This window comes from Pseudomonas entomophila (assembly GCF_013523125.1).
Taxonomy (GTDB): Bacteria; Pseudomonadota; Gammaproteobacteria; order Pseudomonadales; family Pseudomonadaceae; genus Aquipseudomonas; species Aquipseudomonas entomophila_B.
Genome location: NZ_JAAMQJ010000002.1, coordinates 1 through 113,339 on the forward strand (window position 1 = coordinate 1; position 113,339 = coordinate 113,339).

Annotated in this window: 107 protein-coding genes and 2 pseudogenes (1 of these 109 running past the window's edge); 66 read left to right on the forward strand and 43 right to left on the reverse strand. The window is 64.2% G+C overall.

Annotation, left to right across the window (positions count from 1 at the left end):
- Positions 1 to 238 (forward strand): annotated as a pseudogene (locus G7007_RS21975) (hypothetical protein); the annotation flags it as partial.
- Positions 239 to 270: 32 nt separating this feature from the next.
- Here the strand turns inward: G7007_RS21975 and G7007_RS01300 are convergent.
- Positions 271 to 1,491, reverse strand: a complete 1,221-nt coding sequence (locus G7007_RS01300; protein ID WP_181098685.1) for a CaiB/BaiF CoA transferase family protein — start codon at positions 1,489 to 1,491, stop codon at positions 271 to 273.
- A gap of 22 nt (positions 1,492 to 1,513) precedes the next feature.
- On the reverse strand, positions 1,514 to 2,695 hold the full coding sequence (locus tag G7007_RS01305) for an acyl-CoA dehydrogenase (protein ID WP_181098686.1): 1,182 nt from the start codon (positions 2,693 to 2,695) through the stop codon (positions 1,514 to 1,516).
- 156 nt (positions 2,696 to 2,851) lie between these two features.
- Between G7007_RS01305 and G7007_RS01310 the strand changes: the two genes are divergently transcribed.
- From G7007_RS01310 to G7007_RS01355, 10 genes are all read left to right on the forward strand, one after another.
- Positions 2,852 to 3,757, forward strand: coding sequence for a LysR family transcriptional regulator (locus G7007_RS01310; protein WP_181098687.1), 906 nt, complete (start codon positions 2,852 to 2,854; stop codon positions 3,755 to 3,757).
- 249 nt (positions 3,758 to 4,006) lie between these two features.
- A complete protein-coding gene (locus G7007_RS01315; RefSeq protein WP_181098688.1) occupies positions 4,007 to 5,128 on the forward strand; it encodes a Re/Si-specific NAD(P)(+) transhydrogenase subunit alpha in 1,122 nt (373 codons plus the stop codon).
- Positions 5,129 to 5,140: 12 nt separating this feature from the next.
- Positions 5,141 to 5,461 carry an NAD(P) transhydrogenase subunit alpha gene (locus tag G7007_RS01320; protein WP_060395440.1) on the forward strand — a complete coding sequence of 107 codons (321 nt, stop codon included), beginning with the start codon at positions 5,141 to 5,143 and terminating at the stop codon, positions 5,459 to 5,461.
- Positions 5,458 to 6,894 (forward strand): NAD(P)(+) transhydrogenase (Re/Si-specific) subunit beta, encoded by a 1,437-nt coding sequence (locus G7007_RS01325; RefSeq protein WP_181098689.1) that lies wholly within the window; start codon positions 5,458 to 5,460, stop codon positions 6,892 to 6,894. Before G7007_RS01320 ends, G7007_RS01325 begins: the two co-directional genes overlap by 4 nt.
- Positions 6,895 to 7,053: 159 nt before the next feature.
- Positions 7,054 to 8,547 carry an acetyl-CoA hydrolase/transferase family protein gene (locus G7007_RS01330; RefSeq protein ID WP_181098690.1) on the forward strand — a complete coding sequence of 498 codons (1,494 nt, stop codon included), beginning with the start codon at positions 7,054 to 7,056 and terminating at the stop codon, positions 8,545 to 8,547.
- A gap of 363 nt (positions 8,548 to 8,910) precedes the next feature.
- Positions 8,911 to 9,126, forward strand: coding sequence for a DUF1127 domain-containing protein (locus G7007_RS01335; RefSeq protein WP_060395443.1), 216 nt, complete (start codon positions 8,911 to 8,913; stop codon positions 9,124 to 9,126).
- A 270-nt stretch (positions 9,127 to 9,396) separates the two neighbouring features.
- The gene (locus G7007_RS01340) at positions 9,397 to 9,714 is read left to right on the forward strand and encodes a DUF2388 domain-containing protein (protein ID WP_181098691.1); all 318 of its coding nucleotides are present in this window, start codon (positions 9,397 to 9,399) and stop codon (positions 9,712 to 9,714) included.
- Positions 9,715 to 9,782: 68 nt separating this feature from the next.
- On the forward strand, positions 9,783 to 10,076 hold the full coding sequence (locus G7007_RS01345) for a DUF2388 domain-containing protein (RefSeq protein ID WP_181098692.1): 294 nt from the start codon (positions 9,783 to 9,785) through the stop codon (positions 10,074 to 10,076).
- Between the two features lie 37 nt (positions 10,077 to 10,113).
- Positions 10,114 to 10,434 carry a DUF2388 domain-containing protein gene (locus G7007_RS01350; protein WP_181098693.1) on the forward strand — a complete coding sequence of 107 codons (321 nt, stop codon included), beginning with the start codon at positions 10,114 to 10,116 and terminating at the stop codon, positions 10,432 to 10,434.
- Positions 10,431 to 12,389, forward strand: a complete 1,959-nt coding sequence (locus G7007_RS01355; protein ID WP_181098694.1) for a DUF7844 domain-containing protein — start codon at positions 10,431 to 10,433, stop codon at positions 12,387 to 12,389. Before G7007_RS01350 ends, G7007_RS01355 begins: the two co-directional genes overlap by 4 nt.
- A gap of 477 nt (positions 12,390 to 12,866) precedes the next feature.
- Here the strand turns inward: G7007_RS01355 and G7007_RS01360 are convergent, their stop codons facing one another.
- Positions 12,867 to 13,319 carry a GFA family protein gene (locus G7007_RS01360; RefSeq protein WP_181098695.1) on the reverse strand — a complete coding sequence of 151 codons (453 nt, stop codon included), beginning with the start codon at positions 13,317 to 13,319 and terminating at the stop codon, positions 12,867 to 12,869.
- A gap of 266 nt (positions 13,320 to 13,585) precedes the next feature.
- Between G7007_RS01360 and G7007_RS01365 the strand changes: the two genes are divergently transcribed.
- The 5 genes and pseudogenes from G7007_RS01365 to G7007_RS01385 all read left to right on the forward strand — a co-directional run.
- Complete coding sequence (locus G7007_RS01365) at positions 13,586 to 14,893, forward strand: CitMHS family transporter (RefSeq protein ID WP_181098696.1); 1,308 nt, start codon at positions 13,586 to 13,588, stop codon at positions 14,891 to 14,893.
- Positions 14,894 to 14,960: 67 nt separating this feature from the next.
- Positions 14,961 to 15,728 carry a TerC family protein gene (locus G7007_RS01370; protein ID WP_181098697.1) on the forward strand — a complete coding sequence of 256 codons (768 nt, stop codon included), beginning with the start codon at positions 14,961 to 14,963 and terminating at the stop codon, positions 15,726 to 15,728.
- 173 nt (positions 15,729 to 15,901) lie between these two features.
- Positions 15,902 to 17,560 carry a Na/Pi cotransporter family protein gene (locus G7007_RS01375; RefSeq protein ID WP_181098698.1) on the forward strand — a complete coding sequence of 553 codons (1,659 nt, stop codon included), beginning with the start codon at positions 15,902 to 15,904 and terminating at the stop codon, positions 17,558 to 17,560.
- A gap of 37 nt (positions 17,561 to 17,597) precedes the next feature.
- Positions 17,598 to 19,019 carry a M16 family metallopeptidase gene (locus G7007_RS01380; protein ID WP_181098699.1) on the forward strand — a complete coding sequence of 474 codons (1,422 nt, stop codon included), beginning with the start codon at positions 17,598 to 17,600 and terminating at the stop codon, positions 19,017 to 19,019.
- A gap of 43 nt (positions 19,020 to 19,062) precedes the next feature.
- A pseudogene (locus G7007_RS01385) lies at positions 19,063 to 20,079 on the forward strand (DUF5924 family protein); the annotation flags it as partial.
- A 51-nt stretch (positions 20,080 to 20,130) separates the two neighbouring features.
- Here the strand turns inward: G7007_RS01385 and G7007_RS01390 are convergent.
- The 6 genes from G7007_RS01390 to G7007_RS01415 form a co-directional block, all read right to left on the reverse strand.
- Entirely contained in the window at positions 20,131 to 21,360 is a 1,230-nt protein-coding gene (locus tag G7007_RS01390) for a nucleoside recognition domain-containing protein (RefSeq protein WP_181098700.1), read from the reverse strand.
- Between the two features lie 139 nt (positions 21,361 to 21,499).
- Positions 21,500 to 22,834, reverse strand: coding sequence for a glutamate/aspartate:proton symporter GltP (gene gltP / locus G7007_RS01395; RefSeq protein ID WP_181098701.1), 1,335 nt, complete (start codon positions 22,832 to 22,834; stop codon positions 21,500 to 21,502).
- Positions 22,835 to 23,538: 704 nt separating this feature from the next.
- On the reverse strand, positions 23,539 to 24,009 hold the full coding sequence (locus G7007_RS01400) for an inhibitor of vertebrate lysozyme family protein (protein WP_181098702.1): 471 nt from the start codon (positions 24,007 to 24,009) through the stop codon (positions 23,539 to 23,541).
- Positions 24,010 to 24,014: 5 nt separating this feature from the next.
- On the reverse strand, positions 24,015 to 24,176 hold the full coding sequence (locus tag G7007_RS01405; RefSeq protein WP_023532363.1) for a DUF1328 domain-containing protein: 162 nt from the start codon (positions 24,174 to 24,176) through the stop codon (positions 24,015 to 24,017).
- Between the two features lie 42 nt (positions 24,177 to 24,218).
- Positions 24,219 to 24,503 carry a hypothetical protein gene (locus G7007_RS01410; RefSeq protein ID WP_181098703.1) on the reverse strand — a complete coding sequence of 95 codons (285 nt, stop codon included), beginning with the start codon at positions 24,501 to 24,503 and terminating at the stop codon, positions 24,219 to 24,221.
- Between the two features lie 174 nt (positions 24,504 to 24,677).
- Positions 24,678 to 25,469, reverse strand: coding sequence for a BON domain-containing protein (locus tag G7007_RS01415; protein ID WP_181098872.1), 792 nt, complete (start codon positions 25,467 to 25,469; stop codon positions 24,678 to 24,680).
- Positions 25,470 to 25,716: 247 nt separating this feature from the next.
- On the opposite strand from G7007_RS01415, the gene algB reads away from it, so the two are divergent.
- Together algB and G7007_RS01425 are read left to right on the forward strand one after the other, a co-directional pair.
- A complete protein-coding gene (gene algB / locus G7007_RS01420) occupies positions 25,717 to 27,063 on the forward strand; it encodes a sigma-54-dependent response regulator transcription factor AlgB (RefSeq protein ID WP_181098704.1) in 1,347 nt (448 codons plus the stop codon).
- Positions 27,060 to 28,838, forward strand: coding sequence for an ATP-binding protein (locus tag G7007_RS01425; RefSeq protein ID WP_181098705.1), 1,779 nt, complete (start codon positions 27,060 to 27,062; stop codon positions 28,836 to 28,838). The genes algB and G7007_RS01425 overlap by 4 nt, the downstream gene beginning before the upstream one ends.
- Positions 28,839 to 28,856: 18 nt before the next feature.
- Here G7007_RS01425 and G7007_RS01430 read toward each other — a convergent pair whose 3' ends face one another.
- From G7007_RS01430 to G7007_RS01455, 6 genes are all read right to left on the reverse strand, one after another.
- Complete coding sequence (locus tag G7007_RS01430; RefSeq protein WP_181098706.1) at positions 28,857 to 30,464, reverse strand: EAL domain-containing protein; 1,608 nt, start codon at positions 30,462 to 30,464, stop codon at positions 28,857 to 28,859.
- Between the two features lie 69 nt (positions 30,465 to 30,533).
- Positions 30,534 to 31,310, reverse strand: coding sequence for an N-acetylmuramoyl-L-alanine amidase (locus tag G7007_RS01435; RefSeq protein ID WP_181098707.1), 777 nt, complete (start codon positions 31,308 to 31,310; stop codon positions 30,534 to 30,536).
- Between the two features lie 112 nt (positions 31,311 to 31,422).
- The gene (locus G7007_RS01440) at positions 31,423 to 33,351 is read right to left on the reverse strand and encodes a GGDEF domain-containing protein (RefSeq protein ID WP_181098708.1); all 1,929 of its coding nucleotides are present in this window, start codon (positions 33,349 to 33,351) and stop codon (positions 31,423 to 31,425) included.
- A gap of 29 nt (positions 33,352 to 33,380) precedes the next feature.
- A complete protein-coding gene (locus G7007_RS01445) occupies positions 33,381 to 34,235 on the reverse strand; it encodes an endonuclease/exonuclease/phosphatase family protein (protein ID WP_181098709.1) in 855 nt (284 codons plus the stop codon).
- Positions 34,236 to 34,246: 11 nt separating this feature from the next.
- On the reverse strand, positions 34,247 to 34,879 hold the full coding sequence (gene dsbA, locus G7007_RS01450; protein ID WP_181098710.1) for a thiol:disulfide interchange protein DsbA: 633 nt from the start codon (positions 34,877 to 34,879) through the stop codon (positions 34,247 to 34,249).
- A 216-nt stretch (positions 34,880 to 35,095) separates the two neighbouring features.
- Positions 35,096 to 35,746, reverse strand: a complete 651-nt coding sequence (locus G7007_RS01455; protein WP_181098711.1) for a c-type cytochrome — start codon at positions 35,744 to 35,746, stop codon at positions 35,096 to 35,098.
- A 224-nt stretch (positions 35,747 to 35,970) separates the two neighbouring features.
- On the opposite strand from G7007_RS01455, the gene yihA reads away from it, so the two are divergent.
- On the forward strand, positions 35,971 to 36,606 hold the full coding sequence (yihA, locus tag G7007_RS01460) for a ribosome biogenesis GTP-binding protein YihA/YsxC (RefSeq protein ID WP_181098712.1): 636 nt from the start codon (positions 35,971 to 35,973) through the stop codon (positions 36,604 to 36,606).
- A gap of 328 nt (positions 36,607 to 36,934) precedes the next feature.
- Here yihA and polA read toward each other — a convergent pair whose 3' ends face one another.
- Positions 36,935 to 39,700, reverse strand: coding sequence for a DNA polymerase I (polA, locus tag G7007_RS01465; RefSeq protein ID WP_181098713.1), 2,766 nt, complete (start codon positions 39,698 to 39,700; stop codon positions 36,935 to 36,937).
- Between the two features lie 75 nt (positions 39,701 to 39,775).
- Here polA and G7007_RS01470 point away from each other — a divergent pair, with 75 nt between their 5' ends.
- Both G7007_RS01470 and G7007_RS01475 read left to right on the forward strand, forming a co-directional pair.
- Positions 39,776 to 40,063, forward strand: a complete 288-nt coding sequence (locus tag G7007_RS01470) for a DUF2782 domain-containing protein (RefSeq protein WP_181098714.1) — start codon at positions 39,776 to 39,778, stop codon at positions 40,061 to 40,063.
- Positions 40,064 to 40,129: 66 nt separating this feature from the next.
- Entirely contained in the window at positions 40,130 to 41,080 is a 951-nt protein-coding gene (locus G7007_RS01475; RefSeq protein WP_181098715.1) for a homoserine kinase, read from the forward strand.
- A 426-nt stretch (positions 41,081 to 41,506) separates the two neighbouring features.
- On the opposite strand, the gene znuA is transcribed toward G7007_RS01475, so the two are convergent.
- On the reverse strand, positions 41,507 to 42,457 hold the full coding sequence (gene znuA, locus G7007_RS01480) for a zinc ABC transporter substrate-binding protein ZnuA (protein ID WP_181098716.1): 951 nt from the start codon (positions 42,455 to 42,457) through the stop codon (positions 41,507 to 41,509).
- A 67-nt stretch (positions 42,458 to 42,524) separates the two neighbouring features.
- Here znuA and G7007_RS01485 point away from each other — a divergent pair, with 67 nt between their 5' ends.
- From G7007_RS01485 to G7007_RS01500, 4 genes are all read left to right on the forward strand, one after another.
- Entirely contained in the window at positions 42,525 to 43,010 is a 486-nt protein-coding gene (locus tag G7007_RS01485) for a Fur family transcriptional regulator (protein ID WP_181098717.1), read from the forward strand.
- Positions 43,007 to 43,780, forward strand: coding sequence for a zinc ABC transporter ATP-binding protein ZnuC (gene znuC / locus G7007_RS01490; protein WP_181098718.1), 774 nt, complete (start codon positions 43,007 to 43,009; stop codon positions 43,778 to 43,780). Before G7007_RS01485 ends, znuC begins: the two co-directional genes overlap by 4 nt.
- The gene (znuB, locus tag G7007_RS01495) at positions 43,773 to 44,555 is read left to right on the forward strand and encodes a zinc ABC transporter permease subunit ZnuB (protein ID WP_181098719.1); all 783 of its coding nucleotides are present in this window, start codon (positions 43,773 to 43,775) and stop codon (positions 44,553 to 44,555) included. The genes znuC and znuB overlap by 8 nt, the downstream gene beginning before the upstream one ends.
- 124 nt (positions 44,556 to 44,679) lie before the next feature.
- Positions 44,680 to 45,393, forward strand: coding sequence for a PA5502 family lipoprotein (locus tag G7007_RS01500; RefSeq protein ID WP_181098720.1), 714 nt, complete (start codon positions 44,680 to 44,682; stop codon positions 45,391 to 45,393).
- A 557-nt stretch (positions 45,394 to 45,950) separates the two neighbouring features.
- On the opposite strand, the gene katE is transcribed toward G7007_RS01500, so the two are convergent.
- Positions 45,951 to 48,095, reverse strand: coding sequence for a catalase HPII (katE, locus tag G7007_RS01505; RefSeq protein ID WP_181098721.1), 2,145 nt, complete (start codon positions 48,093 to 48,095; stop codon positions 45,951 to 45,953).
- A 223-nt stretch (positions 48,096 to 48,318) separates the two neighbouring features.
- Between katE and G7007_RS01510 the strand changes: the two genes are divergently transcribed.
- From G7007_RS01510 to G7007_RS01520, 3 genes are read left to right on the forward strand one after another with little or no spacing between them, the layout of a single operon-like run.
- On the forward strand, positions 48,319 to 49,326 hold the full coding sequence (locus G7007_RS01510; protein ID WP_181098722.1) for a methionine ABC transporter ATP-binding protein: 1,008 nt from the start codon (positions 48,319 to 48,321) through the stop codon (positions 49,324 to 49,326).
- On the forward strand, positions 49,326 to 49,997 hold the full coding sequence (locus G7007_RS01515) for a methionine ABC transporter permease (RefSeq protein WP_181098723.1): 672 nt from the start codon (positions 49,326 to 49,328) through the stop codon (positions 49,995 to 49,997). The genes G7007_RS01510 and G7007_RS01515 overlap by 1 nt, the downstream gene beginning before the upstream one ends.
- Before the next feature lie 49 nt (positions 49,998 to 50,046).
- Positions 50,047 to 50,817 carry a MetQ/NlpA family ABC transporter substrate-binding protein gene (locus G7007_RS01520; RefSeq protein WP_181098724.1) on the forward strand — a complete coding sequence of 257 codons (771 nt, stop codon included), beginning with the start codon at positions 50,047 to 50,049 and terminating at the stop codon, positions 50,815 to 50,817.
- Positions 50,818 to 50,895: 78 nt separating this feature from the next.
- Here G7007_RS01520 and G7007_RS01525 read toward each other — a convergent pair whose 3' ends face one another.
- Entirely contained in the window at positions 50,896 to 51,528 is a 633-nt protein-coding gene (locus G7007_RS01525) for an SCO family protein (protein WP_181098725.1), read from the reverse strand.
- Positions 51,529 to 51,782: 254 nt separating this feature from the next.
- Here G7007_RS01525 and G7007_RS01530 point away from each other — a divergent pair, with 254 nt between their 5' ends.
- The gene (locus G7007_RS01530) at positions 51,783 to 52,430 is read left to right on the forward strand and encodes a hypothetical protein (RefSeq protein ID WP_181098726.1); all 648 of its coding nucleotides are present in this window, start codon (positions 51,783 to 51,785) and stop codon (positions 52,428 to 52,430) included.
- Positions 52,431 to 52,547: 117 nt separating this feature from the next.
- Positions 52,548 to 53,633: a hypothetical protein gene (locus tag G7007_RS01535; RefSeq protein ID WP_181098727.1), complete on the forward strand. Its 1,086-nt coding sequence runs from the start codon at positions 52,548 to 52,550 to the stop codon at positions 53,631 to 53,633.
- Positions 53,634 to 53,702: 69 nt separating this feature from the next.
- Here G7007_RS01535 and G7007_RS01540 read toward each other — a convergent pair whose 3' ends face one another.
- The 5 genes from G7007_RS01540 to prlC form a co-directional block, all read right to left on the reverse strand.
- Positions 53,703 to 55,223, reverse strand: coding sequence for a SulP family inorganic anion transporter (locus G7007_RS01540; protein WP_258198432.1), 1,521 nt, complete (start codon positions 55,221 to 55,223; stop codon positions 53,703 to 53,705).
- Positions 55,224 to 55,411: 188 nt separating this feature from the next.
- Positions 55,412 to 56,131: a carbonic anhydrase gene (locus tag G7007_RS01545; protein ID WP_060395481.1), complete on the reverse strand. Its 720-nt coding sequence runs from the start codon at positions 56,129 to 56,131 to the stop codon at positions 55,412 to 55,414.
- A gap of 390 nt (positions 56,132 to 56,521) precedes the next feature.
- Entirely contained in the window at positions 56,522 to 58,516 is a 1,995-nt protein-coding gene (locus G7007_RS01550) for a M3 family metallopeptidase (protein WP_181098729.1), read from the reverse strand.
- A gap of 122 nt (positions 58,517 to 58,638) precedes the next feature.
- Positions 58,639 to 58,905: a YheV family putative zinc ribbon protein gene (locus G7007_RS01555; RefSeq protein ID WP_219858893.1), complete on the reverse strand. Its 267-nt coding sequence runs from the start codon at positions 58,903 to 58,905 to the stop codon at positions 58,639 to 58,641.
- A gap of 17 nt (positions 58,906 to 58,922) precedes the next feature.
- Positions 58,923 to 60,974 (reverse strand): oligopeptidase A, encoded by a 2,052-nt coding sequence (gene prlC / locus G7007_RS01560; protein ID WP_181098730.1) that lies wholly within the window; start codon positions 60,972 to 60,974, stop codon positions 58,923 to 58,925.
- A 101-nt stretch (positions 60,975 to 61,075) separates the two neighbouring features.
- Here prlC and G7007_RS01565 point away from each other — a divergent pair, with 101 nt between their 5' ends.
- Positions 61,076 to 61,621, forward strand: a complete 546-nt coding sequence (locus G7007_RS01565) for a gamma carbonic anhydrase family protein (RefSeq protein WP_181098731.1) — start codon at positions 61,076 to 61,078, stop codon at positions 61,619 to 61,621.
- Between the two features lie 19 nt (positions 61,622 to 61,640).
- The gene (locus G7007_RS01570) at positions 61,641 to 62,300 is read left to right on the forward strand and encodes an HAD family hydrolase (RefSeq protein ID WP_181098732.1); all 660 of its coding nucleotides are present in this window, start codon (positions 61,641 to 61,643) and stop codon (positions 62,298 to 62,300) included.
- A 22-nt stretch (positions 62,301 to 62,322) separates the two neighbouring features.
- Here the strand turns inward: G7007_RS01570 and G7007_RS01575 are convergent, their stop codons facing one another.
- Positions 62,323 to 63,417 (reverse strand): aminopeptidase, encoded by a 1,095-nt coding sequence (locus G7007_RS01575; protein ID WP_181098733.1) that lies wholly within the window; start codon positions 63,415 to 63,417, stop codon positions 62,323 to 62,325.
- Between the two features lie 66 nt (positions 63,418 to 63,483).
- On the opposite strand from G7007_RS01575, the gene G7007_RS01580 reads away from it, so the two are divergent.
- The gene (locus G7007_RS01580) at positions 63,484 to 63,897 is read left to right on the forward strand and encodes a PA0061/PA0062 family lipoprotein (protein WP_181098734.1); all 414 of its coding nucleotides are present in this window, start codon (positions 63,484 to 63,486) and stop codon (positions 63,895 to 63,897) included.
- A 50-nt stretch (positions 63,898 to 63,947) separates the two neighbouring features.
- On the forward strand, positions 63,948 to 64,361 hold the full coding sequence (locus G7007_RS01585; protein WP_181098874.1) for a PA0061/PA0062 family lipoprotein: 414 nt from the start codon (positions 63,948 to 63,950) through the stop codon (positions 64,359 to 64,361).
- A 13-nt stretch (positions 64,362 to 64,374) separates the two neighbouring features.
- Here G7007_RS01585 and G7007_RS01590 read toward each other — a convergent pair whose 3' ends face one another.
- Together G7007_RS01590 and G7007_RS01595 are read right to left on the reverse strand one after the other, a co-directional pair.
- A complete protein-coding gene (locus G7007_RS01590) occupies positions 64,375 to 64,608 on the reverse strand; it encodes a DUF1161 domain-containing protein (RefSeq protein WP_181098735.1) in 234 nt (77 codons plus the stop codon).
- Positions 64,609 to 64,678: 70 nt separating this feature from the next.
- A complete protein-coding gene (locus tag G7007_RS01595) occupies positions 64,679 to 65,104 on the reverse strand; it encodes an OsmC family protein (RefSeq protein ID WP_181098736.1) in 426 nt (141 codons plus the stop codon).
- A gap of 152 nt (positions 65,105 to 65,256) precedes the next feature.
- On the opposite strand from G7007_RS01595, the gene G7007_RS01600 reads away from it, so the two are divergent.
- Positions 65,257 to 66,261: an LLM class flavin-dependent oxidoreductase gene (locus G7007_RS01600; RefSeq protein WP_181098875.1), complete on the forward strand. Its 1,005-nt coding sequence runs from the start codon at positions 65,257 to 65,259 to the stop codon at positions 66,259 to 66,261.
- A 189-nt stretch (positions 66,262 to 66,450) separates the two neighbouring features.
- Here G7007_RS01600 and G7007_RS01605 read toward each other — a convergent pair whose 3' ends face one another.
- Both G7007_RS01605 and G7007_RS01610 read right to left on the reverse strand, forming a co-directional pair.
- A complete protein-coding gene (locus tag G7007_RS01605) occupies positions 66,451 to 66,675 on the reverse strand; it encodes a DUF1161 domain-containing protein (protein WP_181098737.1) in 225 nt (74 codons plus the stop codon).
- 92 nt (positions 66,676 to 66,767) lie between these two features.
- Complete coding sequence (locus tag G7007_RS01610) at positions 66,768 to 66,983, reverse strand: dodecin (RefSeq protein WP_060395491.1); 216 nt, start codon at positions 66,981 to 66,983, stop codon at positions 66,768 to 66,770.
- A 152-nt stretch (positions 66,984 to 67,135) separates the two neighbouring features.
- On the opposite strand from G7007_RS01610, the gene G7007_RS01615 reads away from it, so the two are divergent.
- Entirely contained in the window at positions 67,136 to 67,459 is a 324-nt protein-coding gene (locus tag G7007_RS01615; RefSeq protein WP_181098738.1) for a DUF883 family protein, read from the forward strand.
- Here G7007_RS01615 and G7007_RS01620 read toward each other — a convergent pair.
- Positions 67,456 to 68,352, reverse strand: coding sequence for a LysR family transcriptional regulator (locus tag G7007_RS01620; protein WP_181098739.1), 897 nt, complete (start codon positions 68,350 to 68,352; stop codon positions 67,456 to 67,458). The genes G7007_RS01615 and G7007_RS01620 overlap by 4 nt on opposite strands.
- A gap of 106 nt (positions 68,353 to 68,458) precedes the next feature.
- On the opposite strand from G7007_RS01620, the gene trpB reads away from it, so the two are divergent.
- Positions 68,459 to 69,676, forward strand: a complete 1,218-nt coding sequence (gene trpB, locus G7007_RS01625; RefSeq protein ID WP_181098740.1) for a tryptophan synthase subunit beta — start codon at positions 68,459 to 68,461, stop codon at positions 69,674 to 69,676.
- Complete coding sequence (gene trpA / locus G7007_RS01630; RefSeq protein ID WP_181098741.1) at positions 69,673 to 70,479, forward strand: tryptophan synthase subunit alpha; 807 nt, start codon at positions 69,673 to 69,675, stop codon at positions 70,477 to 70,479. Before trpB ends, trpA begins: the two co-directional genes overlap by 4 nt.
- Before the next feature lie 69 nt (positions 70,480 to 70,548).
- Here trpA and G7007_RS01635 read toward each other — a convergent pair whose 3' ends face one another.
- Positions 70,549 to 70,881 carry a DOPA 4,5-dioxygenase family protein gene (locus G7007_RS01635; protein WP_181098742.1) on the reverse strand — a complete coding sequence of 111 codons (333 nt, stop codon included), beginning with the start codon at positions 70,879 to 70,881 and terminating at the stop codon, positions 70,549 to 70,551.
- A 255-nt stretch (positions 70,882 to 71,136) separates the two neighbouring features.
- On the opposite strand from G7007_RS01635, the gene G7007_RS01640 reads away from it, so the two are divergent.
- Positions 71,137 to 72,708: a SulP family inorganic anion transporter gene (locus G7007_RS01640; protein ID WP_181098743.1), complete on the forward strand. Its 1,572-nt coding sequence runs from the start codon at positions 71,137 to 71,139 to the stop codon at positions 72,706 to 72,708.
- A gap of 10 nt (positions 72,709 to 72,718) precedes the next feature.
- Here G7007_RS01640 and aroE read toward each other — a convergent pair whose 3' ends face one another.
- On the reverse strand, positions 72,719 to 73,543 hold the full coding sequence (gene aroE / locus G7007_RS01645; RefSeq protein WP_181098744.1) for a shikimate dehydrogenase: 825 nt from the start codon (positions 73,541 to 73,543) through the stop codon (positions 72,719 to 72,721).
- A gap of 26 nt (positions 73,544 to 73,569) precedes the next feature.
- Entirely contained in the window at positions 73,570 to 74,481 is a 912-nt protein-coding gene (gene hemF / locus G7007_RS01650) for an oxygen-dependent coproporphyrinogen oxidase (protein WP_181098745.1), read from the reverse strand.
- 133 nt (positions 74,482 to 74,614) lie between these two features.
- Here hemF and G7007_RS01655 point away from each other — a divergent pair, with 133 nt between their 5' ends.
- Complete coding sequence (locus G7007_RS01655) at positions 74,615 to 75,598, forward strand: NADPH:quinone reductase (protein ID WP_181098746.1); 984 nt, start codon at positions 74,615 to 74,617, stop codon at positions 75,596 to 75,598.
- A gap of 65 nt (positions 75,599 to 75,663) precedes the next feature.
- Here G7007_RS01655 and G7007_RS01660 read toward each other — a convergent pair whose 3' ends face one another.
- Together G7007_RS01660 and dprA are read right to left on the reverse strand one after the other, a co-directional pair.
- On the reverse strand, positions 75,664 to 76,221 hold the full coding sequence (locus tag G7007_RS01660) for an L-threonylcarbamoyladenylate synthase (protein ID WP_181098747.1): 558 nt from the start codon (positions 76,219 to 76,221) through the stop codon (positions 75,664 to 75,666).
- A gap of 36 nt (positions 76,222 to 76,257) precedes the next feature.
- The gene (dprA, locus tag G7007_RS01665) at positions 76,258 to 77,367 is read right to left on the reverse strand and encodes a DNA-processing protein DprA (RefSeq protein ID WP_181098748.1); all 1,110 of its coding nucleotides are present in this window, start codon (positions 77,365 to 77,367) and stop codon (positions 76,258 to 76,260) included.
- A gap of 205 nt (positions 77,368 to 77,572) precedes the next feature.
- On the opposite strand from dprA, the gene def reads away from it, so the two are divergent.
- Genes def through G7007_RS01690 form a run of 5 tightly spaced genes read left to right on the forward strand, consistent with a single transcriptional unit; the run spans position 77,573 to position 82,131 of the window.
- Positions 77,573 to 78,079: a peptide deformylase gene (gene def, locus G7007_RS01670; RefSeq protein ID WP_181098749.1), complete on the forward strand. Its 507-nt coding sequence runs from the start codon at positions 77,573 to 77,575 to the stop codon at positions 78,077 to 78,079.
- Positions 78,080 to 78,139: 60 nt separating this feature from the next.
- Positions 78,140 to 79,072, forward strand: a complete 933-nt coding sequence (fmt, locus tag G7007_RS01675; RefSeq protein ID WP_181098750.1) for a methionyl-tRNA formyltransferase — start codon at positions 78,140 to 78,142, stop codon at positions 79,070 to 79,072.
- Positions 79,069 to 80,388, forward strand: coding sequence for a 16S rRNA (cytosine(967)-C(5))-methyltransferase RsmB (gene rsmB / locus G7007_RS01680; protein ID WP_181098751.1), 1,320 nt, complete (start codon positions 79,069 to 79,071; stop codon positions 80,386 to 80,388). The genes fmt and rsmB overlap by 4 nt, the downstream gene beginning before the upstream one ends.
- A 13-nt stretch (positions 80,389 to 80,401) precedes the next feature.
- On the forward strand, positions 80,402 to 81,775 hold the full coding sequence (trkA, locus tag G7007_RS01685) for a Trk system potassium transporter TrkA (RefSeq protein WP_181098752.1): 1,374 nt from the start codon (positions 80,402 to 80,404) through the stop codon (positions 81,773 to 81,775).
- A gap of 8 nt (positions 81,776 to 81,783) precedes the next feature.
- Positions 81,784 to 82,131: a tetratricopeptide repeat protein gene (locus G7007_RS01690; RefSeq protein WP_181098753.1), complete on the forward strand. Its 348-nt coding sequence runs from the start codon at positions 81,784 to 81,786 to the stop codon at positions 82,129 to 82,131.
- A 51-nt stretch (positions 82,132 to 82,182) separates the two neighbouring features.
- On the opposite strand, the gene G7007_RS01695 is transcribed toward G7007_RS01690, so the two are convergent.
- Together G7007_RS01695 and G7007_RS01700 are read right to left on the reverse strand one after the other, a co-directional pair.
- Complete coding sequence (locus G7007_RS01695; protein WP_181098754.1) at positions 82,183 to 83,070, reverse strand: lysophospholipid acyltransferase; 888 nt, start codon at positions 83,068 to 83,070, stop codon at positions 82,183 to 82,185.
- Between the two features lie 11 nt (positions 83,071 to 83,081).
- A complete protein-coding gene (locus G7007_RS01700; RefSeq protein ID WP_181098755.1) occupies positions 83,082 to 83,663 on the reverse strand; it encodes a DNA-3-methyladenine glycosylase I in 582 nt (193 codons plus the stop codon).
- An 82-nt stretch (positions 83,664 to 83,745) separates the two neighbouring features.
- Between G7007_RS01700 and glyQ the strand changes: the two genes are divergently transcribed.
- The 4 genes from glyQ to G7007_RS01720 are packed head-to-tail and all read left to right on the forward strand — an operon-like array spanning position 83,746 to position 88,118.
- A complete protein-coding gene (gene glyQ / locus G7007_RS01705; RefSeq protein ID WP_181098756.1) occupies positions 83,746 to 84,693 on the forward strand; it encodes a glycine--tRNA ligase subunit alpha in 948 nt (315 codons plus the stop codon).
- Complete coding sequence (gene glyS, locus G7007_RS01710; protein WP_181098757.1) at positions 84,690 to 86,744, forward strand: glycine--tRNA ligase subunit beta; 2,055 nt, start codon at positions 84,690 to 84,692, stop codon at positions 86,742 to 86,744. The genes glyQ and glyS overlap by 4 nt, the downstream gene beginning before the upstream one ends.
- Positions 86,745 to 86,747: 3 nt before the next feature.
- Positions 86,748 to 87,278: a D-glycero-beta-D-manno-heptose 1,7-bisphosphate 7-phosphatase gene (gene gmhB / locus G7007_RS01715; protein WP_181098758.1), complete on the forward strand. Its 531-nt coding sequence runs from the start codon at positions 86,748 to 86,750 to the stop codon at positions 87,276 to 87,278.
- A gap of 57 nt (positions 87,279 to 87,335) precedes the next feature.
- Entirely contained in the window at positions 87,336 to 88,118 is a 783-nt protein-coding gene (locus G7007_RS01720) for a lysophospholipid acyltransferase family protein (RefSeq protein WP_181098759.1), read from the forward strand.
- A 272-nt stretch (positions 88,119 to 88,390) separates the two neighbouring features.
- Here the strand turns inward: G7007_RS01720 and G7007_RS01725 are convergent, their stop codons facing one another.
- Positions 88,391 to 90,010: an MFS transporter gene (locus G7007_RS01725; protein WP_181098760.1), complete on the reverse strand. Its 1,620-nt coding sequence runs from the start codon at positions 90,008 to 90,010 to the stop codon at positions 88,391 to 88,393.
- 94 nt (positions 90,011 to 90,104) lie between these two features.
- The gene (locus G7007_RS01730) at positions 90,105 to 91,751 is read right to left on the reverse strand and encodes a GMC family oxidoreductase (RefSeq protein ID WP_181098761.1); all 1,647 of its coding nucleotides are present in this window, start codon (positions 91,749 to 91,751) and stop codon (positions 90,105 to 90,107) included.
- A 139-nt stretch (positions 91,752 to 91,890) separates the two neighbouring features.
- Here G7007_RS01730 and G7007_RS01735 point away from each other — a divergent pair, with 139 nt between their 5' ends.
- Positions 91,891 to 92,778: a LysR family transcriptional regulator gene (locus tag G7007_RS01735; protein WP_181098762.1), complete on the forward strand. Its 888-nt coding sequence runs from the start codon at positions 91,891 to 91,893 to the stop codon at positions 92,776 to 92,778.
- 60 nt (positions 92,779 to 92,838) lie between these two features.
- On the opposite strand, the gene gyrB is transcribed toward G7007_RS01735, so the two are convergent.
- The 4 genes from gyrB to dnaA are packed head-to-tail and all read right to left on the reverse strand — an operon-like array spanning position 92,839 to position 99,051.
- Entirely contained in the window at positions 92,839 to 95,259 is a 2,421-nt protein-coding gene (gene gyrB, locus G7007_RS01740) for a DNA topoisomerase (ATP-hydrolyzing) subunit B (protein WP_181098763.1), read from the reverse strand.
- A gap of 4 nt (positions 95,260 to 95,263) precedes the next feature.
- The gene (gene recF, locus G7007_RS01745; RefSeq protein ID WP_181098764.1) at positions 95,264 to 96,367 is read right to left on the reverse strand and encodes a DNA replication/repair protein RecF; all 1,104 of its coding nucleotides are present in this window, start codon (positions 96,365 to 96,367) and stop codon (positions 95,264 to 95,266) included.
- 14 nt (positions 96,368 to 96,381) lie between these two features.
- Positions 96,382 to 97,485, reverse strand: coding sequence for a DNA polymerase III subunit beta (dnaN, locus tag G7007_RS01750; RefSeq protein WP_181098765.1), 1,104 nt, complete (start codon positions 97,483 to 97,485; stop codon positions 96,382 to 96,384).
- A 39-nt stretch (positions 97,486 to 97,524) separates the two neighbouring features.
- The gene (dnaA, locus tag G7007_RS01755; protein WP_181098766.1) at positions 97,525 to 99,051 is read right to left on the reverse strand and encodes a chromosomal replication initiator protein DnaA; all 1,527 of its coding nucleotides are present in this window, start codon (positions 99,049 to 99,051) and stop codon (positions 97,525 to 97,527) included.
- Between the two features lie 593 nt (positions 99,052 to 99,644).
- Here dnaA and rpmH point away from each other — a divergent pair.
- From rpmH to atpG, 16 genes are all read left to right on the forward strand, one after another.
- Complete coding sequence (rpmH, locus tag G7007_RS01760; RefSeq protein WP_003253163.1) at positions 99,645 to 99,779, forward strand: 50S ribosomal protein L34; 135 nt, start codon at positions 99,645 to 99,647, stop codon at positions 99,777 to 99,779.
- A 13-nt stretch (positions 99,780 to 99,792) separates the two neighbouring features.
- Positions 99,793 to 100,197 carry a ribonuclease P protein component gene (gene rnpA, locus G7007_RS01765; protein WP_085987488.1) on the forward strand — a complete coding sequence of 135 codons (405 nt, stop codon included), beginning with the start codon at positions 99,793 to 99,795 and terminating at the stop codon, positions 100,195 to 100,197.
- Complete coding sequence (gene yidD / locus G7007_RS01770; protein ID WP_181098767.1) at positions 100,190 to 100,435, forward strand: membrane protein insertion efficiency factor YidD; 246 nt, start codon at positions 100,190 to 100,192, stop codon at positions 100,433 to 100,435. Before rnpA ends, yidD begins: the two co-directional genes overlap by 8 nt.
- A 2-nt stretch (positions 100,436 to 100,437) precedes the next feature.
- A complete protein-coding gene (yidC, locus tag G7007_RS01775; protein ID WP_181098768.1) occupies positions 100,438 to 102,114 on the forward strand; it encodes a membrane protein insertase YidC in 1,677 nt (558 codons plus the stop codon).
- Positions 102,115 to 102,198: 84 nt separating this feature from the next.
- Complete coding sequence (mnmE, locus tag G7007_RS01780) at positions 102,199 to 103,569, forward strand: tRNA uridine-5-carboxymethylaminomethyl(34) synthesis GTPase MnmE (protein ID WP_181098769.1); 1,371 nt, start codon at positions 102,199 to 102,201, stop codon at positions 103,567 to 103,569.
- A 510-nt stretch (positions 103,570 to 104,079) separates the two neighbouring features.
- Complete coding sequence (gene mnmG / locus G7007_RS01785) at positions 104,080 to 105,972, forward strand: tRNA uridine-5-carboxymethylaminomethyl(34) synthesis enzyme MnmG (RefSeq protein ID WP_181098770.1); 1,893 nt, start codon at positions 104,080 to 104,082, stop codon at positions 105,970 to 105,972.
- Positions 105,969 to 106,619 carry a 16S rRNA (guanine(527)-N(7))-methyltransferase RsmG gene (rsmG, locus tag G7007_RS01790; protein WP_181098771.1) on the forward strand — a complete coding sequence of 217 codons (651 nt, stop codon included), beginning with the start codon at positions 105,969 to 105,971 and terminating at the stop codon, positions 106,617 to 106,619. Before mnmG ends, rsmG begins: the two co-directional genes overlap by 4 nt.
- An 18-nt stretch (positions 106,620 to 106,637) precedes the next feature.
- Complete coding sequence (locus G7007_RS01795) at positions 106,638 to 107,429, forward strand: ParA family protein (RefSeq protein WP_181098772.1); 792 nt, start codon at positions 106,638 to 106,640, stop codon at positions 107,427 to 107,429.
- A 9-nt stretch (positions 107,430 to 107,438) separates the two neighbouring features.
- Positions 107,439 to 108,311 carry a ParB/RepB/Spo0J family partition protein gene (locus G7007_RS01800; RefSeq protein ID WP_181098773.1) on the forward strand — a complete coding sequence of 291 codons (873 nt, stop codon included), beginning with the start codon at positions 107,439 to 107,441 and terminating at the stop codon, positions 108,309 to 108,311.
- A 148-nt stretch (positions 108,312 to 108,459) separates the two neighbouring features.
- Positions 108,460 to 108,876: a F0F1 ATP synthase subunit I gene (locus G7007_RS01805; RefSeq protein ID WP_181098774.1), complete on the forward strand. Its 417-nt coding sequence runs from the start codon at positions 108,460 to 108,462 to the stop codon at positions 108,874 to 108,876.
- A gap of 7 nt (positions 108,877 to 108,883) precedes the next feature.
- On the forward strand, positions 108,884 to 109,753 hold the full coding sequence (gene atpB, locus G7007_RS01810; protein ID WP_144938138.1) for a F0F1 ATP synthase subunit A: 870 nt from the start codon (positions 108,884 to 108,886) through the stop codon (positions 109,751 to 109,753).
- 145 nt (positions 109,754 to 109,898) lie between these two features.
- Positions 109,899 to 110,156, forward strand: a complete 258-nt coding sequence (gene atpE, locus G7007_RS01815) for a F0F1 ATP synthase subunit C (protein ID WP_003097235.1) — start codon at positions 109,899 to 109,901, stop codon at positions 110,154 to 110,156.
- A gap of 58 nt (positions 110,157 to 110,214) precedes the next feature.
- Positions 110,215 to 110,685, forward strand: a complete 471-nt coding sequence (locus G7007_RS01820; RefSeq protein WP_060395531.1) for a F0F1 ATP synthase subunit B — start codon at positions 110,215 to 110,217, stop codon at positions 110,683 to 110,685.
- Positions 110,686 to 110,697: 12 nt separating this feature from the next.
- Positions 110,698 to 111,234, forward strand: a complete 537-nt coding sequence (locus G7007_RS01825) for a F0F1 ATP synthase subunit delta (protein ID WP_181098775.1) — start codon at positions 110,698 to 110,700, stop codon at positions 111,232 to 111,234.
- 21 nt (positions 111,235 to 111,255) lie between these two features.
- The gene (atpA, locus tag G7007_RS01830) at positions 111,256 to 112,800 is read left to right on the forward strand and encodes a F0F1 ATP synthase subunit alpha (protein WP_181098776.1); all 1,545 of its coding nucleotides are present in this window, start codon (positions 111,256 to 111,258) and stop codon (positions 112,798 to 112,800) included.
- Positions 112,801 to 112,847: 47 nt separating this feature from the next.
- Positions 112,848 to 113,339, forward strand: the 5' portion of a protein-coding gene (atpG, locus tag G7007_RS01835) for a F0F1 ATP synthase subunit gamma (protein WP_181098777.1). Its footprint extends 369 nt past the window's final position; the window shows 492 of its 861 coding nt (coding positions 1-492); the start codon lies at positions 112,848 to 112,850; its stop codon lies off the right edge, out of view.

Consider the following 113,339-nt stretch of genomic DNA (forward strand, 5'->3'; position numbering starts at 1 on the left):
TAACAACTTCAACCACTTGACTCGCTGCGATCTCTCGAAGCGGGAGGCGAATCATACAGCGTTACAACCTGCTGTCAACCACCTTTTTCACCGCTTCCGGTCGAAACCGAAGCCCTTCCAGCGCTATTTCGATTCACACAACCTGTTGATTAACAAGGCGTTTATCGTTCCGACTGCGCTGGAAGTGGTGCGCATTATAAGGGGATCTGAAACCCCGTCAACCCTTTATTTCAAATAAAGTTCAAATACTTACGCGACCTTCTGAGTGCCTCAGATTACCTGCGCTTCGCGCAGGGCAGCCACCTGGGTGTCATCCAGGCCCAATATGCCTTTCAAGACCGTCGCCGTGTGCTCTCCTAATAAGGGAGGCGCGTGACGATACTCCACGGGCGTAGCAGACAAGCGCAACGGACTGGCCACTTGAGGCACGTGACCTGCCAGCGCATGGGGCAGTTCGAAGGCCAGGCCCCGGGCGATCACCTGGGGATCCTGGAAGGTCTGCGCGACATCGTTGACCGGGCCACACGGCACCCCCACCGCCTCCAGTTCACTGACCCACTGCGCCGTGGTCTTGAACACCGTGGCTTGCCGTATCAGCGGGATGAGCTCGGCCCGGTGCAGCACCCGCGCGCGATTGCTGGCAAAGCGTGGATCCTGCGCCCACTGCGGCTGTCCGGCCACTTCGGCGAAGCGCTGGAACTGGGCATCGTTACCCACAGTGAGAATGATGTCGCCATCGGCGGTAGGGAAATCCTGATAAGGCACGATGTTCGGATGGGCATTGCCCAGCCGCTTGGGCGCTATCCCCGTGGTCAGGTAGTTCATCGCCTGATTGGCCAGACAGGCGACCTGGACATCCAGCAGCGCCATGTCGATACGCTGCCCGACACCTGCACGCTCCCGATGGGCGAGCGCGGCCAGGATCGCCACGCTGGCATAGAGCCCTGTGAGGATATCGGTCAGCGCCACGCCGACCTTGACCGGCCCTGCACCGGCTTCAGGCTCCGGCTTGCCGGTCAGGCTCATCAGCCCGCCCAGCCCCTGCACCATGAAGTCATAGCCGGCACGTCCGGCATAGGGTCCCGTCTGACCGAAGCCCGTGATCGAGCAGTACACCAGGCGCGGGTTGAGCGCCGAGAGGCTTTCATAGTCCAGGCCGTACGCCGCCAGCCCGCCCAGCTTGAAGTTCTCGATGACCACGTCCGAGGCTGCGGCCAACTCCCGCACCAGGCGCTGGCCTTCCGGTTGAGTGAAATCGATGGTCACCGATTGCTTGTTGCGATTGGCCGCCAGGTAATAAGCCGCCTCACTCGTGTCATGACCATTGGCATCCTTCAGAAAGGGCGGCCCCCAGGCCCGGGTATCATCGCCGCTACCCGGCCGCTCGACCTTGATGACCTCGGCACCCAGGTCGGCCAGGATCTGGCCCGACCACGGCCCGGCCAGCACGCGCGACAGGTCCAGCACACGCAGATGCGACAGCGCGCCCATGCTCGCCCCCTTTCTCTCTCTATTAATAGAACGCCTGGATACCCGTCTGGGCCCGCCCCAGAATCAGCGCATGGACGTCATGGGTCCCTTCATAGGTATTGACGACCTCGAGGTTGACCAGATGCCGCGCCACGCCGAACTCGTCGGAGATGCCATTGCCGCCGAGCATGTCCCGGGCCAGGCGCGCGATCTCCAGCGCCTTGCCACAGGAGTTGCGCTTGAGCAGGGAGGTGATCTCCACCGCCGCACTGCCTTCATCCTTCATCCGCCCCAGGCGCAAGCAGCCCTGCAGCCCCAGGGTGATCTCGGTCTGCATGTCCGCCAGCTTCTTCTGCACCAGCTGGTTGGCCGCCAATGGCCGGCCGAACTGCTTGCGGTCGAGGGTGTATTGGCGCGCCGTGTGCCAGCACGCTTCGGCCGCACCCAGCGCGCCCCAGGAGATTCCGTAGCGCGCCGAGTTCAGGCAGGTGAAAGGCCCTTTCAAGCCACGCACCTCGGGGAAGAGGTTGTCCTCGGGCACGAAGACGTTGTCCATGACGATCTCGCCGGTGATCGAGGCGCGCAGCCCGACTTTGCCGTGAATGGCCGGCGCACTGAGCCCTTCCCAGCCTTTTTCGAGCACGAACCCGCGGATATCGCCGTCATCGTCCTTGGCCCAGACCACGAACACATCGGCGATCGGACTGTTGGTGATCCACATCTTGCTGCCGGAGAGCCGGAACCCACCCTCGACGCGCCGGGCACGGGTCAGCATGCCGGCCGGGTCGGACCCATGGTCAGGCTCGGTCAGGCCAAAGCAGCCGATCCATTCGCCACTGGCCAGCTTCGGCAGGTAACGCTGCTTCTGCGCTTCACTGCCGAACGCATGAATAGGCACCATGACCAGCGAGGACTGCACGCTCATCATCGAGCGATAGCCCGAATCGATCCGCTCCACCTCGCGCGCGATCAAGCCATAGCAGACATAGTTCAGGCCGCTGCCGCCATATTGCTCGGGGATGGTCGCCCCCAGCAGCCCGACCTCGCCCATTTCGCGGAAGATCGCAGGGTCGGTGCGCTCGTGCCGGAAGGCCTCCAGCACACGTGGCGCCAGCTTGTCCTGGGCGAACGCCGCCGCGCTGTCGCGCACCATGCGCTCTTCTTCGGTGAGTTGCTGGTCGAGCAACAGCGGGTCGCTCCAGTGGAACTGCGCCTTCGTCGTCATGAACACCTACCTTACGGCCATTCAAGGGGATCGGTGTTCAGCCTAGGCAGGGCCCGCGTTGAGAGCAAACGAGGATTGCGCACGCAGCTGTGCAATAACCTCACTCTATAGAGACGTTTGAACAAGGCTTCCGAGCCTGCGAAGTGAGATTTTCGTATGCGACGCAAGATTCCAAGCACCACGGCCTTGATCTGCTTCGAAGCAGCCGCCCGGCACCAGAGCTTCACCCGCGCCGCCGAAGAGCTGGCCCTGACCCAAGGCGCTGTCTGCCGCCAGATAGGTGGCCTGGAAACCTTCCTCAATGTCGAACTGTTCCACCGTACCCAGCGCGGTGTTCGACTGACCGAGGCAGGCTTGTCCTACAGCCGCCGGATCGCTGCCCAATTGGACGCGGTGGAACGGGATACCTTGTCGGTGATGCGCCAGCAGGGGGCCAACGTCATCGAGCTGGCCGTCGTCCCGACCTTCGGCACGCAATGGCTGCTGCCACGGCTGAAGGACTTCCAGCAGCGGTTTCCCGAGGTGACCGTCAACCTGACCAATCGCACCCGGCCTTTTCTGTTCGCCGATACGACCTTCGACGCCGCGATCTATTTCGGCGAGGGCGAGTGGCCTGGCACCCAGGTCGATCGATTGATGGGGGAGGGCCCGGTCCCGGTCTGCTGTCCCTCGCTGCTCGAAGGTCACCGCACGCTGAGCGCCCGCCAGATCGGCGAGCTGCCGCTCCTGCAGCAGACCACACGCCCCTATGCTTGGCGACAGTGGTTCGACAGCCAACAGGTGAGCGTGGCCCTCGACATGACAGGCCCACGCTATGAGCTATTCTCGATGCTGGCCCAGGCGGCCATGCACGCCATGGGCATCGCGCTGATCCCACCCTTCCTGATCCAGCACGAGCTCGAGGAAGGCCGACTGGTGATTGCCAATCCGCATGCCCTGGCCAGCACCAAGGCGTATTACCTGGTCGTGCCCGAGCGCAAGACCGAGTCGGCGTCCCTGCGCGCGTTTCAGGCCTGGCTGATCGAACAGGCGCGGTGCTATACGGCAGGCGGAGAAGCCTAGTAAACAATTTTAAACACTCGTTGGAAGCACACGGAATCACCTAAAGGTACGTTGTCACTCGTCATACAACCACATAAAGTCCCCGTTTCCCGGGCGCTTTCGATCATTTGCGACGCCCACGTTTGCAATCGCGCACCACCCCTCGTACTGGCGATTTTTTCTTTTACTCTGCGTAACACCCGGCCTTCCCGGGTGGCCCAATCGTGACTGCGATACACAATTACAAAGGCTCAGCGCAGGAGAGAGGACGTGCACATTGGTGTTCCGTTGGAGACGCAAGCAGGCGAAGCGCGGGTTGCCGCCACGCCGGAAACCATCAAGAAGCTGGCCGCTCAGGGCCATCGGATCACCGTCCAGCGCGGGGCCGGCCTCAGGGCCAGCGTGCCAGACAGTGCCTACGAAGCGGCCGGGGCGACGTTGGGCAGTGCTGCGGACGCCCTGGGTGCCGAACTGGTCCTCAAGGTCGCCGCTCCGGACCCTGAAGAGTTGAAGCAGATCCAGCCCGGCGCGGTGCTGGTCGGCATGCTCAACCCGTTCGACGCCGCGCGGATCGCTCAATTCGCCGCCCACGGCATCACCGCCTTCGCCTTGGAAGCCGCGCCCCGAACGTCCAGGGCACAGAGCCTCGACGTGCTGTCTTCCCAAGCCAACATCGCCGGCTACAAGGCGGTCTTGCTAGCGGCCTCCCATTACGCGCGCTTCATGCCCATGCTGATGACGGCAGCAGGCACCGTGAAAGCGGCGCGTGTGCTGATCCTGGGCGCGGGCGTGGCCGGTCTGCAGGCGATCGCCACCGCCAAGCGTCTGGGCGCGGTGATCGAGGCCTCGGACGTGCGGCCGGCGGTCAAGGAGCAAATCGAATCGCTGGGCGCCAAATTCATCGACGTCCCTTACGAGACCGATGAGGAGCGCGCCTGCGCCGAGGGCGTCGGCGGTTACGCACGCCCCATGCCTGCCAGCTGGATGCAGCGTCAGGCCCTGGCCGTGCACGAGCGCGCCAAGCAGGCCGATATCGTCATCACCACGGCGCTGATCCCGGGCCGCAAGGCACCGACGCTGATCAGCGCCGAGACGGTCGCGCAGATGAAGCCAGGCTCGGTGATCGTCGACCTGGCCGCTGCCCAGGGGGGCAATTGCCCATTGACGGTGGCCGACCAGGTGGTGGTGGAGCAGGGCGTGATCATCGTCGGGCCGACCAATCTGCCGGCTCAGGTCGCGGCCGACGCCTCGGCCTTGTACGCCCGCAACCTGCTGGACTTCCTCAAGCTGGTCTGCACGCCGCAGGCCACGCTTTCGATCGACCTTGAAGACGACATCGTCGCCGCCTGCCTGATGTGCCGTGATGGCAGCATCAGCCGCGCCGCTGCCTGAGGAGCCCGACCCATGCAAGACATGCTGATTTCAGACGGGTTGTACAACCTGATCATCTTCGTGCTGGCGATCTACGTGGGTTACCACGTGGTGTGGAACGTCACGCCCGCCCTGCACACGCCTCTGATGGCCGTGACCAACGCCATCTCGGCCATCGTGATCGTCGGCGCCATGCTGGCCGCGGCCCTCACGGTGACGCCGGCCGGCAAGGTGATGGGCACGCTGGCCGTGGCCCTGGCCGCGGTCAACGTGTTCGGCGGCTTCCTGGTGACGCGGCGCATGCTGGAGATGTTCAAGAAGAAAGCCAAGACCGAGGAGCGCAAGCAACCATGAGCATGAACCTGGTAACACTGCTCTACCTGATCGCCTCGATCTGCTTCATCCAGGCACTCAAGGGCCTGTCGCACCCGACCACCTCGCGGCGCGGCAACCTGTTCGGCATGGTCGGCATGGGCTTGGCCATCCTCACCACGGTCGGGCTGGTCTACAAGCTCGGCGCGCAGATGGGCTCGGTCGGCATCGGCTACGTGGTCCTGGGCCTGCTGGTGGGCGGCACGGCCGGCTCGGTCATGGCCAAGCGCGTGGAAATGACCAAGATGCCCGAACTGGTTGCTTTCATGCACAGCATGATCGGCCTGGCGGCCGTGTTCATCGCCATCGCGGCAGTCCTCGAGCCGCAGTCGCTGGGCATCGTCGCCGGCATCGCAGACCCGATTCCCACGGGCAACCGTCTCGAACTGTTCCTCGGTGCGGCCATTGGCGCCATCACCTTCTCCGGTTCGGTGATCGCCTTTGGCAAGCTGTCGGGCAAATACCGCTTCCGCCTGTTCCAGGGTACGCCGGTGCAGTTCGTCGGCCAGCACACGCTCAACCTGATCCTGGGCCTGATCACGGTGGCCCTGGGCCTGCTGTTCACCTTCACCGGTCACTACAGCGCATTCACGCTGATGCTGGCCCTGGCGTTCGTCATGGGTGTGCTGATCATCATCCCGATCGGCGGCGCCGACATGCCGGTCGTGGTGTCGATGCTCAACAGCTACTCGGGCTGGGCCGCTGCCGGGATCGGCTTCTCGCTGAACAACGCCATGTTGATCATCGCCGGTTCGCTGGTGGGCTCCAGCGGGGCGATCCTGTCCTACATCATGTGCAAGGCCATGAACCGCTCGTTCTTCAACGTCATCCTCGGCGGCTTTGGGGGCGACGTCGAAAGCGGGGGCCCTGCTGGCGCCCAGGAACAGCGCCCGACCCGCTCCGGCTCCGCCGACGACGCGACCTTCCTGCTCAGCAACGCCGACAGCGTGATCATCGTCCCAGGTTACGGCCTGGCCGTGGCACGCGCCCAGCACGCCTTGAAGGAACTGACCGAAAAACTGACCCACCAGGGGGTCACGGTCAAGTACGCGATCCACCCGGTGGCCGGTCGCATGCCGGGGCACATGAACGTGCTGCTGGCCGAAGCCGAGGTGCCGTACGACCAGGTGTTCGAGATGGAAGATATCAACGCCGAGTTCGGCCAGGCCGACGTGGTCCTGGTACTGGGGGCCAACGATGTGGTCAACCCGGCAGCCAAGAACGACCCCAAGTCGCCGATCGCTGGCATGCCGATCCTGGAAGCGTTCAAGGCCAAGACCATCATCGTCAACAAGCGCTCGATGGCCAGCGGCTATGCCGGCCTGGACAACGAGCTGTTCTACCTGGACAAGACCATGATGGTGTTCGGCGACGCCAAGAAGGTGCTGGAGGACATGGTCAAGGCCGTGGAGTGAGCCCCAGGACGAATGCCGTACCCATTGCGCTGCTGCGTGTCAGGACCTGTCCAGGCACACGGGGACGTACGGGCGGCGGCATTCGACCTTGGTCGCGGGACGGGGCAGGGCGAAATCACTAGACTGCGCATCTAGCTTGAGCAGCCCGAGATAACAACCATGTACCGTGATCGTATCCGCTTGCCCTCCCTGCATGACAAGGTCATGAGCGCGGCCGACGCCGCCAGCCTGATCCAGAACGGCATGACCGTCGGCATGAGCGGCTTCACCCGCGCCGGCGAAGCCAAGGCCGTGCCGCGCGCCCTGGCCGAACGGGCGCGTCAGTCGCCGTTGAAGATCAGCCTGATGACCGGCGCCAGCCTGGGCAACGACCTGGACAAACAACTGACCGAGGCCGGTGTGCTGGCCCGGCGCATGCCCTTCCAGGTGGACAGCACGTTGCGCAGGGCCATCAACGATGGTCAGGTGATGTTCATCGACCAGCACTTGTCCGAGACCGTGGAGCAGTTGCGCAACCAGCAGCTCACCCTGCCGGACATCGCGGTCATCGAAGCCGTGGCGATCACCGAACAGGGGCACATCGTGCCGACCACCTCGGTGGGCAACTCGGCCAGCTTCGCCATCTTCGCCAAGCAGGTCATCGTCGAGATCAACCTGTCGCACAACGCCAACCTCGAAGGCCTGCACGACATCTACATTCCGACGTACCGGCCGACCCGCACCCCAATCCCGCTGGTGAAGGTCGACGACCGCATCGGCAGCACGGCGATCGCCATCGATCCGGCCAAGATCGTCGGTATCGTGGTCAGCGACCAGCCCGACTCGCCGTCGACGGTGCTGCCACCGGACAGCGACACCCAGGCCATCGCCGATCACCTGATCGACTTCTTCAAGCGTGAAGTGCAGGGCGGTCGCATGACCAACCGCCTGGGCCCCCTGCAGGCAGGCATCGGCAGCATCGCCAATGCGGTGATGTGCGGCTTGATCGACTCGCCGTTCGAAGACCTGACGATGTACTCCGAGGTCCTGCAGGACTCCACCTTCGACCTGATCGACGCCGGCAAGCTGAGTTTCGCCTCGGGCAGCTCGATCACCCTGTCCGAACGCCGCAATGCCGATGTCTTCGGCAACCTCGAGCGCTACAAGGACAAGCTGGTGCTGCGCCCGCAGGAGATCTCCAACCACCCGGAAGTGGTGCGCCGGCTCGGCATCATCGGCATCAACACGGCGCTGGAGTTCGACCTGTATGGCAACGTCAACTCCACCCACGTCTGCGGCACCCGGATGATGAACGGCATCGGCGGCTCCGGCGACTTCGCCCGCAACGCCCACCTGGCGATCTTCGTCACCAAGTCGATCGCCAAGGGCGGCGCGATTTCCAGCGTGGTGCCGATGGTCAGCCACGTGGACCACACCGAGCACGACGTGGACATCCTGGTGACCGAGCAGGGCCTGGCCGACTTGCGTGGGCTGGCGCCACGGGAGCGGGCGCGGGCAATCATCGACAACTGTGTGCACCCGGACTACCGCGCGGCCTTGAACGACTACTTCGAGCGCGCCTGCGCGCGGGGCGGGCATACGCCCCACCTGCTTCGCGAAGCACTGGCCTGGCATGACAACCTGGAGATCACGGGTCGCATGCTGGCGGTATGAGGCCGCCTCGAGGCCTGGCCGAACGTCGCTCGACAGCGATGGGCCAGGCTTCGTCGTCTCTGTCGAAGCGCCCATGCCGCACCTGAAGGGCAACACCCAACTGTGCTGAATAAAACTGTCCTACTGTTACGGTAATTCTGCGGCTTTCCAGCCAAAATCCCGATTTTCTCACCAGGTAAGCACCTTTATGGTGCAGACCAGTACAGTTGTGCAAATTACCGGTGCAACAGTCGCCATCAACAGTTAACTGAGGCGCCGCAATACCCCCTAACTGTACCTACAGTAATGGACGCGAGAGGAGGATCATTGGCATCAGTTGAAATCACTTACTCGATGCCGCCACAAGCGGAAGGATGACTCATCATGGAACGTACCCTCAGTTCCGGCCTGGTTTTCGAAACCAACACCCAAGAATCCAAAGCGTCGCTGCCCCTGCGCGTCGCCTCCAACCTGCTGCTGTGGCAGCGTCGCGTTTCCAGCCGCCGTCAATTGGCTCGACTGGACGCCCGCCTGCTGGCCGATGCCGGTATCAGCGAAGCCCAGCGCCAGCAAGAGCTGAGCAAGCCATTCTGGCGCTAAGCAGGTCGCTGGTCCGCCCAGCGTCTTTAAAGAAACCCGTCGTGGACACCACGGCGGGTTTTTTTTGGTCTTGGAAAAAAGCGCGCCGGTACCTGACCGTAACAGTTCTCACAGAATTATTTTCCACTGGTACAGTTGCATGGGCCACTTGCGCCTATCGGCTCAGCTCCCGTGATAGTCTTGCTCTACTTTGGCTACCGAAATCGCGGCGATTGTCCTACAGTCCGCTTTAGACGTTCATCCTCTGCCTTACTTTTTAGGAGTTGCTCCATGCTTCGTCTTTCTCTGCTCGGCGGCGTTGCGCTCTTGACCCTGGCCGGCGTGGCCCAGGCCTCCAGCTTCGTCGTCACGACCGATTCGCTGGTACGAGGCATTGCCGCCTCGACCGACGCCACTTCCGATGCCTCGTCTTCGTTGCGTGACGACAAGATCGTCGAAGCCGCACGTGACGATGCCGCCAGCTTCGTGGGCAGCCAGGGTGCTATCCGCGGTGCCAAGCTGGAAAGCGCGTTCGCTTACCTGCGCCAGCAGGCCCCCACGCTGCAGGCCAGTGACGCCCAGCTGGCACAGGCCATTCTGGCCCATTGAAGTCTGTAACACCGTCGCGCACCCAGCGCGACGTCCTGCTCCCGTTCGAGATCCGTGTGAAACGTTCCATGCGTCAGGTTCTACCCTTTCTGCTGCTCTGCATCTGCATCGACAGCGCCTATGCCTTCGATACCACGACCCAAGGCCTGGTGATTTCAGGCTATGCGACGAGCCAGGTCACCACCGGGCCCTTCGACAGCAAGCTGGTGCGCCAGGCGCGCGACGATGCCGCCGTGTTCGTGGCGACCGACGGCCAGGTAGAGGGTGTGCGCCTGCGTGCTGCGCTCGACCACCTGCGCCGTGCACTGCCTGCGCAGACCCACGATGACCTTGAACTGGCGCGGGCAATTCTCGTCCAATGACCATTCCTCGATGCCCTGTCCTTTCCGGAGATGCTCCATGCGTAAACCGCTGATCGCCGCCGCTCTCGGCTTCCTGCTCCTGGCCGACGTGGCCCATGCCCAGACCCTGGTGGCCACCAGCAACATCATCGTGCGTGCCTTCGGCCGTTCGATCGACTTCACCTCGGACACCACCACCTCGATCCGCGATTCCAAGGTCGTGCGCGAAGCCCGTGACGATGCGGCCAGCTTCGTCGCCAGCCGCGGCGACATTCGCGGTGCCCAGCTCGAAGCCGCCTTCACGACCCTGCGTCAGCGCGTGCCTGAAGCGCGCGAGGCCAGCGACCAGGTCCTGGCCGAAGCCATCCTGTCCCTGTGAGGCGGCTGCGTGCCTGGCTGCTCGGCTGCGCCCTGACGCTGCTCGGCACGCCTGTCCTGGCTGACCTGCAACTGCAGGTGCAGGCACAGGACCTCGACGCCCCACAACGCCAGGCGACCCAGGCCCTGCTCGACGAAGCGCTGGCGAAGCTGCCGCCGTCGTTCAGGCAGCGCCTGGACCGCACGGTCCAGGTCAGCTGGACCTCGGGCATGCGCCACGATGCCTACGGGCAAGCTACGCCGAATGCCACGCTGACCCTCAACGCCCGGCTGCTGCCAGGCCTGGTCGATGGCAGCGCCGCCACGACGCCCACGGGCCGTACCCATGGCACGGTACGTCAAGAATTGCTGGCGACGGTCCTGCACGAGCTGACCCACGTCTATGACCGGGCACGTCTGTGGCCCGAGGCCGAGCGCCGCGTGATCAACCGCTGCCGACGCCAGCACGAAACCCTTGGTGCCGTCGGCCTGCCTCAGGCATGCCGCGGCCAGACCGAACGCCGCTTCACCCTGAGCGACGACCCGCGCCTGCTCGACCTGGCAGGCTGGCCGCAATACGTGGGCCGGCGTGGCGAACGCGAGCGGCACAACGGCCAGGTCGCCCGCAGCCCGGACAGCTACGAGCTGGACAGCCCCAAGGAATTCATCGCGGTCAACCTGGAGTACTTCCTGCTCGACCCGAGCTACGGCTGCCGACGCCCGGCCATGAATGCCTACCTTACCGAGCGTTTTGGCTGGGCGCCGGTGCAGTCGGCCTGTCCCAAGGGCCTGCCGTTCCTCAACGCCGGCAACGACTTCGCCCGCGAGCCCCTGGGCGAAATCGACCCGGAGCGCGTCTATGCCGTCGACTACCTGCTCGCCGAGGCCAACCAGAACTGGGTCAGCCGCTGGGGGCACAGCATGTTGCGCCTGGTCATCTGCGCCCCGGGGCGGCCCCGTGGGCCGGATTGTCGTCTCGACCTGGACCAGCACCTGGTGCTGTCCTACCGGGCCTTCGTCAACGATGTGCAGCTGTCGAGCTGGGACGGACTCACCGGCGCATACCCCTCGCGTCTGTTCGTGCTGCCCTTGGGCCAGGTCATCGACGAGTACACCAAGACCGAACTGCGCAGCCTGGCCTCGGTACCGCTCACGCTGGACCGTCCTGCGCTGGAGAACCTGATCCGCCAGGCCGCCGAGATGCACTGGAGCTACGACGGCAGCTACTACTTCATCTCCAACAACTGCGCGGTCGAGACGCTCAAGTTGCTGCGCAGCGGAACCGGCGACCCGCGTCTCAACGACCTGGACAGCATCATGCCCAACGGGCTGCTCGAGGTGCTCGAGAGCCGTGGACTGGCCGACACCCACGTGCTTGATGACTCGCGCGAGGCGCTGCGTCTGGGGTATCGGTTCGATTCGTACCGCGACCGTTATCAGGCGATGTTCAAGGTGCTCAAGCAGCAGCTGCCGGTGCCTCAGCCCACGGTCGAAGACTGGCTGGCGCTGGAGCCCGAGGCGCGTCGGCCCTGGTTCGCGCAAGCGGATCTGCGCACCAGCGCGGCGCTGCTGCTGCTGGAGCAGGCCAGCCTGCGTCGTCAGCTGTTGCTGGCCCAGGACGAGGTCAAGCAACGCTACCTCACTGCCCAGGCGCTCCAGGACGGCACCATCGACAAGGCCAACGCAGCCTTGCAGCAGATTCTCGCCAACAGCGGCTTCCTCAGCCGTCCGGCCGAGCTGCTGCCGAACACCGGCTACGGATTGCCCCAGGACGACGAACGCAGTGCCTTGCAGACGGTGAGCCGTGACCGCCAGGCCCAGTTGAACCGACTCAGCACTCACCTGGACCAGGAAATCCGCGCCCTGCTTGAACCGGCACGAGCCGCCGCCATCGTGGCCGTGGAAGGGAACGTGAAGCAGATCGGTGAACACCTGCGAGGGCTGCACAAGGCGGCAGGGGGGCTGGAGCTACCTTGACGGAGCGACGTCTGGCTCATGTCTCTGCTTCAAGGCATCGCTAGGAGAGGTCGCTCGGTGGATCCAGTGGAATTTCCCAAACGACTGCAGCCGATGTGCTCCGGCAGGCTGCATGGATCCTGTGGGAGATTCCATGGTTTGTGCCAAATGCGAATGTGGGCCCTGGCGGGCCCAATCGCGGCACAGGGGCCACCCGTAGCCACACCGCGATGAAGCAAAGTATTGCGGTCCTGTGGGAGCTGGCTTGCCAGCGATAGGGCCTGTGCATCCATCCCAGCATCAGCAGACCAGTTCCTGACCTGCAGTCCATGCGGTGAGGCTGCTGCCGCCATCGCGGGCAAGCCCCTCAAAGGGTTTGGGGGGAGACTCCACCGGGGCATCCGACCGACCGGGGCTGGATCTGCAGAGTCCATGACCGTCAGAAAGGCGTGCCACAGTCACCCCTGATTCGCCCACCCCATCCAGCCTCGACCCGACCTACTCGATGCGCCCCAGGTTCTCGGCCACATGGTCTTCCACCACGTCACTCCCGAGCGTCTCTCCCTGCTCGCCGGGCAGGTGTTCATCCAGGTGCAGCCACGACAGGCGGCTGTCGACCCAGACATGCCCCCGCGGCCTGACCTGCTCCGGCTTATCCAGCGTACCGACCGTCACATCCACGATATCCGGGCAACGCTGGGTCAGCAGCGCCACCTGCGCGCCGCACTCGCCACAGAAACACCGGACGCAGCTCGACGGCGCCGTATAGCGGCGCGGCGTGCCCTGCCGCCAGTGGAAACCCGAGCGCGGCACGGTCAGCCAGGTCAGCACGGGCGCTCCACTGGTCCTGCGGCAGATCGAGCAATGGCAATGGGCGACGTCCGACAGATCGCCCTCGACCCGATAGCGCAGTGCGCCGCAATGGCACCCACCTTCCAGCACAGTCGACATACGTCCTCCGGTCAGCTTTCGTGAAGCGAAAGCTCGGTGAAAGCTTTCGGCAATAGGATTAGGACACCACCGGCACAAGACCGGTCGGCCAGCAGCCAGGAAAAAATCCTGACGCGGCTCAAATCAACAACAACAATGGTGATTCCGATGTCCTTCAGTGCCCGCCTGCACCCTGCATTTCCTCCGCGCCTCCTCGCACAGCGCCAACCCCGCTGATCCGCCCCGAATCGTCCTGACTTTCGTCGCGCCACGCCTGGAGTACCGCCATGCTGACCTTCCTCGGCTTTGCCATGGTCATCACCTTCATGTACCTGATCATGACCAAGCGCCTGTCGGCCTTGATCGCGCTGATCCTGGTACCGATCCTGTTCGCCCTGTTCGGTGGTTTCTCCGCCGACATCGGGCCGATGATGCTGCAAGGCATCAGCAAGCTGGCGCCCACGGGCGTGATGCTGATGTTCGCCATCCTGTATTTCGCCCTGATGATCGACTCCGGCCTGTTCGACCCGGCCGTGCGCAAGATCCTCAAGCTGGTCAAGGGTGACCCGCTCAAGGTCTCGGTCGGCACCGCCGTACTGGCCCTGGTGGTCTCGCTGGACGGCGACGGCGCCACCACCTACATGATCTGCTGCGCGGCCATGCTGCCGATGTACAGCCGCCTGGGCATGAGCCCACGGATCATGGCCGGCCTGATCATCCTGGCTGGGGGCGTGATGAACATGACGCCCTGGGGCGGGCCGACCGCCCGCGCCGCCAGCGCCCTGCACGTCGACCCCTCCGACATCTTCGTGCCGATGATTCCAGCCATGGCCTTCGGCGTGCTGGCGATCCTGGGTATCGCCTACGTCTACGGCAAGCGCGAACGCGCTCGCCTGGGCGAGCTGAGCCTGCCGACCGACGACACCGACCACAGCCAGATCAGCGTGTCGCAGTTCCCGGAAGCCCGGCGGCCCAAGCTGCTGTGGTTCAACGCTGCCCTGACGCTGGTGCTGATGGTGGCGCTGATCGCCGGTCTGCTGCCGCTGCCGGTGCTGTTCATGATCGCCTTCAGCATCGCCATGATCGTCAACTACCCGTGCCTGCAACAGCAGAAGGACCGGATCGCCGCCCATGCCGGCAGTGTCCTGGCGGTCACTGGCCTGATCTTCGCCGCCGGGATCTTCACCGGCATCCTGTCGGGGACCGGCATGGTCGACGCCATGTCCAAGAGTCTGCTGGCGGTCATCCCGGACGCCCTCGGCCCGTACCTGGCAGTGATCACCGCGATCGTCAGCATGCCGTTCACCTTCTTCATGTCCAACGATGCGTTCTACTACGGCGTGTTGCCGGTGCTCTCCGAAGCTGCCGCGCACTACGGCATCACGCCGGTGGAAATGGCCCGTGCCTCGATCGTCGGCCAGCCGGTCCACCTGCTCAGCCCTCTGGTGCCCTCCACCTACCTGCTGGTGGCCCTGGCCGGCATCGAGTTCGGCGATCACCAGCGCTTCACCCTCAAGTGGGCAGTGCTGGTCTGCCTGTGCATAATGTTCGCCGCGCTGCTGATGGGGATTTTCCCGCTGTTCAGCAGTCTGTAGTACAACGACCTCACACCGCACGCCCCGTCCTTTCGGGGCGTCGCCATCATCACCCGAAGGAATTGACATGGAATGGCTGACCAGCCCAGAAATCTGGGTTGCCTTTTTCACGCTGACCGCGCTCGAGATCGTGCTCGGGATCGACAACATCATCATGATCTCGATCCTGGTCAGCCGCATGCCCAAGCACATGCAGCCCCGCACGCGCCTCTTCGGCCTGGCCCTGGCCATGGTCACGCGCATCCTGCTGCTGCTCTCGATCACCTGGGTCATGCGCCTGACCGCCGACCTGTTCGTGGTCCTGGGCCAGGGCATTTCCGGACGTGACCTGATCCTGTTTTTCGGTGGCCTGTTCCTGTTGTGGAAAAGCTCCCAGGAAATCTTCCACGGCCTGGAAGGCGAAGAGGAAGCCTCGGAAGAACCCAAGGGCAGCGGCGGCAAGTTCTTCTACACCATCGTGCAGATCGCCATCATCGACATCGTGTTCTCCTTGGATTCGGTGATCACGGCGGTGGGCATGGTCTCCCACGTGCCGGTGATGATCGCCGCGATCATCGTCGCCGTGCTGGTGATGATGCTCTGCGCCGGCACCATCGCCGACTTCATCGACAAGCATCCCTCGCTGAAGATGCTGGCATTGTCGTTCCTGATCGTCGTGGGTACGGTGCTGATCGCCGAAGCTTTCGACGTGCACGTGCCCAAGGGCTACGTTTACTTCGCCATGGCTTTCTCCCTGGCCGTGGAGGCCATCAACATTCGCATGCGCACCTCGCTCGCGCGCAAGAAGGGTGAGGCCGCCGAAGCAGTCAAGCTCAAGGACACCGCCGGCCATTGAGGCCAGCAGGTGCTCGTCGAACAAGGCCGCCTCGTGCGGCCTTGTTCTTTTCTAGGCCGTCCTTCGCCTCGATCGGGCCTGCGCGCTGGCGACCTGGCCCGGCAGCGACTACAGCTTAACCAGTACCACGCATTCGCCGGCCGCTGGGTCGGGCGTCATTGGGGGACCTGGCCATGCTGACCTTGCTCGACGTGTTGTCCGCCGTCACCCTTCTGGTCTGGGGCACGCACATCGTGCGCACGGGCATCCTGCGGGTCTACGGCTCGAGCCTGCGCCGCGTACTGGGTCAGAACATGAACCGGCGACCCCTGGCCTTCCTGGCCGGCATCGGCGTGACGGCCCTGGTGCAGAGCAGCAACGCCACGGCGATGCTGGTCACCTCGTTCGTCGGTCAAGGCCTGATGACGATGACGCCGGCCCTGGCGATCATGCTCGGTGCCGATGTCGGCACGGCGCTGATGGCCAGGGTGCTGACCTTCGATCTGTCGTGGCTCTCGCCGCTGCTGATCTTTCTGGGGGTGATTTTCTTCCTGTCGCGCAAGCAGACCCAGGCCGGGCAGCTGGGGCGCGTGAGCATCGGCCTGGGCCTGATCATCCTGGCGCTGCAACTGATCGTCCAGGCCGCGACGCCCATCACCCAGTCGCAAGGCGTGCAAGTGCTGTTCGCCTCGCTGACCGGCGACCTCCTGCTGGACGCGCTGGTCGGCGCGCTGTTCGCGCTGGTGTCGTACTCCAGCCTGGCGGCGGTCCTGCTGACCGCCACCCTGGCCGGTGCCGACCTGATCGGCCTGCCCGTGGCCATCGGCCTGGTGATCGGCGCCAACATCGGCAGCGGCCTGCTGGCCTTTCTCACGGCCACCTTGCAGAACGCCGCAGGCCGCCGGGTCGCGCTCGGCAGCCTGCTGTACAAGCTGATCGGCCTGTTGCTGGTGATCCCCGTGCTGCATCCGCTGGTGGACTGGATGCAGACCCTGAAGCTGCGTCCGCAGGAGCTGGTGATCGGCTTTCACCTGCTCTACAACACCCTGCGCTGCGTCCTGCTGCTGCCCACGGTCGGGCTGATGGCCACGCTGTGCGAAGCCTGGCTGCCCGACCGCCGCGAGCCGGTCAGCGCCGCGCAGCCACGCCACCTGGATCCGACGGCGTTGGCCACCCCCAGCCTGGCCCTGGCCAACGCGGTACGCGAGACCCTGCGCCTGGGCGACCTGATCGACAGCCTGCTCGACGTTCTCCGCCACGCCTTGCAGGGCAACGGCACTGTGCTGCCACGGCAGGTACGCCAGCTCAGCGAGGAAGTCGACGTGCTGTACAACGCCATCAAGCACTACCTGGCCAGGATGCCGCGCGAGGACCTGCCCGAGCAGGACAGCCGACGGTGGGCCGAAGTGATCGAGCTGGCCATCAACCTCAAGCTGGCCAGCGACCTGATCGAACGCATGCTGCGCAAGATCCAGCAGCAGAAGACCGCCCAGCGCCGTGCCTTTTCCGACGTCGGCCTGGAAGAGCTGACCACGTTGCAACAGCCTCTGCAGGCCAACCTGCGTCTGGGCCTGTCGGTGCTGCTCAGCGCCGACCCCGACGGCGCCCGGCAACTGTTGCGTGAAAAGCGTCGGTTCCGGGCACAGGAACGGCGCCTGGCGCATGCGCACGTCAGCCGTTTGCAACGCCGCGTCGTGCAGAGCATCGAGACCAGTTCGCTGCACCTGGAGCTGATCGCCGACATGAAGCGGTTGAACTCTTTGTTTTGCAGCAGTGCCTATGTGGTACTGGGTGGCTCGGACACGGGCGGGCTGATGCTCGACACCGTGCCGGATGAAACCCGCCTGCCCTGAACGCGTCCTGGACGCAGACTGGCCTGGAAGCTTACCCATGCGTTGCCTGATGTTCGTCGTACTGTTGTTTTGCGCGCTCCCCGGTTTTGCCCTCGACCGCTCACGCGTGGAAGGCTACCTGCTGCCCAATGGCCTGCAGGTCCTGCTCAAGCCGGGTTACGAACGTGACCACGTGTCGATTCGCCTGGTGGTGGGCGTCGGGCTGGACGATTTCGGCTGCGACCAGCGAGAGCTGCCGCACCTGCTCGAGCATTTGCTGTTCAGTGGCCTGGACGGGCAGGACGAGGGTGGGCTGGAGGCCCGCATGCAGGCCCTGGGCGGCGAATGGAATGCCTTCACCAGCAGCGCCGACACCACCTTCGTCATCGAAGCGCCCGCCCGCAACCAGCGCAAGGTCCTGGACCTGCTGCTGGAGATCATTCGCGATACCCGCTTCGACGAGAAAGACCTGGCGACCGCCAAGCAGATCATCGAGCGCGAGGACGGCGGCCACTACGGACACCTCCAGCGCTGGCTGGACCGTCAGGACATCGGTCACCCCGCCAGCGACCAACTGGCCACCGAACTGGGCCTTAAATGCAGTGAGCGCTCCGACGTGCAGGCCATGACCCTGAAACAGGTCGAGGACCTGCGCAACCGCTGGTACGCCGCCAACAACATGAGCCTGATCGTGGTCGGTGGCCTGGACAAGCTGCTGCCGGCCTACCTGGAGCGCACCTACGGTGAACTGCCGGCCACCGAGCCGGAAGACCGCCGCGCACTGGACAGCATCACCGAACAGGCCGAGCCGCGCCGCGAGCTGGTACGTGGCTGGGTCGGCGACAACGTCAAGCTGCACTGGCTGTTCATCGAGCCGGTGCTGGACACCGCCCATGACCAGACGTTGGAGCTGGTGGCGCGCTACCTCGACTGGGCCTTGTACGACCAACTGCGGCTCAAGCAGGGCCTGTCCTACGGTCCATCGGTAAAACGCCAGAGCTTCGGCGACAGCGGAATGCTCAGCCTCAATGCGGACCTCGAACGGGGCGATGTAGATCAGGCTGTCGAGGCCTTGCAAGGCCTGTTCGAGCGTCTGCGCAGCGAAGGTCTCGACCCGAAGACCTTCGCACGTATCCAGCAAGCCGCCATCGCCCGGGAAAGCTGGACGACCCAGGGCAACCCGGCGCTGGCCGACTATTACTGGGGCGCACTCAACGCCTATGCCGACGGCCGCGTGGCCGATCCGGCCAGCACCCTGCGTGACGTCACCCTGGAGGACGCCAACGCAGCGCTCAAGGCCCTGCTGAAAGAGCCAGGCTACGTGCGCATCGAAGCGCCGCTGCTGGGCGATGATGGCCTGTATGGCGTGCTGGCCCTGCTGGTCGTGCTGGCGCTGGCCCTGGTCTGGCTACGTCGACGGCGTCGCCGGCGCCAGCGCGCGCCCCAGGCCCGGCCCAGTGGCGCTACACGGCGGCGTTGAATCGACGGTATGCTGTGCGAGGTTTCCCATGCAGTCCTCATCGATGTCACTTCTCTCTCGCTGGCTGCACCGCCTGATCGAGCTGCTCAAGCGCTATCCGGGCGTCATGGCCCTGGGTGGCTTCCTGTCCGGCATCGGCAGCTTCATCCTGGTCGACCGCCAGGCCAGCCTGGCCAGCTGGATCGCCGTGGTGATGCTGGTCAGCTGGGTCTGGCTGATGCTCGAGAACACCCTGACCCGGCTGTTCGCGCGGACCTTCAAGCGCGAGATCCCGCAGCCGCTGCTGCGCTACGCCACCCAGATGATCCACCAGGAAAGCCTGTTCTTCGTCCTGCCGTTCTTCTTCGTCACCACCACCTGGAACAGCGGCCAGCTGGTGTTCACCGGCCTGTTGGCGGCGGCCGGCCTGGTCTCGATCATCGACCCGCTCTACTACAAGTGGCTGGCGCCACGACGCTGGCTGTTCATGGCGCTGCACACGCTGACACTGTTCGCGGCCCTGCTGACGGCGCTGCCGATCATCCTGCACCTGACCACCGCCGAGAGTTTCAAGCTGGCGCTGGGCGCCGCCATGCTGCTGTCCTTCCCGAGCCTGGCCAGCAGCTTCCCGATCACCGGCTGGCGCCGCGCGCTGGCGGTGCTGGGGCTGACCCTGGCAGTCGGCGCCGGGGGCTGGCTGCTGCGCTCCTGGGTTCCGCCCGCGACCTTGTGGATGACCGAGGTGGCCGTCAGCACCCAGGTGCAGGGCCGCGAGCCGGGCGACTCGCTCAAGGAAGTCAACGTGGACCAGCTGCGACGCAATGGGCTGTATGCCTACACCGCGATCAATGCCCCACGGGGGCTCGACGAGCGCATCTACCATGTCTGGCAGTTCAACGGCCAGGAGGTCGATCGCATCGCCCTGGACATCCACGGCGGGCGCAAGGAGGGCTACCGGGCCTGGACCCACAAGCAGAACTTCCCGCCGGACCCCACCGGGCGCTGGCAGGTGAGGGTGCTGACCGAGGACGGCCAGGTCATCGGCGTGCTGCGCTTCAAGGTCACTCAAGGGGTTCAGGCACGTGACGCGCGTCATCGCCGCCATGCCCCCTGTGCGCTCCAGGGCGCCGTCTCAGGCGAAGAACCAGTAGCAGACCAGGATCGCCGCCACCACCCCGGAGAATTCGGCCAGCAGCGCACACCCGACGGCGTGTCGGACGCGCTGGATGCCCACCGCGCCAAAGTACACGGCCAGCACGTAGAACGTGGTCTCGGTGCTGCCCTGGATGGTCGCCGCCACTAGGGCCGGGAAACTGTCCACGCCCTTGGCCTGCATGGTCTCGATCAGCAGGGCCCGGGCAGCACTGCCGGAGAAAGGCTTGACCAGGGCCGTGGGCAGGCCGTCGACGAAGCGTGTGTCCAGCCCCATCCACAGCACGGCGTGGCGAATGCCATCCAGGGCCAGGTCCAGGGCGCCCGAGGCGCGCAGCACGCCGACGGCGCAGAGCATCGCCACCAGATACGGCAACAGGCTCTTGGCGACGTCGAAACCTTCCTTGGCCCCTTCCACGAACGCTTCGTACACCTTCACTCGCCGCAGCGCGCCAATGATCAAGAACAGCATGATCACACCGAACAACGTCAGGTTGCCGAGGATGGACGACAGGCTGGCCAGCGCCGCGGTCGACAGCGTGGCCAAGACAGCCATGAACCCGCCCAGCAACAAGGCGCCGGGCACCAGGTAGGCCAGCACCACCGGATCCCACAGCCGCAGCCGCTGCATCACGGCGACCGACAGCAGGCCCACCACGGTGGAAACGCTGGTGGCCAGCAGGATCGGCAGGAACACCAGCGTCGGGTCCGGCGCGCCTTGCTGGGCGCGGTACATGAAGATAGTGACCGGCAACAGGGTCAGCGACGAAGCATTGAGCACCAGGAACAGGATCTGCGCGTTACTGGCGGTGGTCGTGCTGGGGTTGAGTTCCTGCAGCGCACGCATGGCCTTCAGCCCGATGGGCGTGGCGGCGTTGTCCAGGCCCAGGCCGTTGGCGGCGAAGTTCAGGGTGATCAGCCCCAGGGCCGGGTGGCCGGGTGGCACCTCCGGCATGAGCCGGGCGAACAGCGGGCCGAGCACCTTGGCCAGCCATTCGACGATTCCGGCCTGCTCGGCGATCTTCAGAAACCCCAGCCACAAGGTCAGGGTGCCGAACATCAGCACCATGACGTCCACCGACAGCTTGGCCATGGCGAAGATGCTTTCGACCATCGCTGCAAAGATGGCAGGGTTGCCAGCGAACAGCCACTGGGCCATGGCCGAGACGGCCGCCACCAGGAAAAAGCCAAGCCAGAGGCCATTGAGCATGCGTGCCACCCTTTGTGAAATGCGGGCGATGATAACGCATTGCGGCGCTGGGCTTCAGTGAGGGAAGGTGACGGCCTGACGAGAGACAGCGTGGGTCAGGCCTGGAGACGGCTCACCCGCAGGCGAGCCGTGGGGGTGCTCAACGATTGACAGGGTTACCGACCGCAGCCGACGACGCCTGCTTGTTGAGGTGCGGCAGGGCATTCCAGTAGGCCTCGCCCTTGGCCGCGTCGTACATGCCTTCCCAACGTGCGATCACCAGCGCCGCCAGGGCGTTGCCGACCACGTTCAGCGCCGTGCGGGCCATGTCCATGATCCGGTCGACACCGGCGATGAAGGCCAGGCCCTCCAGGGGGATGCCGACGCTGCCCAGGGTGGCCAGCAAGACCACGAAGGAGACGCCCGGCACACCGGCGATGCCCTTGGAGGTGACCATCAGCGTCAGCACCAGCAGCAATTGCTGGCTGATCGACAGGTCGATGCCGTACAGCTGCGCGATGAACAGGGCCGCGATGCTCTGGTACAGGGTCGAGCCATCGAGGTTGAACGAGTAGCCGGTCGGCACCACGAAGCTGCAAATGGACTTCGGCGCACCGTAGGCCTCCATCTTCTCGATTACCCGCGGCAGGACCGTTTCCGAGCTCGAGGTGGAGTAGGCCAGGATCAGCTCGTCCTTCATGATGCGCATGATCTTCAGGATCGAGAAGCCGAACAGGCGGGCGATCAGGCCCAGTACCATGAAGGCGAAGAAGGCGATGGCGAAGTACACCAGCAGCACCAGCTTGGCCAAGGGCAGCAGCGAAGAGAAGCCGAAGTTGGCCACCGTCACGGCGATCAGGGCGAACACACCGATCGGCGCGTAGTTCATGATCATGTGGGTGACCTTGAACATGGTTTCCGAGACGCCCTGGAACGTGCGTACCAGCGGCTCGCGCAGGTCCGCCTGCAGGCTCGACAGCCCGAGACCGAACAGCACCGAGAAGAAGATGATCGGCAGCATCTCACCGCGCATCAGCGCCGCGAAGATGTTCGACGGGATCAGGTTGAGCAGGGTTTCGACGAAGGCATGCTCGTGCTGCACTTCGGCTGCGGTCGCCTGGTACTTGGAAATGTCCACGGTACCCAAGGTACTCATGTCGATCCCGGCACCTGGATGGAACAGGTTGGCCAGAAGCAGACCGACGACGATGGCGATGGTGGTCACGATCTCGAAGTACAGGATGGTCTTCAGGCCGATGCTGCCCAGTTTCTTGGCATCACCGACGCCTGCGATGCCCACGATCAGCGAGGAGATCACGATCGGCACGACGATCATCTTGATCAAGCGGATGAAGATGTCACCCGCCGGTTGAAGCACGTTGCTGATCCACCATGCCTTTTCTGCACTGAAATGGTTCAGCAAGGCACCGACGGCCACGCCGAGGATCAGGCCGATGAGAATCTGCCAAGCGAGGCTTAGTTTTGCCTTCTTCATGTCTCCACCTTCTTGTTTGCACATCATGGATATCTGGCTGAAAGCCGCCTCTTAGAGCGGTTCCTGCGCAAAATCGCTACGTCCCGAGACGGTACATCCGCTGAGCGGTCGGCAGACCTGACACGGGTACCGGGAGCAAGGCCCGGTGAAAAAGTCGGCAACTATTGCGATGACAGGCACCCCCGTCTAATGCCGTAAACGAGTGGCCCATGCCGAATCGGCATGAAGAGAAGGCGGTTTCGACGTGACTTCAGCGGGGGGCAAAACGTGTGTTCGGGTTGCCGAACAGGGCTACAGCGCCATTTCCGGCAGGTGCGCAGGCGTCTTCACCACAACGCGATCGATTTGTTCGACAATCCGAATGCACAGGGACGCGCGACCGAGAACCTGCAGGACAGAGGAAAAAAATGGATATACGGCAGGCGTGGAAGAAGAGACGTGGCTCATGTCGAAGGAGCGCTTCGGAAGCCAGGTCGACCGACGTCACGCAGTCTGCGTCGATCGACCCGATGCTTCCGATGCCACTTCACCTGACCCGGCCCCTGACAGGAGGTACTCCCTGTACCTCTAGGCCGCTTCGACACCCATGGTCAAAGCAGCCCGGCCCCTTGGTCATGCGCTGGGCCCTCATCGAGCCAGCGCACCATAGAAGCTGCAATCCAGAAAAGGTTCAGCTTCCGTTGATAACCGTACGCAACCGGTGGTCAGTACCAGGCCGGATCGCGTTTCAACTGCTCTTGAAGCAGTTTTTTCATGCCATCGTCCGGTTCGCCCAACCACGTGTACGTGGCATGACGCGTCGGCGACTTGTCCTGCGGCAACCCTTCGGGGACCTCGACCAGCATTCCGTAGGCCTCTTCCTTGTCCCAGCTGAACGCCACGATCAGCCGCTTGTAGGTGCAGTTGCCTTCAGACTCGCACACGGGGCCGACCAGGTACTTGTCACCGTCCTCGGTCACAGCCGACATCTGCTGAGGCGAACTACCGCTCAGGTTGATGACCCAATCAGGCAGGCGCTCCTGCTGGCGAACCACCTTGCCCCAGGTTTCGCGGTACTCCTGGTCCGAGCCAAGCAGCTGGTTGGCCCGGACCTGGCCATCATTGGCCGCCATGACCGCGCTGCTGCTGCCCAGGACGAGGGCGGCAGCCAGAGCTCGGCAAAGCAATGCCTTCATTACGACTATCTCCTGCCACGGCCGAAGAAGAACGACGCCACGAACAGCACCAGGAACACGATGAAGAGAATCTTCGCGATACCGGTAGCGGCGCCAGCGATACCACCGAAGCCCAGAACGGCAGCGACAATGGCGATGATCAGGAAGGTAATGGCCCAGCTCAGCATGGTGTTTCTCCTTTTTACTCTTTGTTGAATCCTGAGGCCGGGTCAGAAGACCCAACTGTCTTGGTGAACGACGCTATCGGTGGTTGCAGAAGACGCTTGCGAGACGGGCAGGTGTTCCGGTGCGCTGACCGGCATGCTTGCCCGGGTGGCCTGGATGTGCGCGATCAGTGCGGTTTGTGCCGCCACCTGATCGGCCATGCGGGCCGACTGCCAGGTGTGGTACAGCTGCCCGATCAACAGGGTGACCATCAACGCGAACGTGACCAGCAATACCTGGCGCAGGGGCAGGGTGTGGGTCGTGTCGCGGTGGGTGGTCTGGCCGTTCATGCCGTTACTCCTGTTGTTCGTATTCTGCGGGTCGTGCAAATAACAGTGCAGTCAGCATGCCAGTCTTAATCCGCTAAAAAATTCCTTTAAAAACAATGAGTTATGTAAAAAGACCATGGCCGTGTAGGACGTATCCTGCACGATCCCTGAAATAGTTCCGTGCGATTTGCACGATCACCCCTCGACCTTGGTCGCGACCTTGAGCAGGTCGGGGTCCACGCCCCTTACGCCCAGGATCTGCCGGGCGATCTCGACGGCAATCGACTTCTGCTGTGCACTCACCACCTCGCCGGACAGACGTACCATGCCCTCTGCGCTGGTCACCTTGATCTTCAGCACGTCCAGGTTGCGACTGAAGCGATAGCTTTCCTGGATCTTGTCGACGATCCACTCATCGTTCGGCTGAGTGGACGAGGTGGCCTCGACAGGGGTAGTACGGGCCTGAACCATGGCCATACTGTCCAGGCTGATCAGATTGTTCACCAGGTACACACCTTCGGTGCTGCGCGCCAGGACACCGGCCAGTTCCTTGGCGTCTGCGTTATCGACCTTGCCACGCAGGGTCACGACGCCCTCCTGGGTCTGCACGTCGACGGCGGCCTGCCGGGTCAAGGTGCTCCAGGCCAGCCGCGAGCGGACGATGGCAGCCAGCGTTGCGTCTTCCAGGCGCTGCGCGTAGGCCTTGAGCTCCAGCGGCTGCTCGACCAGTTGAGGGTTCACGCGCAACTGGTTGTCCACCTGTTCGATACCCCGCGTCGCCTGCGCCACGTCCTGCGCCAGCAGACGCTGCACGTCATTTTCCACTTCGCCCGTCAGGACGGCGGCCTGGCCCTCCACCTGGGCGTCGATGGCAAAGGTATTGAGGACGCGGTTGAGGGACAACGCCGTCTGCACGGCCCCCTCCAATCGCGCCTCCTGGGTGGTCTCGGCCTGGGCCGCAGGAAGCAGACAGGCTTGGCCCAGCATGCAGAGGCCTATCCAGGCAGCGTTTCGGTGAGCGGTGAACATATCCATCTCCTGTCGGGCATTAAAAAAGGCGGCTCGCAACGACCATGCCAGCCCTTATTTGTAGGAAAAACTCTACAATTCAATGAGTTAATGGCTGCGACATAAAGCAGCTAGCGTGCATTCGGCAAAATCAATCAGAATTGACCATGCAACTTGCCCGATTTTTCCGACACTAACCGAGATAATTCCCAAAGGAGCGTAGGAAATGGATTCAGCCCAAGACAGTCAGGGCCGTATTCTGCTTGTGGACGATGAGTCAGCCATCCTGCGGACCTTCCGTTATTGCCTGGAAGATGAGGGCTATAGCGTCGCAACGGCCAACAGTGCCGCTCAGGCCGATACGCTGCTGCAACGACAGGTGTTCGACCTGTGCTTCCTGGATTTGCGTCTGGGAGAAGACAACGGTCTGGACGTGCTTGCCCAGATGCGTATCCAGGCACCCTGGATGCGGGTGGTGATCGTCACCGCGCATTCGGCCATCGACACCGCGGTGGATGCGATCCAGGCCGGTGCGGCCGACTACCTGGTCAAACCGTGCAGCCCGGACCAGCTGCGGCTGGCCACCGCCAAGCAATTGGAAGTCCGCCAGCTGTCGGCGCGGCTGGAGGCTCTTGAGGGTGAGGTCCGCAAGCCCAAGGACGGCCTGGACTCCCATAGCCCGGCCATGATGGCGGTGCTCGAGACCGCACGCCAGGTGGCCACCACCGATGCCAACATTCTCATTCTGGGCGAATCGGGCACCGGCAAGGGCGAGCTGGCACGGGCCATCCACGGCTGGAGCAAACGGGCACGCAAGGCCTGCGTCACCATCAACTGCCCGTCCTTGACCGCCGAGCTGATGGAAAGCGAACTGTTCGGCCATAGTCGCGGTGCCTTCACCGGCGCCAGCGAGAGCACGCTGGGTCGGGTGAACCAGGCCGACGGTGGCACCCTGTTCCTCGACGAGATCGGCGACTTCCCGCTGACGCTGCAGCCCAAGCTGCTGCGCTTCATTCAGGACAAGGAGTACGAGCGGGTCGGCGACCCGGTGACACGCCGTGCCGATGTGCGGATCCTGGCAGCGACCAACCTGAACCTCGAGGAAATGGTCCGCGAAGGCAAGTTCCGTGAGGATCTGCTGTACCGCTTGAACGTCATTACCTTGCACTTGCCGCCCCTGCGCGAGCGCAGCGAGGACATCCTGACCCTGGCCGATCGTTTCCTGGCACGCTTCGTCAAGGAATACTCGCGCCCGGCCCGCGGCTTCAGTGAGGAGGCCCGCGCGGCCCTGCTCAACTACCGTTGGCCCGGCAACATCCGTGAGCTGCGTAACGTGATCGAACGCGCCAGCATCATCTGCGGCCAGGAGCGGGTGGAGATCACCCACCTGGGCATGGGCGAACAGCCTGCCGGGAACGCACCGCGCGTCGGTGCCTCGATGAGCCTGGACGAACTGGAACGGGCCCATATCGGCGCCGTGCTGGCGACCAGCGACACGCTGGAGCAAGCGGCCCGTACCTTGGGCATCGATGCCTCCACCCTGTACCGCAAACGCAAGCAGTACCACCTATGAAATGGGCGATGAAGCTGCGCACACGGCTCTTTCTCAGTATTTCCGCGCTGGTCAGCGTGGCGCTGCTGGGCTTGCTGCTCGGGCTGGTGAGTGTCATCCAGATGGCCTCGGTGCAGCAGGAGCAGGTGCGCGTCACCACGCAGTCGCTGGCACTGGGCTTGAAGTTGCGACAGAACCTGGGTGACCAGCTGGCCTTGATCCTGAAGGCCGACTCCGACCGCGAGCGCCTGCTGAGCCTGCAGAACGAATTCCAGAGCGTGCTGGACGACGGCGCCGACCTGGACAGCGCCAAGGCCGGCTTCGGCAAGACACGGGCGATCTACCAGCGCTTCCTGCAAGCGTACCGCGAGTCCGCGCAACCGTGGCGCGACATGAGTCCCGAAGCGCCGCTGGGTGCAGCGTTCAATGCCATCCGCACCGACCTGATCGATGCTCATCAGCGTGCCCTGGCGCACATCGGCCAAAGCGGCGAGCAGGCGCGCGACCGTGCGCTGCTGGTCGGCGGCCTCTTGGGCATCATGGGGCTGACCGTCCTGGTGCTGGGCTTCATCACCGCCCACAACATGGCACGCCGGTTCGGTCAGCCGATCGAGGCCTTGGCCAAGGCCGCCGACCAGGTGGGCGAGGGCAACTTCGATGTCACGCTGCCGGTGACCCAAGGCCAGGAGCTGAGCTTGCTGACCAAGCGGTTCGGACTCATGGCCGACGCCCTGCGCAAGCACCAGGCGACCAACGTCGACGAGTTGTTGGCCGGGCAACAACGCTTGCAGGCCGTCCTCGACAGCATCGACGATGGCTTGCTGATCATCGACCGCCAGGGGCGGTTGGAACACCTCAATCCCGTGGGCCAGCGCCAGCTCGGTTGGGACAACAGCCGCGTCGGCGTCAGCCTGGCCGAAGCGCTGCAGCGACCTGAACTCGAGCAACAGCTGCGCCAGGTCCTGCGCGGCGGCAGTCTCGACCGTCCGCCCGAGGACCTGAGCCTGGAGGTCGATGACGAGTCGCGCCTGCTGACCTACAGCCTCACCCCCGTCAGCCATCCCCAAGGGCCGATCCTGGGTGCGGTCATGGTCTTGCACGACGTCACCGAACAGCGGGCCTTCGAGCGGGTCCGCAGCGAATTCGTGCTGCGTGCGTCCCATGAGCTGCGCACGCCGATCACCGGCATGCACATGGCCTTCGGGCTGCTGCGCGAACGGCTGAAATTTCCGGTCGAGGCGCGCGAGAACGACCTGCTCGAGACCATCGGCGAGGAAATGCAGCGCCTGACCCAGCTGATCAATGACCTGCTGAACTTCTCGCGCTACCAGAGCGGGCTGCAGAAGCTCGAACTGGCGCCGTGCACGGTGGAGGATCTGCTCCAACGCGCCATCGATCGCTTCGCGGTGCAGGCCCAGGCCAAGCACATCGAGCTGGTCCAGGAGCTGGAACATCATCTGCCGCGCCTTCAGGCGGACGTCGCACAGCTCGACCGCGTCCTGGACAACCTGCTGCACAACGCCATTCGCCATACCGCCCAGGGCGGGCGTATCTGCCTACAGGCACGGCGCCATGCCGAACGCGTGATCATCAGCGTGGAAGACAATGGCGAAGGCATCGCCTACGGGCAGCAAGGCCGTATCTTCGAACCGTTCGTCCAGGTCGGTCGCAAGAAAGGCGGTGCCGGGTTGGGCCTGGCCCTGTGCAAAGAGATCGTCCAGCTGCACGGCGGCCGCATGGGTGTGCTTTCCCGACCTGGGCAAGGCACCCAGTTCTACATGGCATTGCCGGCCTAGGGGCGGGCCACGAGACGGTCAGCGCCGGGCCGGCGTCCGGCGCTGACCGTCGCTGACCAGCTGGATGAACTGACGGGCCGTCAAGGGCCGGGCGAACAGCCACCCTTGGCCATATTCCACGCCTTCGCTGCTGAGCAGCTCGGCCTGGTCCTCGTATTCGACCCCCTCGGCGATCACCTGCAACTGCAAGGCATGGGCCATGCGCACGATGTGCGGGGCCACGCCACTGCTGGCGGCATCGTGCCCCAACGCATCGATGAAGGCCTTGTCGATCTTCAGGCAGTCGACCGGCAAGGTCTGCAGATAGGCCAGGCTGCAGTAGCCCGTGCCGAAATCATCGATCAATACCTTGTGGCCCAGGCTGCGCAAAGCCTGCAAATGGTCACGGGCCACGTCCACGTCGACCAGGCCACGCTCGGTCACCTCGAAGGCGATCTGTCGCGCGTCGACGCGGTGCAGCGCCAGCAGACGGGTCGCCAAGACGCCGATGCGGGGCGCCATGACGTCGCAGGCCGCCAGGTTGATCGAGATGTACAGCTGCGCGTGCGTGCGCAGCAAGGTGCCCAGCTGCTCGAGCACACGTTGCAAGACGAAATCGGTCAGCGGACGGATCTGACCGGTGTCTTCGGCCAGCGGAATGAACAGGTCAGGACTGGTCAGGGTGCCATCGGGGCGGCGCCAGCGCACCAAGGCCTCGGCGCCCACGCAACGGCGGTTGGTCAGCGTGAAGATGGGCTGGTAGAGCACCTGCAGCTCACCCCGGCGCAAGGCCCCTTGCAACGCAGCGCTCATCGAGCGGCGTTGCAGCGCCAGCTGCCCCGTCAGCCAGCCGATGCAACAGGCGGTCAGCAGGCTGCCGATCACCAGCAGCCAGAGCAGCCTGCCCAGCTCCAGCGGCGCCGAGGTGCGCGGCACGATCAGGGCCAGCTGGTAGTCGGGCGACTTGGTCGGCATGCGGTAGATGAGGCGATCCGGCAACTCGATCAGGGCCTGCGTCGGGGCGATGGGCCACGTGACATGGGGCGGCCAGGGCTGTACCGGCCCCAGGACCGGAATGGCGCGTGTCCCCTGATCGAGCAGTACCAGCACGCTGCCACCGACCGGAAGGTCGACGACGTCGGTCAGATGGCCACGCGAGGTCGAGACCAGAAAGCGCCCACGCCCCAGCATCAGCGCTGCCAGATTGTCGTCGGGCTCGGTGGAGGTATTGAGCCAGATGCTGTAGACCGGGCCGTTGATGTCCGGCGCTCGCAAGGGGGCTTCCCAGCGTGCGCCTTCGCGGATCGAGCACACGGTGGCGCCGTCCACGTAGGCAGCTGCGTAGACGAAGCGGAATCGGAACCCCACCTGCCGCAATGCGGCCAGCATCGCGCTATCGCAACGCCTCGAGGGCAGCGCCTGCAACTGGTCCACGCCCTGGCGCAGTTGCCCGAACACTTGCTCGAGCCGCTCCAGAAAGCGCTCGCCCCGGGCATTCATGGAGGCGATCTCCTGTTGCTTCACCTGGTGCATGGCCAGGGTCAGGCTGATCGCCAGCAGCAGGCTCGCACTGAGCAGGGTCGCGACCAGGGCCAGTAGCCGTGGTCGCTGCAACAGGTAGGCGAAAACAGGGGCGAGCGCTGACATCCAAGGTATCCGGTCGAGTGTCCATGAGCAGGGCAACTGTCCGGCAAGTCAGTCTCTGGCAAGAGCGCTTCAATGCATGCTGTTCAGCACTTGCAGGATAGCTGCGGTTTGCGCATCCGCCACGCCATCGTAACGCTGGGGCCGGAAGTGCATCTGGAAGGCCACGAGCGTCGCACGAGTGGCCGGGTCCCAGACACCGGTCGGCTCGATGGCATAGCCAGCGCGCGCCAGCTGCTGCTGATACCAGCCGATGCTCGGTGGGTTCACGGCATAGTAGGCCTGCTGCCGGGCCACGGCATTGGCGTCGGGCCAGAGCCCCAGGCCGGCATCGGCCAGACGCTTCCAGGGGAACAACGGGCCTGGGTCCTGCTTGCGCGCCGGGGCGATGTCGCTGTGGCCGATGATGTTGCGCGGTGAGATACCGTGGCGCTTGACAATGTCCTTGACCAGGGCGATCACCGCCTGCACCTGCGCCTCGCTGTAGGGGTACCAACGACGCCCCGTGGGGGTATCGGTGAAACCTGGGTTGACGATCTCGATCCCGATGGAGCTGGAATTGAGCCAGGTCCGACCCTGCCATTGGCTTTCCCCGGCATGCCAGGCCCGGCGGTTCTCGTCCACCAGCTGATAGACCGTGCCGGCGTCATCGCCGATCAGGTAGTGGCTGCTGACCTCGCCCTGGGTCAGCAGCGCCAGCGAACGCTCCAGCGAGGCGTTGGTGTAATGCAGAATGACGAACTGGACGCGGCTGTCCTGGTTGGCCGAGACATGGCTGCGGTCGATGCGCAGCCCTGAAGAGCAGCCCGCGAGCAACAGCAACAAGGAGGCGAGCACGAGTTTTTTCATAGGACGAACGAGCATCTGGCATGAGGGTCGCCTCAGTATAACGAGCTGATCGGCCAGCGCACCTGGTGCGCGACGGGTCGCGCCAGCCAGGCAGGGCCAGGGCTGACCGGTTTCAAGGGTCGGTTTCGACCCGGTTGCGTCCCTGGGCCTTGGCCCGGTATAGGGCCTGGTCGGCACGCTTGAGCACCGTCTCGGCCTGATCGCCGATCTGGAAGGCGCTCACGCCGATCGACACGGTCACGGTCACCCGCTCGCCTTTGAAATGGAACGGGCAGGCCTCCACGGCGGCACGCAAGTCGTCGCTCAACGCGCGCCCGGCTGCCAACGCGCTGCCCGGCAGCAGCAGCACGAACTCTTCGTCCCCGAAACGGGCGATGAAATCCCGGCCACGCAGACGCGTGCGCATCACGTTGGTGACGATCTTGAGGACCTTGTCTCCGGCCAGGTGCCCGTAACTGTCGTTGATCCGCTTGAAGTGGTCCAGGTCCAGGATCGCCAGGCACAGTGGCTCGGCGGACGCCTGCCAGGCCTGCACGTCGTGGTCGAGACGTTCGCTCCAGGCTGCCCGGTTGGGCAGCCCGGTAAGAGGGTCGACCAGGGCTTTCTGGCGCTGCTCCTCGAGGTGGCCGCGTACGTCCAGCGCCTCCTGCTCCATGGCCGCCACACGCTCGGCGAGCCCTTGCAGGCGACCGGCCAACGCCTGTTCACGCTGATCCCGTGCCCGGCAGTGCTCGTCCAGCGTGGTCAGCAGGCCTTCCAGGCGGTTGTCCAGGATCGAACGCACGCTCGCCAGGTCGGCCACGTCCTGGACGCTGCTCTGCAAGCCGCCGACCTGCGCCCGCAGTTGGTGGTCCAGCTGGCGCGAGGCAGAGCGCTGGTCGGCATGGCCGCTGCTGGCAGCCTGCAGGTGGTTCTGGAAACTCTCCAGACGCCCGTTGAGCTGTTGCAGATAGGCCTCGAATTCATGCTGCCCACTGTCGTTGATCGCCAGCATCAGCACGGCCAGATCGTCCAGTACCGGAATCAGCTCGTACCAGTTCAGGCCACTGGCGACTCGCTCGCGCATGGCCAGTGCCTGGGTCTTGTGCCGCTCTGGCAAGGTCAGGTCATCGAGCAGGCCGAGCAGCGTCTGCTCGATGTGCGCCGCCACGCTGCTATAGGGAGGCTCGACGGCATAGGGCAAGGCGTAAGGGCCGTCGTCGAGCGGCTCGTTCGACAGCGCTTCGCCGACGGCTGCCGGCATGGCGGGTGGCTGTGCCGAGGGCAGGGCCGACAGGGGCGCCACGCTCGGCACAGGGGGTGCAGGCACGGCCTCGGGGGGCACGGGCGCGGCGGGCATACCGTCTGCCGCAGGAGGCTCGAGCACAGGACGCACGTCGTCTGCCACAGGCGCGGCCGACGCCGGTGGATCCATGGCCGGTGGGTCGATCGAGGCAGGCGCCGCATCGGGTACCGGTGCCGATTGCGCCTCAGGTGCGGGTGCCGACGCTGCCGGGGCGGTGGCCGGTGTGTCGCTGTCACGAGCGCCGAACAGCCGCTGCAGCAGGCCTGGCCCCGTCGGGGGGGCCTGCGTGCGCACGGCCTGCAGGGCACGCCCTTGCAGGTTGCTGAGTTCGCTCAACAGCAGCGGCATTTCCCTGGCTTGACCGACACGTTCATCAAGTTGCCTGGCGAACTTCTTCAGCGGCTTGCCGACTTCACTGGGCAGGGGCAAGTGCTGCAACTGCTGCACCAAGGTAGACAAGGCCGTGCTGACCTGGCCCAGGCGCGTCTCGCGGCGCTGCTCGGAATCGAGCACGGCCTTTTCCAGACGAGGGATGAGCCCGGCGAGTGCGGTGTCGAGGTTGTCGCCGCGAATGACTTCGCGCATCTCCTTCATGCACGCATCGACGGCCTTGTCGCTGCCTTCGGCCGCCAGCGTGCTGCGCACCAGGCCGCGGCGCAGCAGGTCGAGACGCGCCTCCCAGCGCCGCTCGAGCGCCTCCTGCTGTTCGAGGCTTTCCAGGTACTTGTCTTTCCAGCGCTGGGCGTCGTCGGTCATGCCTGGATCCGCATTCGGAAAAAGGGCTGTCAGCTCACGACCGGCAGCGTATCCACAGTCAATGCGTCAGGCAAACGAATCTCCACCGCCACCGGCAAATGGTCGGAAATCGGCTGCGACAGCACCTCGACCCGTTCCAGCGTCAGGGTCGGGCTGAGCAGGATGTGGTCCAGGCAACGCTGGGGCCGCCAGCTGGGGAAGGTGGCCTCGACCTGCGGTGCGATCAGGCCCAGGTCACGCAAGGGCGAGTGCTCGAGCAGGTCATTGGCATGGGTGTTCATGTCGCCCATGAGCACCTGGTGACGGTAGCCGCCGATCAGTTCGCGGATGTAGGCCAGCTGCAGGGCGCGGGTCTTGGCGCCCAGCGCCAGGTGCATCATCACCACGACCAGGGCGTCCTCACCTTCGCCGAACCGCACCAGGATCGCGCCGCGACCGGCCGGCCCGGGCAAGGGATGATCCTCGAGTGCATGGGGCTTGAGACGGCTCAGCACGCCGTTGCTGTGCTGGGCGAAACGCCCAAGGTTGCGGTTGAGCTGCTGGTACCAGTAGGGGAAGGCACCCAGTTGCGCCAGGTGCTCCACCTGATTGATGTAGCCGGACCGCAGGCTGCCCCCATCGACCTCTTGCAGGGCGACCAGGTCGAAGTCGCCGATCAGCGCACCGATCTTCTGCAGATTGCCGGCACGGCCGGTGTGCGGCAGCAGGTGCTGCCAGCTACGGGTCAGGTAATGCCGGTAGCGCTCGGTACTGATGCCTACCTGGATGTTGAAGCTGAGCAGCCTGAGCCGCCCATCGGCAGGCAGCTCGGCGCCTTGCAGATGGGCCGGGTTGACCTGCGGCTGGTGCAGGCCAACGCCTCGCGTGGTCTTCAAGCGGGCCATGGTCAGCGCCGCTACTGGGCGGCGCGCTCCTTGGCGATCAGCTGGTCGGCAACCTGCAGGACACCTTCAGGCCCGCCGGCAGTGCCGAGGTCGAAGCGGTACTTGCCATCGACGACCATGCTCGGCACACCTGTGACTTCGTACTTCTTCGCCAACTCCTTGGCCTGGTTGACCTGGCCCTTGATGGCGAAGGAGTTGAAAGTGGCCAGGAACTTGTCCTTGTCCACGCCCTGGGTGGCGAGGAACTCGGCCATTTCCTCAGGCTTGGTCAGGCGCTTGCGCTGGTTCTGAATGGCGTCGAACACGGCGTTGTGTACCTTGGCTTCCACGCCCATGGCTTCGAGGGTCAGGAACATCTGCCCGTGGGCGTCCCAGGGGCCACCGAACATGGCTGGCACGCGCTTGAAGACGACGTCCTGGGGCAGTTTTTCGACCCAGGGATTGAGGGTCGGCTCGAAGTGATAGCAGTGCGGGCAGCCGTACCAGAACAGCTCGACGACTTCGATCTTGCCGGGCACCGAAACAGGAACCGGATTGCTCAGCTCGATGTATTGCTCACCGGCGACAGGCTCCGCGGCCTGGACGGCAGCTACTCCGAAAGCGCTGGCGGCGACCAGCGCGGCGCTGAGAAACAGTTTACGCATGCTTTGCTCCTGGGGCAGTCATTGGCCGCCGCTTGGCGACCGTGCTGAATAATCTGAGACCGATCATGAAGGGTCGAGTTCTCGAGTGTAACGGTTATGGTCATGAAAAAGGGCGAACGGGGTCGAGACTGAACCCGTCGGGCCAGCGCTCACCCGAACACAGATGAGCAACGGCCTTTGTTACCCCGGCACCATTAACCTTGTGTTAACGCCTGCTCAATGCAAGCCCTGGATGTAGCTGGACAGCGCGTCGATCTGCGCATCGCTCAGCCGTGCGGCGATCGAATGCATCACCACGGCGTCGCTCGCTTCGGTGCGCTGGCCCTCACGGAACGCTTTCAACTGCTTGCTCACGTAGGCGGCATGCTGCCCGCCCAGCCGAGGAAAGCCTGCCGATGCCACGCCTGCGCCATCGGGCGCATGGCAACCGAGGCAGGCGGGCAGGCCGCTCTGCAGATCGCCGCCGTTGAACAGCGCACGGCCTTGCTGGACCAGGGCAGGGTCGGCGAAGCCTGTCGTCGGCGACTGGCTGGCGTACCAGGCGGCCAGGTCGGCCAGGTCCTGATCGCTCGAGGGTGTCAGCAGGCCGGTCATTTCCGGTACGACTCGCGCGCCCGAGCGGATGGCGCGAAGCTGCTCCAGAAGATAACGCTCGCCTTGACCGGCGAGTTTGGGAAAGATCGGCACCAGGCTGTTGCCATCGGGGTTATGGCACGCGCCACACACGGCACTCTTGGCCTGGCCTGCCGCAGCCTCCCCTTGCAGGGGTTCTGCCTGGGCGGCGCCCGCGCCGCAGAGCGTCAGCAGCACGCCACCTGCGTACAGGCGCAGGCGTTGGCGCAGGGTACCCTGGCGAAGAAGCGCCATGGCGCGACGTGGGCCCGGTTGGTCTGGGGAATCGTGCAATGCCTTGGAATCCTGTGTAGCCTGCGCGAACGGCGGTGCGTCGACGTCGCCTCGGCGGCCTGAAGCCGCGGCCGGTGTCGGTGCGACGCGCACACGAAAACCGCGTCACTATATACTTGCGACCTTCAAACGGAAACGCACCGCTTGCCGCGCCCAGGCCCGGCAACGCCCCTATCGGAAACCCCATGCACGTCAAGAACCCCATCCTCGGCCTCTGCCAGCAGGCTCGTTTCGCCATCAGCGCGGCCAAGGTCGAGCAATGCCCCGAAGACCAGGGCTACGAAGTCGCCTTCGCCGGGCGCTCGAACGCCGGCAAGTCCAGCGCCCTGAACACGCTGACCCACGCCAACCTGGCACGTACCTCCAAGACGCCGGGTCGCACCCAGCTGCTGAACTTCTTCGCCCTGGACGACGAACGCCGCCTGGTCGACCTGCCTGGCTATGGCTACGCCAAGGTGCCGATCCCGCTCAAGCAGCACTGGCAGCGTCACCTGGAAGCCTACCTGGGCAGCCGCGAGTGCCTGCGGGGCGTGATCCTGATGATGGACGTGCGCCACCCGATGACCGACTTCGACAAGATGATGCTCGACTGGGCCAAGGCCAGCCAGATGCCGATGCACATCCTGCTGACCAAGGCCGACAAGCTCACCTTCGGCGCTGCGAAGAACACGCTGCTCAAGGTCCAGGCGGAAATCCGCAAGGGCTGGGGGCAGGGCGTGACCATCCAGCTGTTCTCGGCGCCCAAGCGCCAAGGGCTGGAAGAGGCCTATGGCGTCCTGGCTGGCTGGATGGAACTGGAAGACAAGCCCGCCGCCGAGTGAGCCGCGGTGCCTGGCGAACCACCAGGGCCGGTCGACCGCTGGCCCGGATCGCCAAACGGCAGGCAAAAAAAACCCCGGACTTCATGGGGGGAGGGGGAAGTTCGGGGTCCAAGTCCGGACCGCTAGGGCGGGGTCCGAATATCTGCCAACACTTAACACAACATAGGAGCATCGAACGGCTTGCTCAGCCATTCAGGGACTCTGAGTCGCCTTTCACCCCTTAAGTTCCCCCGGCAGTGAAAATGATTTTTATCTTCCGCTTCCTGGCCCAGCGCACGGACGAGCGTCCGACCCGGCACACTCGCCAGCGGCCGGACACCCGGTGGCATCAGTGCGCCTCGTCCCAGTTGGGGCCAGTCCCGACCTCCACCAGCAATGGCACGTCGAGCTGTGCGGCGCCACTCATGTGCTCACGGATCTCCTGACTGACCTGTTCGACCAGGTCCTCGCGCACCTCCAGCACCAGTTCGTCGTGCACCTGGAGGATCACCCGAGCGTCCAGCCCGCTCGCCTCCAGCCACTGGTCCACCGCGACCATGGCGCGCTTGATGATGTCGGCCGCCGTGCCCTGCATGGGCGCGTTGATCGCCGTGCGTTCGGCGCCCTTGCGCAGGGAAGGGTTCTTGGCATTGATGTCCGGCAGGTACAGGCGGCGGCCGAACAGGGTCTCGACGAAGCCTTGTTCGGCGGCCTGCTTGCGGGTGCGGTCCATGTAGGCCAGCACGCCCGGGTAGCGCGTGAAATAGCGGTCGATGTAATCCTGGGCCTGCTTGCGATCGACGCCGATCTGCCGTGCCAGGCCGAACGAACTCATGCCGTAGATCAGCCCGAAGTTGATCGCCTTGGCGCTGCGTCGCTGGTCGTGAGTCACCTGCTCCAGCTCGACGCCGAACACCTCGGCCGCCGTGGCCCGGTGCACGTCCAGGTCATTGCGGAACGCGTGCAGCAACCCTTCGTCCTTGGCCAGGTGAGCCATGATGCGCAGCTCGATCTGCGAATAGTCGGCGGCCAGCAGGCGGTAGCCTGGGCTGGCGACGAACGCCTGGCGAATGCGCCGGCCTTCGGCCGTCCGGATGGGGATGTTCTGCAGGTTCGGATCGCTCGACGACAGCCGCCCGGTCGCCGCCACCGCCTGGTGGTACGAGGTATGGATACGCTGGGTGCGCGGGTTGATCTGCTCGGGCAGGCGATCGGTGTAGGTGCTCTTGAGCTTGCTCAAGGTGCGGTACTGGGTCAGTACCTTGGGCAGCGGGTAGTTCTGTTCGGCCAGCTCGGTCAGCACCGCTTCGGCCGTGGACGCCTGGCCTTTGGCGGTCTTGCTCAGCACCGGCATGCCGAGCTTTTCATAGAGGATCGCCCCCAGCTGCTTGGGCGAGCCGAGGTTGAACGTCTCGCCGGCGAGGTCGAAGGCTTCGCGCTCCAGCTCGGCCATCTTCAGCCCCAGTTCCTGGCTCTGCACCGCCAGCGGCGCCGGGTCGACCAGTGCGCCCTGGCGCTCGATCTTGGCCAGCACCTGCACCAGCGGCATCTCGATGTCCATCAGCACCGGTTCCAGGCTCGGCGTCTTGGCCAGGCGCTTCTGGAAGGCCTGGTGCAGGCGCAGGGTGATGTCGGCGTCTTCCGCCGCGTACGGCCCGGCCTTCTCCAGTGGGATCTGGTTGAAGGTCAGCTGCTTGGCGCCACGGCCGGCGATGTCTTCGAAGGCGATGGTCGTGTGGCCCAGGTATTTGAGCGCCAGGCTGTCCATGTCGTGGCGCGTGGCCGTGGAGTCCAGCACGTACGATTCGAGCATGGTGTCGTAGGCGACGCCGCGCAGCTGGATGCCCTGCGTTGGGTCACCGCCGAGTGCGCAGTTGGCGAGGATGTTGATGTCGTACTTGGCGTTCTGCGCGACCTTGGCCTTGCTCGGGTCTTCCAGCAGCGGCTGCAGCGCACGCAGGACCGTGTCACGGTCGAGCTGCGCCGGGGCGTCGGGATAGTCGTGGGTCAAGGGCACGTAGGCCGCCTCGTGCGGCTCGACCGCGAAGGACACCCCCACCAGCTGCGCCTGCTGGGCATCCACGCTGGTGGTCTCGGTGTCGAAGGCGAACAGCGGGGCCTGGCGCAGCTTGTCCAGCCAGGCCTCGAAACGCGCCTGGTCGAGCACGGTCTCGTAGTTCGGCTCGACCATGGCCGCCGGCTCTTCGGCAGGCTCCAGTGTCGCGCCGGCCTGTGCGGCCTCACGCTGCAGGTCGGCGATCCAGCCCTTGAATTCCATCTCGGTGTACAGCGCCAGCAGGGCGTCGCGATCCGGTTCGCCGCACACCAGCGCATCGACCTCGATGTCCAGGGGCACGTCGATCTTGATGGTCGCCAGTTCGTAGGACATGAACGCCGCGTCGCGGTGCTCCTCGAGCTTGGCAGGCAGCCCCTTGGCGCCACGGATGGGCAGCGCGGGTATCTTGTCGAGGTTGTCGTAGAGGTCGCGCAGGCCGCCACCGATGCCCGTCAGCAGGCCCACGGCCGTCTTCTCGCCCACGCCCGGCACGCCGGGAATGTTGTCGACCTTGTCGCCCATCAGCGCCAGGAAGTCGATGATGTGCTCGGGGCCGACGCCGAACTTCTCGCGCACGCCGTCGATGTCCAGCACGCTGCCGGTCATGGTGTTGACCAGGGTGATGTGGCCATCGACCAGCTGCGCCATGTCCTTGTCGCCGGTCGAGATGATCACCGGGCGACCCGCCGCGGCACTGCTGCGCGCCAGGGTGCCGATCACGTCGTCGGCCTCCACGCCTTCCACGCACAGCAGCGGGTAGCCCGAGGCGCGCACGCTGGCGTGCAGCGGCTCGACCTGCAGGCGCAGGTCATCCGGCATCTTCGGCCGGTTGGCCTTGTACTCGGCGAACAGGGTGTCGCGGAACGTGCCGCCCTTGGCATCGAAGACCACGGCGAACAGGCTGTCCGGGTACTGCCGGCGCAGGCTCTTGAGCATGTTCAGCACGCCCTTGACGGCACCGGTGGGCAGGCCCTTGGAAGTGGTCAGCGGCGGCAGCGCATGGAAGGCTCGGTACAGGTAGGACGAACCGTCCACCAGGACGAGAGGGGGTAGGCTCATGAGCAGAATCAACCTTTTCGACGGGTCCGGCGCTAGAATGGCCAGAATCATTGACAACAAAGGGACAAGGTTATCATGCGCTCATTCAATCGCCTGTTATTGCTCGGTCTGCTGGTCACCTTGCCAGTCGTCGCCCAGGCGGCGGACGAGGCGCCCTCGGCCGACCCCGAGGTGACCATCCGCACGGAAGGCGACCGCACCATCCAGGAGTACCGGCAGAACGGCTTCCTGTACGCCGTCAAGGTCACGCCCAAGCACGGCAAGCCGTACTTCCTGGTCCGCGCCGACGGCACCGACGCCAACTTCATCCGCTCCGACCAACCGGACATGCTGATCCCTGCCTGGAAGATCTTCGAGTGGTAAAGTGAGGCGCTTTCACATCAACTCGGCGCCTTCGAACAGAGGCGCCCCCACGAGCTTTCTTTCATCATGTCCGTCTTCACGCCCCTGACCCGGCCGCAACTGGAAACCTTCCTGGCACCCTACGGCCTGGGCCGCCTGCTCGACTTCCAGGGCATCGCCGCTGGCACCGAGAACAGCAACTTCTTCATCAGCCTGGAACAGGGGGAGTTCGTGCTGACGCTGGTCGAGCGCGGCCCGGTCGAGGACCTGCCGTTCTTCATCGACCTGCTGGACGTGCTGCACGAAGCCGACATGCCGGTGCCCTATGCCCTGCGCGACGTCGAGGGCAATGCGTTGCGCGAGATCGCTGGCAAACCGGCCCTGCTGCAGCCGCGCCTGTGCGGCAAGCACATCAAGACGCCCAACGCCCAGCACTGCGTCCAGGTCGGCGAGCTGCTGGCGCACATCCACCTGGCCACCCGCGAGCGGATGCTCGAACGCACGACCGACCGAGGGCTGGCCTGGATGCTCGAGGCCGGTGCCGACCTGCTGCCGCGCCTGGACGCCGGCCAACGCCAGCTGTTGCAAGCCACGCTCGACGAGATCGTCACGCACCGTGCGCAGATCCTCGCCTTGCCCCAGGCCAACCTGCATGCCGACCTGTTCCGCGACAACGTGATGTTCGAAGGGACTCACCTGACGGGCGTGATCGACTTCTACAACGCCTGCTCCGGGCCGATGCTGTACGACATCGCCATCACCCTGAACGATTGGTGCTGCACGGCGGACGGCAGCCTCGACCTGCCACGTGCCCAGGCCCTGCTGGGTGCCTATGCGGCGCTGCGTCCGTTCACCGCCGCCGAGGCCGACCTGTGGCCGGTGATGCTGCGGGTGGCCTGCGTACGCTTCTGGCTGTCGCGTCTGATCGCGGCGCAATCGTTTGCCGGGATGGACGTGATGATCCACGACCCGTCGGAGTTCGAGGTGCGCCTGGCACAGCGGCAAGAAGTCGTGGTGCGGTTGCCGTTCGCGCTGTAAGGCGTCGCTCACACCGGTGCAGGCGGTGACGGGGCGGACGTCATCGCGGGCAAGCCCGCTCCCACAAGCTGCTTGCGCAGCCATGCCTACACCGACGGCTGCAGAGGTCTGGGTGGGAGCTGGCTTGCCCGCGATAGGGCCCTGTCAGGCGCCGCCTGCGCCGCGGGTAAGTCCACACATCAGTCCATGCGGTCAGGCATGTGCCAAGTAGAAAAAGACAGTTGCTCCCACAGCTCACCGTGATCGCCTGTACCACTGCGATGTAACTACGGGTGAGCGGCCTCAGCCGGGGCGCCGAACCGGCCGCAATGGGGCCGCAGAGCCCGTCCAAGCAGCCGCCTCTCGCTGTCAGCCAGTGTTGATGGATCAGTCGCTCAAGCTTGCAGCTTACGGCTTGAAGCGTGCGGCTCTCTGCCTCGCACTACTTCAAAGCGACTCCAGGCATCCCGCCAGCCCGTTCCCCAGATTCTCCAGCAACCGCTCGTACCCATGGGCGTCCACTGGATCGGTGCCACCGAGCGCGTCGAGCTCCGCCAGGCGCACCGGCAAACCGGCCGTCAGAGTCTCGGCCAGGCGAGGGCGCAGGGGCGGCTCGCTGAACACGCAGGTCTTGCCCACCGCCTGCAGGCGCTGGCGCATCGCGGCCACGTGCTGGGCCCCTGGCTGGACCTCCGACGCCACGCTGAACACGCCGGTGTGCTTGAGGCCATAGGCCGCCTCGAAATAGTCGAAGGCTTCGTGGAAGACGAAATACGGCTTGTCGGCCACCTTCGCCACACGCGCCTCAATACGCTGGTCCAGCCCATCCAGACGCTCGGTGAAGGCCACCAGGTTGGCCTGATAGCGCGTCGCATGGTCAGGATCGACCTGCGCCAGATCGGCGGTCATCTTCGCGGCGATCACCCGTGCGTTGGCCGACGAGAGCCACAGGTGGGCATCCAGGCTGCCCGGCCGGTGGTCATGGTCATGCTCATCGTGGCCGTGGGCGGCGTCATGGTCATGCGCGTCATGATCGCCCTCGTGTGAATGGCTGTCCTCCCCGAAGTGGCGCAGCTTCAAGCCAGGCAGTGACTGCACGGCGACAGTGGTCTTGCTGCGGCTGCCCAGTACCCGCGGCAGGAAATTCTCCATGTCAGGGCCGATCCAGTACAACAGGTCAGCCTCGCCCACCCGGCGTACGTCCGAAGGACGCAGCGCGTAATGATGGGGGGAAGCACCGGGCGGCAGCAGCACATCGGGAGTACCCACCCCGTCCTGCACGGCGGCAGCGATCTGTTGCAGGGGCTTGATGCTGGTCAGGACGCGCACATCGGCCTGAGCTTGCAGGGCCGTGAGCGACCCCAGGAAAACGACGAAAAGAACCAGTAATCGGGACACGATGCGTACTCGAAAGGGCCATAAACGGGTAACATAATAACGTCTCTGCCTGGAATCGTCGCTCCCCATGTCCATCACGCCGCTGGCCCATCGTCCTCACGACCACTCTCATTGCGTCCACAGCGCGCTCTCCGAAGCCGATGCCATCTGCACGCGCCAGGGCCTGCGCCTGACCGCGCTGCGCCGCCGTGTGCTGGAGCTGGTCTGGCAGAGCCACAAGCCGCTGGGCGCCTACGACATCCTCGCGGTGCTGAGCGAACAGGACGGCCGCCGCGCGGCACCGCCCACGGTCTACCGCGCCCTGGACTTCCTGCTGGACAATGGCCTGGTGCACCGCATCGCCTCGCTCAACGCCTTCATCGGCTGCAGCCATCCGGAGCATGCCCACCAGGGACAATTCCTGATCTGCAAGGTGTGCCACGTCGCCCTGGAGCTGGAGCAGGACAGCATCAGTAGTGCCATCGTCAGCAGCGCCGAGGCCGTGGATTTCGTGGTCGAAGGGCAGACGGTGGAAGTGGTCGGCGTCTGCGCCCGTTGCCGGAGCGCGGCATGAGCGAGGCGCTCATCCGTCTCGAGCAGGTCGGCGTCACCTTCGCCGGCGAGGCGGTGCTCGATGCCATCGACCTGAGCGTCGCGCCGGGTCAAATCGTCACCTTGATCGGCCCCAACGGCGCTGGCAAGACCACCCTGGTGCGCAGCGTGCTCGGCCTGCTCAAGCCGCACCGCGGTACCGTCTGGCGTCGACCGCGCCTGCGGATCGGCTACATGCCGCAGAAGATTCAGGTGGACCCTACGCTGCCGCTGTCGGTGCTGCGCTTCCTGCGCCTGGTGCCGGGCGTGGACCGGGCCGCTGCGTTGCAAGCCTTGCGCGAAGTCGGCGCGCAGCAGACCATCGACAGTCCGATCCAGACGGTGTCCGGCGGCGAAATGCAGCGCGTGCTGCTGGCGAGGGCGTTGCTGCGCAAGCCGGAACTGCTGGTGCTCGACGAGCCGGTGCAGGGCGTCGACGTGGCCGGGCAGTCCGAGCTGTACAGCCTGATCACCCGGCTGCGCGACCGCTACGGCTGCGGTGTGCTGATGGTCTCCCACGACCTGCACCTGGTGATGAGCACGACCGATCAGGTGGTCTGCCTGAACCGGCATGTCTGTTGCTCGGGCCATCCCGAGCAGGTCAGCGGTGATCCGGCCTTCGTCGAGCTGTTCGGTCATCACGCCCCGAGCCTGGCCGTCTACCACCATCATCACGACCATAGCCATGACCTGCATGGCTCGGTCATCACGCCTGCACCCCATGTTCACGGAGACCATTGCAAGCATGGCTGATTTTCTACTGTATGCCCTGCTTGCGGGACTGGCCCTGGCCGTGGTGGCCGGCCCACTGGGCTCGTTCGTCGTCTGGCGACGCATGGCTTATTTCGGCGACACCCTGTCCCATGCCGCGCTGCTCGGCGTGGCGCTGGGCTTCGCACTGGATGTCAGCCCCACGCTGGCGGTGACCGTCGGCTGCCTGCTGCTGGCGTTGGCCTTGGTCACCTTGCAGCAACGCCAGCCCCTGGCGTCCGACACACTGCTGGGCATCCTCGCACCCAGCACATTGTCGCTGGGCCTGGTGGCCCTGAGCTTCATGCATGACGTGCGCATCGACCTGATGGCCTACCTGTTCGGCGATCTGCTGGCCATCAGCCCGACCGACCTGGGCTGGATCCTGGGCGGCAGTGCGCTGGTGCTCCTGCTGCTGGTGGCGCTGTGGCGCCCGTTGCTGGCGGTCACGGTGCACGAGGAGCTGGCCAGGGTCGAAGGCCTGCCGGTCGCCGGGCTGCGCCTGGCCCTGATGCTGTTGATCGCGGTGGTGATCGCGGTGGCCATGAAGATCGTCGGCGTGCTGCTGATCACCTCCCTGCTGATCATTCCTGCCGCCACCGCGCAACGCCATGCTCGCTCACCCGAACAAATGGCGGTGGGCGCCAGCGTGCTGGGTATCGTCGCGGTCTGTGGCGGGCTGGCGATGTCCTGGTTCAAGGACACCCCGGCCGGGCCATCGATCGTGGTCTGTGCGGCGATGCTATTCTTGTCGAGCTTGGCGCTGCCCAAGCGATGAGCGGAGCGCGCCTGGCGCGCCCTGCAACCTTTCCTCCGCGCCTGTGTCAACAAGACCTGTTCCCGAGCGTGTGTACCTGGGTGTAGACTTGCTCGCTTTTTTGCGCAATCAGAGAGTCGCAGGAATGAAGCCGTTCGCTACCCGTTATCTGCTCCTTGCTGTCTTTTCCCTGCTAGTGGCGGCGTGTTCCCATGCGCCGGTCGAGTCTCTGACCGTGCCCCCGCAGGCTGATCCCTGGCAGCAGCTGCAAGACAGCATCACCCGCAACGAGCTGGCCACGGCGGAAGATCAGTTGAGCACCCTGCAAACGCAGGCGGCCGACGATGAGCGCCTGGAGTCCTTCCAACGGCAACTGGCCGAGGCCTACCTGCAACGCAGCCAGATCGTCTTGCAGAAGGGTGACGTCAACGCGGCCGCCACGGCCCTGGCTCGGGCACGTACGCTGATGCCACAGGCACCGGCGTTGACCGGCGGCACCAACGGCGCCTTGGTGCATGCACGCAAGGTCGAGCTGGAAAAGGCCGAAGCGGCGTTGAAGGCTGCCGAATCCAAACCCAAGGCCCGCGTGATCGATCCGACCGCACCCAGCACCGTGATCGCGCTGGAAACCACCGATATCCAGGCCATGCGCCGCCAGCTCGACGCGATCGCGGCCGACGTGGTGAATTACCAGTGCGAAGTGGTGTTCCAGGTGCCCCGCAAGCAGGATGCGCCCTGGCTCAAGACCTTGCTGCGCAAGCGCGTGACGCAGATGGATGCCGATTTTGCGCTGCGTCAGCGGCATGAGATCCAGCGTGCATTGCCAGCGCAGGTGGTGTTGGTGCCGCACCAGCAGTAAGGGCAGGCGGCTCGTTGCTGAGCGAGCCATGCGGGGCTTGCCTGCGAGACAGGCGGTGCCGGGCCAGCCGCCATCGCGGGCAAGCCCCCACAAGCTGCTTGCGCAGCCACGACTACATTGATAGCTGCAGAGGCCTGGGTGGGAGCTGGCTTGCCAGCGATAGGGCCTTGCCAGGCGCCGCATGCAGTCGGGCATGTACCGAATAGAAAGGACAGTTGCTCCCACAAGCTGCTTGCACAGCCATGACTACATTGATGGCTGCAGAGGTCTGGGTGGGAGCTGGCTTGCTAGCGATAGGGCCTTGCCAGGCGCCGCATGCGGTTGGGCATGTACCGATTAGAAAGGACAGTTGCTCCCACACGTTCGTGACAGCCGGTCTTTGTGTGGTGTGCCCAGGGTGAGTCGCCCTGTCGAGGCGGCGGGCGGACGTTCATGAGCACCCAGCGTACTGCGCACCGCACGCTGCCCAGAAACGAACAGTGGCCGCCCAAAGGCAGCCACTGCAGAAACAGCCTGTCGAAGCGCCGGACCGCTCAAGGCGGCCGGCGCTTCGTTCGTTAGGCCGGGATGGCTTCGGCCGCGGCCTCGCGATCCCAGACGCGGTGCTCCAGCAATGCCTGGACGAACGCATCCACGGTCGTCTGGTCATCGCCCAGCAGCAGGCCCTTGTCCTGCTGCAGGCCCAGGCTGTCGAGCAGGCCCTTGGCGCCGTTGGCCAGCCCCATCGGCTTGAGGTGCTTGTAGGCCTCCAGCAGGTAGTGTTTGGCCAGACCGCTGCCCGCCAGGGCCTTCAGCGACGCATCACCGGCCGGTACCCAGAGGCCGTCGATCATCACCGACGGCATGCCTTCCATCGACGCGTCCACTGGCAGTTGCTTGCCCTCGGCCGTCTTCACCGGCGCCGAGGAAGGGCCGAGCAGCAACACGCGGGCGCTCTGGGCTTCGAAGGCCTTGACCAGACGATCGACGCTGGCGCCGTCCACACCATTGGCCACCAGGAGGCCGATCTTGCGACCCTTGATGCCGACGGTGCCAGGGTGATTCATCTGGCTCAGTGCAGGCGATTCGGTCAGGCTCAGTGTCTTGACGTCGACGGTGCCTTGGGTCGGCGCTGGCAGGCCCAGGTTCTCGGCCACGGCCTTGGCCAGGTCGAGGTCGATGTTGGCGAGGATCTCGTTGACCTGACGGGCCCGGATGTACTCGCGCTCGACCTTGCCCAGCTCGAAGCTGTAGGCCTTGATGATGTGCTGCTGCTCGTTCGGGCTCATGCTCTTGTAGAACAGGCGCGCCTGGGAGAAGTGGTCGCCGAACGAGTCGCTGCGCTCGCGGACCTTGCGGGCGTCGATACGCTCCTGATACGTCTCGAAGCCGCCGTCACGGGCCGCCGGTGGGGTTTCCTTCGGCCAGCCACTGTCGATCGAGTTCGGCTCGTAGGCCGCGCGGCCCTTGTCGATGGTCATGCGGTGGATGCCGTCGCGCTGATTGTTGTGGTTGGGCGCGACCGGACGGTTGATCGGGATCTCGTGGAAGTTCGGCCCGCCCAGACGGCTGATCTGGGTGTCGGTGTAGGAGAACAGACGACCCTGCAGCAGCGGGTCGTTGGTGAAATCGATGCCGGGCACGATGTGGCCGGGGCAGAAGGCGATCTGCTCGATCTCGGCAAAGAAGTTGTCCGGGTTGCGGTTGAGCACCATCTTGCCCAGCGGCGTCACCGGCACCAGCTCTTCGGGAATGATCTTGGTCGGGTCCAGCAGGTCGAAGTCGAATTTGTGCTCGTCGGCTTCCGGCACGATCTGCACGCCCAGCTCCCACTCCGGGTAGTCGCCGGTTTCGATCGCTTCCCACAGGTCGCGGCGGTGGTAGTCAGTGTCCTTGCCTGCCAGCTTCTGGGCTTCGTCCCACAGCACCGAGTGCACGCCCTGCTTGGGCTTCCAGTGGAACTTGACGAAGGTGGCCACGCCTTCGGCGTTGATCAGGCGGAAGGTATGCACGCCAAAGCCTTCCATCATCCGCAGGCTGCGCGGGATGGCGCGGTCGGACATGGCCCAGACGACCATGTGGGCCGACTCCGGCACCAAGGACACGAAGTCCCAGAAGGTGTCATGGGCCGAGCCCCCGGTCGGGATCTCGTTGTGCGGCTCGGGTTTGACCGCGTGCACGAAGTCCGGGAACTTCAGGGCGTCCTGGATGAAGAACACCGGCATGTTGTTGCCGACCAGGTCGAAGTTGCCTTCGTCGGTGTAGAACTTCACCGCAAAGCCGCGGACGTCACGCACGGTGTCGCCCGAGCCGCGTGGCCCCTGCACGGTGGAGAAACGCACGAAGACCGGCGTGGTCTTCTCGGGGTCCTGCAGAAAGCCGGCCTTGGTCAGCTCGGCGTGGTTGCCGTAGCTCTGGAAGTAGCCGTGGGCACCGGTGCCGCGGGCATGGACGATACGCTCCGGGATGCGCTCGTGGTCGAAGTGCGTGATCTTCTCGCGCATGATGAAGTCTTCGAGCAACGACGGCCCGCGCGAACCCGCCTTGAGCGTGTTCTGGTTGTCGGAAATCTTCACGCCCTGGTTGGTGCGCAGTGCCTGGCCCGTGGCATCGCTACGGAACGCTTCGAGGTTCTGCAGTTTCTCATTGGTGTTGGCACGATCCGGCGTCTGTGTGCCGGCGAGTTCGCTGTGCTTGGGTGTATCCGTGTGCTTGCTGGCCATTTTCGGCTCTCCCCATCGGTATTCAGGCCGCCCATCCGGACGTTGTCCAGCTAGTGACTGATGGGGCCGCTCAAGCGTTCCGTCGGGCTTGCCAGCCGTCGCGTTATGCCCAGGCCTGAGGTCCAGCCTCAAATAAATGCTAAGACCGTCTGACGGAAAAGGCTAAAATGCGCCACCCGGCACACCGCCGACCTCCATTCATGCGCCCCACAAGGTTCGCTAAGTGATTGAGTTTCAAGATGTTCACAAGACCTACCGCGTTGGCGGCAGGGACATTCCGGCGCTTCAGCCGACCCAGCTGGTCATCGAGGATGGCCAGGTCTACGGCCTGATCGGCCACTCCGGCGCAGGCAAGAGCACGCTGCTGCGCCTGATCAACCGGCTCGAGGCGCCGACCGGCGGCCGCATCATCGTCGACGGCGAAGACGTCACGGCCTTCGATGCCAACCAGCTGCGGCGCTTCCGCCAGCAGGTCGGCATGATCTTCCAGCACTTCAACCTGCTGGCCTCCAAGACCGTCGCCGACAACGTGGCCCTGCCGCTGACGCTGGCGGGCGAGTTGTCGCGTGGCGAGATCGACCAGCGGGTGAACGAACTGCTGGCCCGGGTCGGCCTGGCCGACCATGCCCGCAAGTACCCCGCGCAACTGTCCGGTGGGCAGAAGCAGCGCGTGGGTATCGCGCGCGCCCTGGCCACTCGTCCCAAGATCCTGCTGTGCGACGAGGCCACCAGCGCCCTCGATCCGCAGACCACGGCCTCGGTGCTGCAGCTGCTGGCCGAGATCAACCGCGAGCTGAAGCTGACCATCGTGCTCATCACCCACGAGATGGACGTGATCCGCCGGGTCTGCGACCGCGTGGCGGTGATGGACGCCGGCCGTATCGTCGAGCAGGGTGCCGTGGCCGATGTGTTCCTGCACCCGGCCCACCCGACCACCCGCCGCTTCGTGCAGGAAGACGAGCAGGTCGATGAAGGCGAGCAGCGCGATGACTTCGAGCACGTGCCTGGGCGCATCATCCGCCTGACCTTCCAGGGCGAGGCCACCTACGCGCCCCTGCTGGGCACCGTCGCCCGCGAAACCGGGGTCGACTACAGCATCCTGGCCGGACGCATCGACCGCATCAAAGACGTTCCCTATGGGCAGTTGACGCTGGCCGTGACCGGTGGCGACATGGATGCGGCGTTCGACCGCTTCAAGGCCGCCGACGTGCATATGGAGGTACTGCGTTGATGGACGCCCTGAATTTCTTCGCCAACGTCGACTGGGCCGAGATCTGGCTGGCCACGGGCGACACCCTGATCATGCTGTTCGGCTCGCTGCTCTTCACCGTGCTGCTGGGCCTGCCCCTGGGTGTGCTGCTGTTCCTCTGCGGCCCACGGCAGATGTTCGAGCAGAAAGGCGTGTACGCGCTGCTGTCGCTGGTGGTCAACGTGCTGCGCTCGCTGCCGTTCATCATCCTGCTGATCGTGATGATCCCGTTCACCGTGCTGATCACCGGCACCTCGCTGGGCGTGGCCGGAGCCATTCCACCGCTGGTGGTCGGCGCCACGCCCTTCTTTGCCCGCCTGGTCGAGACGGCGCTGCGTGAGGTGGATCGCGGCATCATCGAGGCCACCCAGGCGATGGGGGCAACGACGCGCCAGATCATCACCCATGCGCTGCTGCCTGAAGCGCGCCCGGGAATCTTCGCCGCGATCACCGTCACCGCCATCACCTTGGTGTCCTACACGGCCATGGCCGGTGTGGTCGGTGCCGGTGGCCTGGGCGACCTGGCCATCCGTTTCGGTTACCAGCGGTTCCAGACCGATGTCATGGTCGTCACCGTGGTGCTGCTGCTGATCCTGGTGCAGGTGCTGCAAAGCATCGGTGACAGGCTGGTCGTGCATTTCTCTCGCAAGTGAACCAACCCGGTCGGTCGAGAGCCCACGAGGCTCTCTCTAAGGAGTGTCAATGAAAAAGCTGCTTGTTATCGCCGCCGCGGTCGCGGCCTTCTCGGCCCAGGCCGAGACCCTCACGGTCGCTGCCACCCCGGTGCCACACGCCGAGATCCTCAAGTTCGTCCAGCCTCAGCTGGCCAAAGAAGGCGTGGAACTGAAGGTCAAGGAGTTCACCGACTACATCCAGCCGAACGTGCAGGTGGCGGAAAAGCGCCTGGACGCCAACTTCTTCCAGCACCAGCCGTACCTGGACGAGTTCAACAAGGCCAAGGGCACCGACCTGGTCAGCGTCGCCGGCGTGCACCTGGAGCCTCTGGGCGCCTACTCGGACAAGGTCAAGAGCCTGGACGCCCTGCCCTCCGGCGCCACCGTGGTGATCCCCAACGACGCCACCAACGGCGGGCGTGCCTTGCTGTTGCTGGACAAGGCGGGTGTGATCACGCTCAAGGACAACGGCAACATTCTGTCCACCGTCAAGGACATCGCCGGGAACGACAAGCACCTCAAGTTCCGTGAGCTGGAAGCGGCGACCATCCCGCGCGTGCTGACCCAGGTCGACCTGGCGTTGATCAACACCAACTATGCGCTGGAAGCCAAGCTCGATCCGAAGAAGGATGCCCTGGTCATCGAAGGCAACGACTCGCCCTACGTGAACATTCTGGTCGCGCGCCCTGACAACAAGGACAGCGAGGCCATGAAGAAGCTGGTCGACGCGCTGCATTCGTCCGAGACCAAGCAGTTCATCACCGAGAAATACAAAGGCGCCGTCGTTCCCGCCTTCTGACCGCGCGGCACGACGCCTGTCGTGCCCTGACGCCAGGGTCTGCGAGCCGCCTGCCGAAGGCGGCTCGGCCCAGGCCGGTCATTTCCCCTCCACCAGCCCCGGCAACCGCGCCACCAGCTTGCCCGTGTCGAACGGCGCGCGCACGAACCCGCGTTGGCGCCCGTCCGGCCCGATGATCGCCAGGTTGCCACTGTGGTCCACGGTGTAGCCAGGGGTGCGCGTATCGGCCGGTATGAACGGGATGCTCAGCGCGTTCGACAGGGCACGAGTGTCCTCGACCGAACCGCGCAGGCCGATGAAGTCCTTGTCGAAGTAGGCGAGGTACTGCTTGAGTTGCGCCGCGGTGTCGCGGGCCGGATCGACGCTGACCAGCACGACTCGCAAGCGATCGACGGTGCGTTGCGGCAGCTGACGCTTGATCTCCCGCAACTGCGCCAAGGTGGTGGGGCAGATGTCCGGGCAATAGGTGTAGCCGAAGAACAGCAGTGACCAGGTGCCCCTCAGTTGATCGAGTTCGACCACCTGGCCCTTCTGATCGGTCATGCGCACGGGCGGGACATTGCGGCCTTGGGGCAACAGGATGATCCCGGCTTGGGCGAGTTCGGTGGTGCTGGCCTGGCCCGCGCCACCGGTCAAACGGACGGCGAACACGCAGACGATCAGGGCCAGCAGGCCGAAAAGGGTGAAGATGGTTTTCTGGGTGCGGGTCATGGGGCGAAGGGACCTGGCGGAGGAAATGAGTGGCATGTGGCAAGCGTGAGGGCTGGGAACAGGTCGTGCAACCGGCGTTTTCTCCTCGAGTCTTCAAGAAATCCTGTCTGGATTGGAACGCGCTATCGATGCCTGCGGTGTCATATGCCTGTTGGCGTCATAAATATGACAATCTATAACAATTCCATCTTAGCTTTCTCATCCAGCAAGCTACTTTAGTGTCTTCCCTGTGTAATACCTGCCCCGGAGTCACCATGAACATCGCCGCATTGCGCGAGCAGATCATTCTTGCCCACCAACACGAAGACCGTACCGGCCAGCTTCGGCTGCGCCTGGGGCAGCAAGTGCCCCACCTGCACCGCGCCATTCAACTCCCTGCACAGGATGCCCCAGGCACGCTGGCGCGCTTCGTCAGCGCCTACATCGAACAGGTGCCCGAGCTGCTGCAGGCCGCCCATGCCGTGTCGCGCGAAGCAGGCATCGAGGCGCAGATCAAACCCGTGCTGAAGATCGCCGAAACCTATTTCCTCCAGCCGCCCGAGGGTGTCGAGGGTCAGATCGGCCTCAGTGGCCTGCTCGACGAAGCCTACCTCGCCCATCGCCTGGTCGAAGAAGTGAACGACCTGTACATCCGGCACTTCCAGCAGCCGCTGATTCCGCTGGACACCACCGTGGCGAACCTTATCGCCCATCAACTGATCGGCGAGACGTTCGCCAACCGGCTCGACGAGGTCGTGCACCACTCCGTGGACCAGTTGCTCGACGATGATACCTTCGCCCTGGACACTGTCGAGCGCTACCGCGAGGCCTTGAGCGACCCTGCCACGGGTGCCGCCTGGCGGCGCTGGCCTTGCCTTTCCCGGCAACTGGATGTCGACCTGACCCTTGGCACGCTGCACTAAGTGCACTCGCGAGGTGACGTTCCGGGAAGGGGCTCCTGCTGACGTCAGTTCGATACGGGTTGTTAGCGTCTGGAGGCCATCGTGCGATGGCCTTTTCAATCAGACAGGAAAACACCCATGGCTATCCGCTGGAACCGCCTCTTCACCGACCTGTTGCGCGGCAGTCGCTCCACCTTGTGGGGCAACTGGGCGCTCAACCCCATCATCCAGCCTGGCGCGGTCGGCATCGTCGACCCGACCACGGGCGAATTCACGCTGGTCAAGGATGCGCTGCCAACGGTCGATACCCTGACCGTCGCGCAAAGTCGCAAGTGGAACATCAGCTCCAAGGACGTGCATCGCCGTGAAACCAAGAGCACGGTGAGTGGTACCGTCGTGGACCCGGCCACCGGCGTGCAGGTCAAGCCCGACACCACCGTGGAATGGCGCTTCGAGAATGAAGCGTCCATTGCCTCGGAGTTCGCCATTCATGCCGAACAGCGCCTGAGCGACCTGGGGCTGATCGAGCAGCACTACGCCTGGCTGCACGAACAGGCCAAGCGGGTAGGCATGGCCACCGACCAAGGGATCTCCGAAGGCTTCGGGGTGGTGACCAACGTCATCTACGCCAGCAGCGGCATCAACGCCGGCGCGAAAAAGAAAGGTGCCACGTTTTCGTTGTCCGGTACGGCCAGCGGCCTGAACACCCTGCTCGGCGACCAAGGCATCGTCGGCAGCGGCAAGGCCAGCTTCATCCTGTCGCACGACAGTGCGGCCGTGGAAACCCATACGCTGCCCGCCAAGAGTGGCGAGGTCGCCACACAGCCCATCCCGATCGCCTATGGCTTCGCGTCGTTCGCTGGCAGCCGACTGCTCATGCCCAACTGGATCGCCAAGCTGGGTAGCCTGAAACTGCACGTGGACAGCAAGGCCAGCTTGGCCACGACCTACATCGCCAAGGTCAACCTCAGCTACGACACGCCCGCTGGTCGCGAGGAAAGAACGGCCACGGTGCTGGGTGGCAGCTCGGCCAACTTCAACGACATCCCGCTCTCGGCCACCCGGCTGAAGGTAGTGATCGAGTTCGTCAACCTGGGCGCCAACGAGGTGCACGTCCGCGAGTGGAACACCCCGTTGAGTCAGTGGGTAGGGGGTACCCGGACGTTGAACCTGAGCGGTACGTGGCCCGGCTCGCCCACACTGACGGTGGTCGAGGAGGACTGACCTGCCTGACCCGGTTCGGCACCCTGACCAGGCGTCAGGGTGCCGGGCTTCTCCAGTCGTCGAGGCGATTCAGGCCCGTGCGGTCGTGCGCAGGCGCCCTTCGGTACGTCGTTTCAGGCCACGCTGCTCGATCAGCAGCCGAGTGCCCATCGCCTCGTTCGCCCGCCCCCAGTCCTCGAGCAGCTCCAGGCACGCGTGGTCGATGTAGTTCAGGTGGGTCAGGGGGACGTGCAAGGTGGTACCCGCCGGCACGCTTTCCAGGACCTGGGTCAGCGCCGGCACCTTGAGGAAGGTGGCCGCGCCGCTCAGCCGCAACGCCTTGTGTCCAGGTTCGGGCAGATCCACCAGGTTGATCTTCAACCGTGCCGCCTTGAAGGCCAGCTTGAGCAGGGTCAAGGCAAAGCCCAGCAGCACGCCCGTCAGCAGGTCGCTGAAAACGATGGCCAGGGCGGTCGCCGCGTAGATCAGCACCGGCGAGCGACCATAGCGCTGCAAGCCACGCAGCGCCTTGAAATCCACCAGCTTGACGCCGGTGTACACCAGCACGCCTGCCAGGCTGGCCACCGGAATCTGTTGCAGCACGCTGCTCAGCACCACCACGAACGCCAGCAGCCACACGCCATGCAGGATCGCCGACGCCCGGGTCTTGGCGCCGGCCTGCACGTTCGCCGAGCTGCGCACGATCACCCCCGTCATCGGCAGGGCGCCCACGACGCCGCACAGCATGTTGCCGATCCCTTGCGCCGACAGTTCACGGTCGAAGTCCGACCGCTGCCCGCTGTGCATACGGTCCACCGCAGCGGCCGACAGCAGGGTCTCGGCACTGGCGATGAAGGCGAGCGCCACCGCGGCCATCAGCAGGCTGGGATCGGCGAGCCTGGCCAGGTCGTCCAGGCGCAGCCAGTCGATCGCCTGCGACAGGTCGGTCGGCACCTCGACACGGTTGACCGGCAGCGCCAGCACCAGGCTGATCACGGTCATCGAGGCCACGCCGAGCAGGGCACCCGGCACGAAGCGCAGCCGCTGCGGTCGCCAGCGTTCCCATCCCCACATCAGGGCGATGGTCCCCAGGCCCAACAGACCCGCCTGCCAGGCGCCACTGCCGTGCTCCACGGGCAGCGCCGTGACCAGCATGGCCGGAAAGCCCAGCAGGTTCTGCATACCGGAGGGTTGCGGCGCCGTGTCGAACATCACATGCACCTGGGAAAGCACGATCAGCACGCCGATCCCGGCCAGCATGCCGTAGACCACGGCCGGCGCCGTGACCCTGAACCAGCAGCCCAGGCGCAGACGCCCGGCCAGCAGTTGCAGCAGCCCCGCCAGCAGCAGGATCGGCCCCAGCATGGCGATCCCGTGCTGGCGCACCAGCTCGAAGACCAGCACTGCCAGACCGGCGGCCGGACCGCTCACCTGCAACGGCGAGCCGGCCAGGAAGCCCACCACGATGCCGCCGATGATGCCGGTGATCAGCCCTTTGGCCGGCGGCATGCCCGAAGCGATGGCGATGCCCATGCACAAGGGCAGGGCGACCAGAAAGACCACTATCGACGCCAACAGCTCACGCGGCAGGGCCGCTTTCATCTGTGTCATGTTCACCGTGTTGCTCCTTTCTCGTTTCTCTCGACCCTTCCAGCGGTCATGGGCACGGGTGTCCGAACGGCGCGCACGGGTCGACCGCCAAGGTCGTCGGCACGCTGTTCGGAAGATTCAAGGCAGCGAAGACCCGGCCGCCCCTGGGGCGGCCGGTCAGCAGAAGAGGTTCAGCGTGTCAGGCGCGCTCAGTAACGCCCTCGCGGCGTGGCACAAGGTACGGTGTCACCTTCACCCAACGGCAGGAAGCTGTCGGTGGTGGCATCGTAGGCCTCGATGCGGCTGGTCTCGATGTCATAGATCCAACCGTGGATGTACAACTGCCCTGCAGCCAGACGCGACGCCACCGACGGGTGAGTGCGCAGGTGATGCAGCTGAGCGATGACGTTTTCCTTGGTCAGCACTTGCATGCTCTCGTGCTCGGTACCGCAGGAGCAATTGTCTTCGACCACGGTCCGGGCGACTTCGGCATGGCGCAACCAGGCCTTGACGGTCGGCATCTTTTCCAGCGACTGCGGGTTGAGCACGGCGCGCATGGCGCCGCAGTCGGAGTGACCACAAATGATGATGTGGTGAACGCCCAGTGCCATCACGGCGTATTCGATCGCCGTGGAGACGCCGCCGTTCATCTGGCCATACGGAGGGACGACGTTACCGACGTTGCGGGTGACGAACAGGTCGCCGGGCGAGCTCTGGGTGATCAGTTCGGGCACGATGCGCGAATCGGCGCAGGTGATGAACATGGCGCGCGGCTTCTGCGCGGTGGCGAGCTTCTTGAACAACGCCTCCTGCTCCGGGAACACTTCGTGGTGGAAGCGCAGGAAGCCGTCGACGATCTGCTTCAGGGCGGCATCGGCGCTCTCGACCGGTACGGTCGGAGCCGGCTTGGATGGGTCCTTGACGGGCATGATTCATCCTCTGACGATAGGTAGGCAAATCCATTTTACCGGTGATATATGCAGGCCATGCAGATCTTGGATGACAAGTTCACGGCAAAAATCACAGTTGCTTTGGACTGATTTCCTACGCTACCGGGGAAAACTTAACTGAAACTGAATTCAGGTGCTCTAGCACGAGTCTTCCAGCGCGAAGAGGCAGGGGTTCGAACAGTAGCAAAAAAACATCAATGACCAAAGAGCCATGACTGTACTGAGGCCTGTCGCGGACGCTGCGCGGTGGGATAAGCCGTATGCCGTGCCACGGCCTTTGCGCGAGGTTGACGCGATCATGGCCCACCCTCGAGGTCCTGCCCCTGTGCAGCCTCGAGGCGTGGGTCACGCTCGCTTCAGCGTCGTCGGTCAGGTCAGTCCGTGCCAGCGCACGTACGCTTGCGAACTCGGCGGCCGCCCCAAAAACGCTGCCATGCCTTCGCGCAGCGGACGCGAGGCCCCCGGCTCGAACAGGGTCTCCTGCAGTGCACGTCCGGTCGCCCGATCCCACAGGCCGTGGGACTCGAAGCGGGTGAACAGGTCGAGGGCGTGGACATCCGACCACAGGTAGGCGTAGTAGCCTGCATCGTATCCCATGACCAGGTGTTCGAACGCGTGGGCCGGATGCTCGAACTCGATCAGGGGCCAGTGCCCGCATCGCTCTCGGGCGTCGCCAAGACGTTGCTCGAGGCTCCTGCCATCGTTCGGTGTGTCATGCAGGTCGATATCGAACAACGCCAGGCTCAGGTGATGCGCGATCTCCTCCACGCTCTGCTGACGCAATGCGTGCAAATACTCCCCGATGCGAGCCCGGGCAAGCGGGTGTCCGTCCTGCTGGTGCGAAGAGATCGCCACCAGGTAGTCCGCATCCCACACCCAACGCTCGAACAGTTTGCCGAACAACTCGACGCCATCGGTACCCAGTTCGGTGACATTGGACAGGGCATGGTTGCTCGTACGGACCAGAAGATGGTGCAGGGCATGACCGAACTCATGGAACAACTTGCGCAGCGACAGGTGATCCAGCAGGGGCTGGCTGCCGTCCAGCGCTTGCGGTACATCGCAGAACACCGCTACCGAAGCGACTTGGTAGATACCCTCGGCATCGACACGGCGGCCACGGATGTAGGTGGTGTACACCGAATCTGCCTGTTTGCCAGCATGTTGCACCGCATCGAGGTACAGCAGGCCGATGAGGGCATGGTCCTGCCACACCTCGAACGCCTGCACGCTGGGCGCCCAGGTAGGGAGTGGCCGAGGGTGCAGCGCCACCCCGAACAACTGCTGTACCAACTGCTGCAGGGCTTGCACCACGGTGTCCAGCGGGAAGTAGTCGCGCAGGTCTTCGGTGGACAGGCCGGCAGGGGCGAGCGCCTGCACGTAGGCGACGTCCCAAGGCTGTATCACCGCCAGGCCCATGGTGGCCCCTTGGCGCTCGATCGCCGCACGCCACTGCAACATGGCCGGCCGGACGTGATCGGCCAACTCCTGGAGAAAGGCGCGCACTTGGTCAACCGACCCCGCACTCTTGCCCTGCAGGCTTTGTTCCAGGTGACTGGCGAAACCGAGCAGGTGGGCTCTTTGCTCACGCAGACGTGCCAATTGCTGCAACCGCACGCCATTGTCCCGTTGCGGATCAGGGCTGACACCACGGGTGTGGTAGGCCCGATACACATGCTCCCGGAGTTCACGGTTCTTGGCATGCCTGAGCACCGCGTCGGTCGCCACGCTTTCACAGGGGATCAACCAGCCAGGTTCACCGGCCTCGCGCGCCCGTGCAGCCAGCTCGTCACGGATACGTTGTGGAATGCCGTCCAGCCTGGACGCCTCGGTGATGCTCAACCCAGGCCGATTGATGTGTTCGCTGAACGCCAGGCTCGCGGCTCTGATCTGGGCCTGGATGTCCGCCAGGCGCGCCCTGTCGCTGGGCGCGAGCAGCACGCCGCTGGAGGAGAACTTGTTCAGGTGCCAGTGCAAGGTCGCCTGTTTCTGGGCATCGAGCTGCTGGCCTATCGTGCTCTGCGCCAAACGGGCATACAGAGCCTGCAGCGCAGCGTTGACGAATTTATCATCGAAACGCGCCGTGGTCCTGACAAGGAAATCGAGGATCGCCTGCGCCCAGTCCGGGCCCCTGCCCAGCAGCGGTGAGGCCCCATACAGCACGCTCAACAACTGGGCATCCAGCCCGTCCACGGCCAAGACCAGATCATCCCAGGTAGGCAAGGCCTGCTGATCGGCGATGATGCGTTCGATGCCGCGTTCATGCGCTTGCAGCACATGGTCGAAGGCTTCACCCATGTTCTCCAGGGTGATCGCAGCATAATCGATGGGAACTGCACTAGGTTGCAACAGAGGGTTGTTCATGAAGCATCGCCTCGCTCGAAGTGAAGAGCAGGCGAGCGTGCAGGAGCGGGGCCCGGGCGGTGTGCTAACGATCTACCGCCCAAGCACCGAACCGGGCGCGAGGCCCGGCCGGTACGCCGACGTCATTCGGCCGGTTTCTTGAGTTTCGGATTGGGAAAGAACTGCACGGTCTGCACCGCCTGGGCCTTGGCTGGCGCCTTGGGCGCCAGGTGATTGACCCGGGTGCCCAGCTCCTTGGGCACCGACAGCCCTTGCTCATTGAGGGTATCGGAAAACCCGCACGCCACGCATTCGCGGTGCGGCACACCGTCCTCATCCCACATCTTCAGCTTGTCGGCTTCGCTGCACGCCGGGCAGACGGCCCCGGCGATGAAACGTTTCTTGGTCATGCTCACGGTCACCTCGCTCACGCCGCAGCGTCTTCACTCAGGCCGCTGTGGCGCAGCAGCGCATCGATGGACGGCTCACGGCCACGGAAATCGACGAACAGCACCATCGGTTCACGCGAGCCGCCACGGGCCAGGATGGCTTCACGGAAGGCGCGCCCGGTCTCGGCGTTCAGCACCCCGTCTTCCTCGAAGCGCGAGAAGGCATCGGCCGACAGCACCTCAGCCCACTTGTAGCTGTAGTACCCTGCCGCATAGCCGCCGGCGAAGATGTGCGCGAAGCTGTTGGGGAAGCGGTTGTAGGCCGGCGGCCGCATCACCGATACCTCATCGCGCACGCCTTCGAGCACCTCCAGCACGCTGCGACCATCGCCATGGCTGGCATGCAGCTCGAAGTCGAACAGCGAGAACTCCAGCTGACGCACCATCATCAGGCCGGACTGGAAGTTCTTCGCCGCCAGCATCTTTTCCAGCAGGTCCTGCGGCAGGGCTTCGCCGGTCTGGTAATGACCGGAGATCAACGCCAGGCCTTCAGGCTCCCAGCACCAGTTCTCCATGAACTGGCTCGGCAGCTCGACGGCGTCCCAGGCCACGCCATTGATGCCCGACACACCGGCATGCTCGATGCGGGTCAGCAAGTGGTGCAGGCCATGGCCGAACTCGTGGAACAGGGTGGTCACTTCATCGTGGGTCAGCAGCGCAGGTTGGCCTGGCGACGCGGGCGTGAAGTTGCACACCAGGTTGGCCACCGGGCTCTGCAGCTCGCCGGCAGCGGTGCGGCGACGGTCGCGGGCGCCGTCCATCCAGGCACCGCCACGCTTGTTGGCGCGCGCATAGAGATCGAAGAAGAAGCGTCCGACGTGCTGGCCGTGCTCGCTGATCTCGAACAGCCGCACGTCCGGGTGCCAGCGGTCGAAACCGTCGAGCTCCTTGATCTCGATGCCATACAGACGCTGCACGATGGCGAACAGACCCGACAGCACCTTGTCGATCGGGAAATACGCACGCAGGGCTTCCTGCGACACGCTGTAGCGTTGTTCGCGCAACTTCTCCCCGTAGTAGCCGACATCCCAGCTGCTCAGGTCCGCGCAGCCCTGTTCCTGGGCAAAGGCCTTCAGCTCGGCCAGGTCCTGGGCCGCGAACGGCTTGCTGCGGTGCGCCAGGTCGCGCAGGAAACTCAGCACCTGGTCGCTGGACTCGGCCATCTTGGTGGCCAGGCTCAGCTCGGCGAAATTGGCATATCCGAGCAGCTCGGCCAGTTCCTGGCGCAGGTCGAGGATCTGGCGCATCACCGGACCGTTGTCGAACTGCCCGGCGTTGGGGCCTTGGTCCGAGGCGCGGGTGCTGTAGGCCGCATAGACCTCCTCGCGCAAGGCGCGGTTGGCGGCGTAGGTCATCACGGCGTAGTAGCTGGGGAATTCCAGGGTGATCAGCCAGCCCTCCAGGTCCTTGGCCTGGGCGGCCGCGGCCATCTGGCCCTTGGCCGACTCGGTCAGGCCGTCGAGCAGCGCCTCGTCGGTGACGTGCTTGGTCCAAGCCTGAGTGGCGTCGAGCAACTGATTGGAGAAGCGGCTGCCCAGTTCACTGAGCGTGCTTTGCACCTCGGCGTAGCGCTGCTGCTTGTCCGCCGGCAAGTCGATGCCCGAGAGGCGGAAATCGCGCAAGGCGTGTTCGAGGGTGGTGGTCTGCGCCACGTCGAAGCCAGCGGCCTCAGGGCTGTTGGCCAATGCCTGGTAGGCCTCGAACAAGGCACGGTTCTGACCCAGCTCGGTGGAGTAGGCACTCAACGCCGGCAGGCAGGACTCGTAGGCTTCACGCAGCTCGGCACTGTTGCACACGGCATTGAGGTGGCTGACCGGGCTCCAGGCCGCGCCGAGCCGGTCGTTGAGTTCGTCCATGGCCAGGACCAGGCCGGCCCAGGTCGGGTGCTGGCCTTGCGTCTCGAGGATGCGCGCGATGGCCGCGCGGTTGTCGGCCAGGATCTGCTCGATCGCCGGCAGCACGTGTTCGGCCCGGATCGCCGAGAAGGGCGGCAGATCGTAGGGCTGCAGAAGCGGGTTGTTCGCACTCACGTTGGGATACCTTGGCAGGAGAAACACGGGACCATCTTAATTACAATCGACCCTGACCGCAGCAGGCGGCCACCTATCAGGCTTCAAGAGGGGCACTATACATGGCCATCCGGACCTTCCGGCAGCACACTCCCCAGTTGGGACCCCGCGCGTTCGTCGACAGTTCGGCCATCGTCCTGGGCGACGTGGCAATCGGCGAAGACAGCTCGGTCTGGCCACTGACCGTTGTCCGCGGCGACATGCACCGCATCCGCATCGGCGCGCGCACCAGCGTCCAGGATGGCAGCGTGCTGCACATCACCCACGCCGGCCCGTTCAACCCTGACGGCTTCCCGTTGCTGATCGGCGACGAGGTGACCATCGGCCACAAGGTGATGCTGCATGGCTGCACCCTGGGCAATCGCATCCTGGTCGGCATGGGCAGCACGGTCATGGACGGCGCGGTGGTCGAGGACGAGGTGATCATCGGTGCCGGCAGCCTGGTGCCGCCAGGCAAGCGCCTGGAGAGCGGCTACCTGTACGTCGGCAGCCCGGTTCGTCAGGCACGGCCGTTGACCGACAAGGAGCGCGCCTTCTTCAGCTACAGCGCCAACAATTACGTCACGCTCAAGGACCAGCATCTGGCCGAAGGCTACGACGCGCCCTAACCCCCGACCCGAGATTTCAATGCACCAGCCAAACATCCTGTTCGACCTCGACGGCACGCTCACCGACCCGCGCCTGGGCATCACCCGCTCCATCCAGCATGCGCTGGCGCGGCTCGGCATCGACGAGCCGGACCTGACCCGGCTCGAGCCCTTCATCGGGCCGCCGCTGCTGCAGGCGTTCATGCAGTTCTACGGGTTCGACGAGGCCAAGGCCTGGGACGCGGTGAACCACTACCGTGAGCGCTTCAGCGTCACCGGTCTGTACGAGAACCAGGTCTTCGACGGGGTGCCTGCCCTGTTGTCGACCTTGGCCGGACAGGGCCGTACGTTGTACATCGCCACCTCCAAGCCGTGGGTGTACGCCCGCGAGATCGCCCGGCATTTCGCCTTCGACCAGCACTTCAAGGTGATCTACGGCAGCGAACTGGACGGCACCCGCACCGACAAGGTCGAGCTGATCCGCCACCTGCTCGACGAGGAGCGCCTGGACCCGGCCCAGACCTTGATGATCGGCGACCGCAAGCACGACCTGACCGGCGCGCGCCGCAACGGCGTGCAGGCGGTGGCGGTCGGCTACGGCTTCGGCAGTCATGATGAGTTGCTGGCCGAGGCGCCGGACTTTCATTTCGAGACGCTGACGCAGCTGCACGCGGCGTTCCTGCACGGTCATGACGCTTAGCGACGGGCGCTTCGAACGCCGCTCAGGGCCGAGCGCTGGCGGCCAGGGCCGCTAACGCCTGGTGCCGCGCCGCTGGCGGCAGTCGTCCGAGGGCCTGCACGCGCTGATGAAAGCGTGCCCAGTCGCCCGGTGCCTGACGGTACAACGCCTCGAAGGCCGGTACCCAACGGTCGTAGAGCCCGAAGGGCAGAAGCGTGGCGTTGTTCAGCGGGCCTTCGATCCAGGCATCGTACCGGCCCACGCCGCCCCATTGGCTGTCGCGCAGTTGGCGGTAGTCATGGCGCAGTCGCTCGAATTCGGCCTGTTTGCCCCGGCGCTTGCCCTCGGCATCCAGCGGGCTGTCGTACAAGGCCTGCAAGCGCTCGCGACTGGCCAGCACCAACTGGACGAAGGCTTCACGCTGACCTCGCTCGCCCTCGGGCACAGGCGCCAGGCCCCGTGCGCGACGCCACTGCCGACTGCCTTCCTGCTCGACGAAGGTGGCATAGGATTCGTTGAACTCGGTGTCGTCCTTCACGTAGACGCGCTGGTGCGACAGTTCGTGAAAGATCAGCGTGGCCAGGCGTTCGTCGCCCCAGCCGGTCATGGTCGACAGAATCGGATCATCGAACCAGCCCAGCGTCGAATAGGCTTCGACACCGCCGACGTAGACGTCCAGCCCCTGCTGGCGCATCAGCGCGGCGGCACCCCGGGCGGCGCCCTGGCTGTAGTAGCCGCGGTAGGCCACGCACCCGGCGATCGGAAAGCAGTGGGTGAGCGGGTGCAAGGACAGGGCCGGGGTGGCGAACACGTTCCAGACCACGAAGCGACGGCCCAGATCGGCATAGACCCGGTAGCTACGGTTGTCCGGCAGCTTCAGATGGTCGCTGGCGAACACGCGCGCCTCTTCGGCCTGTATCAGGCGCTGGCGCAAGGTCGGGTCCGTCGCAGGATCGTCGATCACCTGTGTGATCGGCGTCCGGGCACGAAGCAGCTGCCATTGCCCCTGAGCCAGCTGCCCGTAGTACGACGCACTGGAGCAACCGGCGATCAGCCCGCAGGCCAGCAGGGGAACAAACCAGGCCAAGACGCGGTCGAGTGCCGCAAGGTTCGAACGCAGCAGAACGGGTCGGCACATCGGGGCGACTCCTCTCGCTCAACCACCGGTGTTCGCCAGACTACTTGCCTAGGAGAGGTTTCGCCAATGCGTACAAGGTTCACCCTCGCAGCCCTCATGCTGCTTGCTGGCTGCTCCACCTTGCCCGAGCCGGATCCGGGCCAGGCGTGGGTGGACCTGGCCCCTGAACAGAACACTGCGCTGCATGCGCTGGAAGTGGACGATCGTGCCTGGGGCGACAAGCGCTATTTCGAAGTCCCACCCGGTCCACACGAACTCACCGTGCGCTACCAGTTTCCGGTCGCGCCAAGCAACATCGGCCCGGAGGCGGAGTCGCTCTGGCGCGATTGCCAGCTCAACGTCACCTTCAAGGACTTCGACGCCGGCCAGCGGTATCGCCTGCAGGCCGGCAGCATCGGTTTCCGTCCCTGGGTCAAGCTGTACGACCAGCAGCAGAACCTGCTCGGCCAGGGCGCGCCTGCCGGTTGTCAACGCAGCTGATCGCACAGCGCGCTATGCTGTGACCTTTCAGGAGCAGCACAATGAAGACCATGCGCTTGTGCGTGATGCTTGCCGCCCTTGGCGTATTGGGCGGGTGCGCCAGTCCTTTGCCGCCGAAGGATCCCGGCCAGGCCTGGGTGGAGCTGCGCACGCTCGTCCCCGGCAAACTGGTGATGGCCGACCGGCTGGATGGCCAGCGCCTGGAAGATGGACGCTACTTTCAGGTCACGCCCGGACGCCATGAGCTGGTGGTACGCTTCGACTATGAAGTCTATTCCGGCGGTTTCTCTACCGACCCGACCGACCGGACCTGTTACCTCACCCTGCGCTACGACGCCTTCGAGGCGGGCCGTCGCTATCGACTTGAGGCGCGCGCGCCGGCCATGCAGCCGACCGCATTGCTCTATGACGAACAGCGGCGGGTGCTGGTGGACGAGCCAAGCAACGTATTCTGCATCCCGTGAAGAGGCGGGCAGGTCAGGTGTCGTTGCGCTGGTAGATGACTTTGCGGGTACCGTTTTCGCAGCTGCCCACCACCATGTTGGGGTCGCTGACCTCGCTGTTGGGCACGACTTCCAGGGTATAGGAGGTCACGCCGCTGGCCTGGATCTTGGCCTCGATCTCGGCCTTGAGCTCTTCACAGGGCTTGGGGGCTGCCAGGGCAGCTGTCGCCAGTAGGGACGTGGCAACAACCAGAAGGGGACGGATCATGGAGCGGTTCCTCGACAAGGGCCCGATGGCCGGTGGATGAATCAAGAATACACCGCTCCAGACCTGCAGATCACTCCTGCAGCGTCGCGTCCAGGCTGATCGTGGCGTTCAGCACCTTGGAGACCGGGCAGCCTTCCTTGGCCTTGTTGGCCAGTTCCTGGAATTTCTGCTCGTCGACACCTGGCACCTTGGCCTGGAGCACCAGGTGCACGGCGGTAATGGCAAAGCCGTCCGACTGTTTTTCCAGCGTTACTTCAGCCTTGGTGTCGATGCTATCGGGCGTGAAGCCGGCTTCGCCGAGGATCATCGAGAAGGCCATCGAGAAGCAGCCGGCATGGGCAGCCCCGATCAGCTCTTCCGGGTTGGTGCCCGGCGTGTCTTCGAAACGGGTGTTGAAGCCGTAAGCATTGTCTTTGAGCGCACCACTTTGCGTGGAGATGTATCCCTTGCCATCCTTGAGACCACCTTGCCAGTGTGCCGATGCTGTCTTTTTCATGATGCCCTCCAGGACATTGAGGTTGGGTACGTAAGGCTTGAGAAAACACACCCCCAGGCAAGTTCCAACCGATCGGCGGGCCATTGATTCTCATCGATCCGCCCATACAGAGAGAGGAAGGCCCGATGGCCACCCCTTTCCTGGAGACCCTCATGACGCACGTGCGCGACCTCAAGATTTCCGTGCTGGACCTAGTGCCGGTACGTGCCGACCAGGGCACGGCCCAAGCGCTGCACAACTCGCTCGACCTGGCCAGACACGCCGAGCGACTGGGTTACAACCGTTTCTGGATCGCCGAGCACCACAACATGGATGGCATCGCCAGTTCGGCCACGGCCGTGCTGCTGGGTCACCTGGCCGGTGGCACCTCGACTCTGCGGGTCGGGGCGGGCGGCATCATGCTGCCGAACCATGCGCCGCTGGTAGTGGCCGAGCAGTTCGGCACCCTCGCCAGCCTCTACCCAGGCCGCATAGACCTGGGCCTGGGCCGCGCGCCGGGCTCCGATCAACTGACGGCACGCGCGCTACGCCGTGAGCGCTCGGGGAGTGCCGACGATTTTCCCGACGACGTCGAGGAGCTGAGCCGCTACCTGGGTCCGCGCACGCCGGACCAGCGCGTGATCGCCGTGCCGGGCTACGACACCGAGGTGCCGATCTGGCTGTTGGGCTCGAGCCTGTTCAGCGCCCAGCTGGCCGGGATGCGCGGGTTGCCCTATGCCTTCGCCTCGCACTTCGCACCGCGCTACATGCACGAGGCGATTCGCATCTACCGGGACCATTTCCAGCCCTCCACGGTGCTGGACAAGCCGTATGTGATGCTGGGCGTGCCGATGGTGGTCGCCGACACCGACGAGCGCGCCGATTACCTTGCGACCTCGGTATACCGCCGGATCCTGGCGTTGATCCGCGGCCAGAGCCTGATGCAGCAGCCGCCGGTCGACAGCATGGAAGGTCTGTGGCTGCCCCACGAGCGGGACGCGGTGTCGAGCTTCCTGGGCCTGGCGATGATCGGCAGCCCGCAGAAGGTCCGAGCCAAGGTCGAGGTGCTGCTGGAGCAGACGGGTGCGGACGAATTGATCTTTACCTGCGACCTGTACGAGCACGAGGATCGGTTGCGGTCCTATGCCCTGTTGGCCGAGGCATTGCAGACGGCGTGAAGAGGGAGAAGGCCGAGGGAGATGACCTTCTTGGATAGGCCTCAGGTGCTACCCGCGACCGGGTAGCCCGGCGGGCCTGCAGGAACATCATGACGACGCGGCTTCAGTTGTCGCCGGGCCTGCGCTTCTGGTCCTCAGAGGCGGCCTGCACGGCGACGGCACGCCTGACGTTTCGAATCGGCGCTGGCCTCAGCCTTCGCGGCGGTAGACGATGTCCTTGGTCCCGCCTTCGCACGACCCGACGACTTTGCCGCCACCTGCCCCCTTGTCCACGACCTCTAGCACATAGTTGCTGACGTTCTTGGCATCGAGCTTGGCCTCGATCTCCTGTTGCAGCTCGGCGCAGGGCTTGCCAGCCGCCAATGCGGTACCTGCCACGGCCATGAGCCCTACCGCCATCACCAGTTTTTTCATCGACCCTGTTCCTTTTGGCTATCACTGCGAACCAGGGCATCGATGATGCCCTGACACTCAAAATGCTGGGTGCACCGGCACGGCGGCCAGGGTCAGCTGGCGATGATGCGGAAGCCGACCTTGAGCGATACCTGGAAATGCCCGACCTTGCCATCCTGGATGTGACCACGGGTTTCGGTCACTTCGAACCATTCCATGTTCTCGATGGACTTGCCGGCTTCGTCCAGGGCGTGATGGATGGCGTCTTCGATGCTGGTGGTGGACGAGCCGACCAGTTCAACGAGCTTGTAGGTGTGATGGTCCGACATGAGCGTTCTCCTTGGGTGACGTCAGCGAGGGTCCGGTACCCGGACCTTGTCTAGCTGCGAGCCTTGACTGAGGCAGAAAGTTCGATCGCACTTTCCCCCACCCATGCAGTCGCATTCCTGTACAGCTCATCCCACTGCGAAGGAGATACACCATGGCCAATCACTCGTTGCGCAAGCAATCGCTGGAAAGTATGGAAGCGGAAATCGAAAGCCTGCTCAAATCCCTGGAAGGCCTCAAGAGCGATGCCTCCGAAGAGTCGACCAAGAGCCTCAAGGCCATTCGCGAAAACGCCGAGAAGGCGCTGAAGCACTCGCGCAGCCTGCTGGGCGATGCCTACACCGAAGTCAAGGCGCGCACCCGCCAGACCGGCATCGCCACCCGTGATTACGCCCAGGAAAATCCATGGACCACCGCTGGCGTGGCCGTCGGTGCCATCGGCCTGATCGCGGCCCTGATGCTGTGCAAGCGCGGCTAATCGACCCGTCGCTCCAGCTCGGCGCGTAGCCACTGCGCCAGGCGCTCGGCGCGCCGGTCATTGGCGCGTCGAGGCACCCAGAGTGACAAGACCGCCGTGGTCGGTGTGAACCCCCATGGCGCGACCAGCCTGCCCGAACGCAGGTCGTCCGCCACCAGCGGCTCCGGGGCGATCGCCACACCCAGCCCTGCCAGGGCTGCCTCGAGCAAATAATACAAATGTTCGAAATCCTGACCGAACGTCAATCGGGCCGGGTCGAGGTGCTGTTGCCGTGCCCAGGTCGGCCAGGCCTGCGGCCGAGAGCGGGTCTGTAACAGACGCTCCTCGAGCAGTCGCTCGGCGGGGGCCTGACGCAGAAGCTCGCTACCCTGCACGTAAGGGCTCATGACAGGGCCGATGCGCTCCTGTGCCAGCATGTGCACCTGCATGTCCGACGGCCAGGGCGGTTCAGCGAACACCAGCCAGGCGTCCAGGCCCGTTCGCCGGGGATCGGCGTCGCCGTCGCCTGCGGACAAATGCAGGCGCAGATCGGGCAGTTCCGCCTCCAGGCGCCCCAGGCGCGGAATGAACCAGCGCGCCAGCAGACTGCCCGAGCAACCCAGCACGAAAGGCGCTTGGTCCTGCGTCTGCCCCAGTTCGGCACAGACCTGACGTAGACGGTCGAATGCCTCCCCGCTGGCCTCGAACAGACGGCCGCCGGCGTCCGTGAGTTTTAGGCCACGCCCTTCCTTGCGAAACAGTGCGACGCCCAGGTGTTCCTCCAGCAACTTGATCTGCCGGCTCACCGCGCCATGGGTCACGTGCAGGGATTCTGCCGCCTGGCTGACGCTGTTGAGCCGTGCGGCGGCCTCGAAGGCCTTGAGCGCGTTGAGCGGGGGAAGGTCATGGGCCATGGTCGTGTGAGTTTTCCTGACAAGTCGAGACGATCTTATCGGTTTTCACGGCGCACTGCGCTGGTTACAGTAACCGTCATCGCCCTTGTTCATGCTGGAGAACGTCATGACCCAGACTCACTACCGCGCCGGCCCGGATGCCAACGGCCTGTTCGGCTCGTTCGGCGGCCGCTATGTCGCCGAAACCCTGATGCCCCTGGTGCTGGACCTGGCGCGCGAGTACGAGGCGGCCAAGGCCGACCCGGCGTTTCTTGAAGAACTGGCCTACTTCCAGCGTGACTACATCGGCCGCCCCAATCCGCTGTACTTCGCCGAGCGCCTGACCGAGCACTGCGGCGGCGCCAAGATCTACTTCAAGCGCGAAGAGCTCAACCACACCGGCGCGCACAAGGTGAACAACTGCATCGGCCAGGTGCTGCTGGCCAAGCGCATGGGCAAGAAGCGCCTGATCGCCGAGACCGGCGCCGGCATGCACGGCGTGGCCACCGCCACCGTCGCGGCGCGCTTCGGCCTGCCCTGCGTGATCTACATGGGCGCCACCGACATCGAACGCCAGCAGGCCAACGTGTTCCGCATGAAGCTGCTCGGTGCCGAGATCGTGCCAGTCACCGCGGGCACCGGCACGCTCAAGGACGCGATGAACGAGGCCCTGCGCGACTGGGTCACCAACGTCGACGACACCTTCTACCTCATCGGCACCGTCGCCGGCCCGCACCCTTACCCGGCCATGGTCCGTGACTTCCAGTCGATCATCGGCAAGGAAACCCGTGCCCAGTTGCAGGAGAAGGAAGGGCGCCTGCCCGACAGCCTGATCGCCTGCGTCGGCGGCGGCTCCAATGCCATGGGCCTGTTCCACGAATTCCTCGACGACCCGAGCGTGCGCATCATCGGCGTCGAAGCGGGCGGTCATGGCGTGACCACCGACAAGCATGCCGCCAGCCTCAACGGCGGCGTGCCCGGCGTACTGCACGGCAACCGCACCTACCTGCTGCAGGACGACGACGGGCAGATCACCGATGCCCACTCGATCTCGGCCGGCCTGGACTACCCGGGCATCGGCCCCGAGCATGCGCACCTGCACGAGGTGAAGCGCGTCGAGTACGTCAGCATCACCGACGACGAGGCCCTGGCAGCGTTCCACACATGCTGCCGGCTCGAAGGCATCATCCCGGCCCTGGAGAGTGCTCACGCCGTCGCCGAAGCGCTGCGCATCGCCCCCTCGCTGCCCAAGGATCACCTGATGGTCATCTGCCTGTCCGGGCGTGGCGACAAGGACATGCACACCGTGATGAACCACATGGCTGCCCAGGAGACCGTGGCATGAGCCGCCTCGAACAGCGTTTTGCCGAACTGAAAGCCGAAGGCCGCGCGGCCCTGGTCACCTTCATCACCGCAGGCGACCCTGGTTACGACGCCTCTCTGGCGATCCTCAAGGGCCTGCCGAAGGCGGGTGCGGACGTGATCGAGCTGGGCATGCCCTTCACCGATCCGATGGCCGATGGCGTGGCCATCCAGCTGGCGACCCTGCGAGCGCTGGAGGCCGGTCAGACCCTGGCCAAGACGCTGCAGATGGTGCGCGACTTCCGCATCGACGATCAGACCACGCCGATCGTGCTGATGGGCTATTACAACCCGATCCATCGTTTTGGCGTGGAGCGTTTCATCGGCGAGGCCCGCGACGCGGGTGTCGATGGGCTGATCATCGTCGACCTGCCGCCCGAGCACGATGCCGAGCTGGCCGACCCGGCCCATGCGGCAGGGATCGACTTCATCCGCCTGACCACGCCGACCACCGATGACGCCCGCCTGCCGCGTGTGCTGGCGCGCAGCTCCGGGTTCGTCTACTACGTGTCGGTCGCCGGCGTCACCGGTGCCGGCTCGGCTACCACTGACCAGGTCACCCAGGCCATCGAGCGCCTGCGCCGGCACACCGCTCTGCCGATCAGCGTTGGCTTTGGCATCCGTACCGCCGAGCAGGCGGCCGCCATCGCGCGACTGGCCGACGGCGTCGTGGTCGGTTCGGCGCTGATCGACAAAGTGGCCCAGGCACCGACGGCAGAACAGGCCGTGACGGACGTGCTGGGGTTGTGCGCCGAGCTGGCCGCTGGCGTACGCCACGCGCGCTGAGCGTCCGTCACCGTCCTACGCCGGGTCTTCGGACCCGGCATGGGCGCCGCGCCGTTCAGGCGCCGTGGCTCATCCTCCGAACAGCGCCAGGTTCAACGGCCTGACCGCGCCCATCCAGATGGCGTGGTCGCGGTGGTCGGCCAGCTCATCGCCCGTCAGCGGGTGCAGGAACACCACCAGCCCGTTACGGTTGAGCGCCAGCCAGGGCAGCACCACACCGATGAATTCCGGATCGAAAGCCAGCTGACAGCTCCAGTCAGGGTGCGGTCCGACCGGCCGTTGGTGGAGTCGGCCCAAGGTGACGGGAAACAGCGTGGCCGCTTCCTCGCACAAGGTACGGGCCTGCTCGAAGGTCTGGGCGTCGAAGTAGACGTGGGCATGGTAGCCCTGGATTCTTTGCACGAAGGCTCCTGAAGAGAGGGACAGTCCGTGCGTCGGACTATACAGGGGTCTGACGAAGAGACGGGACGGGGCTACGTGCTGTCCATGGATTGAAGGTGCGCAGGACAACCCGTTCCATTTTTCTTCACAGGCTAGACAGGGAGGCGTAGCCCGACCCGATGGTCGACGTCCATCAGCGCTGCGAAAATAAACTTGCTTCGCTCGGCCGGATTTACCACGCTCGCTCCATCCCTTCGCCAGAACGCGTCCCTGATCATGCGCCGTCTTCATCGCTTACTGCCCTTCATGGCCTGGCTGCCGCACCTGACCTGGCGCGACCTGCGCCAGGACGTGCTGGTCGGCCTCAGCGGCGCCATCCTGGCGCTGCCACAGTCCATTGCCTATGCCCTGATCGCCGGACTGCCTGCCGAATACGGGTTGTACGCAGCCATGGTGCCGGTGGTGATCGCCTGCCTCTGGGGCTCGTCCTGGCACCTGATCAGTGGTCCCACAGCGGCCATTTCAGTCGTGCTCTACGCCAGCATCAGTCCTCTGGCCGTTCCAGGCAGTGCCGACTACGTGACCTTGGTGCTGCTGCTGACCTTCGTGGCTGGCCTGTTCCAGCTCACCCTCGGCCTGCTGCGCTTCGGCACGCTGGTGGATTTCGTCTCCCACGCCGTGGTGCTCGGCTTCAGCCTGGGCGCAGCGGTGGTCATCGCCCTGGGCCAGATGCCCAATCTGCTCGGTCTGGACCTGCCCAGCCAGGCCACGGCCCTGGGGACCGCGCAGGCCCTGCTGGCCCACGCGGGCGAGGTGGATGTGCCGGCCATGGTGCTCGGTCTGGCGACGGTGCTGCTCGGCGCAGGCTTCAAGCGCTGGCGTCCTCGCTGGCCGGGGTTACTGATCAGTCTGACGGCCATCAGCCTGCTAGCCTGGTCTTTGCCAGGCCTGTTCGGAGAAGTGACACGCGTACCGGCCTTCGTCGGCCAGTTGCCACCGCTCAGCCCCCTGCCGCTGCTGGACGCCGAGACGATCCTGCGCCTGCTGCCCAGCGCGGTGGCCGTGGGCATGCTGGGATTGGTCACCAGCCTGTCGATCGCCCGCTCGCTCTCGGCACGCTCGGAGCAACTGATCGACGCCGACCAGGAGATTCGTGGCCAGGGTCTGTCCAACCTGGTCGGCTCGCTGTGCTCCGGGTACCTGTCGTCCGGCTCCTTCACCCGCTCCGGCCTGAACCTGGACGCCGGTGCCCGCTCGCCGCTGGCCGGCGTCTGCTCGGCCCTGTGGCTGGGCGTGTTCGCCTTGACCAGCGCCAGCCTGATCGCCTGGCTGCCGGTGCCGGCCATGGCCGGCGGCATCCTGCTGATCTGCTGGGGGCTGATGGACCGACCGGCCATCGCCGCGCTGTTCCGGGTCAGCCGCGCCGAATTCGTCGTGATGGCGCTGACCGCCTGCGCCACCTTGCTGCTGGAGTTGCAGACGGCCATCTACGCCGGCGTGCTGGCCTCGCTGTTCTTCTACCTCAAGCGCACGTCCCGCCCTCGCGTGCAGCAGAGTCGCGAGGGTGACACGGACGTACTCAGGATCGGCGGCTCGATCTTCTTCGGCGCGGCCCATCACCTGCAGGTGCGCCTGCAGCGCTGCCAAGGGCCGCACGTGATCGTCGAGGCGCCGCAGATCAACTTCATCGACTATTCGGGCGTGGACATGCTGCACCGCGAGGCGCGGCGGCTGGCGCGTCGTGGCGGCAGTCTGACCCTGCGTCGCGCACGGGCGCAGGTGATGGTCGATATCCAGACGCTGGAAGGGGCCGCGCACTGTCCCATCCGCTTCACCGACCCGACGTGACCCTCGGCGCTCAGCCTTGGGTCAACTGACGGCGCAGGTGCGCCAGTACTGGTGCGGTGTCCGGTCGTACGCCTCGCCAGCCTTCGAAGGCTTCCGCGGCCTGCTCGGCGAGCATGCCCAGCCCGTCCAGCACCTGGGCGGCACCTAGGCGCGTGGCCCATTGGCAGAACGGCGTCGGTTCGCGGCCGTACATCATGTCGTAGCACACCGTGCGACCCGGCTCGACCAGGCTGTCGGCCAGGGGCGGCAGTTCGCCGGCCAGGCTGGCGGAGGTGGCGTTGACGATCAGGTCCACCGGTTCGACGAAGGCGGTGAAGCCGCTGCCGATCACCGGCCCCAGGTCGGCGAACTCGCGGGCCAGGTGCTCGGCCTTCTCCACGGTACGGTTGGCGATCAGCACGGCCTTCGGGCCCTGCGCCAGCAGTGGCTCGAGCACCCCGCGCACGGCGCCGCCCGCCCCCAGGACCAGGATGCGCTTGCCGGCCAGCGTGACCCCGGCATTGACCGTCAGGTCACGGACCAGCCCGGCACCGTCGGTGTTGTCGCCTTGCAACGTGCCGTCGTCGAGTTTGCTCAAGGTGTTCACGGCGCCTGCACGCTGCGCACGCGCTGTCAGGTGGTCACACAAGTGCAAGGCTTCTTCCTTGAACGGTATGGTGACGTTGGCCCCCTGGCCTTGCTTGAAGAAGCCCAGCGCGCACGCGCTGAACCCGTCGATGGGCGCCAGCAGGGTGGTGTAGGCCAGGGCCTGGCCGGTCTGCTCGGCGAACAGCCGATGGATCGACGGCGACTTGCTGTGGCCGATCGGGTTGCCGAAAACGACGTACTGGTCCATGTCTGCTCCTGAGTTATCCACAGCGGTCATTGCCCCAACCAGTCTCGATCGGTCAGGAAATAATCGGTCAGGCGAGCCTCTTCGCTGCCTGGTGCCGGCTTCCAGTCGTAGCCCCAGCGTACCTGGGGGGGCAACGACATGAGGATCGACTCGGTACGCCCGCCCGACTGCAGGCCGAACAGCGTGCCGCGGTCGTAGACCAGGTTGAACTCCACGTAGCGTCCCCGGCGGTATTCCTGGAATTCCCGTTGCTGGGCCGTGTAGGCCAGGTGCTTGCGACGCTGCACGATGGGCAGGTAGGCCTCCAGGTAGGCATCACCGATGGCACGGAGGAAGGCGAAGCAGGTGTCGAAGTCCCACGCGTTGAGGTCGTCGAAGAACAGCCCGCCGATGCCACGGGGCTCGCCCCGGTGCTTGAGGTGGAAGTAGCGGTCGCACCAGGCCTTGTAGCGCGGGTAGACGTCAGGGCCGAACGGCGCGCAGGCACGCTCGGCGACCCGGTGCCAGTGCACGCAGTCTTCTTCGTTGCCGTAGTAGGGCGTCAGGTCGAAGCCGCCGCCGAACCACCAGACCGCTTCCTCGCCCTCCTTCTCGGCGATGAAGAAACGCACGTTGGCGTGCGAGGTCGGCACGTGAGGGTTGTAGGGATGGATGACCAGCGAGACGCCCAGGGCCTCGAAACCACGCCCGGCCAGTTCCGGTCGATGGGCACTGGCCGACGGCGGCAGGCCGGCCCCGAAGACATGGGAGAAGTTCACGCCCCCTTTCTCGATCAGCGCGCCTTCGCCGATGACCCGGGTCCGTCCACCGCCCCCGGCATCACGCACCCAGGCGTCTTCGACGAAGCGGGCGGTGCCGTCCTCGCGTTCCAGGGCGGCGCAGATACGGTCTTGCAGGTCGAGCAGGTAGGCCTTCACGGCCTCGGTACGGCTGGTCATCGGGTCACCCGGTGGCGGCAGGAAGGAAATCGCGCCTAGCATAGCATCGGCCAGCGGCACCCCGCAGTTGACGGCGGTCGAGCAAAGGCGCCAGATAGCAGGTCTTCCCTGATCACGACAACAGGAGTGCGAGATGGCCCAACGTATAGAGTTCAGCCAGCATGGTGGCCCGGAAGTCCTGCAACTGGTGACCTTCGAACCCAAAGCGCCAGGTCCGAACCAGGTCCAGGTGCGCAACAAGGCCATCGGCCTGAACTTCATCGACACCTATTTCCGCAATGGCCTGTACCCGCCACCGGCGTTGCCGTCGGGCCTGGGCACCGAAGGGGCGGGCGTGGTCGAGGTGATCGGCGAAGGCGTCACTCGGTTCAAGGTCGGTGATCGCGTGGCCTACGCCGGTGGCCCGCTCGGCGCCTACAGCGACGTGCACACGCTGCCGGAAGGCAACCTGGTCAGCCTGCCCGAGGCGATCAGTTTCGAGCAGGCCGCGGCGGTGATGCTCAAGGGCCTGACCGTGCAGTACCTGTTCAAGCAGACCTATGCCGTGCAGCCCGACGACTACGTGCTGTTCCATGCCGCCGCCGGTGGCGTCGGCTCGTTGGCCTGCCAATGGGCCAAGGCCCTGGGCGCCAGGCTGATCGGCACCGTCGGTTCGGCGGAAAAGGCCGAGCGTGCCAAGGCCCTGGGCGCTTGGGCGACCATCGACTACAGCCACGAAGACGTCGCCAAGCGCGTGCTGGAGCTGACCGACGGCCGCAAGTGCGCGGTGGTCTACGATGGCGTCGGTGCCGACACCTGGCTGACTTCGCTGGACTGCCTGCAGCCCCGTGGTCTGATGGTCAGCTTCGGCAACGCCTCGGGGGCGGTGAGCGGTGTCAACTTGGGCATCCTGGCGCAGAAGGGCTCGCTGTATGTGACCCGCCCGACCCTGGCCACCTACACCAGCACTCCCGAGCAGACCCAGGCCATGGCTGATGACCTGTTCGCGATGATCACCCGCGGCCAGCTGACGGTGGACGTGCAGCAGCGCTATGCGCTGAGCGAGGCGGCCGAGGCGCAGAAGGCCCTTTCGGGGCGCGAGACGGTCGGCTCTACAGTGTTGCTGCCGGAAGGATGAGTCCTTCCCGCTAAGCTGAGCGACGACTCGGGCACTGAGCGTGCCTGAGCCGTCCACGCACAGGCTCAGCCCGGTCGTCTGACCTCGCCGCTGACCAGGTCGCGGATCACGCTCGGGTTGCGGCGCCCGCCCAGGGCACCGCCCAGCACGTGGTCCAGCTCGCCATGGAAGTACTGTTCCACACGCAGCCGTGTCCGGGCCGCCGGACGTCCGGCCGGGTTGCATGACGTGGAAATCAGCGGCCCCACCAACGCGCACAGCTCGCGCACCTGCGGGTGATCGCTGACGCGCAGGGCCACGGTGTCGTGCTCCCCGGTCACCCATTCCGGCAGCAGGTCCTGGTGCGGCACCAGCCAGGTGTTCGGCCCTGGCCAGGTGCTGCTCATGCGGTCGATCCAGTCTTCGGGGAAGTCCTCGAACAGGAAGTCGAACTGACGGATGGTGTCGGCCACCAGGATCAGCCCTTTATCCACAGGCCGCGACTTGAGCGCGAGCAGGCGATACACCGCGTCTTCGTTCCACGGATCGCAGCCCAGACCCCAGACGGCCTCCGTCGGGTACGCGATCACCGCGCCTGCCCGGACCTCACGTGCGGCTTGCTGCACACGCCAACTGCTGACCATTGTCCTGCCTCCCATGAAGATCGATGTGCAGTGTACTTAGCCGAGCCGGGCAAACCAACGTCCGGCTTCGTTGCTGACGCGCCCTTCGAGCTCCAGCTCGGTCAGGCTGGCCAGAACCTCGGCGAGCGGCTGCCCACTGCTCAGCGCCAGGGCCTCGCTGGTCTGCGGCGCCGCGTGCAAGAGCGACAGCAGGGGATGGGCAGCGTCGCTCGGTGACGCTTCAGCTGCGGCGACGGGCACATGCTGCCAACCACGCAGGCTGTCGAGGATGTGCTCGACGCTTTCCACCAGCAAGGCACCATCACGGATCAGCTGATGACACCCCTTGGAACCGACGTGGTGGATCGAGCCAGGGATGGCATAGACCTCGCGCCCCTGTTCGGCTGCCAGGCGCGCGGTGATCAGCGAGCCACTGGCCAGGCTGGCCTCCACCACCAGGACGCCGAGCGAAAGACCGCTGATGATGCGGTTGCGCCGCGGGAAGTTCGCCGCCAGGGGGCCGGCGTCCAGGGGAAACTCGGACACCACGGCGCTGCCACCGTCGATCATGGCCTGCGCCAGGCTGCGGTGCCGCTGTGGATAAAGTTTTTGCAGACCGGTCCCCAGCACCCCGATCGTACGCCCGCCGGCCTTCATCGCCGCTTGATGCGCAGCGCCGTCGATACCCAGGGCGAGCCCGCTGGTCACGCAGAAACCCGCCTGTGCCAGGCACCGGGCGAACGCACTGGCGGTGTCCAAGGCAGGGGGCGAAGCGCGACGGCTGCCGATGATCGCCAACTGCGGTTGCTCCAGCAATGCAGGGTCTCCCGCCACGAACAACAACGGCGGTGGCGTATCGATCTCGGCCAACAAGACCGGGTAGCCGGGGCTGTCCCACATCAGCAAATGCTGGCCCGGACGCTCTAGCCAGGCCATGGCAGCCGCTGCTCCCTCGCGCACGGAGGGGCTGCGGCGTGCGTCGCTGGACGCCGCCGGCAAGCCCAGGGCGCGCCAGGCACCGGCCGGTGCGGTGAGTGCGGCCGAGGCATTGCCGAAAGCATGCATCAGGGTGTGGAAACGCCGGGGGCCGATCTCGGGCAGACGTTGCAGGCGCAAACGGGCTTCCAGTTCATCGGGTGGGCAGGGCGAGGTGACGAGGGTGGACATAGGGATCATCCTTGATCTGAGGCGCGTCATCCGAACTGAACAATCTGTGGATAACTCTGTTGATAATAGGCGCGCAACCTGTCCATCGATGGGAGCGACAAGGTGCCGTCCATACCCTAGCCGAGCTTTGCCAGGTGCCGAATGGCGCGATTCCCTTTATTATGTGTGTTCAGTTTTCAACCGAACGCACAGTACGTCACAGACTATGGCTATCTTGAACATCCTCGAATTCCCGGACCCGCGCCTGCGCACCCTCGCCAAACCGGTGAAGGAAGTCGACGACGCCTTGCGCCAGCTGATCGACGACATGTTTGAAACCATGTACGAAGCGCCTGGCATCGGCCTGGCCGCCACCCAGGTCGATGTTCACCTGCGTGTGGTGGTCATGGACCTGAGCGAGGATCGCAGCGAGCCGCGGGTGTTCATCAACCCCGAGGTCGAAGAGCTGACCCACGACATGGGCCAGTACCAGGAAGGGTGCCTGTCGGTACCGGGCTTCTACGAGAACGTCGATCGTCCGCTGCAGGTCAAGGTCAAGGCGCTCGATCGCGACGGCAAGCCCTATGAGCTGATCGCCGAAGGGCTGCTCGCGGTGTGCATCCAGCACGAGTGTGATCACCTCAACGGCAAGCTGTTCGTCGACTACCTGTCGCAGCTCAAGCGCGACCGGATCAAGAAGAAGCTGGAAAAGCAGCACCGCCAGCAGGCTTGATCCTTCCCATTTCAAAGGCTTGCTCCGGCAAGCCTTTTTCTTTTGCGAGCGAGAACACCCATGCGCATCGTCTTTGCAGGCACCCCTGAGTTTGCCGCCGAACACCTCAAGGCCCTGCTCGACAGCCCCCATGACGTGGTGGCTGTGTACACCCAGCCCGACCGTCCTGCCGGCCGCGGCCAGAAGCTCATGCCCAGCCCGGTCAAGCAACTGGCCGCGCTGCACGGCATTCCCGTTCTGCAACCACCAACCCTGCGCGCGCCCGAGGCTCAGGCCGAGCTGGCTGCGCTGGCGCCGGACCTGATGGTGGTGGTCGCCTACGGCCTGATCCTGCCCCAGGCCGTGCTGGACATCCCGCGTCTGGGGTGCATCAACAGCCATGCCTCGCTGCTGCCACGCTGGCGCGGCGCCGCGCCGATCCAGCGCGCGGTGCAGGCCGGCGATGCCGAAAGTGGGGTGACCGTGATGCGCATGGAGGCCGGGCTGGACACCGGGCCCATGCTGCTCAAGGTCAGCACGCCGATCAGTGGTCAGGACACCGGCGGCAGCTTGCACGATCGGCTGGCGAGTCTGGGTCCTGCTGCCGTACTGCAAGCCGTCGCCGGGTTGGAAGACGGCTCGCTGACCGGAGAGGTCCAGGACGATACCCTGGCGACCTATGCGCACAAGCTGAACAAGGACGAGGCGCGCCTGGACTGGACACGCCCGGCCGTCGAGCTGGAGCGCCTGGTGCGCGCCTTCAACCCATGGCCGATCTGCCACAGCACGCTGGAGGGCGCCGCGATCAAGGTCCTGAGTGCCGAGTTATCCACAGCGCAGGGTCAGCCGGGTGAAATCCTGTCGGCCAGCAAGGACGGCCTGGTGGTCGCCTGCGGCGAACGATCCTTGCGCCTGACGCGTGTGCAGTTGCCCGGCGGCAAGGCCTTGAGCTTCGCCGATGTGTTCAACAGCCGCCGTGAGCAGTTCGCCCACGGCAAGGTGTTCGGCCAATGAACCCGCGGCTGGCCGCCGCCCGGGCCCTGGCTGCCGTCCTCAGCGGCAAGGCCTCCCTGAACAGCGCCTTGCCTGCGCAACTGGACAAGGTCGAAGAGCGCGACCGTGGCCTGACCCAGGACCTGGCCTTCGGCACCGCACGCTGGCAGCCCCGCCTGGACCTGCTGGCGACGCAGCTGCTGCAGAAACCCTTCAAGAGCGCCGACAGCGACGTGCATGCCTTGCTGCTGGTGGGACTCTACCAGTTGCTTTACACCCGCATCCCGGCCCATGCGGCGATCGGCGAGACGGTCGGGTGCGCCGACAAGCTCAAGAAGCCATGGGCCAAAGGGCTGCTCAACGCCGTCCTGCGCCGTGCGCAGCGCGAGGGCGACGCCTTGCTGAGCGGGCTGGAACGCGACCCCGTGGTGCGCACTGCCCACCCGCGCTGGCTGCAAAAGGCATTCAAGGCGTTCTGGCCAGCAGACTGGGAAGCACTGTGCGCTGCCAACAACGCTCACCCGCCGATGATCCTGCGGGTCAACCGCCGCCATCACACGCGCGACGCCTACCTGGCCCTGCTGGCAGAGGCCGGCCTGCAGGCCAGTGCCTGTACCTACAGCCGTGATGGCATCGTGTTGGCCGAGGCCTGTGACGTGCGCACGCTGCCGGGCTTTGCCGAGGGCTGGATCAGCGTGCAGGACGAAGCCGCGCAACTGGCGGCGGACCTGCTCGACCTGGCCCCCGGCCAGCGGGTGCTCGATGCCTGCTGCGCCCCCGGTGGCAAGACGTGTCACCTGCTCGAGGCACAGCCCGGCCTGGCCGGCGTGGTGGCCGTCGACCTGGAAGCCAAGCGCCTGGTCCGGGTGCGCGAGAACCTCGATCGCCTGGGCCTGGACGCTCAGCTGATCGCCTGCGATGCCCGGGAAACCGCCAGCTGGTGGGACGGCGTGCCATTCCAGCGGATCCTGCTCGATGCGCCCTGCTCGGCGACCGGCGTCATTCGGCGTCATCCGGACATCAAGCTGACCCGACAGGCCGAAGACATTCCCGCCCTGGCCGCGCTGCAGGGCGAGCTGCTCGATGCGCTCTGGCCGACCCTGGAGGTCGGTGGCATGCTGCTCTACGCCACGTGCTCGAGTCTGCCAACCGAGAACACCGAGGTCATCGAGGCCTTCCTCGCGCGCACGCCTGGCGCCCGCGAGCTGGACCTGGCGACCGACGCCGGCCTGCGTCAGCCCCATGGCCGGCAGCTGCTGCCCCAGCAGGGCGGTCACGATGGGTTCTACTATGCCAAGCTGATCAAGATCGCCGCATCACGCGAACCGAACCACTGACAGGATTTCCCGGATGAAGATCATCATCCTCGGCGCCGGCCAGGTAGGCGGCACACTCGCCGAACACCTGGCCAGCGAGGCCAACGACATCACCGTCGTCGACACCGACGGCGAACGCCTGCGCGACCTGGGCGACCGCCTGGACATCCGCACCGTGCAGGGCCGAGGGTCGTTGCCGACGGTGCTGCGCCAGGCCGGCGCCGACGATGCCGACATGCTGGTGGCAGTCACCAACAGCGACGAGACCAACATGGTCGCCTGCCAGGTCGCCTACACCCTGTTCCACACGCCGACCAAGATTGCCCGGGTGCGGGAATCGTCGTACCTGACGCGCAAGGAGCTGTTCGACAACGAGGCCATTCCGGTCGACGTGCTGATCAGCCCCGAGCAGGTGGTGACCAACTACATTCGCCGCCTGATCGAGCATCCGGGCGCGCTGCAGGTGATCGACTTCGCCAAGGGCAAGGCGCAACTGGTGGCGGTCAAGGCCTACTACGGCGGCCCGCTGGTGGGTCAGCAATTGCGCCAGATCCGCGCGCACATGCCCAACGTGGACACCCGAGTCGCGGCGATCTTCCGTCGCGACCGACCGATCAAGCCCCAGGGCGACACGGTCATCGAAGCGGACGACGAGGTGTTCTTCATCGCCGCGCGCCATGACATCCGGGCGGTGATGGGCGAGCTGCGACGGCTGGACGAGACCAACAAGCGGGTGGTGATCGCCGGCGGTGGGCAGATCGGCGAGCGCCTGGCCGAAGCCATCGAAAGCCGTTACCAGGTCAAGATCATCGAAAAGAACCTGGCCCGCTGCCGCCAGCTGTCCGACAACCTGGAGAGCACCGTGGTGCTGCAAGGCAGTGCCTCGGACCGGGACCTGATGGTGGAGGAGGGCATTGCCCAGGCCGACATCTTCCTGGCGCTGACCAACGACGACGAGGCCAACATCATGTCCTCGCTGCTCGCCAAGCGCCTGGGCACGCGCCGGGTCATGGCGCTGATCAACAACCCGGCCTACGTTGACCTGGTGCAGGGCGGCGAGATCGATATCGCCATCAGCCCACAGTTGGCGACCATCGGCACGCTGCTGGCGCATGTTCGCCGCGGCGACATCGTCAGCGTGCACTCGCTGCGCCGGGGCGCAGCCGAAGCCATCGAGGCGATCGCTCATGGTGACACGCGTTCGAGCAAGGTGGTCGGCAAGGCCATCGCCGACATCCAGCTTCCCGAAGGCACGACCATCGGCGCGATCATTCGCCATGACCAGGTGCTCATCGCCCACGGCGATACCGTCATCGAGACGGGTGACCATGTGATCCTGTTCGTTGTGGATAAGAAATACATCCGCGATGTGGAAAAGTTATTCCACGTCGGCTTGAGCTTTTTCTAGGAGGCAGCATGCGCGAATCGCTGGAAAAGATGCTGGCCAAGGGTGTGGATAACCCGCTGCTGCGGTTCGGCCTCGGCAAGGCCTGGCTGGATGAAGGCAACGCGAGCGAGGCCGTCCAGCACCTGAGCCGCTGCGTTGCCCTCGACCCGACGTATTCGGCAGCCTGGAAGTTGTTGGGCAAGGCCTGTCAGGCCATGGGAGACCTGGCAGGCGCCCGTCAGGCATGGGACAGCGGCCTGGCGGCGGCCCAACGAAAGGGCGACAAACAGGCCGAGAAGGAGATGACGGTATTCCTGCGCAAGCTCGACAAGACAGAAAAGGGCATGACGCCGGACAAGAACGACGCGTCGTCTTGAAGACGCATCGATTCAGCCTTCGCTCACCGACCGCGAAACCTGCCGCTCAACTCAATACCACCGTGCCTCGCCTGCCGGCCGTTTCTTGAAGCGCTTCATGCTCCACATGTACTGGCTGGGGTAGGCGCGTACATAGCGCTCCACCACCTGGCTCATCGCCGCCGCCGAGGTCTCGGTGTCGGTGCTGTACATGGCCTCCGGGGCCGCCTCGAGGATGACCTTGAAGCCTGAGCCGTCCGGCAGACGCAGCGCATGCAGGAACACCCCGACCGCCTTGCCGCCGGCCAGCATGTTCGGCACGAACTTGCTGGTCAGCGCCTGGGTGCCCAGGAAGGGCACGAACACGCCCGCCGACTCGGCCGGCTCCGGATCGGCCGGGATACCGACCTGCCCGCCACGGCGCACTTCCTTGATGACGCTGAGGATGCCCTCCTTGGTCGAAGGCGCCACACGGTTGCCCATCTGCACGCGCTGCTCGCGCAGCAGGTCGTCGACCGCCTTGAGCTTGGGGGGGCGGTAGAAGATGATCGGTTTGCACTGGTCGCAGTAGAAGTGGTTGAGCACTTCCCAGTTACCCAGGTGGCTGGTGATGCCGACTACGCCCTTGCCGGAGGCCAGGGCTTGCTGAAGCACTTCCAGGCCTTGCACCTCGCGGACCAGCGCCAACGAGCGGTGCGCCGGCCAGATCCAGGCGCAGGCGCTTTCGGTGAAGGACTTGCCGATGTCCATCAAGGCGCGCCCGGCCAGTTGCTCGCGCGCCTCGGGCGTCATCTCGGGAAAGCACTTGGCCAGGTTGATGCGCACCACGTTGCGCGAACCGTTGGGCAGCTTCCACATCAGCCAGCCGATGCCGGCGCCCACCTTCTGCACGCCGCCCCAGGGCAGCTTGGCGAACAGCCGCAGCATCCCCACCATCAGGGCGCCTTTGAACTTTTCCACAGGCCGACTCCTTATTGATCCAAGGGAGGCATTGTAACGCCTGCCGTGGCCAGCGCGGCGTAGCGATCGCAATCGACGGTGTGGTCCATGACCATGCCGGTCGCCTGCATGAAGGCGTAGCAGATGGTCGGCCCGACGAAGGTGAAGCCGGCCTTGCGCAAGGCCTTGCTCATGGCCTCGGCCTCGGCGGTGATGGCCGGCACTTCGCTGCGGTCGCGGAAATGATTGATTCGCGGCACACCGCCGACGAACGACCACAGCCACTCGGCCGGATGCTCCAGCGCCAGCCAGGCACGCGCGTTCTGTCGGACCGCCCGCAGCTTGAGCCGGTTGCGGATGATGCCGGGGTCGAGCATCAGCGCCTCGATCCGTTCGTCGCTCAACCGGGACAGGCGTACCGGGTCGAATCCGTCGAGCACCTGGCGATAGCGTTCACGCTTGCGCAGCACCGTCAGCCATGACAGACCGGCCTGGAAACCCTCGAGCAGCAGCCTCTCGAACAGCTGTGCCGGGTCGTGCGTGGGCTGGCCCCATTCATGGTCGTGGTAGGCCTGGTACTGCGGGTCGTCGGTGCACCAAAAGCAGCGCGGCATAAGGCTCCAAGGGTAGAGGGAAGAGCGAATCGGGGTATACTCCCGCTCTTTACATCCGCATCCCTCGATACAGGTGAATTTCGTGAGCCAGCCTACGCCAGCCGTGCGTACCTTCCAAGACCTGATCCTCGCCCTGCAGCAGTACTGGGCCGAGCAAGGTTGTGTGGTGCTTCAGCCCTACGATATGGAAGTAGGCGCCGGCACCTTTCACACCGCCACCTTCCTGCGTGCCGTAGGCCCGGAGAGCTGGAACGCTGCCTACGTGCAGCCCAGCCGTCGTCCGGCCGATGGCCGTTACGGTGAGAACCCCAACCGCCTGCAGCACTACTACCAGTTCCAGGTCGTGCTCAAGCCCAACCCGGCCAACTTCCAGGAGCTGTACCTGGGGTCGCTCAAGGCCATAGGTCTGGACCCGCTGGTGCACGACGTGCGCTTCGTCGAGGACAACTGGGAATCGCCGACGCTGGGCGCCTGGGGCCTGGGCTGGGAGATCTGGCTCAACGGCATGGAAGTCACGCAGTTCACCTACTTCCAGCAGGCTGGCGGTATCGAGTGCTACCCGGTGACCGGTGAGATCACCTACGGTCTCGAGCGTCTGGCCATGTACCTGCAAGGGGTGGATTCGGTGTACGACCTGGTCTGGGCCGACGGTCCGTTCGGCAAGGTCACCTACGGCGACGTGTTCCACCAGAACGAAGTGGAGCAGTCGACCTACAACTTCGAACACGCCAACGTCGAGAAGCTGTTCGAGCTGTTCGACTTCTACGAAAGCGAAGCGAATCGCCTGATCAAGCTCGACTTGCCGCTGCCGACCTACGAAATGGTCCTGAAGGCCTCGCACACCTTCAACCTGCTCGATGCTCGTCGCGCCATCTCGGTGACCGAGCGTCAGCGCTACATCCTGCGCGTGCGCACCCTGGCCCGCGACGTGGCCCACAGCTACCTGCAAGCCCGCGCACGCCTGGGCTTCCCGATGGCGACCCCTGAACTGCGTGACGAAGCGTTGGCTAAGCTGGAGGCGGCACAATGAGTGCACACGATTTTCTGGTCGAACTGGGCACCGAAGAGCTGCCTCCCAAGGCGCTGTACAGCCTGGGCGATGCCTTCCTGGCCGGTATCGAGAAAGGCCTGCAGGCCGCCGGCCTGAACTACACCGCCAAGCAGGTCTACGCCGCGCCGCGCCGCCTGGCCGTACTGATCAGCCAGCTCGACGTGCAGCAGCCTGACCGCAGCATCACCGTCGACGGTCCGCCCCTGCAGGCGGCCTTCGATGCCGAGGGCAATCCGACACAGGCCGCCCTGGGCTTTGCCAAGAAGTGCGGTGTCGAGCTGTCCGAGATCGACAAGAGCGGTCCGAAACTGCGTTTCTCCCAGCACATTCCCGGCAAGCCAAGCACCAGCCTGCTGCCGACCATCGTCGAGGACTCGCTCAACGACCTGCCGATCCCCAAGCGCATGCGTTGGGGCGCCGGTCGCGAAGAGTTCGTGCGCCCGACCCAATGGCTGGTGATGCTGCTGGGCGACCAGGTCGTCGACTGCACGTTGCTGGGTCAGACCGCTGGGCGCGAGTCCCGTGGCCACCGCTTCCACCACCCGGACGACGTCACCATCGCCTCGCCGGCCAGCTACCTCGAGACCCTGCGCCAGGCCTACGTGCTGGCGGACTTCGCCGAGCGTCGCGAGCTGATCGCCAAGCGCACCGCCGAACTGGCGTTGCAGCAGGAAGGCACCGCGATCGTGCCGCCCGCCTTGCTGGACGAGGTCACCGCGCTGGTGGAATGGCCGGTGCCGCTGGTGTGCTCGTTCGAGGAACGTTTCCTCGACGTACCCCAGGAAGCCCTGATCACCACCATGCAGGACAACCAGAAGTATTTCTGCCTGCTCGACAGCGAGGGCAAGCTGCTGCCGCGCTTCATCACCGTGGCCAACGTCGAAAGCCGCGATCCACGGCAGATCGTCGAAGGCAACGAGAAGGTCGTGCGTCCGCGCCTGACCGACGCCGAGTTCTTCTTCAACCAGGACAAGAAGCAGCCGTTGGAAACCTTCAACGAGCGCTTGAAGAACGTGGTCTTCCAGGCTCAGCTGGGCAGCGTCTACGACAAGGCCGAGCGGGTCTCGCGCCTGGCGGCCTTCATCGCGCCGCACCTGGGTGGCGACGCCCAGCGCGCGGCCCGTGCCGGCCTGCTGTCCAAGTGCGACCTGGCCACCGAGATGGTCGGCGAGTTCCCGGAGATGCAAGGCGTCGCCGGCTACTACTACGCGATCAACGACGGTGAGCCGGAAGACGTCGCACTGGCCCTGAACGAGCAGTACATGCCACGCGGCGCCGGCGCCGAGCTGCCCCAGACCCTCACGGGCGCGGCGGTGGCCATCGCCGACAAGCTCGATACCCTGGTGGGCATCTTCGGTATCGGCATGCTGCCCACCGGCAGCAAGGACCCCTATGCCCTGCGCCGTGCCGCCCTGGGCGTGCTGCGCATCCTGATCGACAAACAGCTGGATCTGGACCTGACCGATGCCGTGAGCTTCGCCGTCGCCCAGTATGGCAGCAAGGTCAAGGAAGCGGGCCTGACCGACCAGGTGCTGGAGTTCATCTTCGACCGCCTGCGCGCGCGTTACGAAGACGAAGGCGTCGATGTCGCCACCTACCTGTCGGTACGGGCACTCAAGCCGGGTTCGGCCCTGGACTTCGACCAGCGTATCCAGGCCGTCCAGGCCTTCCGTCAACTGCCCGAAGCCGATGCCCTGGCGGCGGTGAACAAGCGCGTCTCGAACCTGCTGGGCAAAGCCGAGGGTGCCATCGCGGCCCAGGTCGAGCCGAAGTACTTCGACAACGCCAACGAGTTCTCGCTGTACTCGGCCATCCAGCAGGCCGATCAAGCCGTGCAACCCATGGCCGCCGCGCGCCAGTACAAGGAATCGCTGGCACGTCTGGCCGCCTTGCGCGAACCGGTGGATGCGTTCTTCGAGGCGGTGATGGTCAATGCCGAAGACCCCAACGTGCGTGCCAACCGTTACGCCCTGCTCAGCCGCCTGCGCGGTCTGTTCCTGGGCGTGGCCGACATCTCGCTGCTGGGGTAAGCCGTGAAGCTGCTGATACTCGACCGTGATGGCGTGATCAACCAGGACTCCGACGCCTACATCAAGTCGTTGGACGAGTGGATTCCCATTCCTGGATCGATCGAGGCCATCGCGCGGTTGAGTCGGGCGGGCTGGACGGTGGCCGTGGCCACCAACCAGTCCGGTCTGGCACGCGGTTACTATCCGCTGGCCACCCTGGAGGCCATGCATGCGCGCCTGCATGCGCTGGTGGCCGAGGCAGGGGGCGAGGTCGGGTTGATCGTGCATTGCCCCCATGGCCCGGACGACGGATGCGCCTGTCGCAAGCCGAAACCGGGCATGCTGCACACCATCGCGGCGCACTACCAGGCCGACCTGGCAGGTGTGTGGTTCGTCGGCGACAGCGCGGGCGACCTGGACGCTGCCCGGGCCGTCGGTGCGCAGCCGGTGCTGGTCACCACGGGCAAAGGGTGCAAGACCCTGGCCAAGGGCGTGCCGCAAGGCACGTTGATATTCGACGATCTGGCAGCGGTTGCCGGAGCACTCATTCCGTAGCACGTCGCTTGGCGTGCTTTTCTTGAGCGGGCATGTCCCGCAACGGTATCTGTCACTATGTCCATCGTGCGGGCGACCAGAATCCTTCTCTTTTACCTGCTGCTGGGGACCAGTTCCCTGCTGTGGTGCTCGCTGAGCTTCTTCATCGCACCTTTCCTGCCGTTCCGTCAGCGCTACCGCTTCATCAACGTCTACTGGTGCCGCTTTGCGGTCCTGCTGGCACGGCTGATCCTGGGCATCCGCTACCGGGTGACGGGCGAGGCGAACATTCCCCAGACGCCGTGCGTGATCCTGTCCAATCACCAGAGCACCTGGGAGACCTTCTTCCTGTCGGCCTACTTCCAGCCCTTGAGCCAGGTGCTCAAGCGCGAACTGCTGTACGTGCCGTTCTTCGGCTGGGCGATGGCCATGCTGCGCCCGATCGCGATCGATCGGAACAACCCCAAGCAGGCCTTGCGCCAGGTCGCCAGCAAGGGCGACGAGCTGCTCAAGCAGGGCGTCTGGGTGCTGATCTTCCCGGAAGGCACGCGCGTACCCTATGGACAGATCGGCAAGTTCTCGCGCGGTGGCACGGCCCTGGCGGTCAACGCCGGCCTGCCGATCCTGCCGATCGCGCACAACGCCGGGAAGTTCTGGCCACGTGAAGGGTGGGGCAAGCGCCCCGGTGTCATCGATGTGGTCATCGGCGAACCCATGTACGCCACAGGGACCGGACCACGTGCCGTCGCCGAGCTGAACGACCGCGCAACAGCCTGGAACCAGGCGACCCAGGAGGCACTGGGTTCGATCGAGGCAGACGCCAGCCCGGTGGTGGCGGACAGCGCCAATCCATTGGCTTGACGGATTGTGGATAACGTGTGTGCAAGTTTTGGATTAATGCTCGAAAATACACGCAACCTACTGATTTGAATAGCTATTTTTGTGTATGACGTTTTGCTGAAAATCGTGCATAAGTTTTCAGCTGGCAATGAAAAGGGCCGTCAGGTCAGCGGTTTGGATGGCAGTCTGAAGACATTGCCACGTCACGCTGGCCACGGCCCTTTGTCGTCGACCACGTTCAGGATGAATGTCCCTGCTCATCCCGCTCCGCGCCCCTCACGCCAGTGGCCTCCTCAGACCTTGTCGATGTCCACGTCGCGCGTTTCCTTCAAACAGAACAACCCGACCACCAGGCTCACGCCGGTGATCAGCACCGGATACCAGAGCCCATAGAAGATATCTCCGGTGTACACCACCAGCGCGAAGGATACCGTGGGCAGGAAACCGCCGAACCAGCCGTTGCCGATGTGGTAGGGCAGGGACATCGAGGTGTAGCGGATGCGGGTAGGGAACAATTCGACCATGACGGCCGCCAGCGGCCCGTAGGTCATCGTGGCGATCAGGATCATGGCGACGATCAGCACCACGACCATGGTTTCGTTCACCTGGCCCGGGTCTGCCTTGGCAGGGTAGCCGGCCGCCTCGACCGCCTGGCGCATGGCCTGCTCGTCGAAGCCGGTGATCGATCGGTCACCGATGCTGACCACCACCTCGGCCCCCTGGGTCGACTGTGACGAATACGGCAGGCCTTGCTTGACCAGGAACGTCTTGACCTTGTCGCAGGGGCTGTCGAAGCGTGCCTTGCCGACCGGGTCGAACTGGAAGGTACAGCCACTCGGGTCGGCGGTAACGACGATGGGCGCTTGGCGACTGGCTGCGTCGATCTGCGGGTTGGCGTAGTGGCTCAAGCCCTTGAACAGGGGGAAGTAGAGCACCGTCGCCAGCAACAGGCCCAGCATCAGGATGGGCTTGCGCCCGATGCGGTCGGACAACCAGCCGAAGAACACGAAGAACGGCGCGGCGATGATCACGCTGATGATCAGCAGCGTGGTGGCCTGGGCTGCATCCACCTTCAACATCTGGGTCAGGAAAAACAGCACGTAGAACTGGGCCGTGTAGAACGTCACGGCCTGGCCGGCGTTGATGCTGAACAGCGCCGTCAGCACGACCTTGAGGTTGGGCCAGGCGGTGAAGGACTCACGAATGGGCGAGGTGCTGAGCTTGCCTTCGGCCTTCATGCGCACGAATGCCGGCGACTCTTCCATGCTCATGCGGATCCAGGTAGAGATCCCCAGCAGCACGATCGACAGCAGGAAGGGCAGGCGCCAGCCCCAGGTCTCGAACGCATCGCCACTGATGTAGCGGCTGCCCAGCACCACGATCAACGAAAGCAGCAGGCCCAGGGTGGCGGTGGACTGGATGAAGCCGGTGTGAAAGCCGCGCTTGCCGGGCGGCGCATGCTCCGCCACGTAGGTGGCCGCGCCGCCGTATTCCCCACCCAGGGCCAGGCCTTGCAGCATGCGCAGCAGGACCAGCAGGATCGGCGCGGCGATGCCGATGGTGGCGTAGGTCGGCAGCAGGCCGACGGCGAAGGTGGACAGGCCCATCAGCACGATGGTCACGAGGAAGGTGTACTTGCGCCCGATCATGTCGCCAAGCCGGCCGAACACCAGGGCACCGAAAGGCCGCACCAAGAAGCCCGCAGCGAACGCCATCAACGCGAGGATGAAAGCGGTGGTGTCGTTCACACCGGCGAAGAACTGCTTGCTGATCACTGCTGCCAGGGCGCCGTACAGGAAGAAGTCGTACCACTCGAAGACCGTCCCCAGGGACGAGGCGAAGATCACCTTTCGCTCTTCTCGCGGGGACACGCTGGCAGCGGCGGTGCCGTGCCCTTGGATGTAGTTCGGCATGGTCGTTATCCTCGGCCCTTGAGGCCACAGTGATTATTCTTGTTGTTCCACTGCAGACAGCCATCGACGTCTGGGCTGTCACCGACCGCGTCCGTCAGGACGTGGGTACGTGTGCGGCGTCCTCCAGGCGTAGCTCGACGGGCAGGGCGCGGATGAGACGTGCGGCCTTCTCGGCGATCATGAGGGTAGGGGTACAGGTATTGCCGGACACGATCGTCGGCATGATCGACGCATCGGCGACGCGCAGACCCGGTACACCACGCACGCGCAACTGGCTGTCGACCACGTCCAGGGTGCCCTGGCCCATGCGGCAGGTGCCGACCGGGTGAAAGATGGTGGTGCCGATCCGACGCGCGGCCTCGTGAAGCGCCTCGGTGCTCTGCAACGAGGCCCCCGGCAGGTATTCCTGAGGGTCGAAGGACGCCAGGGCCGGCGCGGCGACGATCCGCCGCGTCAGGCGAATGGCCTCGGCAGCGACACGCAGGTCTTCTTCTTCGGCCAGGTAATTGGGATCGATCAGTGGCGCTTCGTCCATGTTCGCCGAGCGGATGTCGACCCGGCCACGGCTGACGGGGCGCAGGTTGCAGACCGAGGCCGTGAACGCCGGGAAGCGGTGCAATGGCTCGCCGAAGCGCTCCAGCGACAGCGGCTGCACATGGTATTGAAGATTGGGCGTGACCTGATCCGGGCCTGAGCGCACGAATGCGCCCAGCTGGCTGGGTGCCATGGCCATCGGCCCGCTGCGGTCGTACAGGTAGCGCAGCCCCATGCCCAGCTTGCCCCACGGGCTGTTGGCCATCTGGTTGAGGGTCCGCGCGTTGCGCACCTGGTAGACCAGGCGCAACTGCAGGTGGTCCTGCAGGTTGCCACCTACCCCCGGCAGCTCGTGACGCACGCCGATGCCCAACCCCTCGAGCAGGCCTCGGGGACCGATACCTGAGCGTTGCAGGATACCGGGCGATCCGACGGCGCCGGCGCACAGGATGATCTCGCGACGCGCTTCGAAGGTCTGCCAGCACCCCTGGTGCATCGCCTTGACCGCCTTGGACCGCGCCTGGTCGAGCAGCACCCGCTCGACTTGGACGTCGGTGAGCACGGTCAGGTTCGGGCGCTGCAGGATCGGCTTGATGAAGGCTTTCGACGCGTTCCAACGCACGCCTTTGCGCTGGTTCACCTGGAAGTAGCCGCTGCCCTGGTTGTCGCCGGTGTTGAAGTCGTCCACCTTCGCGATACCGGCCTGCTCGGCAGCGTTGCGAAACGCTTCGAGGATCGGCCATTGGTAACGCTGCGACTCCACGCGCCATTCGCCTTCGGCCCCATGGTGGTCGCTGGCGCCGCCAAAGTGGCGCTCGCATGCCATGAACAGCGGCAGTACGTCTTTCCACGACCAGCCCGGGTTGCCCTGTTCGGCCCAGCGGTCGTAGTCGGCGGCCTGCCCGCGCATGTAGATCATGCCGTTGATGGACGAACAGCCCCCCATTACGCGACCACGCGGATAGCCCAGGCTTCGCCCGCCCAAGCCCGGTTGCGGCTCGGTCTTGAAGCACCAGTCCGTGCGTGGGTTGCCGATGCAGTACAAGTAGCCGACGGGTACGTGGATCCAGGGATAGTTGTCGCGACCGCCTGCTTCGAGCAGCAGCACACGGCAGGAAGGGTCGGCGGACAGACGATTGGCCAGCAGGCAGCCGGCAGGACCTGCGCCTACCACGATATAGTCGAAGCGCGTATCGACGGGTGGCATGGGAACGACCTCGTGATCGTATGTTGTTCTTGTCGCGCTTAAGGTTAGTGTCTAATTTCGTCAACGAAGCGTGCGTTTTCGCGCACCAGCTGTGCGTTTTGGCACAGCACCGATGGCCGACCTCGGGAGAGAGCAGGGCGTGTTCGACTGGAACGATCTACGGTTTTTCCTCGAATTGCAGCGCAGTGGCCGCCTGTTGACGGCTGCCAAGCGCCTTGGAACCACCCACAGTACCGTGGCGCGCCACATCGAGACCATCGAGGGCAGTCTCGGCACGGCGTTGTTCGTGCAGCATGCCCAAGGCTACGAGCTGACGCCCGCCGGACATGCCCTGCTCAAGCACGCCGAGGCCATGGAAAACGTCGCGCTGCTGGCCCAGGAGGAGATCACCCAGAGCATTACTCCCCTGGGCAAGATTCGCCTGGGCGTGACCGAAGGGATCGGTATCCTGTTCTTCACGCCGCAGCTCAACGCACTGTTCTCACGCTACCCTGGGCTGGAGGTCGAGCTGGTCGCCGTGCCGCGCTTCGTCAGCATCCTCAACCGTGAGGCGGACATCAGCATTCACCTCGAGCGGCCCGACGCCGATGTGCTGATCACCCGCAAGCTGACCGACTACCGCCTGGCGCTGTATGCCAGCCGAGCCTATCTGGCAGGTGCACCGCCCATCCGCAGCCGTGACGATCTGGCTCAGCACGCATGGATTGGTTACGTGGACGATTTGTTGTTCAGCAAGGAACTGCTGTTCCTGAACAACTTCTGCCGACATCCCAGGGTCATGTTTCGCAGTACCAGCGTCATTGCACAGCAGCAGGCCGCGCGCGCGGGTCTGGGCATCGCCGTGCTGCCCAACTACATGGCCAGCCAGGATCCGGACCTGGTCAGGGTATTGCCGGGCGAAGCATTGCAACGCAGCTACTGGATCAGTACCCGTCGGGAATTGCACAAGTCGGTGCGGCTGAGGGTGGTGTGGGATTATCTGTTGGCGTTGTGCGCGCAGGAGCAGGCGATGCTGCTGGCGGACTGAGGGGAGGGGGAAGGCGGAAACGCCCTCGAACCCGTTCAGGTTCGAGGGCGTTTTCATGGGTCAGAAGTCCAGGTTGGACACCGCCAGGGCGTTACCTTCGATGAACTCACGACGCGGCTCGACCGCATCGCCCATCAAGGTGTTGAACAACTGGTCCGCGGCGATCGCATCTTCGATCGTCACTTTCAGCATGCGACGCACGTTCGGGTCCATGGTGGTTTCCCACAGCTGGTCCGGGTTCATCTCGCCAAGACCCTTGTAGCGCTGGATGGTGTAGCGCTTGGAGGTTTCGGTCATCAGCCAGTCCAGCGCTTCCTTGAACGCCTGGACCGCCTTCTTACGCTCGCCACGCTGTACGTAGGCGCCTTCGCCCAGCAGCGTCGACAGCTTGGCACCCAGGGCCACCACGGTACGGTAGTCGTTGCTGCCGAAGAAGTCGCGGTTGAAGGTGACGTAGCTGGCCAGGCCGTGAGAGGTGATCTCTACCTCGGGCAGCCAGACGTTGCGCTCTTTGTCTTCACGCAGCGCGGCCTTGTAGACGAGGCCCGATTTCTGGCTGCTGTTCAGGCGTGCCTGGAACTTCTCCATCCAGGCCTGCATGGCCGCATGATCGCCCAGTTGCTCGGACGGCACTTCCGGCAGGTAGATGAAGTGCTCGGTGATCTCTTCCGGATACAGGCGCGACAACCGCTTGAGCGTCTTCATCACGCTGCGGAATTCGTTCACCAGACGCTCCAGCTCCACACCCGAGACAGGCGGTGCGGCTTCGTCCAGGTGCAGGCTGGCATCTTCCAGGGCCGCCTGGGTCAGGTACTCTTCCTTGGCCTCGTCGTCCTTGAGGTACTGCTCCTGCTTGCCGCGCTTGATCTTGTAGAGCGGCGGCTGGGCGATGTAGATGTAGCCACGCTCCACCAGCTCCGGCAGTTGCCGGAAGAAGAACGTCAGCAGCAGGGTACGGATGTGCGAGCCGTCGACGTCAGCATCGGTCATGATGATGATGTTGTGATAACGCAACTTGTCGATGTTGTACTCTTCGCGCCCGATGCCGCAGCCCAGGGCCGTGATCAGCGTGCCAACCTCCTGAGACGAGATCATTTTGTCGAAGCGTGCCTTCTCGACGTTGAGGATCTTGCCCTTGAGCGGCAGGATGGCCTGGGTCTTGCGGTTGCGACCCTGCTTGGCCGAGCCACCTGCGGAGTCACCCTCCACCAGGTACAGTTCGGAAAGCGCCGGATCCTTTTCCTGGCAGTCCGCCAGTTTGCCCGGCAATCCGGCAATGTCCAAGGCGCCCTTGCGGCGGGTCATTTCTCGCGCCTTGCGCGCTGCTTCACGGGCACGCGCGGCATCGATCATCTTGCCGACGACGGCCTTGGCCTCGTTCGGGTTCTCCAGCAGGAAGTCGGAGAAGTACTTGTTCATCTCCTGTTCCACGGCCGTTTTCACTTCCGAGGAGACCAGCTTGTCCTTGGTCTGGGAGCTGAACTTGGGATCGGGCACCTTGACCGAGATGATCGCGGTCAAGCCTTCGCGGGCGTCGTCACCCGTGGTGGAGACCTTGTTCTTCTTGGCCAGGCCTTCCTGCTCGATGTAGTTGTTCAGGTTGCGCGTCAGGGCCGAGCGGAAGCCTACCAGGTGAGTGCCGCCGTCGCGCTGAGGGATGTTGTTGGTGAAGCACAACAGGTTCTCGTTGAAGCTGTCGTTCCACTGCAACGCCACCTCGACACCGACACCGTCGTCGCGCTGCACGTTGAAGTGAAAGACTTGCGCATTCACGGGTGTCTTGTTGGTGTTCAGGTATTCGACGAAGGCGCTCAAGCCGCCTTCGTACTTGAAGAACTCTTCCTTGCCGGAGCGCTCGTCCTTCAACAGGATGCCCACGCCCGAGTTCAGGAAGGACAGCTCCCGGATACGCTTGGCCAGAATGTCCCAGCTGAAGTGGATGTTCTTGAACGTCTCGGCAGAGGGGTGGAAGTGGATGTGCGTACCGGTGGTTTCGCTGTCACCCACGATCGCCATCGGTGCCTGCGGAACACCGTGGACGTACGTCTGCTCCCAGATCTTGCCGCTGCGACGCACGGTGAGGATGAGTTTCTCCGAGAGCGCATTGACCACGGAGACACCCACGCCATGCAGGCCGCCCGAGACCTTGTACGAGTTGTCATCGAACTTACCGCCGGCGTGCAGGACCGTCATGATGACTTCGGCGGCAGAAACGCCTTCTTCTTTGTGCACGTCGACCGGGATACCGCGACCGTTGTCACGTACGCTGATGGATTCGTCCGGATGAATGATGACGGTGATGTCATCGCAGTGGCCGGCCAGCGCTTCGTCGATCGAGTTGTCGAGGACTTCGAACACCATGTGGTGCAGGCCGCTGCCGTCATCGGTGTCGCCGATGTACATGCCGGGGCGCTTACGCACGGCATCCAGCCCTTTCAGCACCTTGATGCTGGAAGAGTCGTATGTTTGATTCTCGCTCATGCCTTCACTCCCGATGGTCGTGGGTCTGGGTGATACGGCCCTGTTCCACGTGGAACAGAGCGACAGGCGTATCCGTCTGCCAGCCGTCCCTCAGTAATTCTTCGTCTACACAGGTGATGAATACCTGGCAGTTCAGTTCTTCCAGCAAGCGGCACAATGCACCGCGATGGTCTTCGTCCAGTTCGGACGGCAGGTCGTCGACCAGGTAGATGCAGCGCCCTTGTCGAGCTTGATTGACCAGATGGCCCTGGGCGATGCGCAGGGCACAAACGACCAGCTTCTGCTGCCCGCGTGACAGGATGTCTGCTGCATTGTGAGCGCCCAGCCGCAGCCGTAGATCGGCTCGCTGCGGACCTGCCTGGGTGTGGCCTAACTGCTGGTCGCGGTGCAACGAGGTCGCCAGCACGGTCTGCAGGTCGCGGTCCTTGTCCCATCCGCGGTAGTAGCTCAGGGCCAGCCCTTTAAGGTCGAGCAACTGACTCAGCGTACGTTCGAAAACGGGTTTCAAGGCCATGATGTAGCTGCGTCGAAATTCGTCTATCTCTGCACTGGCCGAGCACAATTCCCGGTCCCAGGCCGCCTGCGAGGCGACGTCCAGTGTACCATGCCGGAGCCACGAATTCCGTTGCCTGAGCGCCTTCTGCAAGCGCTGCCATGTGGCCATGAAGCGCGGTTCCACGTGGAACACACCCCAATCCAGAAACTGTCGTCGGATCTTTGGAGCACCTTCCAGCAATCGGAAGCTGTCAGGGTTAATGAGCTGCAGCGGCAGGATCTCAGCCAGCTGGGCTGTCCCTCGGGCATTCTGCCCATCGATGCGGATCGAGAAGTCGCCTTGGCGCTCACGTGCGATCCCCAGATTGCTGGAGCCACCGTCCAGCAGGTCGACCTGGCCGAATACCGTGCAATTGGCCTGCTCGTGCTGAATGACCGGGTTGAGTCGTGTGCTCCGGAAGGAGCGCGCCAGGCCTAGCAAGTGGATGGCTTCCAGCACGCTGGTCTTGCCGCTGCCGTTGTCGCCGTAGAGGATGTTGATCCTGGGAGAGGGTTCGAAAGTCACCGGGTGCAGGTTGCGCACGCCGGTGACCGATACGCGTCGAAGGGACATGAACGGCGCGGTGCTTAGAGACGCATCGGCATTACGACATAGGAGGAATCGTCGTTTCCGGCTTCCTGGAGCAAGGCACTGCTGTTGGAGTCGGACAGGATCAGACGCACCTGGTCGGTGGTCATCACGCCCAGCACGTCCAACAAGTAGCTTACGTTGAACCCGATCTCCAGCGAGGCACCTTCGTAGTCGACGCTGATCTCTTCCTCGGCCTCTTCCTGCTCGGGGTTGTTGGCCTGGATCTTCAGTTGACCGTTGGCCAACTGCAAGCGGATGCCGCGATATTTCTCGTTGGACAGGATCGCCGTCCGGCTGAAGGCCTCGCGAAGCAGTTGACGGTCGCCCAGCACCAGTTTGTCACCACCCTTGGGCAGGACACGCTCATAGTCCGGGAACTTGCCATCGACCAGCTTGGACGTGAAGGTGAACTCACCCGTGGTCGCGCGGATGTGGTGCTGTCCCAACACGATGCTGACGGTGCCTTCCGGGTCGGTCAGCAGACGTGCCAGCTCGAGAATACCCTTGCGCGGTACGATGACCTGGTGCCGCTCGGTCTGTCCGACCGGCGCCTGCATGGCGCAGAGGGCCAGACGGTGCCCATCGGTGGCCACGGCACGCAGCGTGTCGGTGGACACTTCGAGCAGCATGCCATTGAGGTAGTAACGAACGTCCTGCTGGGCCATGGCGAAGCTGGTGCGTTCGATGAGGCGGCGCAGACGGCTCTGCTCAAGGGTGCAGGTCAGCGATCCCGGACCTTCCTCGACCGTCGGGAAATCGTTGGCCGGCAGCGTCGACAGCGTGAAGCGGCTGCGGCCTGCCTTGACCAGCAGTTTCTGCTCGTCGAGCCTGATGTCGATCAGCACATCGCTGGGCAGGCTCTTGCAGATGTCCATGAGCTTGCGCGCCGGGACGGTGATCTCGCCGGGCTCGGCGGGCTCTTCGAGCTGGACGCGGCCGATCAGCTCGACTTCGAGGTCGGTACCGGTCAACGACAGTTGCTGCCCCTGAACCACCAGCAGGACGTTGGAGAGCACCGGCAAGGTCTGACGGCGCTCGACGACGCCTGCGACCAGTTGCAGGGGTTTCAACAGGGCTTCGCGTTGAATGGTGAAATGCATGGTCTAGTCCTTGCCTTCAATAAGCTTCGCCGCCGCGGATCAAGTCGTCAGCGTACGCAGCAGGTTCTTGTAGTCCTCGCGAATGTCCGCGTCGGATTCTTTCAATTCGTTGATCTTGCGACAGGCGTGCAGCACGGTCGTGTGGTCGCGTCCGCCGAACATGTCGCCGATTTCCGGCAGGCTGTGGTTGGTCAGCTCCTTGGACAATGCCATCGCCACCTGGCGAGGACGGGCGACCGAACGGGAGCGACGCTTGGACAACAGATCGGAGATCTTGATCTTGTAGTACTCGGCGACGGTGCGCTGAATGTTATCCACACTCACCAGCTTGTCCTGCAAGGCCAGCAGGTCCTTCAACGACTCGCGGATCAACTCGATGGTGATGTCGCGGCCCATGAAGTGGGAGTGTGCGATCACCCGTTTCAAGGCACCTTCCAGCTCGCGTACGTTCGAGCGAATGCGCTGGGCGATGAAGAACGCAGCATCGTGCGGCAGGTCGACCTTGGCCTGGTCGGCCTTTTTCATCAGGATCGCGACGCGGGTCTCCAGCTCCGGCGGCTCCACGGCTACCGTCAGTCCCCAGCCAAAGCGCGACTTGAGACGCTCTTCGAGCCCTTCGATCTCCTTCGGATAACGGTCGCTGGTCAGAATGACCTGCTGGCCGCCCTCGAGCAGTGCATTGAAGGTGTGGAAGAACTCTTCCTGCGAGCGTTCCTTACGGGCGAAGAACTGGATGTCATCGATCAGCAAGGCATCGACGGAGCGATAGAAGCGCTTGAACTCGTTGATGGCGTTGAGCTGCAGCGCCTTGACCATGTCCGCGACGAAGCGCTCCGAATGCAGGTAGACGACCTTGGCATTGGGGTTCTTCTTCAACAGGTGATTGCCCACCGCATGCATCAGGTGCGTCTTGCCCAAGCCCACGCCGCCATACAGGAACAGCGGGTTATACCCATGCTTGGGGTTGTCCGCCACCTGCCAGGCCGCGGCTCGCGCCAACTGGTTGGACTTGCCTTCGACGAAGGTTTCGAAGGTGAAGGTGCGATTCAGGTAACTGGTGTGCTTGAGCGCACCTTCTACCTGGACCGTGCGTTGCTCGGCCCTGGCCGTGGCCTGTGCAGGCGCTGCCGGTGGCGTGTCGTCGACGGGGGCATAACGCTCCTGGCTGGCGACCGTTTCCGCAGACGGGGCCGGTTCCGAAGAAACCGCGGTAGCGGTCGTCGGTTCGCTGGCAGCTGGCACGCGAGGCGACTGCTGCGCCTGTGAGGCCGCCGTGGCAGCGTTGACGGGCGCATTGGGCGCGGCCCGTGGGGTGGAACTGCGGCGGCTGCCGATCAACAGCGACAACGAAGGTGCCATGCCGTTGCCATGCTCGCCCAGCAGCTCGAGCAGGCGGCCCAGGTACTTTTCATTGACCCAGTCGAGCACGAAGCGGTTGGGCGCATAGACCCGCAGCTCGGTGCCATCGGCTTCGATCTGTAGTGGACGGATCCAGGTGTTGAATTGCTGGGCAGGCAGTTCGTCGCGCAACAGCTCCACGCATTGCTGCCAAAGTTCCACTGACACGGAGTTCCCCTGAGTTGAAAGCCTGGTAGGCGAGTACAAGCGATCTATTGTACCGGGCACCGGACCGGTTATCCACATGGAGGGATCAAGCACACTAGGACAGTTTGGGCAAAATCTGACTGAAACGGCATTCAAGGACTGGGGATAAACCCTGTGGATAACGCGTCAGGAGGGCTATGCACAACCTTACCCTGAACCCTGTGTATAAATCATCTGTGGATATCCTGGCTGGTTATGCACAGGCTAATCGCAGCCCTCACACAGCCGCCGCACGGCTTTCAGACAACGTTCAGTTTCTCTGTACACCCCGCACTCAAAGGCTTTCAGAGGTTTATCCACAGATAGGCCGGCCCTTAAAAGCTATAGATTCTTCAAAAAAGCTTTCTATCTGTCTTTCTTATTTTTCATAGTGAGGCAGGGTTCTATGCAGATCTGCCAGGCCCAGCCTGTCCCGGACACGCCGCTGCGTTCGTCTGCTTATAGAGAATGGGAGCTGGTTGGAAATTGACCTATGGCCTGGGTTTCTCTAGAATCGCCGATCTCTTAAAACGGGGGCCATTCCGGCCCGTTGTCGACGAACCAGGTAACACGCCATGAAACGTACTTTCCAACCAAGCACCATCAAGCGCGCACGCACCCACGGTTTCCGTGCTCGCATGGCTACCAAGAACGGCCGCGCAGTTCTGTCGCGTCGTCGTGCCAAAGGCCGTAAGCGTCTGGCCATCTGATTTTCCGGCACAGGTGGTGAGTCAGGACTTCAGTCGGGACAAGCGATTGCTTACCCCCCGGCATTTCAAAGCGGTCTTCGACTCCCCAACCGGCAAGGTTCCAGGGAAAAACCTGCTGATCCTTGCTCGCGAGAACGGTCTCGATCATCCACGCCTGGGGCTGGTGATTGGCAAGAAGAGCGTCAAGCTCGCCGTTCAGCGCAATCGCCTCAAACGCCTGATGCGCGATTCGTTTCGCCTGAACCAGCACATGCTTGCAGGTTGGGACATCGTGATCGTCGCGCGTAGAGGGTTGGGCGAGACGGAAAATCCGGAATTGCATCCACACTTCATCAAGCTCTGGAAGCGTCTGGCCCGTCTGCAGCCCGCTCCGGCAGCCATTGCCGATGTCGCAAGGGTAGACAGTCACGATGCGTAAACTGGCCCTCGTTCCGATCCAGTTCTACCGTTACGCCATCAGCCCGTTGATGGCCAGTCACTGTCGTTTCTATCCCTCCTGCTCCTGTTACGCCTATGAAGCCATCGAAACACATGGCCTTCTGCGTGGCGGGTGGCTGACCGTTCGTCGCCTCGGACGCTGTCATCCCTGGAACGACGGCGGGTTCGACCCGGTTCCGCCTGCCGCTTCCCCCCGAACCTCTTCGATAGCCGAGTAATCATGGATATTAAACGCACGATCCTGATCGTCGCCCTGGCAATCGTGGCCTACGTGCTGGTCCTGAAATGGAACCAGGACTACGGTCAGGCCGCCTTGCCGACTCAGACTGCTTCCAGCAACGTCGCTCCGACCCTGCCTGACACCGTGCCTGTGGACAGCAATGGTGCCAGCGCCGACGTGCCCAGCACCGGTGGCGACGCTAGCACGCCCGAGTTGGCCCCTGTGGCTGCCAGCAAGGACCTCGTCCACGTCAAGACCGACGTGCTGGACCTGGCTATCGATCCCGTGGGTGGCGACATCGTCCAACTGCGCCTGCCGCAGTTCCCGCGTCGTCAGGACCATCCGGACATTCCGTTCCAGCTGTTCGACAACGGTGGCGAGCGTACCTACCTGGCCCAGAGCGGCCTGACCGGTACCGACGGTCCGGATGCGCGTGCGTCGGGTCGCCCGCTGTACGCTGTGGATAAGCGCAGCTACCAGCTGGCCGATGGCCAGGAGCAACTGGTCGTCGACCTGACGTTCAGCGACAAGGGCGTCAACTACACCAAGCGCTTCACCTTCAAGCGCGGCGAGTACGACCTGACGGTTACCTACCTGGTCGACAACCAGAGCGCCCAGGCCTGGACCGGCAACCTGTTCGCCCAGCTCAAGCGTGATGCCAGTTCCGATCCGTCTTCCAGCACCGCGACCGGCACGGCGACCTACCTGGGCGCTGCATTGTGGACAAGTTCGGAGCCCTACAAGAAGGTGTCGATGAAGGACATCGACAAGGGCAGCCTGAAGGAAACCGTTGCCGGCGGCTGGGTCGCCTGGCTGCAGCACTACTTCGTGACCGCCTGGATTCCGGCCAAGTCCGACAACAACATCGTCCAGACCCGCAAGGACAGCCAGGGCAACTACATCATCGGCTACACCGGTCCTGCGTTGAGCGCAGCGCCTGGTGCTCAGGTCCAGACCAGTACGACGTTGTATGCCGGTCCCAAGAGCCAGGCCAAGCTGAAAGAGTTGTCCCCAGGCCTGGAACTGACCGTCGACTACGGCTTCCTGTGGTTCATCGCCCAGCCGATCTTCTGGTTGCTGCAACATATCCACAGCCTGCTGGGCAACTGGGGCTGGTCGATCATCGTGTTGACCATGCTGATCAAAGGCCTGTTCTTCCCGCTGTCCGCCGCCAGCTACCGTTCGATGGCCCGCATGCGTGCCGTGGCACCGCGTGTCCAGGCGCTGAAAGAGCAGCATGGTGACGATCGCCAGAAGATGTCCCAGGCGATGATGGAGCTGTACAAGAAAGAAAAGATCAATCCACTGGGTGGCTGCCTGCCGATCCTGGTGCAGATGCCGGTCTTCCTGGCCTTGTACTGGGTACTGCTGGAAAGCGTCGAGATGCGTCAGGCGCCGTGGATCCTGTGGATCACCGACCTGTCCATCAAGGATCCGTTCTTCATCCTGCCGATCATCATGGGCGCGACCATGTTCATCCAGCAGCGCCTGAACCCGACGCCGCCGGATCCGATGCAGGCGAAGGTCATGAAGATGATGCCGATCGTCTTCACCTTCTTCTTCCTGTGGTTCCCGGCCGGTCTGGTGCTGTACTGGGTCGTGAACAACTGCCTGTCGATTACCCAGCAGTGGTTCATCACCCGCCGCATCGAGGCCAGCAAGAACGCTTCCGCCTGATTGCGCGGTACGCTAGCCTGTGAATGAAAACGCCCCTTCGGGGGCGTTTTTGCTATCTGTCGATTTGTCGTAGAGGTCCATCCCATGAACACCCAGCGAGACACCATCGCCGCCATCGCCACGGCCCAGGGCCGAGGCGGTGTTGGCATCGTGCGGCTCTCCGGCCCTCTGGCGCGTGCCGCCGGCCGTGTATTGACCGGACGTGACCTGACACCACGGCACGCTCACTACGGCCCTTTCACGACCGAAGAGGGGCAGGTCCTGGACCAGGGCATCGCCCTGTTCTTCGCCGGCCCTCACTCGTTCACCGGCGAAGACGTGCTCGAGCTGCAGGGGCATGGCGGGCCGGTGGTCATGGACATGCTGCTACAGGCCTGTGTACAACTCGGGTGCCGCCTGGCGCGTCCCGGTGAGTTCAGCGAGCGGGCGTTCCTCAACGACAAGCTCGACCTGGCCCAGGCCGAAGCGATCGCCGACCTCATCGAGGCCAGTTCTGCACAGGCGGCTCGCAATGCATTGCGTTCACTGCAAGGAGACTTCTCGAAGCGCGTAGGCCTACTCACCGATGCGCTGATCGCCTTGAGGATCTATGTGGAAGCCGCCATCGATTTTCCCGAGGAGGAGATCGACTTCCTTGGCGATGGTGTGGTGCTGGGCATGCTCGACGGCGTCCGCGCCACGTTATCCACCGTGCAACATGAAGCCGGACAGGGCGCCTTGCTTCGCGACGGCATGACCGTGGTCATTGCAGGGCGTCCGAACGCTGGCAAGTCGAGCCTGCTCAATCACCTGGCCGGCCGCGAGGCCGCCATCGTGACCGACATCGCAGGCACTACCCGGGACATCCTGCGCGAACATATCCACATCGACGGCATGCCGCTGCACATCATCGACACAGCCGGTCTGCGCGCCACCGAGGATCAGGTCGAGCAGATCGGTGTGCAGCGGGCGCTCAAGGCCATCCACGAAGCCGACCGCGTCTTGCTGGTGGTGGATTCCACGGCACCCGAAAGTCAGGATCCCTTCGGGCTATGGCCTGAATTCCTGAGCGAGCCGCCCGCGCCGTCGAAAGTGACGCTGATCCGTAACAAGGCCGATCTCAGTGGCGAACCCGTCGGCCGTGTGGATAACCATGACGGGCACGTGACCCTGACCCTGAGCGCTGGTGAAAAAATGGCAGGGCTCGACCTGCTGCGCGATCACCTCAAGGCCTGCATGGGCTACGAGCAGACAGCCGAGAGTGGCTTCAGCGCCCGCAGGCGTCATCTGGAGGCGCTGCGCCAGGCCAGTGACCACCTGGAGCACGGGCGTGCGCAACTGACCCTGGCAGGCGCAGGCGAGCTGCTGGCCGAGGACCTTCGGCAGGCGCAACAGGCGCTAGGCGAAATCACCGGTGCCTTCAGTTCCGATGACCTGCTGGGCCGTATCTTCTCGAGTTTCTGCATCGGCAAGTAACCCCGCGCAGTCGGTCTCGCCCCTCCGGGACCGACCTATCCCCGTTCAGACCGTTCGCAACGAGCGGTTGCCGCGACACCACCCTGGGTCGTTTTCCATATTTCCCACCGTGATCACCTTTCCCTGGCTGTCATAAGCCCTGTGCACAACCGTGCCTTAGCACCGTTGATAAACCTCAATTCTGCCTGGGGATAAATTGCCCTGTGCATAAAGTATCGTTTCATCCACAGGCTAAACAGAGTTATCCAGACCCCTCAACCCCAGTGGATAACAGGGTTTTGAAATGCTGTAGGCCACAGCATTAGAGGCTTTCAGGGATCTATCCACAGAAAGGTGGTCCTCTAAGAATAAACATAAAAACAAGCTTTTCTTAATCTCTTCTCCTTGAATCTGTATTTGCCGTTCATCCACAGGTTGATCAAATTTTGCCCAAACGCTTTCCCGCGCCTAGAGGAAGTCCCTATACTTGTCGGCTTACTTTCTATTTGCGATACAGGCACGAGGTGCGTGGTGGATTTCCCTTCCCGTTTTGAAGTGATCGTCATCGGCGGCGGCCATGCCGGTACCGAGGCTGCGCTTGCATCGGCACGCATGGGGGTCAAGACCCTGCTGCTGACCCACAACGTGGAAACCCTCGGTCACATGAGCTGCAACCCTGCGATCGGCGGCATCGGCAAGAGTCATCTGGTCAAGGAGATCGATGCGCTCGGCGGTGCCATGGCACTGGCCACCGACAAGAGCGGTATCCAGTTCCGCGTACTGAACAACCGCAAAGGTCCTGCCGTGCGGGCGACACGCGCCCAGGCCGACCGCGCCATCTACAAGTCCGTGGTACGCGAGATCCTGGAAAACCAGCCGAACCTGTGGATATTCCAGCAGGCGTGCGATGACCTGATCGTCGAACAGGACCAGGTCAAGGGCGTGGTCACGCAAATGGGGCTGCGCTTCATGGCCGATGCCGTGGTCTTGACCACCGGCACGTTCCTGGGCGGGCTCATCCACATCGGCCTGCAGAACCATTCCGGTGGCCGTGCCGGCGATCCGCCAGCCATCGCACTGGCCAACCGGATGCGCGAACTGCCGCTGCGCGTCGGCCGCCTCAAGACCGGCACGCCGCCGCGTATCGACGGGCGCTCGGTGGACTTTTCGGTGATGGCCGAACAGCCCGGCGATACCCCGATTCCGGTGATGTCGTTCATGGGCAACGCGGCGATGCACCCGCGTCAGGTGAGCTGCTGGATCACCCACACCAACGAACGCACCCACGAGATCATCGCGGCCAACCTGGACCGTTCGCCCATGTATTCGGGCATGATCGAAGGCATCGGCCCGCGCTACTGCCCGTCGATCGAAGACAAGATCCACCGGTTCGCCGACAAGCAGAGCCACCAGGTGTTCATCGAGCCGGAAGGCCTGACCACCCACGAGCTGTACCCGAACGGTATTTCCACCTCGCTGCCGTTCGACGTGCAGCTGCAGGTGGTGCGTTCGATCCGTGGCATGGAGAACGCCCACATCGTGCGCCCCGGCTATGCCATCGAATACGACTACTTCGATCCACGGGACCTCAAGTACAGCCTCGAGACCAAGGTCATCGGCGGTCTGTTCTTCGCCGGGCAGATCAACGGCACCACCGGCTACGAAGAGGCCGGTGCCCAGGGCCTGCTGGCCGGGACCAATGCCGCGTTGCTGGCACGGGGTCTGGACGCCTGGTGCCCACGTCGTGACGAGGCCTACATCGGTGTGCTGGTCGACGACCTGATCACTCTGGGTACCCAGGAGCCCTACCGCATGTTCACCTCGCGGGCCGAGTACCGGCTGATCCTGCGCGAAGACAACGCCGACCTGCGCCTGACCGAGAAAGGCCGTGAACTGGGCCTGATCGACGACGCACGCTGGGCCGCGTTCTGCACCAAGCGCGAAGGCATCGAGCGGGAAGAGCAGCGCCTGCGCAGCACCTGGATACGCCCGAACACCCCGGAGGGGCAGGCGGTCAGCGAGCGTTTCGGTACGCCCCTGAGCCACGAATACAGCCTGTTGAGCCTGCTGACCCGTCCGGAAGTGGACTACGCCGGCCTGACCGAAGCCCTGGGCACCACCCCGGCCGAGCCTCAGGTGGCCGAGCAGGTGGAGATCCGCACCAAGTACGCCGGTTACATCGATCGCCAACAGGAAGAGATTGCACGTTTGCGTGCCAGCGAGGACACTCGCCTGCCTGTGGATATCGACTACGCCTCGATCTCCGGGTTGTCCAAGGAGATCCAGGGCAAGCTTGGCCAGACCCGTCCGGAGACGCTGGGGCAAGCCTCGCGCATTCCCGGTGTCACGCCGGCGGCGATTTCCCTGTTGCTGATCCACCTGAAAAAACGCGGCGCGGGCCGCGAACTGGAGCAAAGCGTTTGAGTTCCCCGGTCACCGCTGTACATGCCGATGAGTTGTCCACAGGCGCCCAGGCACTGGGCGTCGCCTTGAGTCCCCGGCAGCACACCCTGCTGCTGGGCTATCTCGCCCTGCTGATCAAGTGGAACAAGGCCTACAATCTCACGGCGGTACGGGATCCCGACGAGATGGTCTCCCGGCACCTGCTCGACAGCCTCAGCGTCATGCCCTTCATCGACAGCGACCGTGATCGCTGGCTGGACGTCGGAAGCGGGGGAGGCATGCCTGGCGTGCCGCTGGCCATTCTGCACCCCGAGAAATCGGTGACCGTGCTCGACAGCAACGGCAAGAAGACCCGCTTCCTCACCCAGGTGAAGCTGGAGTTGGGGCTGGACAACCTGCAGGTTATCCACAGCCGGGTCGAGGCGTTCACGCCTGAACTGCCGTTCGAGGGTATCGTCTCGCGCGCCTTCAGCAGCATGGAGAATTTCACCGGCTGGACGCGCCACCTGGGCGACACCGAAACACGGTGGTTGGCAATGAAAGGGCTGCATCCTGCCGACGAACTGGTAGCATTGCCGGCAGACTTCACAGTGGAAAGCGAGCAGGCCCTGACCGTTCCGGGTTGCCAGGGCCAGCGTCATCTACTGATACTGCGCCGCAAGGCATGACGGGGAATACACGCATCAATGGCTAAGGTATTCGCAATCGCGAACCAGAAAGGTGGCGTGGGCAAGACCACCACCTGCATCAATCTCGCCGCGTCCCTGGCCGCTACCAAGCGCCGGGTGCTGCTGATCGATCTCGACCCGCAGGGCAACGCGACCATGGGCAGCGGTGTGGACAAGCACGTGCTCGAGCACTCGGTCTATGACCTGCTCATCGGGGAGTGCGACCTGGCCCAGGCCATGCACATCTCCGAGCACGGCAACTACCAGCTGCTGCCGGCCAACCGCGACCTCACGGCCGCCGAAGTGGTGCTGCTGGAGATGCAGGTCAAGGAAAGCCGGCTGCGCAATGCCCTGGCACCGATCCGCGAGAACTACGACTTCATCCTCATCGACTGCCCGCCGTCGCTGTCGATGCTGACGCTCAACGCGCTGGTGGCCTCCGATGGCGTCATCATCCCCATGCAGTGCGAGTACTACGCGCTCGAAGGGTTGAGCGACCTGGTGGACAACATCAAGCGCATCGCCGCCAAGCTCAACCCTGCGCTGAAGATCGAAGGCCTGCTGCGGACCATGTACGATCCGCGCCTGAGCCTGAACAACGACGTCTCGGCGCAGCTCAAGGAACATTTCGGCGAGCAGCTCTACGACACCGTCATTCCGCGCAACATCCGCCTGGCCGAGGCGCCGAGCTTCGGCATGCCGGCCCTGGCCTACGACAAGCAGTCCAAGGGCGCGGTCGCGTACCTGGCCCTGGCCACCGAACTGGTGCGTCGCCAGCGTCGCCCTTCCCGCGCCGCACAGACAAGTTAAGGAATCCGCATGGCCGTCAAGAAACGGGGTCTCGGACGCGGGCTGGACGCGCTGCTCAGCGGTCCTTCGATCAGCGCGCTCGAGGAGCAGGCTGTCAAGGTCGACCGCAAGGAGCTGCAACACCTGCCAGTCGACCTGATCCAGCGTGGCAAGTACCAGCCACGGCGGGACATGGATCCCCAGGCGCTGGAAGAGCTGGCGCATTCGATTCGCGCCCATGGCGTCATGCAGCCGATCGTGGTGCGTCCGATCGACGATGAACGCTACGAGATCATCGCGGGCGAACGCCGCTGGCGAGCGACCCAGCAGGCCGGCCTGGACACGATTCCGGCCATGGTGCGCGTGCTGCCCGACGAAGCTGCCATCGCCATGGCGCTGATCGAGAACATCCAGCGCGAGGACCTCAATCCGCTCGAGGAAGCCATGGCGCTGCAACGTCTGCAGCAGGAGTTCGAGCTGACGCAGCAGCAAGTCGCCGATGCCGTCGGCAAGTCGCGGGTGACCATCGCCAACCTGCTGCGCCTGATCAGCCTGCCGGAGGCCATCAAGACCATGCTCGCCCACGGCGATCTGGAAATGGGCCACGCCCGTGCGTTGCTCGGATTGGGCGAAGATCGGCAGGTCGAAGGGGCGCGACACGTTGTCGCACGGGGGCTGACCGTTCGTCAGACCGAGGCGCTGGTGAGGCAGTGGCTGAGCGACAAGCCCGAGCCGGTGGAAGAGGCCAAACCCGACCCTGACATCAGTCGCCTGGAACAGCGACTGGCAGAGCGCCTGGGCTCGGCGGTGCAGATCAAGCATGGACAGAAAGGCAAAGGACAGCTGGTGATCCGCTACAACTCGCTGGACGAGTTGCAGGGCGTACTTGCACACATTCGCTGAAACAATTCGCGAAAGACCACGCAGCCGGAAAAGACCACCCAAGAGTTGAATAGGGGGACATCCCCCCCTATACTCTGCGCGCATTTTGTCGGCACAAATTATGCCAAGTCGTCGTTGACTTGAAGGTCGACTCCGAGGAGCCGCAGCCATGGAAACACGCACGCCAAACCGCCTGCCATTCCATCGCTGGGCAGTTTTCCCGGTGCTGGCGGCTCAATGCATCGTGTTACTGCTGGCAGCCGTGGTGCTGTGGCAATGGCAAGGTACCGTCAGCGGTTACTCAGGTCTTTGTGGAGGCCTGATCGCCTGGCTGCCGAACCTGTACTTCGCCTGGAAGGCGTTTCGCTTCAGCGGCGCTCGGGCAGCGCAGGCCATCGTCAAGTCGTTCTACGCTGGCGAGGCAGGCAAATTGATTATCACGGCAGTGCTGTTCGCACTGACCTTTGCAGGAGTGAAGCCACTGGCGCCGCTGGCAGTATTCGGCGTCTTCGTGCTGACCCAGCTGGTCAGCTGGTTCGCGCCCCTGCTAATGAATAAAAGACTTTCAAGACCTAAGGGCGTTTGAGGCAACCATGGCAGCAGAAACCGCTTCGGGCTATATCCAGCACCACTTGCAGAACCTGACCTACGGTCAACTACCAGACGGCAGCTGGGGCCTGGCCCATTCGGCTGCCGAAGCCAAGGCGATGGGGTTCTGGGCATTCCACCTGGACACCCTGGGCTGGTCGGTTGCCCTGGGCCTGATCTTCCTGTTCATCTTCCGCATGGCGGCGAAGAAGGCGACCTCGGGTCAACCGAGCGGCCTGCAGAACTTCGTCGAGGTGCTGGTCGACTTCGTCAACGGCAGCGTGAAGGACTCCTTCCACGGCCGTAGCGCGGTGATCGCGCCGCTCGCCCTGACCATCTTCGTCTGGGTGTTCCTGATGAACGCCATCGACCTGGTACCGGTGGACTGGATTCCGCAACTGGCCATCCTGATCTCGGGTGATCCGCACATCCCGTTCCGCGCCGTGTCGACCACCGACCCGAACGCGACGCTGGCCATGGCCTTCTCGGTCTTCGCGCTGATCATCTTCTACAGCATCAAGATCAAGGGCCTGGGTGGTTTCCTCGGCGAGCTGACCCTGCACCCGTTCGGCAGCAAGAACATCTTCGTGCAGATCCTGCTGATCCCGGTCAACTTCCTGCTCGAGTTCGTCACCCTGATCGCCAAGCCGATCTCGCTGGCCCTGCGACTGTTCGGCAACATGTACGCCGGCGAGCTGGTGTTCATCCTGATCGCCGTGATGTTCGGTGCCGGCATCCTCTGGCTGAGCGGCCTGGGTGTGGTGCTGCAGTGGGCGTGGGCGGTGTTCCACATCCTGATCATCACCCTGCAAGCTTTCATCTTCATGATGCTGACCATCGTCTACCTGTCGATGGCGCACGAAGATAACCATTAAGACCGCCTGGCGTGTCTGATCGCCTTCCTCGCTCGTCCGGGAGGAAGGCTGGAAAAAGTCCGCAAGGGCCGCTGTACCTGACGATTTGTTTTACCGCTTCAATTAAAAAACCTAACCAATACGACGTAAAAAGTCGGGAGGAAAGATGGAAACTGTAGTTGGTCTTACCGCTATCGCTGTTGCTCTGCTGATCGGTCTGGGTGCACTGGGCACCGCCATTGGTTTCGGCCTGCTGGGCGGCAAGTTCCTTGAAGGTGCTGCTCGTCAGCCAGAAATGGTTCCGATGCTGCAGGTCAAGATGTTCATCGTCGCCGGCCTGCTGGACGCCGTGACCATGATCGGCGTTGGTATCGCTCTGTTCTTCACCTTCGCAAACCCCTTCGTTGGTCAGATCGCCGGCTAATCACTCGTTTTCCACGAGTGACTGGCTGTGATGAACGAAGACCGAGCGAGGTGTTGGCGTGAATATTAATGCAACCCTGATTGGCCAATCCGTTGCTTTCCTGATTTTTGTCGTCTTCTGCATGAAGTACGTGTGGCCTCCGGTCATTGCGGCGCTGCAGGAGCGTCAAAAGAAGATTGCCGATGGTTTGGACGCTGCCAACCGCGCTGCTCGCGACCTGGAGCTGGCCCAAGAGAAAGTGGGTCAGCAACTGCGTGAAGCAAAAGCACAGGCGGCTGAAATCATTGAGCAAGCCAAGAAGCGCGCTGCTCAGCTTGTCGACGAAGCCCGTGAACAGGCTCGTGTCGAAGCTGACCGTGTGAAGGCCCAGGCTCAGGCCGAGATCGAACAGGAACTCAACAGCGTCAAAGACGCCCTGCGTGCCCAAGTGGGCAGCCTGGCCGTCGGCGGTGCTGAAAAGATCCTTGGCGCCACAATCGATCAAAACGCGCATGCGGAGCTGGTTAACAAACTGGCCGCTGAAATTTAAGCGAGGGCGATCATGGCAGAACTGACCACGTTGGCCCGACCTTACGCTAAGGCTGCCTTCGAGCACGCCCAGGCCCATCAGCAACTGGCCAATTGGTCAGCCATGCTCGGCCTGGCTGCTGCGGTGTCGGAAGACGACACCATGCAGCGCCTGCTCAAGGCCCCGCGACTGACGAGCGTAGAAAAGGCCGCCACGTTCATTGACGTGTGCGGTGACAAGTTTGATGCAGAGGCACGTAATTTCATTCACGTTGCCGCGGAAAACGACCGTCTCCTGCTGTTGCCGGAGATTGCCGAACTGTTCGAGCTGTACAAGGCCGAGCAGGAGCGATCCGTGGATGTGGACGTCATCAGTGCGTTTGCGTTGAACCAAGAACAGCAAGACAAACTCGCCAAGGTTCTCAGTGCACGGCTAGGCCAGGAAGTGCGCCTGCACGCGTCGGAGGATGCCAGCCTGATCGGTGGCGTCGTCATCCGCGCCGGCGACCTGGTAATCGATGGCTCGGTTCGCGGCAAGATCGCGAAACTGGCCGAAGCATTGAAATCTTGAGTTTGAAGGGGCAGCAGAGCAATGCAGCAACTCAATCCTTCCGAAATTAGTGAAATCATCAAGGGCCGCATCGAGAAACTCGATGTGAGCTCCCAAGCCCGTAACGAAGGTACCGTCGTCAGCGTTTCCGACGGTATCGTGCGGATCCACGGTCTGGCCGACGTCATGTACGGCGAAATGATCGAGTTCCCGGGCGGCGTGTACGGTATGGCCCTGAACCTGGAGCAAGACTCCGTGGGTGCGGTCGTACTGGGCGCGTACACCACCCTCGCCGAGGGCATGAGCGCCAAGTGCACCGGTCGCATCCTGGAAGTTCCGGTCGGTAAGGAACTGCTGGGTCGCGTCGTCGATGCCCTGGGCAACCCGATCGATGGCAAAGGTCCGCTGAACAACACCGAGACCGACGCCGTCGAGAAAGTCGCGCCTGGCGTGATCTGGCGTAAGTCGGTCGACCAGCCGGTGCAGACCGGCTACAAAGCCGTCGATGCCATGATCCCGGTCGGCCGTGGTCAGCGTGAGCTGATCATCGGTGACCGTCAGATCGGCAAGACCGCGATGGCGGTCGACGCCATCATCAACCAGCGTGACAGCGGCATCTTCTGCGTCTACGTGGCCGTCGGCCAGAAGCAGTCGACCATCGCCAACGTCGTCCGCAAGCTGGAAGAAAACGGCGCCCTGGCCAACACCATCATCGTGGCCGCCAGTGCATCCGAATCCGCCGCGCTGCAGTTCCTGGCACCTTACGCCGGCTGCACCATGGGCGAGTTCTTCCGTGACCGCGGTGAAGACGCGCTGATCGTCTACGATGACCTGTCCAAGCAGGCCGTGGCCTACCGTCAGATCTCCCTGCTGCTGCGCCGTCCACCAGGACGCGAGGCTTACCCAGGTGACGTGTTCTATCTCCACTCCCGTCTGCTGGAGCGTGCATCGCGCGTTTCCGAAGAGTACGTCGAGAAGTTCACCAACGGTGCCGTGACCGGCAAGACCGGCTCGCTGACCGCGCTGCCGATCATCGAAACCCAGGCTGGCGACGTTTCCGCGTTCGTTCCGACCAACGTGATCTCGATCACCGACGGTCAGATCTTCCTGGAATCGGCCATGTTCAACTCGGGCATCCGCCCTGCAGTGAACGCCGGTGTGTCGGTCTCCCGTGTCGGTGGTGCCGCTCAGACCAAGATCATCAAGAAGCTGTCCGGTGGTATTCGTACCGCGCTGGCCCAGTACCGTGAATTGGCGGCCTTCGCCCAGTTCGCCTCGGACCTGGACGAAGCGACCCGCAAGCAGCTGGAGCATGGTCAGCGCGTCACCGAGCTGATGAAGCAGAAGCAGTACGCGCCGATGTCCATCGCGGACATGGCTCTGTCGCTGTACGCCGCTGAGCGTGGCTTCCTGACCGACGTCGAAATCGCCAAGATCGGTAGCTTCGAACAAGCGCTGATCGCCTACTTCAACCGCGATCACGCCGACCTCATGGCCAAGATCAACGTGAAAGGTGACTTCAACGACGAAATCGACGCTGGCATGAAAGCCGGTATCGAGAAGTTCAAGGCCACCCAGACCTGGTAAGCCGCAGCGGGGGCCATGCCCCCGCTTGCTAACCTGATAGGTGATACATGGCAGGCGCAAAAGAGATTCGCAGTAAGATTGCGAGCATCAAAAGCACGCAAAAAATTACCAGCGCCATGGAGAAAGTGGCGGTCAGCAAAATGCGCAAGGCACAACTGCGCATGGCTGCCAGCCGCCCTTACGCGGAGCGTATCCGCCAGGTGATCGGTCATCTGGCCAACGCCAACCCGGAATACCGCCACCCTTTCATGATCGAGCGTGAAGTCAAGCGCGTCGGTTATGTCGTGGTGAGCAGTGACCGTGGTCTGTGCGGTGGCTTGAACACCAACCTGTTCAAGGCCCTGGTCAAGGACATGAACGCCAACCGCGGACAGGGCGTCGACATCGACCTGTGCGTGATCGGTAGCAAAGGTGCGACGTTCTTCCGCAGCTTTGGCGGCAACGTGGTAGCGGCGATCAGCCACCTGGGCGAAGAGCCGTCGATCAACGATCTGATCGGCAGCGTCAAGGTCATGCTGGACGCTTACCTCGAAGGCCGT

Coding starts and splice junctions, on each gene's coding strand:
- G7007_RS01300 (WP_181098685.1), bottom strand. CDS start 1,491: ATGGGCGCGCTGTCGCATCTGCGTGTGCTGGACCTGTCGCGCGTGCTG.
- G7007_RS01305 (WP_181098686.1), bottom strand. CDS start 2,695: ATGACGACGAAGGCGCAGTTCCACTGGAGCGACCCGCTGTTGCTCGAC.
- G7007_RS01310 (WP_181098687.1), top strand. CDS start 2,852: ATGCGACGCAAGATTCCAAGCACCACGGCCTTGATCTGCTTCGAAGCA.
- G7007_RS01320 (WP_060395440.1), top strand. CDS start 5,141: ATGCAAGACATGCTGATTTCAGACGGGTTGTACAACCTGATCATCTTC.
- G7007_RS01325 (WP_181098689.1), top strand. CDS start 5,458: ATGAGCATGAACCTGGTAACACTGCTCTACCTGATCGCCTCGATCTGC.
- G7007_RS01330 (WP_181098690.1), top strand. CDS start 7,054: ATGTACCGTGATCGTATCCGCTTGCCCTCCCTGCATGACAAGGTCATG.
- G7007_RS01335 (WP_060395443.1), top strand. CDS start 8,911: ATGGAACGTACCCTCAGTTCCGGCCTGGTTTTCGAAACCAACACCCAA.
- G7007_RS01340 (WP_181098691.1), top strand. CDS start 9,397: ATGCTTCGTCTTTCTCTGCTCGGCGGCGTTGCGCTCTTGACCCTGGCC.
- G7007_RS01345 (WP_181098692.1), top strand. CDS start 9,783: ATGCGTCAGGTTCTACCCTTTCTGCTGCTCTGCATCTGCATCGACAGC.
- G7007_RS01350 (WP_181098693.1), top strand. CDS start 10,114: ATGCGTAAACCGCTGATCGCCGCCGCTCTCGGCTTCCTGCTCCTGGCC.
- G7007_RS01360 (WP_181098695.1), bottom strand. CDS start 13,319: ATGTCGACTGTGCTGGAAGGTGGGTGCCATTGCGGCGCACTGCGCTAT.
- G7007_RS01365 (WP_181098696.1), top strand. CDS start 13,586: ATGCTGACCTTCCTCGGCTTTGCCATGGTCATCACCTTCATGTACCTG.
- G7007_RS01370 (WP_181098697.1), top strand. CDS start 14,961: ATGGAATGGCTGACCAGCCCAGAAATCTGGGTTGCCTTTTTCACGCTG.
- G7007_RS01375 (WP_181098698.1), top strand. CDS start 15,902: ATGCTGACCTTGCTCGACGTGTTGTCCGCCGTCACCCTTCTGGTCTGG.
- G7007_RS01380 (WP_181098699.1), top strand. CDS start 17,598: ATGCGTTGCCTGATGTTCGTCGTACTGTTGTTTTGCGCGCTCCCCGGT.
- G7007_RS01390 (WP_181098700.1), bottom strand. CDS start 21,360: ATGCTCAATGGCCTCTGGCTTGGCTTTTTCCTGGTGGCGGCCGTCTCG.
- gltP (WP_181098701.1), bottom strand. CDS start 22,834: ATGAAGAAGGCAAAACTAAGCCTCGCTTGGCAGATTCTCATCGGCCTG.
- G7007_RS01400 (WP_181098702.1), bottom strand. CDS start 24,009: ATGAAGGCATTGCTTTGCCGAGCTCTGGCTGCCGCCCTCGTCCTGGGC.
- G7007_RS01405 (WP_023532363.1), bottom strand. CDS start 24,176: ATGCTGAGCTGGGCCATTACCTTCCTGATCATCGCCATTGTCGCTGCC.
- G7007_RS01410 (WP_181098703.1), bottom strand. CDS start 24,503: ATGAACGGCCAGACCACCCACCGCGACACGACCCACACCCTGCCCCTG.
- G7007_RS01415 (WP_181098872.1), bottom strand. CDS start 25,469: ATGCTGGGCCAAGCCTGTCTGCTTCCTGCGGCCCAGGCCGAGACCACC.
- algB (WP_181098704.1), top strand. CDS start 25,717: ATGGATTCAGCCCAAGACAGTCAGGGCCGTATTCTGCTTGTGGACGAT.
- G7007_RS01425 (WP_181098705.1), top strand. CDS start 27,060: ATGAAATGGGCGATGAAGCTGCGCACACGGCTCTTTCTCAGTATTTCC.
- G7007_RS01430 (WP_181098706.1), bottom strand. CDS start 30,464: ATGTCAGCGCTCGCCCCTGTTTTCGCCTACCTGTTGCAGCGACCACGG.
- G7007_RS01435 (WP_181098707.1), bottom strand. CDS start 31,310: ATGAAAAAACTCGTGCTCGCCTCCTTGTTGCTGTTGCTCGCGGGCTGC.
- G7007_RS01440 (WP_181098708.1), bottom strand. CDS start 33,351: ATGACCGACGACGCCCAGCGCTGGAAAGACAAGTACCTGGAAAGCCTC.
- G7007_RS01445 (WP_181098709.1), bottom strand. CDS start 34,235: ATGGCCCGCTTGAAGACCACGCGAGGCGTTGGCCTGCACCAGCCGCAG.
- dsbA (WP_181098710.1), bottom strand. CDS start 34,879: ATGCGTAAACTGTTTCTCAGCGCCGCGCTGGTCGCCGCCAGCGCTTTC.
- G7007_RS01455 (WP_181098711.1), bottom strand. CDS start 35,746: ATGGCGCTTCTTCGCCAGGGTACCCTGCGCCAACGCCTGCGCCTGTAC.
- yihA (WP_181098712.1), top strand. CDS start 35,971: ATGCACGTCAAGAACCCCATCCTCGGCCTCTGCCAGCAGGCTCGTTTC.
- polA (WP_181098713.1), bottom strand. CDS start 39,700: ATGAGCCTACCCCCTCTCGTCCTGGTGGACGGTTCGTCCTACCTGTAC.
- G7007_RS01470 (WP_181098714.1), top strand. CDS start 39,776: ATGCGCTCATTCAATCGCCTGTTATTGCTCGGTCTGCTGGTCACCTTG.
- G7007_RS01475 (WP_181098715.1), top strand. CDS start 40,130: ATGTCCGTCTTCACGCCCCTGACCCGGCCGCAACTGGAAACCTTCCTG.
- G7007_RS01485 (WP_181098717.1), top strand. CDS start 42,525: ATGTCCATCACGCCGCTGGCCCATCGTCCTCACGACCACTCTCATTGC.
- znuC (WP_181098718.1), top strand. CDS start 43,007: ATGAGCGAGGCGCTCATCCGTCTCGAGCAGGTCGGCGTCACCTTCGCC.
- znuB (WP_181098719.1), top strand. CDS start 43,773: ATGGCTGATTTTCTACTGTATGCCCTGCTTGCGGGACTGGCCCTGGCC.
- G7007_RS01500 (WP_181098720.1), top strand. CDS start 44,680: ATGAAGCCGTTCGCTACCCGTTATCTGCTCCTTGCTGTCTTTTCCCTG.
- katE (WP_181098721.1), bottom strand. CDS start 48,095: ATGGCCAGCAAGCACACGGATACACCCAAGCACAGCGAACTCGCCGGC.
- G7007_RS01515 (WP_181098723.1), top strand. CDS start 49,326: ATGGACGCCCTGAATTTCTTCGCCAACGTCGACTGGGCCGAGATCTGG.
- G7007_RS01520 (WP_181098724.1), top strand. CDS start 50,047: ATGAAAAAGCTGCTTGTTATCGCCGCCGCGGTCGCGGCCTTCTCGGCC.
- G7007_RS01525 (WP_181098725.1), bottom strand. CDS start 51,528: ATGACCCGCACCCAGAAAACCATCTTCACCCTTTTCGGCCTGCTGGCC.
- G7007_RS01530 (WP_181098726.1), top strand. CDS start 51,783: ATGAACATCGCCGCATTGCGCGAGCAGATCATTCTTGCCCACCAACAC.
- G7007_RS01535 (WP_181098727.1), top strand. CDS start 52,548: ATGGCTATCCGCTGGAACCGCCTCTTCACCGACCTGTTGCGCGGCAGT.
- G7007_RS01540 (WP_258198432.1), bottom strand. CDS start 55,223: ATGACACAGATGAAAGCGGCCCTGCCGCGTGAGCTGTTGGCGTCGATA.
- G7007_RS01545 (WP_060395481.1), bottom strand. CDS start 56,131: ATGCCCGTCAAGGACCCATCCAAGCCGGCTCCGACCGTACCGGTCGAG.
- G7007_RS01550 (WP_181098729.1), bottom strand. CDS start 58,516: ATGAACAACCCTCTGTTGCAACCTAGTGCAGTTCCCATCGATTATGCT.
- G7007_RS01555 (WP_219858893.1), bottom strand. CDS start 58,905: ATGACCAAGAAACGTTTCATCGCCGGGGCCGTCTGCCCGGCGTGCAGC.
- G7007_RS01565 (WP_181098731.1), top strand. CDS start 61,076: ATGGCCATCCGGACCTTCCGGCAGCACACTCCCCAGTTGGGACCCCGC.
- G7007_RS01570 (WP_181098732.1), top strand. CDS start 61,641: ATGCACCAGCCAAACATCCTGTTCGACCTCGACGGCACGCTCACCGAC.
- G7007_RS01575 (WP_181098733.1), bottom strand. CDS start 63,417: ATGTGCCGACCCGTTCTGCTGCGTTCGAACCTTGCGGCACTCGACCGC.
- G7007_RS01580 (WP_181098734.1), top strand. CDS start 63,484: ATGCGTACAAGGTTCACCCTCGCAGCCCTCATGCTGCTTGCTGGCTGC.
- G7007_RS01585 (WP_181098874.1), top strand. CDS start 63,948: ATGCGCTTGTGCGTGATGCTTGCCGCCCTTGGCGTATTGGGCGGGTGC.
- G7007_RS01590 (WP_181098735.1), bottom strand. CDS start 64,608: ATGATCCGTCCCCTTCTGGTTGTTGCCACGTCCCTACTGGCGACAGCT.
- G7007_RS01595 (WP_181098736.1), bottom strand. CDS start 65,104: ATGAAAAAGACAGCATCGGCACACTGGCAAGGTGGTCTCAAGGATGGC.
- G7007_RS01600 (WP_181098875.1), top strand. CDS start 65,257: ATGACGCACGTGCGCGACCTCAAGATTTCCGTGCTGGACCTAGTGCCG.
- G7007_RS01605 (WP_181098737.1), bottom strand. CDS start 66,675: ATGAAAAAACTGGTGATGGCGGTAGGGCTCATGGCCGTGGCAGGTACC.
- G7007_RS01610 (WP_060395491.1), bottom strand. CDS start 66,983: ATGTCGGACCATCACACCTACAAGCTCGTTGAACTGGTCGGCTCGTCC.
- G7007_RS01615 (WP_181098738.1), top strand. CDS start 67,136: ATGGCCAATCACTCGTTGCGCAAGCAATCGCTGGAAAGTATGGAAGCG.
- G7007_RS01620 (WP_181098739.1), bottom strand. CDS start 68,352: ATGGCCCATGACCTTCCCCCGCTCAACGCGCTCAAGGCCTTCGAGGCC.
- trpB (WP_181098740.1), top strand. CDS start 68,459: ATGACCCAGACTCACTACCGCGCCGGCCCGGATGCCAACGGCCTGTTC.
- trpA (WP_181098741.1), top strand. CDS start 69,673: ATGAGCCGCCTCGAACAGCGTTTTGCCGAACTGAAAGCCGAAGGCCGC.
- G7007_RS01640 (WP_181098743.1), top strand. CDS start 71,137: ATGCGCCGTCTTCATCGCTTACTGCCCTTCATGGCCTGGCTGCCGCAC.
- aroE (WP_181098744.1), bottom strand. CDS start 73,543: ATGGACCAGTACGTCGTTTTCGGCAACCCGATCGGCCACAGCAAGTCG.
- hemF (WP_181098745.1), bottom strand. CDS start 74,481: ATGACCAGCCGTACCGAGGCCGTGAAGGCCTACCTGCTCGACCTGCAA.
- G7007_RS01655 (WP_181098746.1), top strand. CDS start 74,615: ATGGCCCAACGTATAGAGTTCAGCCAGCATGGTGGCCCGGAAGTCCTG.
- G7007_RS01660 (WP_181098747.1), bottom strand. CDS start 76,221: ATGGTCAGCAGTTGGCGTGTGCAGCAAGCCGCACGTGAGGTCCGGGCA.
- dprA (WP_181098748.1), bottom strand. CDS start 77,367: ATGTCCACCCTCGTCACCTCGCCCTGCCCACCCGATGAACTGGAAGCC.
- def (WP_181098749.1), top strand. CDS start 77,573: ATGGCTATCTTGAACATCCTCGAATTCCCGGACCCGCGCCTGCGCACC.
- fmt (WP_181098750.1), top strand. CDS start 78,140: ATGCGCATCGTCTTTGCAGGCACCCCTGAGTTTGCCGCCGAACACCTC.
- rsmB (WP_181098751.1), top strand. CDS start 79,069: ATGAACCCGCGGCTGGCCGCCGCCCGGGCCCTGGCTGCCGTCCTCAGC.
- trkA (WP_181098752.1), top strand. CDS start 80,402: ATGAAGATCATCATCCTCGGCGCCGGCCAGGTAGGCGGCACACTCGCC.
- G7007_RS01690 (WP_181098753.1), top strand. CDS start 81,784: ATGCGCGAATCGCTGGAAAAGATGCTGGCCAAGGGTGTGGATAACCCG.
- G7007_RS01700 (WP_181098755.1), bottom strand. CDS start 83,663: ATGCCGCGCTGCTTTTGGTGCACCGACGACCCGCAGTACCAGGCCTAC.
- glyS (WP_181098757.1), top strand. CDS start 84,690: ATGAGTGCACACGATTTTCTGGTCGAACTGGGCACCGAAGAGCTGCCT.
- G7007_RS01720 (WP_181098759.1), top strand. CDS start 87,336: ATGTCCATCGTGCGGGCGACCAGAATCCTTCTCTTTTACCTGCTGCTG.
- G7007_RS01725 (WP_181098760.1), bottom strand. CDS start 90,010: ATGCCGAACTACATCCAAGGGCACGGCACCGCCGCTGCCAGCGTGTCC.
- G7007_RS01730 (WP_181098761.1), bottom strand. CDS start 91,751: ATGCCACCCGTCGATACGCGCTTCGACTATATCGTGGTAGGCGCAGGT.
- gyrB (WP_181098763.1), bottom strand. CDS start 95,259: ATGAGCGAGAATCAAACATACGACTCTTCCAGCATCAAGGTGCTGAAA.
- recF (WP_181098764.1), bottom strand. CDS start 96,367: ATGTCCCTTCGACGCGTATCGGTCACCGGCGTGCGCAACCTGCACCCG.
- dnaN (WP_181098765.1), bottom strand. CDS start 97,485: ATGCATTTCACCATTCAACGCGAAGCCCTGTTGAAACCCCTGCAACTG.
- rpmH (WP_003253163.1), top strand. CDS start 99,645: ATGAAACGTACTTTCCAACCAAGCACCATCAAGCGCGCACGCACCCAC.
- yidD (WP_181098767.1), top strand. CDS start 100,190: ATGCGTAAACTGGCCCTCGTTCCGATCCAGTTCTACCGTTACGCCATC.
- yidC (WP_181098768.1), top strand. CDS start 100,438: ATGGATATTAAACGCACGATCCTGATCGTCGCCCTGGCAATCGTGGCC.
- mnmE (WP_181098769.1), top strand. CDS start 102,199: ATGAACACCCAGCGAGACACCATCGCCGCCATCGCCACGGCCCAGGGC.
- G7007_RS01795 (WP_181098772.1), top strand. CDS start 106,638: ATGGCTAAGGTATTCGCAATCGCGAACCAGAAAGGTGGCGTGGGCAAG.
- G7007_RS01800 (WP_181098773.1), top strand. CDS start 107,439: ATGGCCGTCAAGAAACGGGGTCTCGGACGCGGGCTGGACGCGCTGCTC.
- G7007_RS01805 (WP_181098774.1), top strand. CDS start 108,460: ATGGAAACACGCACGCCAAACCGCCTGCCATTCCATCGCTGGGCAGTT.
- atpB (WP_144938138.1), top strand. CDS start 108,884: ATGGCAGCAGAAACCGCTTCGGGCTATATCCAGCACCACTTGCAGAAC.
- atpE (WP_003097235.1), top strand. CDS start 109,899: ATGGAAACTGTAGTTGGTCTTACCGCTATCGCTGTTGCTCTGCTGATC.
- G7007_RS01825 (WP_181098775.1), top strand. CDS start 110,698: ATGGCAGAACTGACCACGTTGGCCCGACCTTACGCTAAGGCTGCCTTC.
- atpA (WP_181098776.1), top strand. CDS start 111,256: ATGCAGCAACTCAATCCTTCCGAAATTAGTGAAATCATCAAGGGCCGC.